Origin of the sequence: Agrobacterium sp. ES01 (genome assembly GCF_050320885.1) — a bacterium.
Classification (GTDB): Bacteria; Pseudomonadota; Alphaproteobacteria; order Rhizobiales; family Rhizobiaceae; genus Allorhizobium.
Genome location: NZ_JBNQTH010000012.1, coordinates 1 through 82,940 on the forward strand (window position 1 = coordinate 1; position 82,940 = coordinate 82,940).

The following is an 82,940-nucleotide window of genomic DNA, read 5'->3' on the forward strand; positions in this document are numbered from 1 at the left end:
ACCAGACGCTCATAATCCGAACCATAGTGCTGTTGCAGAAGATTGAAACGCTCGAGGAGGGTGGCGATCTCTGTGTAACGCTCGTTGGTCGCTTCGAGCTTTTGAATAATCGCCCGCCTCTTGGTCGAGATCGTTTTGAACTTTTCCTCGGTGAACGCGAGTTGCTCGACGCGATTGTCCATCGCCTTCGTGAGCCGGTCCTCTTGATCGGCCAATTCATCTCGGGAGCCGGATATCGACGTGATGCGCTTTTGAGCTTCCGCGATCAGTTGATCGAGAAGATCGATCTGCGCCAAACGTTTCTGCTCCTCGGAAGAGGTGCCTTGGCGCGATAGAAGGGCGGTGTCATCGACACCGGTCAGAAGCATTGTGAATACGGAGGTGTTCGCAGTATTCGCAGTGTAATTTCCGTCCGACAACGGAGAACGCTTCTGGATTATTTCCTCTTCGTTGACGATCGCCAGTCTCGCGAGGTTGCGGAAGCTCAAGGCTTGGGTGTCATCTTTCGCATTCTTTTTGATTCTTTTACCTGCTAGGCCGATTTTTGACAGGAGGAAAGAAGAGAGGTTTGATTCATCGCGTTCGTTGTGGATCTCTCCAAGGGTACTACCGCCTGTATCCGGAATCGACGTATGCAAACCTTCGAACGCCTGGAACTGTCCGCCAGTCATGCCTCTGAGCAGCGTCGTTTCCGATCCGTCGTCGAAGGCGATCGCGAGCAACACGCGCTCATAGCCCTTTGCTTCCGGAATATCGGGGAGGGGACCTTTGCCGCCAAGCATGAAATCGATTGCTTCGACGATATACGACTTTCCGGTATCGGAGGCCCCATAGACGACGTTCAGGCCGGACTGGAACGAGACGATCGCCGGCTTTCTGTCCTTGCCGTGAAAGGAGAGATGACGGATCTGGAAGCCTGAATATGTCATGATGCCGGCCCGGACGCTTCGTCTTGGAACTCAGATACCCAGTTCGAGAGGAGATTTCGCATCAGATCGTCAAAACCCTCATCGCTGTAATTCTCGAAATGGCCTGCGAGCCATTGGGCGCGCTCATACAATTGCTGCAGGTATGGCGTCTGCAGCGCGGAGACAAAGAATTCAGCATTATCGCCCGCCTGAAACAGTATCCCGCTTTCGTCAGCAAGCTGCTCGATGAGCCCTCGTGACATCATCAAGGCAACAGCTGATTGCACGGACTTCCTTCGAACCTGAGTGACAGGCGACATGATCGGGGTCGGCGGATGCAAGTCCGCTGGACCGTCGACTAAGCTGGTTCTCACGACAAGGTAGTCCATGGCGGTCAGCCGGTTCAGATCTACTGCTCGCGGAAAATGCGCGTGCAGCACAAAGACCGCCCTCACACCGGTTTCGAGCGGACCATTGAAAGCGGAGGCTGAGGACACTAGCGTCGCCATGTCAGCTTCCCATCGTTCGCGAGCTGGTGACAAATTCCCCGGCGATCCTTGGGCAGGGCGCTTTTGTTAAGCGGGTGCGCATCGAGAGCGATGGATTGCGCCTTTTCGGTCACGGCCACCACTCTTGCAAAACCGTCAGGATGTTCCCCATCATAGGTGTCCTGGATACCATCCAGTATCTCGGCTTGTAATCCTTCGAAAGTTCCGGGCTCCACCTTTTCGCGCACGAACACCCGCAGTGACTCGGCATGATAAAATGCCTCACGGGATCGCTGGAAGTGGGTTTTCAACGTGGAAAACTTGTCTAGCTGCGAGGCGGTTGCGACCGCCTCTCCTTTATGCTCTGAGTAGGCGTCGAGGAGCTTGCTTGTATAGGTCGTCTCAGCTTCCTCGACCTCGGCTGGGACAGCGTCGGGTTGCGGACGCGACGGCAGGCCACCACCGAATCGACTAAGATGGTAGGGCGTTTTGGCATGAGCCTCGATGATTGTCCGCGGCTGTTCAGCAGAAAAGATCCTGAAGTCGAAACTACTGACGTAGTCGAGAAATTTGCCTTCCAGTTTGACCGGACCGGGTGAGGTGATTTTTCCGGCGATGGATTTGTCCCATTCCGCGATTACCTTCGTTTTCAGCTTATCCGCGTTGGTCAGCAAAAGGGATAGCGACGTAGAGGCCCCTTTCGGCGCGATAAAGCGGCATGCTCTCGGGGCTTTGTATACGCCCGAGAACGAATACCAAAGGATCTTTCCGATTTCTGGAGCGGCTACGCTGAAACCCAAGGGGGCACTATAATGCTTGCACTGATGATTATCCCAAGTGCCGACCAGCTTGTCCGCGTCGCAGAAGCCGGCAATGTCTATTCCCTTGTCACCAGCGCCGGTCGGACGCATGACGCCGACATAAGTAGATTTGAGAGAATGCACCCATTCGTCGATGAACGTTTCCCACTCGCTGGCCTCATAGGTCTGAATGATCTTGAGGGGATCAATCCGTGGTCCGTTCTCGAATTCGTGCGCTAGCAGGATCCTAGCGGACGGTAGGTCTTTCACCGCGTCTTGTAAAGAAATCAATGTCGCCTGCATTGCAGCCCTGCGCTCGAGCCAAATCTTATGTGTTTTAAGGTTTTAGTCATAGCAGGGGCAATGATACATGCAACCTCAAGTACGTCGCTTAGTGCTGGTGACCGCCTCTTTCCACCTTCATTTTGTTTATTCCAGAAATCGAACTATTGACACCACGAATCGCCGTTGCATGTCGTAACGGTCGAAGGCGCTGTGATAAACTTTCGATCCCACGCCCTAGCGTTGCCCGCATTCGCAATTTGGTCGCGATTATAAATTTATGTCGGGTTTTTAGTTTTTAACTTGATCAATCTTTGCCGGGGCGGCTTTCGAAATCCGCAGTGTAGAGACGATCATCTGGCCGCCACCCTGTGGTATCCGCGAGATTTCTGGCTCAATCTTGAACCACCGGTGTTTTTCGACGAACCCCGGGATCCAAGGCAGATCCTCCGAGAAGTAGACCACGCTCTCCGCGCATTGTACAATCCGGCGATTGATCTCCGCTGCATCTTGGCGCCGAATGTTGATCCTACGGGTTCTCAGGTTCGCAAACCTTAAATCCAGCCGGCCTCGTTGTTCGAGGTCCGGCAGGATGCGGATGGCGAGACTGGGTGCAAGAGGCAGGATCCGGTTGACTATACCAGCTCGCCCCGAAGGCTCGATTGCAAGCGGATAGTCGCTTGTGAAAAACGGTGTTGATGGATTCTCATTAATAAGAATGTCCCAGCATGAATTTCCCCAGATCGACGTACTACGAAGGATATTGGTGATCCCCATGGATTGCGGATACTTGGGATCGACCGTCACCAAGACTTCCTCGCTGTCCAACAGCTGGGCCAACGTCTTGCCTCTGAACACGGAGGGTGGCGGCGGAAGCATACCCGATTCTTCAAGCATGGCGGTTGTCACGGCGACGGTTTCCTGAAGCGGTCGCGAATGGATGCGCATACCGCCAGGCGCGCATCCCTGGACATAGGCAGCGAAGCCGGCAATCGCGAATACGGATTCGGGATCGAGTCGACCTTCTCGCAGCTTGACCAAAGCAGAGTTGTACCTTGGCTCCACGCCGTGCAAGAATTCCTCAATGACGCGGGGTTCCTGCAGATAGGGGTTGGTGCTGCCGTCCTCGATGCGACATTGGCTATAGGCGTCACAGGTATAGCGCTTCAAGTCCGTTTTCTTCATCGCATACATGCGCTCCCCGAGCGCTGGAGCGTAGAAATTCTTCAGATGGACTTGGGAGACATAGTGATCAAGAGCCACAGCAGCACCTGAATGGACCATAGCGCGAATGGTGGATTGCCGCCGAGTGTTGCTCAGCAGTAGGCGCCGGATTCGTGCCTGTCATCTTGTCAAGCACGCCGGCGATATGGTTTGGCGTGGTTGTTTCCAGAGATCGGACGCAACAACCCCTCGCCCAGCTCAAAAGCTTGCTCCTATCTCAGCAGAACCAGAGCGTGTTTGATTTGCGGACTTGGGTAATAGAGAATTCCGTGATGCCTGTCCGGGCTTTGTCGGAATATGACCGACAAAGCCCGGCAGCAGTGTGCGTTGGGAAAGCAAGATTAGCAGATCCATGCTAGTCCTCCAGAACAGGCGGGAGAATATCCTCCAATTGCTGCATGACCGAATGGTAAGCCGCTCCTAAAGTAGCCCGAGTGTAATTATCGTAAATCATGAAGTCCGCCTCATGGAGGACACTGGCTGTAAACTGCTCATGCCAGACCGAATTTGCGGCGACAATTACCGCTTGGTCGATCTCTGTAAACTGGTCGGCTGTGATGTCGATGATGATATCGCCATGCTGGATCCACGCATGGGTATGGTCGCCTTTCTCGCCAAGCACATAATCGAAGGTGCCTAGAACCTGCAATTTGAGAAAATGCCCTAACAGTAGTGTCGCGTCTCCGCAGGCACCATGTGGGGACGATTGCACAGTGATCGGCAACTGGCTGCGAGGCGTCGCCTCAATCGCGTCGCGGAAACGTCGGGCGAGATTATCGAGTTGATCCATATCTAGATTCTCGCTGCTTTCAGCCCAATGCAAAGGGCATTATCTCAAGCATTCAGTGCCTTAACGTCAACTTATATAGCTGGTCTTAGGTTCGAATATCATCAAGGTGAAGACGAGGACGCTCGGCCCAGATACAACAGTCCTGAGTATCCGAGCCGAGCATCTCATTCGATCCTACGCAGCTTCCCAAACCCGATTGAGGATCTTTGCGGCCAGCGCGGCTTTGTCTTGCGGAAGGAAGCGACCGTAGTGCTGCTGAACTACATCGGGTGTATCCTGAATTGCGTAGCTCGCCTGCTCGTAGGATCCGGTCTGCTTCAGAATATGCGTCGCGAGAATATCCCGCAGGTTATGGGGGCCATGCGGCAACAAGCCTTTGATGGCACCACGCCCGGTGTAAGGGTTGTAAATTCCATAGCGTTGGATGACTGTCCTCCAAGCTTCGTAGAACGTGGTCGAGTTGTAAGCTGCATCGGTGCTGTTGGTCTTCACCGTTTTGACGAACAGCGTTCCGGGGTCTCTGGCGCCTCCAAGAAGGACACCACGATGACGGTCGATATAGGCATCGAGATATTGGTAGAGGTCGAGCAGGTCCGGCAATATCAGCCGAAATGGTTTCTGTCCGAAGAAGGATGAACCGGAGTTTTTGAATGCGACCGACGGGATAAGGACCTCCCACCCTTGGTCGCGATCACTCCAGCGCAGCTCACCGCATTTCAAATCCTCCAGCCGGCGCTCTGACGTCGGATAGTGTCCGCGGGGGCAGACACGAAGTTGGCGAAGGTTCTTTTGCCTGAGCCCAAGGTGCAGTCCCAGGCGAAGCAACAGGAATGATCTAACGGCCTCGGCGGCCGGTCGGGGATATCTGGCCTCATCCGGCATACGTCTCACGATCTCGTCCGTGATTTTGCGATATTCCGCCAGCGGGCTGTCCGCTTCGAGTACGCACATGATCGGTTCAAATGGATCGCGATGCACGCGCATCACGCGCTGGATCTCCTTGGAACGGTTAGCGGCATGTCGGTGAAACGCATCGCAGGCGCCATGCCAATCGCGAGCCGCGAAATCGATTTCTTCCTGCTCAATCAGGCCCGCAATTGGCCTGACATTCCGAAGCAGCTCCGGATGCTGCCGGATCCAACCGACTTCCGCGCGAGATAGGGCTTGGGCGACCATCAGCATGTCCTCTTCCCACTTGGTGTAGAAGCCACGTCGCTGCTCTCGCCACTGCAGATACCAGTCCCAAACACCGGGAAAGACGAGAAGGCCGAAGCTCAACCGGCTGAGTGGCACACCAAAACCCTTCACGACACCGTTTGGCGAGGCAGCAAGCGCACCAAACATCAAACCGAGGTGCTCAATCTTCTGGGAGGCCGTTTCTTCACCCCAGACGCCGTTCCGTTGGAACCCAATCGCCGTCAGCGTCGAAGTCTTGAAGCGGATGAGATCAGCCATTTCCATGGCAAGTCTCGGCGGTGCGTAGATAACGCCAGAGAGCAGATCAGGATCATCAAGTTCTGCGGCAACGTTCTGATTGGCGCCGACCGCCGAGGCCAACGATCGAGAGGAAAGAAAGCTGCTGCCATAGGTGACGCCGGGAAAGCGGATGGCATATCGCTGCTTGCTGGCCGCCGCCTGATAGCGGCGATATTCCGTAGAGCCGGAAATGATCACCCGGCGCACCCAATCGAGGATCTCCTCGCGCTTGGTAAAGGGCAGGCTGTTGAAGTCCTCGGGTAGGTGTAATGAAATCCGTCGACGCTCAGATGGGCTGATGTCTCCGAGATCGTGACCATAAAGCGAGCGCGCCTGATGCGGCAGTTTCTCTTTGAAATATCCTTCTGCAAGCCGATAGCGTCGCTCGATGCGGCGGAGAATATTGAAACTGGCAACGGATCGAGGCACACGCTCTCCCTGGATCCAGGATAGCAGCGTCTTATTGTCGAAGGTTTCATTCAGATGAGCAACGGCGCGGTAAAGCTGCCAATAGGTTTCGCCGAACCGACGCATATGATAAACCAATGCATCTTGAAAGCTTACCGGGTCCTCTGTCGCGTCGAATAGTGGTTCCGGGAAAGGGCTGATCGGTTTTGGAGCAGGCCCACCTGGCGCCGATTCAGATGGGAAAACGATGCCATCGGCCGTTGCACGTCGCGGCTTTCTGGTTGAAGGCGCGGAGGCTGCTTTTTTGGTGGGCGCCATTTTGTCCGGGCTAGCGGTCGGATTTGGTGGCCGTTGTTCTTCGACTGCTGGCGGTCCGTCTAGCCAACGGATGATTGCGTCCAGGCCTGGCTGGAGCTGCTTTTTCAGTCCTGCAGTCAGCTCAGCTTCGACATCGCAGACCTGGCCTATAGCCGTCCAGTCGAGTTGGCCGCTCCTGAGCGGGGGCGATCTCCGATAGATGATCAAGCTCATCAGGAAGGGCCGGATGTTCTCCAGCACCCGCTTGGATGTGATCGGCGCGATACGCAGTTCGCAGAATTGGGATATTTTTCGCTGAAAATGACGTGATGAAAGATCGTGTTTGGGCATGCTCATTCCGTTTCCCTAGGCAACAGTGCCGAGGGCGAGCGGAAATATGAGGCGAGCTTTAACAAAGCATGTATCGGGCGTGTCACTTCTGATGGCACCCGTTCATCGTATTAGACGCCAATGTCGCCTGGAACAAAGCCCAAGAGCTCAAGTCGGCGCGTTAATTAAGCGCGCTTATCTAAGTCTGTCGATTAATTAAATGAAATGCGTCTTGCTTAAATAAGGCGCGGGGCTGATATTTGGTTATGTCTGATTCCCAATCCAAAAACCGCCTGGGTCGTTTCGTCGAGACGGTCGCTGCCAGTGAAACAGTGCGGGCGTTTGTACCCCCGCCATTGCCGCCCGAGCCGGCAATTGATGTGCTTTCATTGCTAGAGCCGTTCATTTCTAAATGGAATCAGTTCTGTTGGCTCAAACGGAGTCGGATGGCCGGTCGATCAGGCGGCCCGTTTCAGCCAACCCGAAGGGCCGGGCATCTTTCCGCCGAGATCAGCGGCGATCGGCTCGCACATACATTTAGATTCGCCAGAGTAGGGCGTGACCATCTGTCCCGATCTTCCCCGGTGACAGGAGCGGTTCATCTTTGAGCATCTTGCGAAAGAAGCGCTTAGCAGCGTCGAGATCGCGCTTTGCTGTGAGCAAGAAGTCGATCGGGTTTCCGTACTTGTCGATGGCGCGGTACAGGTATCGCCACTTGCCCCGGATCTTGACGTAGGCCTCGTCAATCCTGACTGAGCCACAATGCGGTCGGCGAAATTGGCGCAGTCGCTTTTCGATCACAGGCGCATAGGCTAGGATCCACCTATCGATGGTGCTGTGGTCGACCTCGAAGTCGCGCTCGCGGAACATCTCCTCGATATCTCGATAGCTGAGCGGTGACGCAATTACCAGGTCACCGCCTGCACGATCAGCCACGCTTCGAAATGCCGCCCCTTGAAATCGTCATTCGACTGGCGCTTCAACTTCTCGGCAATGGCATTCAGAATCATGGCTACGCTCCGCTACATCGGGAGCGAAATTTCCACCGCTGTGGTCAACAGCACGTCAACCACAAAAATTTGCAACAGGCCCCTCTCGCCTCATCCTCTCGATGGCATCGGGAATTGCTTCACCATCTGGAATACTCCTCCACCTTCCGAACAGTTCGGCGTTGTCATACCATCTGCAGAGATCGGTCGAGATATCTGGCGTGAGAATTGCATGTCTCCAGGAAGATGTAAGTGGGAGACCGCATTGTCCGTACACACGACCACTCATGCAGTTGCAGGGAAGCCACGGCGCGTTTTGGGCGAAGCAGTGGATCCAGTGAGATGTCTGAGCATCACGCGGCTCTCGTTGTTGTGTGTGGCAACCGCGGCGTGAACATGTCAAAATCCTCCACCGACCTAACGATCCTTGTCATTGACGAAAATGCCATTCGGGCCTCGATCATCGAAGAGGGGCTGAACGAAGCCGGGCATATGAAAGTCCGGGTGATCCATGAAATGCAGGGTGTCGCGCGGCTGGTCGAGACGATGGATCCTGATGTCATCATCATCGACATTGAAAACCCCAATCGTGACATGATGGAGCATATGTTCCAGCTTACCCGCATGATCTCGCGGCCGATCGCGATGTTTGTTGATCGCTCGGACACCGCCGCAATCGAGGCTGCCGTCGATGCCGGCGTGTCGGCCTATGTGGTTGATGGGCTGAAGAAAGAGCGGATCAAGCCTATCCTCGACATGGCGGTCAGCCGCTTCAATGCCTTTAGCCGCCTTCAGCGAGAACTGGTCGAAGCGCGCAATGCGCTTGAGGAACGGAAGGTCATCGAGCGCGCAAAGGGCATCCTGATGAAAATGCGGGGCTTGAGCGAGGAGCAGGCTTTCGCTCTGCTTCGACAGACCGCAATGAATGAGAAGAAGAAGCTGGCCGACATCGCCCAAAGCGTCGTGACGGCTGCGGGACTGCTGCTGTGAGCGCGGCATGGATCGGAGAATACTGGTGAGCGATATGGTTTCAACCCAATCCGGCGACACTGCCATCCATGCGCCAGCGTCTGTGCGTGGCAAGGAGCAGAGGACACTCAGGGCAGGCTACATCCCGCTGATGGATGCCGCGATCCTGATCGTCGCGGCGGAGCTTGGCTTCGCTGAAAGGGAGGGATTGCGCCTCGAACTGGTCAGGGATGTGACCTGGGCCAATGTTCGCGATCGGCTTGCCTTCCGCCAGTTCGACATTGCGCATATGCTTTCGCCGATGCCCGTCGCATCCATGCTCGAGCTTGGATCCAATCCCTCGCCGACCATCGCGCCCTTTTGCCTCGGTCGTGGTGGCAATGCCATCACGCTTTCGGCACGCATCTTCGAACGGATGAAGTCTTTGACGGGGCTGGCCGATGACGCGGATGCGCTTGCCAATGCAAAGGCTCTGGCGGCCTTGCTTGCCGATATGCGGGCACGCGGCGAGACGGTACCTACACTCGGGATGACCTATCCCTTCTCCTCGCATAACTATGAGTTCCGCTACTGGCTGGCGGCTGGCGGCATCGATCCGGACCGGGACGTGAAGCTTGTGGTGGTTCCGCCACCGCTGACTTCGGATGCGCTCGCGGCCGGCGCGATCGATGGGTTCTGCGTCGGGGCGCCCTGGAACATGATTGCGTCGGAACGAGGCACGGGAAGGATCGTTGCGGCCAAGCAGGATATCTGGCCGCTGGCACCGGAGAAGGTGCTCGGCATGCGCCCCGACTGGGCCGATGCCAATGCCGACACGGTCTCCCGTCTGATCGTTGCACTTGATCGGGCGGCGCGCTGGTGCGATGACCCCGCTCACCACAACGAGCTTGCCGAGATCCTGAGCGGGCCGGAATACATCGCAGCGCCAACCAGCATCATTCGCCGCGTATTGAATGGTGAGTTCAGTCTCGATGCGCAGGGCACGAAACGCGTCGTCCCGGATTATTTCCTCTTCCATCGCGGGGCCGCCAACCATCCGAGGCCAGATCAGGCAAGTTGGATTTACAGCCAGATGCTTCGCTGGGGCCAGGCGGACTTCAGCGTTGAAGGCATGACAAATGCGCGGAGCGCTTTTCGGCCGGACCTATATCTGGAAGCGCTGGGACAGGGCGCCGCCTTGCCGGACGAGGCGAGGGAGAAGGGCGATGGCGGCTATGAGGGTTTCATGGATGGCAAGCGCTTTGATCCGGATGATGTCCAGGCTTACGTCGAGCGATTTCCGGTCCGATCAAGCTTATCGTCGAGGCCGAGGATTTCGGATAGCTGATGCGCTGCGGTGCACAAACTTGAGGCATTTGCACCGAAAGTCAGGCCTTCGAACGAGCAGGCTGATCTTATGGCCGTCGAGAGGCGGTCGCATCTCCGGTTAAAACAGCGCTTGTTTTTCACAGGCTTAACCACCGCCAGGTGAAACTGGCACGGCCTTTGCTTTACTACCGATGTCCACGGTCAACGGCGATCGAGGGACGGATGAGCGCCTTAAAGGCGCAGATAACCATCAGACAATGACGTCGCAGGCTTCTTGCTGTCCGGCTCCTCCCGCCAGGACCCCGCAGGAAAGCACGCGGCGTTTTTTCGTTTTTCCGAATGTCACCGTCAATAAAGCTAATCAGGGGAACGCTATGACTTTTCGCAAACTCAGCCTTCATGCGCTTATGAGTTGTCATGTGTCGATGGTCGCGATGCTCACGGCCGGCGCTGCAAATGCCGAAATGCTCGATGTTGAGAAGGACGAGCTCAAGCTCGGCTTCATCAAGCTGACGGACATGGCGCCACTCGCGATTGCCAAGGAAAAGGGCTTCTTCGAAGACGAAGGTCTCTATGTCACGCTTGAACCGCAGGCCAACTGGAAGGTCCTTCTCGACCGGGTGATCACCGGCGAGCTCGACGGCGCCCACATGCTGGCCGGCCAGCCGCTGGCAGCCACGATCGGCTACGGCACCAAGGCCCATATCGTCACGCCCTTCTCCATGGATCTGAACGGCAACGGCATCACTGTGTCGAATGCCGTCTGGGAACAGATGAAGAAGAACGTTCCCGCCGGCGCCGCTGGCAAGCCGCAGCACCCGATCAAGGCCGATGCGCTGAAGCCCGTCATTGATGGCTACAAGTCGCAGGGAAAGCCCTTCAACATGGGCATGGTCTTCCCGGTTTCGACCCACAATTACGAGCTCCGTTACTGGCTCGCCTCCGGCGGCATAAACCCGGGCTTCTACTCGCCAACCGAAGTCGCAGGCCAGATCAAGGCCGACGCGCTGCTCTCCGTCACCCCGCCACCGCAGATGCCGGCAACGCTGGAAGCCGGCACGATCGACGGTTATTGTGTCGGTGAACCGTGGAACCAGGCAGCCGTCGCCAAGGGGATCGGCGTTCCGGTGATCACCGATTATGAGATCTGGAAGAACAATCCGGAAAAGGTCTTCGGCCTGACCGCCGAGTTCACGGAGCAGAACCCGAACACGACGCTCGCGCTGACCAAGGCCCTGATCCGTGCGGCTGAATGGCTGGATGCCGATAACAACGCAAACCGCGCTGAAGCCGTCGAAATCCTGTCCAAGCCCGAATATGTCGGCGCCGATGCGGAGGTCATCGCCAACTCGATGACCGGCACCTTCGAATACGAGAAGGGCGACAAGCGGGAAGTTCCCGACTTCAATGTCTTCTTCCGATACAACGCCACCTATCCCTTCTATTCCGACGCGATCTGGTACCTGACCCAGATGCGCCGTTGGGGCCAGATCCCCGAGTTCAAGGATGACAGCTGGTACGACGAGACTGCCAAGTCCGTCTACAAGCCCGACCTCTACATGAAGGCCGCAGAACTGCTGGTCGAGGAAGGCAACGCGAAGAAGGAAGACTTCCCCTTCGGCACCGATGGCTACAAGCCGGCCACCACCGACTTCATCGATGGCGTGAGCTACGACGGGAAGAAGCCGAACGCCTACATCGACAGCCTCTCCATCGGCCTGAAGGGCAAGGAAAAGATCGAAGGCTCCGAGATCGTCGGCGGCTGATCGAGATGAGCCGGGGCGCGCATCTCCGCGCCCCGGCCTCCCCATCATGAGTACCAGTAGATCAATGCCAACCATGGCCAGGGACTAAAACCATGACCGATGCGACTGAAAGCCTTAGCCCCCCCGACCTTTCCAAGGTTGAGCGCCGTGAGCGCCTCTTCCAGCGGATCAACCGCGCCGCCCGCTGGCTGGATGCCTTCGGCCTCGCCTGGGTGACGCCCATCCTCCGGATGGCAGCCGGAGACAATGTCGGCGAGCAGCTCTCGGAGTTGAAGCGCGTCCTGATCATCCCTCTCGTCGGCATCCTGGCGTTCCTGCTGCTCTGGGGTACGCTCGCGCCACGCGTCCACACCTCGCTCGGTACCATTCCCGGCCCGGCGCAGGTTGCCGAACAGGTCGGTACGCTCTGGCAGGATTACCTCAATGAACGCGAGAAGGCCGCAGCCTTCTACGCCCGTCAGGATGAGCGTAACGCCAAACTGGTCGCCGATGGCCAGCCGGACAAGGTCAAGAACCGCGCCTATACCGGCAAGCCGACCTATATCGACCAGATTGGCACATCGCTCCTGACCGTCGCGCTCGGCTTTCTGGTCGGCACCTTGATCGCCGTTCCGATCGGCATTGCCTCGGGTCTCTCGAAGAGTTTCAACGGCGCCATCAACCCGCTGATCCAGATCTTTAAGCCGGTTTCACCGCTCGCCTGGCTGCCGATCGTCACCATGGGGATCTCCGCCCTCTACGTGGATCCGGTCGACTGGCTTCCGAAATCGATGGTGATTTCCGCCATCACAGTCACACTCTGTTCGCTGTGGCCCACCCTGATCAACACCGCTGTCGGCGTCGCCTCGATCGACAAGGATCTCGTCAATGTCGGCAAGGTCCTGCAGCTTTCAACCGGCACCACGATCCGCAAGCTGGTGCTGCCCTCTGCCCTGCCGCTGATCTTCACGGGTCTCCGTCTGTCGCTGGGCGTGGGCTGGATGGTGCTGATCGCCGCTGAAATGCTCGCCCAGAACCCGGGTCTCGGCAAGTTCGTCTGGGACGAGTTCCAGAATGGTTCTTCCAGCTCGCTCGCCCGCATTATGGTCGCCGTCTTCACCATCGGCATCATCGGCTTTGCGCTCGACCGGGTCATGTACGCGCTGCAGTCCGCCTTCACCTTCACGCAGAACCGTTGAGGAGGCGCGCATGAGCATGCTCCAACTCAAGGACGTCTCGAAAAGCTTCGGCGATGGAAAGACCCGCAATGAAGTCCTGGCCGACGTCAATCTGGCGGTTGCCGAAGGCGAGTTCATCGCCATCGTCGGCTTCTCCGGCTCGGGCAAATCCACCCTGATCTCGCTCCTGACGGGACTTGCCCGTCCGGACGTAGGCAAAGTGCTGTTCAAGGGTGAAGAAATCGTGGGACCGGACAGTGCCCGCGGCGTGGTTTTCCAGAACTACTCGCTGATGCCCTGGCTTTCGGTCCGCGCCAATGTCGCGCTTGCGGTCGATGCCGTCCACACAACGAAGTCCAAGGCCGAGCGTGCGGAACTGGTCGATGGCTATATTGCGATGGTCGGCCTTGCCCATGCCACCGACCGCAAGCCTTCGGAACTCTCGGGCGGCATGCGCCAGCGTGTGTCCGTCGCCCGCGCGCTCGCCATGCAGCCGGAAGTGCTTCTCCTCGACGAGCCGCTCTCAGCACTCGACGCGCTCACGCGCTCCAAGCTGCAGGACGAGTTTGCGGCCATCTGCGAGAAGGAAAAGAAAACCATCGTCCTTGTCACCAATGACGTCGACGAGGCGATCCTGCTTGCCGACCGGATCATCCCGCTCACGCCCGGCCCGAAGGCAACGCTGGGTAAAAGTTTTGATGTCAAGCTTGCCCGGCCGCGCGACCGCGCCGATATGAACTCCGACGAGGAATTCATGCGCATCCGCGCCGAGGTAACTGAATATCTGATGGATCTCGGCAAGAGCCGCGGCAGCGACCTTGAAACCGGGATTGTTCTGCCGAACGTCGTGCCGATCACCCAGAAGCCCCAGCCGGGAAAACTGCCGGAAGCCTACACGCGCAAGGCTCAGTCGGCGATCGACAAGGGCTATGTCGAATTCTTCGAAGTGGAGAAGGTTTACCCGACCTCGAAGGGGCCGCTTACCGTCGTCGATGGTTTCGACCTCAAGATGCGGCAGGGCGAATTCATCTCGATCATCGGCCATTCGGGCTGCGGCAAGTCGACGGTGCTCTCGATGGTCGCGGGCCTTAACCCGATCTCGTCGGGCGGCATCATTCTCGACGGTCGTGAAGTCTCCGGCGCGGGTCCTGATCGTGCCGTCGTCTTCCAGGCGCCCTCGCTGATGCCTTGGCTGACCGCCCGCGAAAACGTGGCTCTCGGGGTCGACAAGGTCTATCCCGATGCAAGCCCCGCCGAACGTCGCGACATTGTCGAGTATTATCTCGCCCGTGTCGGTCTCGGTGACAGCATGCACCGCTATGCCGCCGACCTGTCGAACGGCATGAAGCAGCGTGTTGGCATTGCGCGCGCCTTTGCCCTGTCCCCCAAGCTGCTTCTGCTCGATGAGCCCTTCGGCATGCTCGACAGCCTGACCCGCTGGGAGCTGCAGGAAGTGCTGATGGATGTGTGGAAGCGCACCAAGGTCACCGCGATCTGCGTTACCCATGACGTCGACGAGGCGATCCTGCTCGCCGACCGGGTGGTGATGATGTCCAACGGCCCGAATGCCAAGATTGGCAACATCATGGAGGTCGACCTGCCGCGGCCACGCAGCCGCAAGGCGCTGCTCGCCCATCCTGACTACTACGCCTATCGCGAGGAGCTTCTGGAGTTCCTCGAGGCCTATGAAGGCGGCGCAAACCCAAGCGCCAAGGAACTTGCATCCATCCAGGAAAGATGCGCCGCCCGCGTCAAGCGGCAGCAGGCCGCCCGTATCGAAGCTGCGGAATAGGAGAAAGCCATGACGGAAAAACTGGTCATTATCGGCAATGGCATGGCGCCGGGCCGCATGCTGGAGGAATTGTTCGAAAAGGCCCTAGGCCTCTACGACGTGACGATCTTCAATGCCGAACCACGCGTGAACTACGACCGCATCATGCTGTCGCCGGTTCTCTCGGGTGAGAAAGCCTATGACGACATCGTCATCCATACCGATGCCTGGTACGAAGCCAACAACGTGACCCTCCACAAGGGCGCCAAGGTGACGGAGATCGACCGGGCGAAGAAGACGGTCACCGCAGCAAACGGCGTGACGGCAGCCTACGACAAACTCGTCATCGCCACCGGCTCGCTGCCCTTCATCATCCCGGTACCCGGACATCAACTGCCCGGCGTTCTGCCGTATCGCGATCTCGACGATGTCGAGAAAATGCTGAAGATTGCGCAAGGCAAGGGCAGGGCCATCGTCATCGGTGCTGGCCTGCTCGGCCTGGAAGCGGCCTATGGCCTGAAGCGGCAGGGCATGGATGTCACCGTCATCCACCTTATGCCAACCATCATGGAGCGCCAGCTCGATCCAGCCGCCGCCTATCTCCTCGAAAAGGCGCTCACTGAACGCGGTATCGACATCATCACCAAGGCCAACACCAAGCAGATCCTCGGAACCGAAAAGGTCGAAGGCATCGAGCTGGAAGACGGCCGTGTGATCGAGGGCGACATGGTGATCATGGCCGTAGGCATCCGCCCGGCCTCGCAGCTCGCCAAGGATGCCGGTATCGCGGTCAACCGCGGCATTGTCGTCGACGACGGCATGATGACGTCGGACCCCAACGTGTTTGCGCTCGGTGAATGCGCCGAACATCGAGGAACCTGTTACGGCCTCGTCGCACCGCTCTATGAAGCCGCCCGGGTTCTCGCCGATCGGCTGACCGGCGGCACCAGCGAATATCACGGCTCCGTCGTCAACACGAAGCTGAAGGTCACTGGCATCAATCTGTTCTCCGCAGGCGACTTCGCAGAAGCACCCGATCGAGAGGAGATCGTTCTGCGCGACGCCTCGGCGGGGATCTACAAGCGGCTCGTGCTGAAGGACAACAAGATCCTTGGGGCCGTGCTCTATGGCGAAACGGGAGATGGCTCCTGGTTCTTCGACCTGATGAAGCGTGGAACCGATATCTCGCAGATGCGCGATACCTTGATCTTCGGCCAGTCCTACCAGGGGGGCACCCCGCTGGACCCTATGGCGGCCGTTGCAGCCTTGCCGGATGATGCGGAAATCTGCGGCTGCAACGGCGTCTGCAAGGGCAAGATAACCTCGGCGATCACCGGCAAGGGTTTGACGACGCTGGATGGCGTGCGTGCCCATACCAAGGCGTCCGCTTCCTGCGGCAACTGTACGGGTCTCGTCGAGCAGCTGATGTCGCTGACGCTCGGGGATGCCTACAATCCCGCCGCCGTCACGCCCATGTGCTCTTGCACCGAACTCGGTCACGACGACGTGCGTCGCCTGATCAAGGCCAAGGGGCTCAAGACCATTCCCGCTGTCATGCAGGAACTGGAATGGAAGACCTCCTGCGGCTGCGCCAAATGCCGTCCGGCGCTCAACTACTACCTCGTCTGCGACTGGCCCGACGAATATGCAGACGACTACCAGTCCCGTTTCATCAACGAGCGCGTGCACGCCAATATCCAGAAGAACGGCACCTATTCCGTCGTGCCGCGCATGTGGGGTGGCGTAACCAATGCCGCCGAACTGCGTGCCATCGCAGATGTCGTCGACAAGTTCGAGATCCCGATGGTCAAGGTCACCGGCGGCCAGCGCATCGACCTGCTCGGTATCGAGAAGGAAGACCTGCCCGCTGTATGGGCCGATCTGGGCAAGGCCGGCTTTGTGTCCGGTCAGGCTTACGCAAAGGGACTCCGCACCGTGAAGACCTGCGTCGGCTCCGACTGGTGCCGCTTTGGCACGCAGGATTCGACCGGTCTTGGCATCCGCATCGAGAAATTCATGTGGGGCTCCTGGACCCCGGCCAAGCTGAAGCTTGCCGTTTCCGGCTGTCCGCGCAACTGCGCCGAGGCGACCTGCAAGGATATCGGCGTTATCTGCGTCGATAGCGGCTTTGAGATCCATTTCGCCGGAGCTGCCGGCCTCGACATCAAGGGCACGGATGTTCTTGGCCTCGTGAAGACCGAGGACGAGGCGCTCGAGCATATCGTCGCGCTCACCCAGATGTATCGCGAGCAGGGTCGTTATCTGGAGCGCATCTACAAATGGGCAAAACGCATTGGTCATGACGAGATCCGCCGTCAGATCATGGAGGATGCCGACAAGCGCCGTTCCTACTACGACCGCTTCGTTTTCAGCCAGAAATTCGCGCAGGTCGACCCCTGGTCCGAGCGCGTCTCGGGCAAGGACAAGCATGAGTTCAAGCCTATGGCGACCATCCAATACAATCAGGCTGCGGAGTGAGGCGATGAACGGAAACTGGATCGCAATCGGCATCATTGACGACATTCCGCTACGTGGCGCGCGCTGCGTGAAGACCCCCCAAGGCAAGATCGGCGTGTTCCGCACAGCCGAGAACGAAGTCTTCGCCATCGAGGATCACTGCCCCCACAAGGGGGGTCCACTGACGCAAGGCATCGTCCATGGAAAAGCGGTGACCTGCCCACTGCACAACTGGGTCATATCGCTGGAAACCGGCCGCGCGCTCGGGGCCGACGAAGGCGAGGTCAAGACCATTCCAGTCCGCAATATCGACGGTCATCTCTCCATCATGCTCGACAGCATGTTGGTCGCGGCCGAGTGACTGGGATGATAAACACGCGGAGCAGCAGACATGGCCTGTGAAACCAAGACGACCTGCCCCTATTGCGGTGTCGGCTGCGGCGTAATTGCCGCTGTCGATGACCAGGGCAAGGTCAGCGTGCGAGGCGATCCGGACCATCCTGCCAATTACGGTCGTCTTTGCTCCAAGGGATCGGCGCTCGCCGAAACGCTCGACCTTGAAGGTCGCGCACTTCATCCGGAAATCCATGGCCAACGCGCCGGTTGGGACGAGGCGCTTGATCTCGTCGCCTCGACCTTCCAGCGGACGATCGCCGATCATGGTCCCGATTCCGTCGCGTTTTACGTCTCCGGGCAGTTGCTGACAGAGGACTATTACGTCGCCAACAAGCTGATGAAGGGGTTCATCGGCTCTGCCAATATCGATACGAATTCGCGCCTGTGCATGGCATCTTCCGTTGCCGGCCATCGCCGTGCCTTTGGAGCCGATACTGTGCCCGGCTGCTATGAGGATCTGGAGCTTGCAGATCTGGTGGTCCTCGTTGGCTCCAACATGGCCTGGTGCCATCCGGTCCTTTACCAGCGTCTAGTGGCAGCCAAAGCTGCCCGTCCTGCCATGAAGGTGGTCGTGATCGACCCCCGCCGAACCGCGACCAGCGACATTGCCGACCTGCATCTCGCTGTCCGGGCTGACGGTGATATCGCTCTCTTCAATGGCCTCCTTGCCTATCTGGCGGAGACAGGCGCGATCGACGAAAACTATGTCGGAAAGCACACCTCCGGGTTTGGCGAAGCGCTGCTCGCCGCCTCGCGCGGAAGCATGGCGGATCTGCCTGAGACGACCGGCGTCTCCGGTATGTTGCTGCGCCAGTTCTTCCGCCTCTTCGCGCAGACTGAAAAGGTCGTCACCTGCTACAGCCAGGGTGTGAACCAGTCGTCGGTCGGCACAGACAAGGTCAACGCCATTCTCAACTGTCACTTAGCGACAGGGCGGATCGGTCGACCCGGTATGGGGCCGCTGTCACTGACCGGTCAGCCGAATGCAATGGGTGGCCGTGAGGTCGGCGGACTCGCCAACATGCTCGCGGCCCATATGGTAATCGACAACCCAGATCACCGCGAGCGCGTGCAACGCTTCTGGAAGTCGCCAGTCATCGCGGAGCGAGTTGGCCTGAAGGCCGTCGACATGTTCGAGGCGGTCGCCGATGGGCGGATCAAGGCGATCTGGATCATGTCGACCAATCCTGTGGTCTCCATGCCCGATGCCAATGCGGTCAAGGCAGCGCTTGAGGCCTGTCCTTTCGTGGTGGTCTCCGATATCCAAAAGGACACCGACACGGCGCGTCTTGCCCATGTTCTGCTTCCGGCCAGCGGCTGGGGTGAGAAATCCGGGACCGTGACGAATTCCGAACGGCGGATCTCCCGGCAGAGGCCATTCCTGTCCGTTCCAGGCGAGGCCCGCGCTGACTGGTGGCAGTTGGCAGAGGTCGGCAAACGCTTAGGCTTTGATCCTGGTTTCGACTATCGCGGTCCGGCTGATATCTATGCCGAGCATGCAGCGCTCTCCACTTTCGAGAACGAGGGCGAACGGGATTTCGACATTGGTGCCTATGCCGCGATCAACGCGGAAGACTATGACGCCCTCCTGCCGTTCCAATGGCCTTTGCGGCAAGACGGATTATCGACTGCCCGCTTTTTCGCCGACGGTGGGTTCTTCACTGCGGACCGGAAGGCGCGCTTTGTGCCTGTAACTGCACCAGCGCCTGAAGAGGCCGATGAATGCCATCCCTTCACGCTCAATACGGGCCGGATCCGCGATCACTGGCATACGATGACGCGGACGGGAAGGAGCGCCCGGCTCTCCGCGCATATCGCCGAACCCTTCTGCGAGATCCATCCGGCGGACGCGGACGAAGCCGGTATCGGCGATGCCGATTTGGTGAATGTCGAAGGTGCTAACGGCAGATCGATCATCGTGCGGGCCCTGCTGACCGAACGCCAGAGGCGAGGCTCGATCTTCGTTCCCATGCATTGGACGGGCGAGACAGCACCTTGTGCTCGGGTCGATACGCTGGTCTCCTCCGGCGTCGATCCGATCTCCGGCCAACCGGCGTTGAAGATGTCCCGCGCGTCCGTCAACCGCCACGCGGCGAAGGCCCACGGCTTTCTCGTATCGGCGAGTCGTCCTGTTGATCTCCCGTTTGCCTATTGGGCGATCGCGAAAGCGGAAGGCGGCTACCGGCTGGAATTTGCAGGTGAACCGCATGCCGAGGGTTGGGAGACCTGGCTGCGGCGCAGCCTGCAGCTTGAGGATCATCATGAGTTCTCCGGTTACATGGACCAGCGAGCCGGTGTCCACCGCCTGCTCGCCTTCGAGGGAGAGAAACTGTTGGCCGGCCTGTTCGTCTCGTCTGACCCGGTATCTGTCTCACGGCAATGGGCGGTCGATCAACTTCGGGAGCGCCATCCGGATAGAAGTGCGCGTACGATGCTGATTGCGGGTCGACCGGTTGCCGGCCGGCCGGACAAGGGCGCGATCGTCTGCTCCTGTTTTTCGGTTGGCATCAACCAGATCAACACTGCTGCACGAGGCGGTTGCCGGTCGGTGGAAGCCATCGGCGTTGCCTTGAGTGCTGGAACGAATTGCGGCTCGTGCCGCCCCGAAATCAGGAGGATCCTGGATGCGACGCAACCCATCGCCGCCGAGTGACGGACAGGAGCGCATTTCGGCGCTCGCCAAGCTTCCTGTGTTCTGGAACCTTCAGGGAAAACGGGCTGTCATCGCGGGGGGATCGGACGGTGCCGCCTGGAAGGCGGAGCTATTGCAGGCCTGCGGTGCCAAGGTCGAGCTCTATTGCGAAACAGATGATCTCGGCGAGACCATGGTGGCGCTGATCGAGCGAACCTCCCTGATCCACCACGCACACCCGTGGCATTGCGGCATCTTCACCGGAGCTTCACTTGCGCTCGCCGACTGCGAAACCGAGGACGAGGCGCGCGCCTTCTTTTGTGCGGCGCGTGCGGCGGGCGTGCCTGTCAACGTGATCGACAAGCCGGCCTACTGCCAGTTCCAGTTCGGCTCTATCGTCAATCGCTCGCCGGTAATCGTGTCGATCTCGACGGATGGTGCTGCACCTATCCTCGCCCAGGCCATCCGCCAGCGGATCGAGACACTGCTCCCTCCATCCTTGAAGCAATGGGCCAGCCTTGCCCAGTCGTTGAGAGAAGCCGTCAATCGCCGGCTCGCGCCCGGCGGGCCAAGGCGTCTTTTCTGGGAGCGATTTGTTACGAGAAGTCTGTCGACAAACGAGCCGCCGACGGAAGAGACGGCGAACGGATTGCTGGCGACGGCGGAGCAGATCGCAACTGAGCCGCGCGCCGGTTCTGTGACCTTGGTCGGCGCTGGTCCAGGAGATCCTGAGCTTTTGACGCTGAAAGCCATGCGGGCGCTGCAGGCGGCCGACGTCATCCTCTTCGACGATCTCGTCTCGCCCGAGGTTCTGGAACTGGCAAGACGAGAGGCAAAACGCTTCCTCGTCGGCAAGAGAGGCGGTCGGGAAAGCTGCCGCCAGGATGACATCAACGACATGATGGTGCGTTTCGCAAAGGCCGGCAAACGTGTCGTCCGCCTCAAATCGGGGGACCCGATGATCTTCGGTCGCGCGGGCGAAGAAATTGCCAGACTGGAAAGCGAGGGGATTGCCGTCGACGTCGTGCCGGGCATCACCGCGGCTTCTGCCATGGCGGCGTCGCTAAAGACCTCGCTCACCCACCGCGACCACGCCCAGCAGGTTCGTTTCGTCACCGGCCATTCCCGGAACGCCGAATTGCCGCGAACCCTGGACTGGCCCTCGCTCGCCAAAGCCAACCAGACATCCGTCTTCTACATGGGTGGGCGGATGGCAGGGCAGATCGAGCAACGGCTGAGCGAGAACGGCATGACGTCCGACACACCCGTGGTTGTGATGTCCTCTGTCAGCCGACCGCAAGCGCGTAGCTGGGCCGGGCCCCTTGGAGAGCTGGCAGATGCCATGCGGACAATCGGCGTCGACGAACCTGTCCTGATCGGTGTTGGCGCGGTTTTTGGTGCGATAGCCGGACGACGCTTTCTTTCTCATGAAATCAGCACGCAGGAGCAAATGTCACGAATGATATAAGCAGTGACAGCCGAGACCTTCAGTTGGGTAGTTCCGTGGTGTCATGGCCTATGCCTTAGAGTTAAAGGATCTATTCGCCGTGCGCTGCTGCATCGCACAGACAAGCGGGTCCAGGTTGGGGGGCATGTTCAGGTCTCTATGTTGCAGATCCCGCGATGAATTGCCTTTACTGGGCAACGTTTAATTCGTGCGCAAACTACAACAAGCGCCTTCTGCCTCAGGCGCTTTCCAGCTCAGCAAGTTCGTTCTACTGCGCCTAAACGGTCGTTGAATCAATGGCCTAGCCATAATAAATTGCCAATGATGAGGCTGTAATAACAGGGTCGACGGTTCGAACCGGTTCAAGGCAAACATGCAACATCGGATACCAAATCGTTGGACACCACAGCCCAACAGCACCCCAGAATGACTAAAGGCGCAGTCTGTGAAGACCACGCCTAGCCAAATTCCGTTTAGACTCTCCAAGTGCCATGGTAAGGCCATGGGCTCGCAACACCATTGTGCCACCACTCAGCGAGTAGCTATGTTATAGGGAAAAGAGACTCGCATTGCAAGGGGAAGCAAGTGTCCAGCATCACCAAGCGCCATGTGCCGACATCGCAGCTACTGGGTGAATACCTGACATTCGTCCCCACACCGCAGCAGGTGGATCACTTCAAGGCTGACATGCGCACCCTCAACCCCACGCTGTTACGCGATAGTATTCGCGAAGCGGTTCAGGTCCAAGCCCTACAGCAGATACCGACACCTGAGCAGAGGCTCGTGATCCACAGGATCTATACCCGCAAGGTGAAAGAATTTTCGTCGATCTACCCCTTCGTGTTCGCGGTGGAGAACGCTCTGCGCTCGGTGCTTGCCGACTACCTAGAAGAACGCTTTGGGCGGATGGACTGGTGGACGCTGATCCGCAATGCCCGGCAGAATGGGAAGACCTACACTGCCTTTCCCAACATTCTGGGTACGCCTGTCAATCCAGCTTTCGTGAAAGCTGTCTGGCGAGTTTTCGAAAATATGGTCAGCCAGCAGCATATGAACAATGTTACGGGAAACAACAAAACCGACGAGTTCTACTATTGCCTTACCCTGGGTGATCTATGGACAATTATGCAGGCGGACTGGCTCCTGATCCGCGACATGTTTGCCCCGGACTCTGTCCTCGGCTTCACCTTCACGAAAACCATGTTTAACGACACGATGCGGGTCATCAAGGAGACACGCAACGAGCTGTTTCACAGTAACCCGATCAAGGATCGCAAAAAGATTGTCGACTCCTGTGAGCGTATCCTGAACGGACTACAGTTCCACCTCGGCGACTACGACCATGATCTTGGGGTCGCGCAATATGTGCGCGTGCCCGCGACCGTCGCAAGGTCGCAGCGCCATGTCATTCCGGCGCGATGAACCCATCATTCGCCCGCAGGCTGATGTTTCGCATGGTTCTGCAGCGCATTGCGAACCATGATGCTCCAGGCATGCTCTCTGAATAGCACTGGATTATCAGTCATTCGGGGATCCCTTCGAACCCAAAACGTTTGCCGCGCGTAGCTGCTCCGAAGGAGCAAAAGAGGTGCTATACGGAGAGGTATATTCTCTCTCAACATTAGCCAATTACACCGACAAGGGAAAGCTCGCGTCAATGATGCGCAGTCCCCCCAATTTCGCCGCTGCGCAACGAAATCGGCTCCCCCACGCCCCGTAGGCCGCCTTCGGCGGTCATTGACCCAAACCCTCCCTTATCGGTCCGGCACCTTTGTTTTCATTCAAAGGAGCTGACAATGAACACTTACGACCACATCAACGAACTGCGCGCTGAACTTGCAGCGTCCATCGACCAGGCCGAGCGCCAGCAGATCGCAGCCGAGCTGGCGTCAGCGGAAGCGAAGCTTGCCGAAGAGGATGCTGCTTTCGAAGCGCTGATCAGCGACGAGCCGCCCCATTAGGGCGGCCTATCACTCATGGCCTAGGCTTCATCTTGCCAGCGCGACTGGCAGCTCCTTTATATTGGTCGTGTATCGCGGCGATCGGCGGTCAAACTTCGCTTGCCAGTCACGCTTGATTCCGGCCGACGCAGGGATGAGCGATCCTCGCCCGAATTTCCCGTTGACCGCATCCAGCGCGGTCATCAGCCGTTCCGACTGGTCAAGGTCCCGCGCATCGAACAGGGGCCGCGGCTGTGACGCCGCCTGCACCAGATCATTCATGATGATGCCGGCCTTTGCATAGCGATGGCCGTCCCTGAAAATCTTTCGCGCTCCGCTTTGCGCTGCCCGGATCAGGTCGAATGTGTCATTCGATGCTTCGGTAAAATGCACCGTCGTTTGGGCCGAATGCGGATTGTCCTTTTGGTTGAAGCGCGATGTGTGCATGAAGACCGCCATATGTGTTGCCTCGAGACCATGCCGGCGCAGCTTCTCTGCTGCCCTCATCGCATAGGCCGCGACCGCCTCGAGCATTCCGGCCAGATCCGTAACCGGTGTTCCGAAGGATCGGGTTACGGCGCAGCCCTTCCGTTGTGGCGGTACGTCTTCGAGCGGTAGGCATGAAATGCCCTGCAGCTCCAGAACCGTCCTTTCGCCCACCACGCTCAGGAGATTGCGAGCAAGCCGCGCATCAACGCGGGCCAGGTCGCCGGCTGTCTCAATGCCCAGGCCGAAGAGTTTTCGCTCTGATGCCGATCCAACGCCCCAAACCTCCCCCACCTCGACGCGATCGAGCCAGCTTTGCCGAACGGCTGCATCTGTCAGATCGCAGACGCCGCCAAGCTCCGGGTTCTTCTTTGCAACGTGGTTTGCGAACTTCGCCAGTGTCTTGCTCGGGCCAATGCCGACACATGTCGGGATCCCGGTCCATTGCTGAACCGTGGACCGAAGATCGCGGCCGAAGGTAACGCGATCGGCGGGCCTGATGTCGGTCATATCCAAAAAGCTTTCATCGATCGAATAGACCTCAACATCCGGAGACCATTGCCGATAGATCGCATTCAGCCTGGCGCTCATGTCGCCATAAAGGGTGTAATTGCTAGAGTAGACCGCCACGCCGTTATCGCGACAGAGGTCACGGATCTTGAAGTATGGTTCGCCCATGCCAATTCCGAGCGCCTTGGCCTCCGCCGTCCTGGCGACGGCACAGCCGTCATTGTTGGACAGAACAATCACCGGGCGCTTGGCTATTGACGGGTCGAAGACGCGCTCGCACGAGCAATAGAATGAGTTGCCGTCAATCAGCGCGAACGAGGTCATACCTTTCTCCTCGGTCGCAGCCAATGAACGTTGCAGAGTGCCACGCCCCAGATCTCGACTTCTGCGATCTCCGGAAGGTCGAACAGCGGCATGTCCGAATTCTCGAACATCAGCCGCGGGCGACCACCTGTCATGCGCAGCCGCTTCAACGACCGCTCGCCATGTACGGTCGCTACGACAATATCGCCGTCGACCGGGCGCAGGCTGCGGTCGACCACGATCAAATCCCCGTGGAAGATTCCCGCGTCTCGCATCGAATTGCCGTCGACCTTCCACAAGAACGTCGCCGGCGGGTTCCGGATCAGGAGCTTTGTGAGGTCAATCGATTCTTCGATGTAGTCATCTGCGGGTGACGGAAAGCCGGCGCATAACCCATGGAGCATGAGAGGCACATAGACTTCTGCCTCGATTTTCAGGCCGGCGAGCATTTCAAACTGGTCCTTTCGTGATACGGAATGAAAGGAACAAACAGGGAACGTATGGACCGCTAAAAGTCAAGATGGAACATGACGCGAGCCTAATCTGCAGATTTGCACCTGACGCGAGTGTCCGCGTGGTGTTAACTTTTTGAGGCGTTGTCACAATGGAGAGGAATAAGGATCGCCATGACTGACGAAGTGGAACACCTGTCAAACGCGCTGATGTGGACCGTCGGCATGATCACCCAAGCCGGGCCAGACGACCTCAAACGTGTGGCAAATGCCTATCGAGAAGCGCAGGATCTGGTTTCGCAGATTCCAAAGACCGAGGAAGGCGCGCGGCCTCGCATCGTCGCGTGCTTCCACAGGTCAGACAAATATCGCGCTGCGGACGATATCGCCTGCGTTGGATGGATCCTAACGGCGATCCAGGAGCGCGTGAACGAAGGCGATCTGCGAGACTGGAGGAAATTGCGAACGGTCGTAAAGCAGATGCTAAAGCTGCTGCCGGAGCCGACGCGCTCGCTTCACTGAATATTTGGTGTATCGAGAAGATGTTCAAAGCCCTCCCAGGTCGCCTTGTCGTCCACCCAATGACGCTGAAGCTCTTTCCATCTTCTGTCCGCCGAAACCTGCATCTTCGCGATGGTCTCAAGGAGTTGGCGCGAGAATAGCAGCTCGTCCTGTTGAGCGGTTTTGAATATGATACCGCCCTCTGGGTCATAGGAAACGTGAAGCAGCTGATTGTCCGCATCGAGGACGAACATGGACACTTCGGGTTCGCCATCCTCGTTTTTGGTTACGATCAGCGTATCGACTGGGTAGCCGCCGGTTGCCTTTTGCAGTGCCTCGTCAAAAGCATTGGTCATGGGATCACCTTTCCTGTCACTGTCGAATCTAACGGAACGGTTTTGGCGGGGGAAGTCGGTCCCGGCTTCCGCTTCGCGGCGCTATGCTAAGCCTCCTGCGGCTTCCCTTCTTCCGTCAAAACCGTGTCGAGAATTGCCGCTTTCCCGCCCTTTAAGGAGGGGCGGCGCTATGCTGAAAGCTCCGATGTTCTTCACTGTCTTCCTCGGATCTCGGACCGGCGCCGATCGATCCGAGCGGTGCCTTCGCCAGATGTGGGGGGAAGGACGCCGCATGAGCGCCGGCTATTCGCCAATGGCGACCGGCGCGCGGCGGAAACCAGAGCCAACCCATTGAGTGCAAGTTATGGCGCGGCTTTCGCCGCGCCATTCCCTTTCTGCTTCTCGATCGTCCGGGGCTCCATGGCAAGCACAAGATCATGCACCATCTTCAAGGCCGTTTCGTCGAGCTTCTGCAGGTGGCCGACCGTTTCCTCCATCAGCTGGTCTCTCAGGGCTTCGCGTGACTTGCCTTTGGGATGCGTAGGCCGTTCGTTGACGAAGGGATCGAAGAACTCTTCCGGGGTGATGTTCAGGACTTCGAAAACGTGGAGCAGGCGTCCGACTGTCATCAAGGAGGAGGAGTTTTCGTAGCGGGCGTAGGTAGCCTCCTTCACCCCTAGCAGCATAGCGACTTTGGCTTGCGCAAGTTGTCGATCGGTCCGCAGGTCACGCAGCCTTTGCGCGACAAGCAGATCCAGTTGCCTGAGATCGATGATCTTTCCGTCGAGCCGCTTGCGATAAACCGGATGATCTTTGTTTGGATCGTCAACGCGTTCAAGTCCGAGATAGTTTACCCACTGCTCGAGTCCGAAACCTGCCATTGCCACCAACCACACTGGAAAATAATCGCTATTCCTCCGGGACAATTAAAGATGGTGCCTCGAAAGTCTACCCCGGATCGCTGCTTTGGCGCATCGCTTTGCGACCCCGCTCTATGCCTTCGGCACGGAGCCAGCAGGCACTGTCTCCGCCCATTCGGGTGACGATCGGTTGCGCTGCGGCTTCGCCTCAAATCAGATTCATCGCAGGCAAAATCCGTTCGGAACATTTACAGCTCCGCCCGATCAACCCATATTGCCGGCGGATCCAAGTCAGGTCTTGGCAGATCTCTAGCCCTTTTCTGTCATGTGCCTGCGGAGGCCGCCCTGCCTCGTATCGGGGCGGTCTCCACTCTCCCAAAGCTCCTCACAGTCATCAGCACCAGTCACGGTGAGGCCGGTTCCCGTCACGATGAAGCAGTGACGCCGGAGGCGTCCTGTCTGTTTCTTTGGTGAGGGAAAGAGGAGCGCTGCCCCCTCTCCCTCACAAGGGGAAAAAACGGTCTCCCCGTCCTTCCTTCGCGCAGCCTTGGGGCAGCGCTTTGTGCAGGAGCGCCGTTGACACGACGCCCTTTCGGCTTCGCCTCGGGCGGGCGAACCCCCTCCGTTTTTATCCCCTTGCCACCCTCTCCCCCGCTGCTCCGCGCGAGCTCGGGAGCAGGAGCGGGGCTCCTGCCCACGAGGGGCACGAGAAGACCGCTTCGCGGAATTGGAGAAAGGGTGAGAACTATGACCACAACCGCAACCGTTTACCTGCTGGACCCGGAAGCCGGGACAATTCAAGCCGCAGAGGTCGCCGCGCCAAGCGCGTTCTCTCAGACCTACGGGCTGATTGGATGCCAGCTTGTCGAGGTGGTGCCATTCGACACGAACCACGTTCTTATCGTCGATGAGGAGGGTTTGCGCGACGGCTTGACCGCTTTCACTGTCTTTGATGGCTAAGGGGCTACAGGCCTTCTATCTGTTCTTCTGCCTGTTGATCGCATTTGCAGTCTGGATGCTGGCGTACGGGGCGGGGCTTCAGCTCTTCTACGGTGACGGTAGGATCCTCGAGGCGACAATTACCTCAAACCCATTCGCGCCAATTCAGCAGTTCTGGGCCTATAGCTCCTCCCCTTCCCTACAAAAAGTCGCGCTCGGCTCCGTAGTGCCCGCGCTGCTCGTATCAGGCCTCATTGCTTACCTTGGGCTCAAACCTACCAGCAATCCATTGGGTGATGCGGCCTTTCAGGATCTTGCAACCCTTCGGCGCGGGAAGTGGTTTGGCAAGAAAGGTCACATATTCGGCCGCATCGGGAGCAACGTCCTCCGCGCGTATGACGATCGCCACCACCTCATTATTGGCCCGACGCGATCCGGTAAGGGCGCGGGCTACGTCATCCCCAACGCTCTCATGCACGAAGGCTCTATGATCGTCACGGATCTGAAGGGCGAGGTCTACAAGGCAACCGCCGGCTATCGGAAGCGCAACGGCAGCCAGGTCTTCTTGTTCGCGCCGGGTTCCGAGACGACCAACAGCTATAATCCCTTGGATTTCGTTCGTCCGGAGCGAGGCAATCGCACGACTGACATTCAAAATATCGCCAGCATTCTTGTACCGGAGAACACCGAATCCGAGAATTCCGTTTGGCAGGCCACAGCTCAACAGGTTCTCGCCGGCGCCATCAGCTATGTTCTCGAAAGCCCCTTCTACAAAGGGCGCAGGAACCTCGGCGAAATCAACTCCTTCTTCAACAGCGGGACCGATCTGCAGGCCTTGATGAAGTACATCAAGGAGAAGGAGCCGTACCTGTCGAAGTTCACGATGGAGAGCTTCAATTCATACCTGTCTCTCTCGGATCGGGCCGCGGCCTCGGCACTGCTTGATATCCAGAAGGCGATGAGGCCGTTCAAGAACGAACGCGTTGTGGCCGCAACGAACATGACCGACATGGACCTTCGATCCATGAAGCGTCGCCCTATCACGATCTACCTTGCCCCGAACATCACCGACATCACGCTTCTTAGGCCGCTGCTGACGCTGTTCGTTCAACAGGTGATGGACATACTTACCCTTGAGCATGATCCCAACTCCGTGCCGGTCTATTTTCTGCTGGATGAGTTTCGCCAGCTGAAGCGCATGGACGAGATCATGACGAAGCTGCCCTACGTGGCCGGCTATAAGATCAAGCTCGCCTTCATCATCCAGGACCTGAAGAACCTGGATGAGATCTATGGTGAGACGTCGCGACATTCGCTCCTTGGCAACTGCGGCTATCAGCTCATCCTTGGTGCCAATGACCAGGCCACGGCAGAGTATGCTTCCCGCGCGCTTGGCAAGAGAACTATCCGATATCAGTCTGAATCCCGCACTATCGAGCTTATGGGCCTCCCGCGCCGAACAAAGGTCGAGCAAATTCGCGATCGGGACCTGATGATGCCGCAGGAAGTGCGCCAGATGCCCGAGAACAAGATGATCTTGCTGGTGGAGGGTCAGCGGCCAATCTTTGGAGAGAAGCTGCGCTTCTTTAAGACGCAGCCCTTCAAGGAGGCGGAGGCCTATTCTCAGACGCACATACCGACCGTTCCAACTGTCGATTACCTGCCACCTAAACCAGTTCCAGCGACCACGCCAGCCTATGCCAATGCAGGCCAGGAACAGGTTGAACAAGCGGAAGCGATAAAGCCTGTGACTGAGGCGAAAGCGGAGGAGCCGAGGGCGCCTGTCCAGGAGGAGGCTCCGAAAGAGCCAGTGCCCTCCACCTCGCCCGCTCGCGTTGTAAATCCCTCCGCCTTGGCCAACAAGAAGGTCAGCGCCGGCGGCACTCCGAAACCTGCAAAGGCAGCTGTGCCCGCTCCCGAAAAGCGCACAACACCTGTCTCAGAGAACGACATCGAAAAAGCGCACAATGATCGGGTTAGTCGCCTTAGGGAGGTCGTCGAACGGAAAGCCGAAGGCAAATCACCGCGCAAGAGGAAGAGCTTGGAAGAGCTATTCGCAGCGACCGTTCCTGATCCAATCATGGAACAGGCCGGCCGCTAATTCAGGTTCAGAAGGGCCAGAAGCTGGCTGCGTACTGACCCGCCTCTGTTAGCCAAGCCACAGAAGCATGATACCAGCCGATCACGGTCCCGTAGACCTTGATCAGGATCGCGAGGATCCCAACGGAAACCATACCCCACACCATCATCTTGCCGACGATATCGGCAGACTTGGGGTCGTTTACTTCCACCAGGTAGGTGTTCTGATTACCGTCCTGCATGACACTTTAGCGATCACGGTCGTCCCGATTACGCTCCCTCTGTTCAACCTGTTCACGCTCCAACTCCCCGAGACGAGGAATGTGCTGTTGCGCGGGATCAGTCCGCGTGGTCTCGCCGCCCTGCTTGGCCGCTTCCCTGTCTCTGTTTACACGATCTTGCTGCCTCTGAGTAGCGTCCACCGTCTCAGCGAGCTGGTGAGCCTCACGCTCCGCTTGCCCGATCGGACGTTCCTCTTCCAGATCCACCCTGAGATCGCGTTGGCGATCGTCGGCAGTATCCGCAGTTATCGGCTGCTTGTTTGACTTGTTTTCGTCCCCACGCTCTTCGTTGCGTTCGATGGTCTCGATCTCCGCGCGCAGTTCCGGATCCTCGTTGGCAACATCCCGGAGATAGCCGTTTCCGGTAGCGGCGAGTTGAGCTGCATGATGAAGCGAAGCTTCAAGGCCCTTCTCATACTGCTCCCGGTTTTCGTCTCCGAGCTCGCCGGCTTCGATATGGGCGAGGCCGGAGCGATAGTGTTCCACATTTGCCATCGCATCGTTACCAGCCTCAACGACAACCTTTCCATGCTTGGCAACAGCCGCCTCCCACTGGAGGTTAGCATTCGTCTGCTCTTGCACCTCAGATGCCGTTCTATCCGGCGCTGCCCCACCTTCTCTGGGGACGTCGCCAGCAGCGTTTCGTCCATCCTGCTCATCAAGCCCACGCTCCTTCATTTCGAGCATCTGCCTGCGCAGATCGACGATCTCGCGAGCAAGGGAGGAAACTTCTTCGAAGCCTGACCGGTCCTCTGGACCAGCGCTGCGCTGAAGGTTGAATAGAGCCGTTTCAACCGTCTTTTCGTACGCTTCGAACTCTGGGCGTGTCTGCTCGCGCATGTCCTTTGCCTCCGACAACATGTCTCTGATTGCTACCATATTGGAGCGGTAATCACCGCCGAAATCTGCATGAATGACTGCACCAGCAGGCGATTGATCCGTTTGGGTAAGGCCGTTTTCCAGATAGGAGCGATGCTGAGCGGCGTAGGCCGCAACCACTGTGTCGCCGGCGTTAACTGCAATCTTCTGCCAGGTCTCCTGCGCTTTTAGGATGTACTGGCGGCTTCTCTGGCTCGTCGCCACCACGCGCCGACCAGCTCGCTTTGCGTCATATCGCGCCTGCGCCGGATCGCTGGTGCCGACATGCTCGGTTCGACCGTCATGCTTGACGGCGCGAACCTGATTTCGCGTGAAAGCTGGCGGCGTGGCGAACTCTCGCCGATCGGTCATTTCCATATTGATGCCGTGGTCACGCGCCTTCTCGGCCATGACCTCACGCCATTGCCGGAAGGTGGCCGGAGTCGTCTCGATCCGGTCGCCCGATTCCGAACGCATAGTAACGATGGCATGGGCATGAACATGCGGCCGCTTGCCCCCCTCCCCTGCTTCTTTCGGATCGTTCTCCGGATCGTGCATAGCGAAAACGTAACGATGGCCCGCAAACTGCTGAGCCAGGAAGTCGCGAACAGCTCCTTCGAACGCGACAGCATCCGTGCCGGCACGGGCCGACATGATCACGTGCATCACGTCACGGCTCTTGCGGCTGTGCAGCTCATCCCGCCATTCCTTTTGCACCAGGTCGCCCGCAGCCTTGTCATCGGCAATCGAACGTCCCTGATCGTCTCGAACGTCGTTCCGCTGCGCGATCAAGTCTCGCAACTTGGCAGCGCCATATTCCACGCCATTGCCATAGCCTGTGAACGAGAAAGCTGCGGGGGCCTCTTTCGCAACGGCGCTGGCGTTGAAACGCTCCTGAACGATGGCGGCCGCCTTCGCGTCAGCCGTCAGCCGCTCGCCCTGCCCGCTGCGCAACACAACATAGCCTTCGACCTTCAGCGATCCGTCGTTTCGGGTTTCGACAGAGTAAGCGTAGCGTCGATCACCAAAGCCACTGCTGAGAATGTCCCGTACCTGCTCATGCGAGTTCGAGCCGCCGGAAACGCTCACCTCGACGCTAAACCCGCCGATATCGCGGCTCTCGGTCCTGTTTTGGAAAAGGTGATCCCAATCGCCACGGAGACGCGCCAGCTCCTCACGGCCACGCAACGTCTCGCCGTTCTCGTTCTCAACCTTCAGCTCCCCCCCTCTGGAAACATAGTTGAGCATCGAGCCGACGCGGGCGCCACCACCGTAGGAAGCCAGTTTGACAACTGCTGGCTGGCTCCCTTTGGCAACGCTCGCAAGACGAACGTCCATTGATCGCATAGCACCCGAACCGGCAGCCATCGTCCTCGAAGGCGATGACACATTGAATGCCGAAGTTCTCACCCCTCCCCTAGATCCCGACCCGCCTTTAGACATCCCAACCTGATGCTGCAGATTCTTCAGTCTCTTCTCAAGCTCTTCCTCGACAGCCCTCCCACGGCCGCCGAGCGTCATTTCGTGCAATAGCGCCGCGCGCCTTTGCTCCCATTCGCTTGTGAAAGTGCCGAAAAAGAACTCCACGGCCTACACCTCGCCTCGGCGCTCATGCCCGGCACGGCGCGAAAGTGTCCGCAGCTCACTCATTACAGCCGCCTGAATCCGCTGGACGTTGCCAAGGTTGATGTCCAGCTCTGAGGGATGGACACCCTTTCCTGCATTCAGGGAGCGGGCTACCTGATTCAAATTGATGCCGATCATCCGCATGTCTTCGAGCAACGCGGCCATGATCAACCTGTCTTCCGCAGTCAGAAGGGGTCGAACGCCAGCCCCCTCGAGGAGCAGCGAACGGAAAAAAGCAGACACACTCATACCGGCCGACTTTGCCGCTTCTTCGATTGCCGAATGCTCTGCATCGCTGACGCGGACGTTGATTAGACGCCCCTTGCGTTGCTTGGCTGTCGGCACTTCGATTGTGTCCTCACTCATCAATCAACTCGGCCTTCCTGGAGCTTTGCGACCCTCATCGTGGGCTTGTCCCACGATCGTAATGCAAAATGTAAAACATTTTTGCGTATCCTGCCACCCATAACCAAAAGCACTACTCCATAATTTCAATCAAATTTCACCTCTCGACTGGCTCCGCTTCGCTTCGCACTCTTTCCGTTGGAACGCTCACCAGGGTTCACCGCCAAAACCGCTTCTGAAGGCCTTCGTCTGTCCCTCGTACTCAGGCGAAAGGGACGCTTCGCTCTTCGCCCTTGCGCCCTCCGTGCGAGCGCCAAAGACGGCCTCACGCGGCTCCGGGGTTCACCACTCGACCCAGACAGTTGTAAAAGCCACACGACCAACTCGTGTGGCTTTATTGATGTCTAACAGCGTGTGATCACACGCGCGTTTTGATCTTAACCCGCGTGTTTTCACATGGTAGGTTCTCTTCGATGTGAAGATCTTAACGACGATACTGATGTTCCGATCGAACACACGTCGGACCGCTAGGGGACGGGTTGAAGTCTTAGACAGGAAGTGGATCGTGAAATGGCAATTTGCATGTCGCTGGTAAGCGGCAAGGGTGGCGCGGGGAAGACGACCGCCGTAATCCTGATCGCCGGGGAATATGCGCTTCAAGGTAAGCAAGTGCTTTTGGTTGATGCAGACGGACGACAAAACCTGAATGAGTGGTGGTCCCGTTCAGAGGCGAAGGACAACAGGCCAGACGGCATTGAGCTTCGAACGGCGGTAACTAACGCATCACTTCAGCATATTCTGGAGAACGAAACCGCCGGGTTTGACGTCGTGTTGATAGACTCCCCTGGGCAAGACACCGTGCTACGGGACACGATCATCGCCGGCTCGGACATCGTTATGACCCCGATCCAGCCAAACCAAGACGAGATCCTTGCTGCCGGCCAGGCAGCAATGGACGTGGCTGACACCTGCGATCGTACCGGGCGAAACATTCCACATCTCAACTTCAGAACCCGGATCACTCTCCCCGGCCGCTCACTGGAAGCTTACCGCCTGATCCGCCCCTTCATCGCAAACCTGCAAGAGCAGGGATATGATTCACACCTCCTTGATACCGAGCTGTATGAGCGAAACCCCTATCGGGACATCAGACTGGGATATGGGACACTGCAAATGCTTGAGCTCAGCGACTCGGTCAGAAAGGCCCGGAGTGAGGTTATGGGCATGATGCAAGAAATTGAACGTTTCCTGACAAACGAGGAAAAGAGGGCGTAAGATGGCTAAAGGGACTTCCAGTATATCTGATTTTCCCGTTGCACCGCGACGGTCACGGGGGAATGTGCCCAATTCAATGTCTCAGCCGGCTATAGACAACGAAGCAGAAAACTTGGTGGCCAGCGATCATCCAGACCAGGTTGCTATCGAAGAAGCTCCCGCGAAGGTCCCTGACGTTCAAGTGCCACAACGGTCGAGCTTGATTCTGCCATCACCGGAAGCTCGCCGGGAGAGAGCGACGAGCAGATCGTTAGAGCGTGAGGCATCCAGAATACGACTGCAGGAGCTGAAGCAGAATAAAGCGCGGGAGAGCAAACACTTCGTCAACTGCCCCCTTGATTACGATACTAAGAAACGTCTGGAGCGAGCAGCCTCTGAAAACGACTTGAAAATGACGGTGATCGTCAAGGCCGCGATCGACCAGTTTCTGAAGGATAATGGTTATTGATCCTCGACCTTCGTTTCCTGGGCGGGGTGGCGCTAGGCGCAACCCTTGGATTTGTGATCAACCCTGAAGCGACGGAGAAGGTCGGGATCGATATTCCCGCCATAAAGAGAACTTTACTCAGTGTCGGCGCCGCTCCACCGGAGCCTTTCAAGCAAACCGACTGGCCAACGGACGATCGCGCCAAACGCGAGCTGTTCCGGTTTGCAATGTGGGACTTCGAGGAACACGGACCGAAGTCTGAGATCCGGATCACAAGATGCATCAGCATCGACCAGTTCTCCCTAGCTTGCGAAATGCGCGTGAAGTTGAGTTGGGTCAGCGAGGAGAGGATCCTCGAAGGCATTTTTCAACCCAATGCCCGAAGCTGGAATCTGATTGCTGCGAAGGCGGTGAACAGGAATGCTCGCAGTCAAACTTGACTCGAGGCACAACGCGCCTCTGAGTTGCGCATTTCGATCCTAGGAGAGCAATGTTACAGATCATTCCCCCCAATATTGTTAGGTTTGTGTGACTGGCGCGCAGGATGACAGTGCCTTAATGGCACGTTATGGTGCGTGATATCTGCCACTGGCGGATTTGGGGACTGAGGGAATACCGACGGTGCGGAATCTATCCGACTATATCAATTCAAGGGAACTGGTTGAGACCACAGATCCAGATTTCCAGAGACCCTTGTACCGCCAGGAGGGCTTCGACGGTATTGTCAGCTTCGGGGAGATCGACGCAAAGCTTTCCGCATTCCTCTTAGACGAACGTGCGAAAACTGGTTTGACCCAGAGTGATTTCGCGACCTTGGCTGGTCTCGCACGAGTGGTTTATAGCCGCTATGAACTGAACATTTCGCGCCTCACCGTATCACGAATGATCCACCTTTCCGAGCTCCTTGGTTTCCTGCCAATGCAGATGATTCATGCTGCGGCACCTCATCTTTACGGCAAAGATCCTCAAGAGGCCGATGATCGGGTTGAATTGTTCAGACTTATTCATGACCTCCCCCACGACACCATACGCAGTTTGATTGGCATAGTTGGCCAATTGACGCCAAGCGATGTTCTTGAGGCTCGACAGAAAGCGGAAGCGGAGGCTGAAGCGCAAGCTGAGGCTGAACGCCAACGCTTGAACCGAAAAGCTGCGAGAGCCAGCAGGAGAGGCCGTCCGCCTGGTCGCCCACCAGGTCGCAAGTCATCTACAACCGAAACACCTACAGACGAATGAGAGCTGAAACCGGTCGTACGTGCTGTCAATGTAGGAAGGGTGACTTCAGGCCTTTTCCATCGAGACCTCACCCTAGTGCGTCAGCACAGCCCCTCACCCTGCTTTCCGGCCTCCGTTCGTATTGGCGCGCATCAACGACATCAGCATTGGTCCGAGCCCGAACTCCCCTGCCCTCGCTCGACGCGTGAGATCGCGGAGATATCCACCTGCCGAATTGATATGCCCTGCCCTCTCCAGGATTGCAGCCATAGCAACCGCCGCGTTCTCCGGCCCCATCACCTCACACGCTTCCTCATAAGCCGACGGGCTAACACCAAGCATTGATCGAACCACCACCGCGGCCCCCATCAGCTCGCGCCAATGGGAGATCACCCCCCCGGGCCCGTAATCCAAAATCTGCGGGCAGGCTTTCAGGACCATCGACAGCGGGAACGCCTTCATCTGTTCCGGCTTTGCCAACGGCTGAGCAACCGCTTTGGGTGCTACTTCCAGCTCGACGGCTCCGCCCTGCTCTTTTCCAGAGCTAGGTTCAAGTTCATAGATGGATTCGGGTTTTGAATTCTGTATGTGACAGCCATTTTGAACAGCATTGCCGTCCATATTTTGAGAATCTAACTGATTTTCCAGAAGGTTGAGGATTTCGGTGCGCAAAAGCTGCATCTCGTCGAGGATTGCCTCCACCTGGCGACGGTCAGGATTGCGGGGGAGTCGGCTGACAATGCCGACATACATGTCTTCGATGGCTTCCCAGTCGCCGTCGGCCCCCTCCTCCATCGCGGCGGAAATTAGCTTGCGTACATCACGCCGGCAGATAGTCAGCGCCTCTTTGGCTCGTCTGAACTGCAGGCGCTCGGCAGCGACTTCCTGTGCCAGACCTGCAAGTTCCGCAGCGCGAGCCAAAAGTGGAGAAAGATCGAATCCAAAAGCCTGCTCGATATCGCCACCCTTGTCCCGGTGAGCGTAGCGCTTGCCGTTCGGACTATCCTTGCGCTGGATGAGCCCGGCTTCGACCAAGGCAGCCAAATGCCGCCGCAAGGTCGTTCCGGTTATGCCGTGCGCTCTGACAGACAGCTGAGCATTGGATGGAAAGACCACCAATCCACTATCGCAGTTGAGCTCGCTCTCTGGATAAAACGTCAGCAATGCGTCCAGCACAGTCAGCGCCCTGTCCTGGAGGCCAAGGCGTTCACGGGCCTCACAAGCGTCGCGAAACACTCTCCATTTTTCGACCGGGCGGCTTGGTTTCGTCTCGGACGTCTGGAGCTGCCTCTTTACAAGAGCAAGCACAGCCGGCCGCCGCCCAAAGGGCGTCGTCACATTTCCCGTCTGCATATTCCTTCACCTTTCTTCAGGCAAAAGAAATCCGCTCACCAAAACGATGCCAAAGACTCTTGACTGGGATTCATGGAAATGCGATTCTCGATCTTGCTAGGAATTGAGAGAGGCTTCCATGACGGAAACGTTTTGGGGGCCTTTTTCTTTTGTCGCGGTCTCTCCTCTTGACCAATTAACGAGTGTCTCGATCACACCTCTTGGTGAGTTGGATCTGAACGATTGTTGTATTCGCTTAGAAGATCAGGCATTCGGTCCGCGAGCCAGCGCGCGAAAGCGCGTTCCTGCTTCGGGATTGAGACCGTAGTTCCAGCCGAATTACTCTTCATGCGGCCAAAAACTCGGTCACCCACGGCGAAGTCAACAATCTCTTCAGCTGGCTCCGTAGTCACTTTGTCGGCCGCCGAACTTGCAGCTCGTATCGCTTGGGTAATACGGCTGGAGCTGTCAGCGCCTCGAAACTCGACCGTGTCGATTATTTTACGAACACGTGCTGCGCCGCTCGGATCTTTCAGCAACTCGGCAAATGCGGTCCATTTCGGTCGACCAACTCCCTTTGCTCTTCCGATCGCAAGAATGATGTCTTCGGGAACCGCCTCCGTCACTCGAAAAAGATGCGATATTGCCGCTTCTGAAGCTCCCAAGATTGGGCACATGGCGCGATGAGAAAGGCCAGCACTTTTCAGCTGTACGGCCCACATTGCCTGCTCAATCCAGGTCAGGTTTTCCCGAACACCATTCTCGAGCGATTGCTCTTCAATCAACTGCCGATCGGAAAGTTCTCGAACATAGGCTCGAATCTTTATGGTCTCCGGGCGATCCGATTCTGCCATTATGGCCTTGATCGCTGCCCAACGACGGTAACCGTAGGCAAGCTGGTAATGATCCGCTTTCGTCGGATGCGGCCGAACAAGAACTGGAATTTTTTGGCCTTCACTTGCGATTGAAATCTTAAGCGCCTCGAGCTCTTTGGCCGCGTCCTCGTCGTTGTCAAAGCGATCTCTATAGGGGGAGCGGTCGATACGGTCAGGATCGAGTGAAATGACACTATCTTCTGTGAGCTGTGTCAGTGCCCGACCCACATTGGAAATGACAGGTGAAGAGTGCCGCCGCGCCAGCGAGGGCTTGTCGGACGCGTCCGACACCACAGGAGATTCCGTCCGGCTTTCGGCGGCCGCCATTCGCTGAAGGATGCTTTTCTTCATGTGCTACGTCCCCAAACTTGGTGAACGAGGTCGAGGATCTCGGAGTTAACTCGGTCAGCGCTCTCAATTGCGCGCTTCAACGCTTCACGACCGACCTCACCCGACTCAAGCTCGTATAGGGTCTTCTTCGCTACCGCTGCACCGGCGATTGCCGTGGATTCGAGCGCCTCCGCAACGAGTACATCATCACCAAACAATCGGCGCATGACTCCGGACATGTACTTCTGCGGCCCGTCATTCGGGTTCACGCGCGTGAGCAGGAAGCGGAAAAAGTCATGCTCAAATTTAGCTCCAAACTGCCCCAGCACCTCCGATAGATCGGAGATCATGATCAGGAACTGATTGCACGATGCAACGTCGAGCATCGCCGGGTGAACGGTAATAACTAAGGACGTGGCTGCATAAAGAGCAGCGAGTGTCGAGTATCCAAGGGACGGTGGGGTGTCGATGATAACGATATCGTATCGATCATCCACGCGGGCCAGGGCACTGCTTAACCGCTCGAAAAACAAACCCAGGTCATCTCTGGTTTTCGAGGTCAGATAGGACGGGGTATCAAACTCAAAGTCCATTAGCTCCAGATTGCCAGGAACTAGATCTACACCTGGGAAATAGGTTGGCCGGATCACTTCAGCGAGCGGCCGCCTCTCATTGTCATATCGAATGGCTGCATAGGCTGTCTGGTTCTCGCCGAGATCGAACTCGGGCTGAATACCAAATAGCGCAGTCATCGATGCTTGCGGATCAAGATCCAGACACAAGACCCGATAACCCTGAAGCCCTAGAAAATGTGCGAGATGGATAGAAGTGGTTGTCTTGGAACTACCACCTTTAAAATTCGCCGTAGCAATTACCTGAAGCTTTTCCCCTTTGCGACGATGCGGAAGCAGCTCGCCAGCTTCGTCAGGACGAAGTTCGGCCAAGAATCGCCTCAGTTCCTTGACCTGCTCTATCGTGTACGTTCGCCTATTGTTTTCTGCGCGCTCGGGCAAAGGCCCCTTCCCTTCCAGCGTCAACTGGCGAAGAGTACTTTCCGGAACCTTGAGTAGCCTCACTAGGTCAAGGGTTGAGAATGTCCGGCCAAATGTTTTTTGCGCAGAGGGTGGATAGACAGCTTCACGCATATCGTTCAGCTCCGCGGAGAGTTTCGAGGTGTAGACCTCGATCTTCGACGCAGTGTCTCTGACGCTCTGAGAAGCTGGCTGCAGCATTCAATCCTCTTGACGGTTCTGACCACTTTACGAGATCATTTCCGTCAGGAATGCCAGACTGACTCCGATTCTTCAAGGCGTTTTTCGTTAACAAGAAGTTAACGCATCAAGGATGCCCGACTTTACAGTTGTAAAGTTTTGGGTCGATGCGCATGAGGCCCGACATTTTTTGCTAGGGCCCCGACCCTGTGGAAGAGCTGAACTGTCGGAGATAGTCAGCAACTGCCTGAGCCTTCGCGGCGGCAGTGATGACTGCACGTGAATCCTGCTTCAGCACCTTGAGCCAGTTTTCAACGTAGGTCGCGGTGTTGTCTCGCGGATCATGCTCAATGCCAAGATCGGCGCAGACGAACGCGGCTGAGATTTCGGCAATAAGCTCCTCCATTGCGTAGGTCTCGCTCCCAAACCGCCCGCTAAGGTCACGATCAAGGCGTGATTTTGCGCCGCTCCAGTGCCCGAGCTCATGAAAAACCGTGCTGTAAAGATGAACCTCGCTGAGGAACCGACCGCGCTCCGGCATCTGGATGTCATCGGGGCCAGGCCGATAGCAGGCTTGCTTTCCGCCATAGGCTATCTTTGCGCCTGTGGCCCGAATGAAGGTTTCGACATGGTCGATGACCGGAACCGGCTCGATCGGCGCCGCCTCGGCCGGGCTCTTGAAGCGGTTAGGCAGGTTGTCGATCTGCTCGACGTTGAAGACGGTGTAGCCCTTGAGATAGGGGATTGCACGATCGTCCGCATCCTGCTCCTTCGGCGTGAAGGTGCCGTACTTGACGACGAGGGTTCCTTGTTCGCCCTTGCGGACCTGAGCACCGAGCTCCTGAGCCTGCCGGTAAGTCATCCATGTGTTTTCGTCGTAGCCGGCGAGTTGCCCGGAGAGCCACAGCATGACCACGTTGATGCCGCGATAGGCTTCGCCGGAGGCGCGGAGCGGCGTAGCCGACCTGCGGCTGTTTCCGCGCCATGGCCGGATCCAAGGCTTGGTGCCGGCCTCGAGCTGCTGAATGATGGTGTCGGTGATCCGCTGGTAGGTGTCCTTTACGCTCTGCATCGCCGTCTCCTGTTCGTTGGTTGACGGCAAAGATCCGAAGATAGCGAAACGACCCCATGCACCCGTAGGGCCGCAACGGAGTGTAGGACCGCGCAAGCGGTTGGATGGGGGAGGGGCTATCGTAGTTTGTCCGTCAAATCATCCAACGGACAGGGGAAGGCGCAGAGCTCCGGCACCCCGGCCAATGACACAGGCCCTCACTGCAGCGACCGGGCCGCAGGTCAGCGCTCTCGGTCGTCTTGGTCGCGGTTTCGCTGGCGATCGGCAAGCTGCTGCGCTTCGATAGCCTTAAGATCGGCGTTGATGTGCTGCGACTGAGGCTCTTGGGCCTTTTGCTGACCTGGCTGCGATTGGGCATCTTGGACCTGTTCCGGCCGCCCCAAAGTCTTGAAATCAGATCCAGCGGCGAACTTCACCTCCTCGTCGTCAGGAGGCGTCCGCTCGGGAAGGTCAGCGCGGTCAACGGCCACAATCCCCCTGTCGGTCACGAGACTCGCCACGCGATTGTCATACCCGAGAACCTGCCCTTCGATCACTTCGCCCGGGCGAGCCGTGCGGATATTGTGCTCAAAGGGTTTCTCGCCAGCCTGCTCAAGATCTGACATGGCACTGCGGATTGCCTCGCGGCGGTTAGGATCCATCGCATCCTGGATGAGGTGCTTCATCGCCGGACTGGACGGATCATTGGTGGTCTCAATGGATGCCTCGATCATGCGAGGCTTAGTGATGACGGTAAGGTCGATGTCATGTCCGTAGGTGCGGCCCAATGAGACCACCAGCGCCTCGTTTGCCCTTCCATTGCCTTCTCGAAAAGCGTGAACGTAATTCAGCTCAGAAAGGACGTGGGCAACCTTCTCGGCAAACTGCTCAGGTGTAGCGGCTTTAAGGCCCTGAACGTCTCTAGCAGGCCTCAGCGCCTCGTTGAGACCCATTTCTATCCGCGATCCGTGCAGAAACGTCGTGCCGCCCTTCGAAAGCCCTCCTACAGGCTCTACCCGCTGCCCATCGACGACAGGACTTTCATTTCGCGTATGACCTGCCCATTCATAGACATCTTGAAAGATGTAGCCGTGTAGAGCCTTCAGATGCGCTGCGTCGTGATTACCGGTCGGGCCTTTTCCCTCAGCCAGCTCTGTTTGCCTCAAAGCAGTAAAAGCGTATTCAGCCTCACGCAGCGCCGAATGGCTCCTGATATCCAGCTTGTTCTTCAGAACATCCCTGAAGTCCTTATCCTCTGAAGTGTTTGGATAGGTGTAGGAGCCTTTGGCTTCATCATCGCGGGCCAAGCGAAACCTCATGCAAAAAAGCCGCCTGAGATCACAGGCGGCCGCGAGAAATGTCTAGGTGATGATCAGGCCCGCTTGAAGCGGGCCAGCAGCTCTTGGCGCATTTCCTCGGAAGTAATGTCTCCCGCAACGTAACGGCCGTTTGCTTCTTCCAAAACCGGATCGCCAGTGTAACCCTGCCGCATATTGGCGGCACGAGCCTGATCGACGGCTTTCTGTCGTGCAGCAACAGCTTCCGGAGAGCGATCGGGGCGGGGAGCATGAACGTTCATTGGCAGAGCCTCCAGTTAGTGTTCAACTTAGCACAAAAAGAGCCGAATATCCAGCGAATGCGGGGCAATCGGCTCTTTTATGGTGGGAGCCCGATCAGAGATCGGGCCTCCCAAAGCGATCAATCGCGGGGTTCCCATTCGATGATGGCCTGCAGCGCCAGGTCATCTTGGCCGGGATAGCGGCCCAAGTTGGCGTTGAAGCCGAGGCGCTTGATTGAGAGGGTGTAGTACGACTTCCCTTCTCCGTTGGTCTTCTTCCAGATGCCGCCAACTTCGATGTCGTGGCCGCGAGGTGACTTGGCATAGACGCGATGCGTCGGAGCCTTTTCGTTTGTGGAGTCGAACGGTGTAACCTTGATGTCCAGGTCCCGGTCGATGGTGGAGATGAGGCCAGTTCCCTTGGCGTTGTCGATGTCGTCTTTGTCGAACTGGATGAAGTTGGTCATGCTCATGTTAATCACTCCTATATGGTGGTTGCGATGATCGTTCATAAGGCACGGCGAAAAGCGGTGCGCACCGTAAGCCGGAGCGCAGCGAAGGAGGCTGGGCGGCGGAAAATTTTGTTTCGCGAGGAAGCCGAAGGCGGGGAAAATTTGGAGACAGATAGCTTTGCGCTAACCGCGTCGCCGTGCGAACGGGCATCAAGAGCAACCACTTTGGAGGTGTGGGGCCTGAGCGCTTGCAGCAATACGTCACCTCGACAAATGGGACATCGGCACTGGTAGCGTGCGGGATTGTGCTGAATGCAACCGAACCAACAACCTGGAACAAGAGGCTGGGTTGACCGAGAGTTGCGCCACCACGTGAGATCTCGCCAACTGTCACCCATATCAACGCCGCCAGTACTTCAGTTGCCGGTATGGCTGCGACGATAGGAGGAGGGCGATTCAATCTCAGCGCCCCACAAGCCTTGGCCGAGCTGTCGGGCACGAGTCTCGGCGCGGCGGTACTGGCTCAGGTCGATCGGGTGGGATCTTGGCAGATAGCGCAACAAGAGGCTGGCTTGGCCCGCCTTCACCATTTCAAGGCCGATGTCCGAGCGCTCGATGAAGCACTGGCCGACAAGGCGTCGGTACTGGTCCCGATCAATTTCGACACAGCGAACATGCTTTCCATCGATCATGCTGGCGAGGAACCGTCGTGCCTCGACTCCGCACCTCCATATCGCGCCATTCTTGAAGCCGGTCTGATCGCGCACACATGCGTCGATAGCCGCAATGCGGATCCTCTGCTGGCGGATGCTGAAGGTGTCTCCATCAATCACCCGCGCCCGGCCTGAAAAATCGGCCGACGCAGCGGAAGCAGTGAACAGAAGCGCAGCCAGCGCGGCTCCCACCAAGCAAATATTCATCAAGCGCGCGCCTCCATAGAATTGCGGGCTGCCAACCCAAATACCGAGCGGTTCAGATGAAGCTCTCCGCTCGCGGCTCGGTCTGTCATGGCCCGCAAATACCCGCCCGGCGAGCTGATTTCGGCGCGCGTGTATTTCTCAAAGGTGAGAGCGATCGCAACCGCAGCCGCCTGCTGGCCCATGCGCGGAAGCCGCATCTTTCGCGGCACACCGCAGGTCAGGATCGTGTTGAAGAACTCGCAGGGCTCCGAATACGGATCGCCCTTAGCGTCTTCTCCATCGATGTCCTTTTTCGCTGTATCGTCTGATTTCTTGCGATACGTGATGCCAAGCGGCTTTGCGCCGTACTTGTGCAACTCTTTCACGATATTCCCAACCAGCTCTTCGAGGTCGGTCACGTCTTCACGGGTCGCTTGGGCCCTGGCCTCCTTGTTCGAGCGTTCAAAGATCCGCTTCAGCGAGTCGCCGAGGCCAAGCGCCCCTTTCATGCCCGAACGCACGATCGTCAGGTAGATTTCGTTCGTGAACATCCGCTTCTTGCGAAGTTGGTCCATATAGCGATCGTTCAGGATCTCGCAGAAGGAGGAATCGAACGAACCGCCGATTTCGGTCTCGACCTCACGACGGATTACGGTCGACCAAAGAGAATAGCGGCTCGAACCTAGTGCTCGGATCATGGTGTTCTGCACAACAGAACGCATGTTCAATTCGGCCTGGTCCTCCGTCTGGAAGAACAGTCCATCAAGCTTGATGACGCTGATCAGGGTTCCATTCTCGAGCCCGATGACCGTGTCAGACACATGCCGCATATAGGGGATGTGAACGGACATAGGCCGCTCGTTGCCGGCGACCTTCCCAAACCCAAGCTCTTCCTTGACGACTTTCAGCATCTACTATGGTCCGTATGAGTTGGTGCCCCAAAAGCGCTTGTTGGGAGTCCTTGGCGTCTTGCGGGACGTGACCTGCAGGACGTCGAGAATCTTGCTGTCCCAGGCACAAAGCGAGAAAAGGACAAGGTAGGCGGCTGGCGCGATCAGCAGTGCCGCCAGATGGTTCGTCACCAGCCACCCAATGATTGTCACGCCGATGATCAGGACGACCGCCATGTAGGGCACGCCCCATAGCGTCGGAGAACGGGTCAAGCCGATCACCAACGGCGTCAAAGCTGGCTTCTCGTCCTGAAAATCGCTCATCAGCCGCCGCCTACCGACGAAATCATCTGGTCAACGATGGCAGGGGCGCCGAACACGAGACCGATGCCAATGACGACGGCTCCGGCCGTGAACCACGAAAGCCTGCCGGCAAAGGCAAGGAAGCCGAGGCCAATCACGGCGATGATTGCCATCAGACGTCCAAAGGGGCCGGTGATGAAGTCAACGATCATCTGTACGGCTGTCTGAAGGGGTGCGAATGCACCGCCGCCGCCACCGCCAGCCTGTGCAAGCGCTTGATCAGCGCCTGCAACCTGCAGGGCTGCCACCAAGCCAATGACGGCTACTGCCTTCAATGCCCCGGAATGCCGGGAAACGACGTTCTTCATAGTTCTCTCCTTAAAAATGCATCACGCCGCCGACGAACTTGCCGGTCTTCTCCACAGTGATGACTCCGGCATCGCTGGTGTTCTTTGCCGCCATGTCTCGGACGATCCCGCTCGCCTTCCGTTTGCCGGTTGGCATCGGTAGGCCAAGCTGGAAATTCACGACCTTTGCGACATAGCCGACGGTTTCTTGGAATGGCGGAACGCCGCCATATTCGTAGATGCGCCCCTCCCCGCTGTTGTAAGCGGCCGCGACCAGAAGCGGGTTCTGAAACTCATCGAGCAGGAAGCGGAGGTACTTCATCCCGCCCTCGATGTTTTGAGCGGGATCGCAAATGTCCTCAACACCGAAGCGAGCCGCCGTTTCGGGGATAAGCTGCATAGGTCCGCGTGCGCCTTTCGGTGAATTGCGGATCTCATCGAAGCGGCTTTCGGCCCAGGCAATCGCAACCGCGAAGCCCTCATCGACGCTGTATCGGCGCGCAGTGGATGCAACCAGCGCTTTAATCTCGTCAGGTGACAGGGGCGACGGCCCGCACTCTCCAACGGGAGTTCCTGCCCCTAGATTTTCGGGGGTATCACTAGATGTAGTATCTAGAGTGGGAGTTTGGACAGGCTCAATGCGGCCGGTAGCGCGCTCCGAGACATCAAAATATGCGCTGACAGACGCATCAATGTGATGCTCTTTGGCGCCCACATCTTTCGACGTCGTTGCGCCCAATACTTCAGCTCCGCCCTTCGTGACAACACCGTTTGCACCAAGGACAAATTCCTTCTCTGATGTCTCGACACCGCTCCAGCGATCTTCGAAGTTCGTGACAAGAGATTCCTCGTTGATTGTCACAGAACCGTTGTAATCGCTGGAAATACGCCCTGTTGTGGCTAGGTCTTGTGACGCAGCAGTATTGGCCGCGAGCAGCACGGATAAAGCTGCGCTAGTCAGGGTTCGCGGGCCTAGATACCCTGCATAGACAGTGTTTTTATCCATCGCACCCGCCCGTCAAACGGTGTTGTGATCGCCACGAAAACCGACTAGAGTTAATGCACTCATGATACCGATTTGATGCACTCTTACAAGTTTTCTGAACGGTGTTAAACCCTATTTTGCAGGGTCAACAATCGCACTACGGATGGTTAGGGCTAAAATATGAAACAGGCCATCATTCCCGCGCTTCTAAGTTGCGCATTGGCAACACAAGCGCTTGCCGCTCCTGCGGTGAACAAGGACTACATCAGGTCACTGGCGGCGCCGGGCAAGACGGTTCTTGTCGTCGAGTATTACGACGGGACCGGCAAAGTCGCTGATCGCAAAGGTTACGCCACTGCCAATGGCTTCAAGGCTATCTCGGCGACTGAGTTTCGCGTCGATGAATCGACAACGTTGCATCTGTATGGCGTTCAGCCCTGCAGCGGCGATCTGGTCAATCGCGCAGAGGACTATTCCGGGACTTGCGAGGAGTTTGGTACGCAGCAGCTGCAAACGATGCTGCAGAGCCCCAAGGTTCTGTTCTGCAGGGCCTTCATCAGCGAGCAGACTGCCCCCGTTCAGGATGTCACTTGCTACGGCTACTATAACTATCCTGGAGCAATGGACACGGTTGATAATCTTGAGGAGCAGCTTCTGTCGTTAGGAGCGGTCCGCCTGACTAAGAAAGCCGATGGTTCATTCGAACGTCCTGATCTCACGGAGGCTCAGGAAATCGGCCAGAAGGGTTCCTACGGCATGTGGGCAGATCCTCGGGTGAAGGCGCAATGAAGCTTGCTGCTGCACTCGTCGCGACTCTACTGCCCTTTGCAGCCAATGCCGCACCTGAAGGGTACTTCGATCTTGCTCCCGGCATCACCTTGGAAACGGGGGACACCTGGATCTCGAACGGAGAACGGTTTCGTCTCTATGGCATCCAGTCCTGCTTGCGCGGCACTGCCTACACGGATGGTCAGGGCAGCAGACAAGATTGCGGCGAGGCATCGCTTGCGATGTTGGCTGCCTACATCAAGGACACCAAACCGATCTGTGCCCCCGTGGCGAAGCTTAACGGCATCTCATATGTCGTTTGTTACGCCACGGTTGGCAGTCAAAGGCTCGACCTCGCGCAGATCATGGTGACAAGCGGCTATGCATTCGCTGCCTTGAAGACCGATGGTCTCCCTTATCATGCCCCCTACGCCATAGCCGAGCAGCTTGCTCAGCAAAAGAAGGCCGGCCTTTGGCAATTCTCCGACGTTCAGCATCCTTCCATCCTGCTTAGTCGTGAGGCGAACCAGCGATCGAGGAGCGCCCAGCCATGAGAAGCCGCCTTTTCCTTTTTATCGCCGCAAGCTCTTTGGCCCAGCCGGCGCTTGCCGCCGATCCGATCTATCAGAACTGGCACGCCCTACGCGGTCAGGCTGCGCCTCCAGTTGCTGCTGCTGTTCGGTTGCCGACGTTCAAAGGCCCGGTAACCGTTCTTGACGGCCGCACGCTATGGTTCGGCACGCTTGGCAATGGCTATAAAGTGAGGTTGGCTGGCATCGACACCTGTGAGCTTCCTCAATGGGCTTTGAACCCAAAGTGGACCAACCGGGACAAGCAACAGGCCCCTACCCCCGTTCCATGCGGTCCCTTCGCCAAAGCCTGGCTGAAAAGGACTGTCGGAAACAGACCCACGACTTGCGTCGGTCTGGCCTACGCGAACGATGGGATACCCGTCGCACAATGCACGACTAACGGTGTGGATCTCGCCGCCGAAATGCTGCGCGTCGGTTGGGCTCGTCTCGATTCCCCTTACATCAACGCCCAATATTACGCTTATCAGACCAATGCGATGGCCGCCCGGTATGGGATGTGGGGAACCTACGTGTTGGACATGAACGAATGGCGCCGGAAAGCCGTCGACAAGACGCTAGATCGGCATCCGATCGCCGACTTCAATCTATTGGCCGAGAGGAAAAGCGAGATCTCTCCTCCTTTTGCTGATGCGCGAAACAAGCCGAAGAGGACAGACCGATAGTTGCCAGACCTCGCACATATTGCGACCTCTCTCGCAACAGATCCCTTGGCTGGCTTGCTGCTTGCCATCTCCCTCTCGATCGCCCTCATAATCCCGGCGCAGAGACTCTGGTGGATCCACGCGCTACTAGCGGCCTTCCTTCTCATCCTGTCGCTGGCTTTCCACGACAAGCGTCACTTGTCCTTCGACAGCTACCTGGTCGGGCTCCTAGCCTTCGCCGCGGTTTCTCGGGACATTCCCAATCAGCCACTGCTCTATCGCATCGGCATTTCCTGGTTTGCGTGCTTCGCGCTGATCTCGGCCGTCATCTACGCCGCAGGCGAACGCATCCAGCACAGGACTCCGCTCGAAAGACCTTTTTCCGAGCCGGCAATTTCAGCAGCATTGATCAAGAGGGACACCTGATATGAAACCAGTGTTTTTTGCCGCAGCCGGTCTCGCGGCTCTTGCCATCTCTCCAGCATCTGCCAAGGCCGAGGATGCCTCATGGGGTTGCCAGATCCTCTTGTGCGCAGCCTCACAAAGCCCGTCATGGCATGGCGTCCCCTACTGCGTTCCCCCGATGAAAAGGCTTATATCAGCTATGGCGAAGCCCGGCTTCTCCTGGCCGATCTGCCATGAAGCAAAAGCCGGAAAACCGGGCTATGAACCTTACGAGGAATGCCCTGCCGGCATGACCGCCGTTTCCTCCCGCACCGATGGGGATCGGCCGTTCTTGGGCCGAGACGACAAGGATCAGTGCACGAAGACCGTCAACCAGTGCAGCAACCGTGCCGCCTTCCGTACCCAATTTGGTGACAGCCAAGGAAACGAGCGCAAGGGTGTCACGATCCGGCAGATCAACCAGAACAACGACAATGATGTTTTCAACCGAGACAATGGCTGCATGGTGCAGATCACTCAGCCCCGCCCTCGCCGCGCGGATCCTTATTATTTCGACATTCCGAACGATAAGGGCGTCAAGCAGCGCGCTTGGTTCAACTTGAATGACTGAGTGGATGACATGAACAGCAATATTCTCGTCGTAGCAGCAGCCGGTATCGGCATTCTCGCCGGTGCAGGAGGTACTTATCTCATCATGCCGGAGCCAGAGCCGGTTGTTCGGGCCCCCACTGATGCGGAGATCGCGGCCCTTATCGCAGCCAATCCCTCCCTAATTCCCGAACCTCCGGCCCCTGTGCTTGAAATACCGACAGAAGAGGAAGCTCTAGCCGCATACCGCAAGGCTTATGCCCGCAATCCTCTGAGGACCGGCCGCGGTGAAGCCGATGTAACCCTTGCTTTGGGAGAGTGTGACGAGAACGCCAGCGGTCCAGGCGTATCATGCGTTGCGGCCATCAAGAGGAATCCGAACGCAGCTCCTCTCGATCGCGTCATTGGATTTGCCAAGTCTGCATCCGGCGAATGGGTTGCCACCAACTACTGATTTTAGAACCAGATGCCTGTTGATCATTAATGCCCCGATAGTGAGATGGAGCCTGAAAGAAGAAGCTCCATTTCCTCAGGGTTTAGGCTCCCCTTGGAGGCAATTAGGTACCCCGCTACGTAAAGTAACTTCTGATCTCTCTCATCCTGATCTGACGGCGCGTGCCTGATGATTTCCATACGTGCATTCGCTTCCTGATCCATGTCAGCGCCGCCCTCGCTGTTGACGGCTGCCAGGTAGACGGTTCGGTGACGTTCGACCTTCACGGACAATGGCTCGTTGGGTTGCAGCTCAAGCTTTTCTGTCATCTTTCCCTCTCCACAAGCGCAAGCGATCACTCCTTGACCTCCCGAAATCGAAGGGAGGGCAGGAGCCCCGCTCCTGCTCCCGAGCTCGTGCGGAACAGCTGGAGAGAGGGGGACAAGCGCTAAACCGGAGGGGGATCACCCACCCGGAGGGCCGAGACGAATTTCATAGAAATGAGCCGGTGCTGCAGGCCGCAGGCCGAAGCATGGGGAGACCGGTTTAGTGCTTGTGGGGGAGAGAGGGCAGAGCGCCTTTCTCCCCTCTCAGTGCGTTGAACAAAGTCGCCTTTCGGCCCATTGCGGTCATCACGGGTCGAAGGGATAAGGGCAGCTTCGCGCCTCCAAATCGGTCGTTGAGGCCGTCTTGGCACCTACCTGAAAGCGGACATCGTCGTGGCAGCGGCGTCACTTCACTGGTGCGCCTCGGCATAACTAGCCGATTTTCAAGAAGGTCATTCCAGCTCGCATAGCACCCTTGCCGTCAGTCTCCGGGTTGTCTCCGACCATCAATGTACGGTTTGGAGAGGTGCCGAGCAATTGGGCCCCGGCAAGGAAAATGCCGGGTTCGGGCTTTCCGACTATTTGGTGAGGGACCGGCCCAGTGCAGGCCAGAATTGCTGCCACAAGCGCTCCAGTCTCGGGAACAATGCTCCCACCTCGGCCAGGATGAGTGCGGTCCGGATTACAAACGACGAGTTGCGCACCGGCCAGTACGGAATTGGCTGCCGATTGGATTGTATCATATGAAAACGTCCGGTCGCGGCCGATCAGGACGACATCTGGCCGTTCCCGAGATATGTTTAAACCGAGGCTTCGCGCATACTCTTGAAGTGACTCGCTTGCCGCCATGGCAATCTGCGCCCCTGGCATTTTCTCCGCCACCATCCGGATCGCCGCCATCCCAGCGGTTACAATTCTTTCTTCAGCCACGGCAAATCCGAGCTGGTCCATCAGAATTGCGATTTCGAAAGCAGTGTGCTCGGCGTCATTGGTGACGATCGCGAAATTTCCTCGGCTAGCATCAATGAGATCGTGCGCCCACGGGAGGGCTTGGCCTCCGCTGATGAGCGTCCCGTCCAGATCGAACAGGACACCGTCTACGTTTAGAAAATCATCCATTCCGTGCGCTCAGGCAATGGAGACCCAGCGCAGGAGCTTCTCCCTGCGTTCGGGTATCGTGGAAATTGAAGATCATGCCAGACCTACTCCGCTGGAAAACCGAGTGCGTAGTCGCGGCCCTTGATTTCATAGCCGTCGAGCGGGAAGCGCCGCGACTCTTCAAGGAAGTAATTCAGATGCACCACGACACTGTCTGCGTTGATTGAGACTACAGAATAGGCTGGCGGTTCGTGGCTGCCGGGGATGTCTTCGCCATGCGGTGACAGTTCCAGCGGCACCTGGTGGTTGAGGCCTGGAATGAGGGAAAACGAGATGCCGTGCCAGTTGCCAGAAATCGGGCGATGGACATGCCCCAGGAAGATGTGGCGGATGCGATGCGAATGCGGCTGAAGCACCTGCCAGAGGGCGTCGGCATCCTGCTGCGTGATCGCGTCCATAGACGAGATGCCGGTCAGGATGGGCGGATGATGCATGAACATAAGGATAGGCTCGTTGCTCTGGGCGAGCTCCTCGGCAAGCCATGTCAGCCGTGTTTGGCAATAGGCTCCCGCATGACTGCCTTCCTGCTTGGTATCGAGAAACACCAGCCTATGACCGCCTTCGATGCGGCTACTCTGGACGAAGCCGTTGCCATCATCCATCGCCTCGGGAAACACGGTTCGCAACGAGGCCCTGTCGTCATGGTTGCCGACCATCATCACCACAGGGACCTTGAGGAGATCGATACGCTGGCGAAGTGCCTGATAGGCTGGAACCTCGCCCCAGTGAGCCAGATCGCCAGTGATGACCATGAGATCGGCGTCGGAATGGTCCGCATGGATGCTGACAATCGCTGCATCGAACCGCGCGCACGGGTCGAGCCCGTACAAGGTTGCCGGCTGCGGCACGAGGTGGATATCAGTGACATGAACGATCTTCATGGTGACCTTCCTGATGGTGAGGCTACGTGGCCGATTGGCCACGTAGCGGGAGGTTGGCAGATCAGCGACGCGGCAGGAGAGCCTGGGTGTCTGCTGCCATGTCGGCGAGAACCGCCTCGGCTTCCTCGGCGCGACTGCCGTCCATGACCGACTGCAACCGGTCCTTGATCACGTCTGTGATCTTTAGGCCGTTATCGCCGGGAAACGCGTACCAGCCGGTCAGATAGGGTAGCTGGGAAAGAGCAACCGCCTGGTTCGGGTTCTCGGCATAGAAATCTTTCAGGAGGTCGGCCGCCTTGGTGTTCGGCGCCATGTACCCGGTGGTCTTGACCATGATTGCGCCACCTTCGGGGCCCGTCGCGAACTTCAGGAATTCCCATGCTGCCTTCTGCTTGTCCTTGTCTTTGGCCGTGATTATCGCGACATTGCCGCCGGCCGGCAGACGCGAGACGCCTTCTTTCAGATCCGGATAGTTGCCGGTCTTTAGTTCGAACTTGCCGCCGATCTGCTTGGTGACGGCATTGACGCGAGCCGTTGTGGTTACCATCATACCGATTTTGCCGGCGGAGAAAGCCGCCAGCATCTCGTTCGGCGTCATGTTCGGCGACTGCGCCTCGATCACGAGACGTGCCAGTGTGCCGATCGCTTGTTTGCCGGCCTCGCCGTCGAAGGCGACCTTGGTTTCGTCCTCATTGAGCATCGTGCCCCCATTTGCAAACACCAGCGCCTGCCACAGCCAGTTTCCGGTGATCGCCCATTCGGTTTCGATACCGTCAGCCTCGCCCTGAGCCTCGATCTTCTTGGCGAGCGCGATGATATCGTTCCAAGTCTTGGGAAGGCTGTTTTCGTCGAGACCGGCCTTCTTCACGAGATCCATATTGTAATAGACGATCGGCAGTGAGATGGCATAGGGAAGGCCGTAAACCTTGCCGTCGACGGCGCCGGCCTGGCGCATGCCGTCATGATAGCCGGCGGCGTCGAAGTCCGTTTCGTTGGCGATGAAATCATCGAGCGGAACGGCGATTTCCTTGTCAGCAAGAACGCGTACGCGATTGAGGCCTTGGAAGGTGACGTCCGGTACATTACCGGTGATGCCTTCGCGCAGCACGCGCTGGGCGGCGTCCTCATAATCCTTGTAGGGCGTGCGGAACTCAACCTTGATGTCGGGATGCTTCTTGCTGAAGGCTTCCAGCATCTCCTTCTGGGTCGTGTCGAACAGTTCCGGATAGGCGTACTGCACGGTGATCGTAGTAGTATCGGCCATCGCTGCGGATGCCATCAGGGACAGGGCTGCGGCGGTCAGGATCGTTCTCATGGACAAGTCTCCGGTGGTTGGGGGGGTGAGAGGACTGCTACTTGATGCCGGTGAAGGCGATGCCTTCGATGAACCGTCGTTGCGCCAGCAGGAAGAGGCAAAGAAGCGGGGCAACAATGATGGTCGCGGCCGCCATCAGCGGGCCAAAGTCATTTCCGGCCTCGGCATTGCGGAAGGCCATGACGCCGAGCGGCGGCGTGAAGTACTTGTCGCTTGATACGGCGACCAGAGGCCAGAAATAATCGTTCCAGTGAGTGACGATCGAGAAGACGCCGAAGGCCGTGAGCGCCGGGATGGCGGCCGGCAGCATGACCCGCCAAACGATCGACAATTCAGACATGCCATCCATACGGGCCGCATCGACCAGATCATCCGGAACGCCCATGAAGAACTGCCGCATCAGGAAGATGCCGAACACTGAAATCGTGAAGGGCAACACCAGCGCGCTGTAGCTGTCGAGCAGGCCGACGTAGTACAGTAGGATGAACAGCGGCACAGCAATTGCCTGATAGGGGATCAGCAAGCAGAAGAGCACGAAACCGAAGGCTAGACGGCGACCGAAAAAATGCAGTTTGGCCAGTGCATAGGCTGCCGGCAGCGTGACGAGCACCTGCAGGAAAAAGATCGCTGCCGTAACGACGACGCCGTTCATGAGATAGAGCATCAGCGGGGCTGCTGAAAATGCTTCCGTATAATTCTCGATGACGGCGAGTTTTTGCGGCCACCAGCGCAACGTTTCGGAAAAGATCTCGTCGGCTGGCTTGATCGAGGTCGAAACCATCACGGCGAAGGGCAGAAGGGCAAAGGCAGCAATCAAGAGCAGTGCTGTGTGGCGAAGCGCCGAGCTTACAAAGGAACGAGCCGTCATGCGCCTTCTCCATTCTTCTTGAGGGATACGAAGCGCAGCAGGCTGACGCTGACGACGAGCAGGATGAAGACAATCGTGATCGCCGCCGCGTGACTGCTGCGGAAGAACTCGAAGCCTTCGGCATAGATCGTGTAGAGCAGCACTTCGGTCGCCTTGTTCGGCCCTCCTTGAGTGAGTGCATGAACCGTGTCGAAGACCTGGAAAGAGCGGATGGCGGAGGTGATGGCGACGAAAACGGCGACAGGTGCCAGCAGTGGCCAGGTGATCAGCCTGAACCGCTCCCAGGCATGCGGTGTGCCGTCTAGCTCGGCTGCGTCGTATAGATCGCGCGGGATGGCAGAAAGACCGGCCATGAAGAGCACCATGTTGAAGCCGAAGCTTTGCCAGATGCCGATGACCGCGAGCACGTAGAGTGCGATGTCGCCATCCTTGAGCCAGTTGTGCGAGGCAAATCCCAGGGCCTTCGCCGTCGTGTTGACGATGCCAAAGCTCGGGTGCAGCATGAACTCCCAGACGATGGCCATGGCAAGCAGGCTCGCCATCACCGGCATGAAAAAGGCGGTGCGATAGAAGGATCGTAACGAGGTTCCTGCGTCGATCAGAAGCGCACTGACCAGGCCTAGCAGCATCGAGCCGGGCACGACGACGGCAGAGTAGATCAGCGTATTGCTCAACGACTTCCAGAAGACCGGGTCATCGATCAGCGCTTGAAAATTTTCGAAACCGATAAATCTCAGCGAGCGATCACCGAGCTGATAGTCGGTAAAGGCCAGCACAAGAATCGAGGAGAGCGGCGCAATCAGGAAGATGATTGCCAAGATGGACGCCGGCGCGATGAGGGCAAGGCCTGCTCGGTTTTGGCTGGCGGAAAGGCTCATAGGGGAGCCTCCAGTCGGTAGCTGCCTTCTATTCGCCGGTTGTCTGTGCCGAAGACATGCAGGCGCGCTTCATCCATCACGATCCCCACTTTGTCGCCGATGGCTGGGCGGATGCCGCCCGGATCGCAGCGCACAACGACGAGGTTGCCGCCAGCGGTCATGACTTGGACGAAGAGGTCGGCGCCGAGATTTTCGATGTGGTGGATAACGCCGGCAAGCGGTGCGTTGGCTATGCCTGCTAGTCGAGCCGCCTCTGGACGAAAAGCCGCCTGCACCCGGTTGTTCGCGGTATCGGCGAAGGTGAAGGATAGGACGTCACCTTCAGTCAGAGCCGCCTGAAGAACGTTGATTTTGGGACTACCTATGAACTCCGCGACGCGAAGATCCAGGGGCATCTGGTAGATCTGGTCAGGCGTATCCACCTGCAGGATTTCGCCACCCATCATCACTGCGATACGATCGGACATGGTCATCGCTTCGGCTTGATCGTGGGTGACATAGATAAAGGTCGAACCCAATTGGCGGTGGAGCGCGGCAATCTCGCCTCTCGCCTGTACCCGCATCTTGGCATCGAGATTCGAGAGCGGCTCGTCCATCAGGAAGGCGCTCGGTTTACGCACCATGGCGCGGGCAAGTGCCACACGCTGGCGCTGGCCGCCTGAAAGTGAAGCAGGCTTGCGGTCCTTTAGCATAGAGATTGATAGGGCATCGCAAACTCTGCCCACTTCCCCTGCGATCTCCTTGCGCTTCGCCTTCGCCGACGGCAGAAGAGTGCCGAGGAGCGACCGCTCAGTGGTGTTCAGGCGGCGCATGACGAGCGGTACGGCGATGTTTTCCGCCACCGTCAGGTGCGGATACAGTGCATAGGACTGGAACACCATGGCGAGGTCGCGGTCGCGTGGCCGGATCCTATCGACAGTTGCACCATCTAGTAGGATGCTGCCCCCGCTCTGCTGTTCGAGGCCGGAAATGATGCGCAATAGAGTGGACTTTCCGCAGCCTGACGGGCCAACCAAGGAAATGAACTCGCCGTCCCGAATATCCAGATCGATCCTTTTCAAAACATGGGTCTCCCCGAATGTCTTAACGACAGATCTGATGTTTACGCTTGCCATGAAGGAAGGCCCAAAAAAATGTGTTCAATGGCTGGCCAGATACTTCATAGATTTTACATTACAATGACGCATTATAAATTCAGGTTATACCGCCCATCAGGTAGACACCTCTCATTTTTCGTGAGGCTCAATGCGTTCCAAGCTTAGCTATGCCCAGTTGCGAGCATTCAATGCGGTTGCAAAGGAAGGCAGTTTCTCGTCTGCCGCGCGTCGCCTCGGCCTCAGTCAGCCTGCCATAACGGCGCAGGTCAAAGCTTTGGAACAGAGCTACGGCGTGCTGTTATTCGAGCGCAGGGGGGACGGTGCAAGGATGACGCCACTCGCCAAGAGCTTGTTTCAGGAGACACAAGAGCTGCATGTTATAGAGGCTGTAGCCGCCGATATCCTGGGTGCATCGAGCGCGTTGAAGACGGGTGAACTCAACATCATGTGCGGCGCTCCGAATCCGGCAATGGCGCTGATTTCCGAGTTCAGGCGCCGTTACCCCGGTGTCCGGGTTACCGCCAATTTTGGTAACTGGCATCGGGTCACGACGGCACTTTATGAGCAACAATGCGACGCGATCATCCTGACAGGCGTACCGGACGACGATAGCCTGACGCGCATTCCGTACATGGAGCAGCGAGCGGTCGCGCTGGTGCCTGCCGGGCACCCGCTGGCAAAGCGAGGCAAGCCCCTTTCGCTGCATGAACTTGCCGATCAGCCACTCATTTTTCGCAACGACCAATCTCTCACGCAATCGGCGCTGAACATGGCAATAAGGAAGTCTGGCGTAAACCTTGAGCCAGCTCTCTCACTCGGCGAGCGTGAGGCGGTCTACGAGGCAGTGCACCAAGGACTGGGAATAGGATTCATGTTCGAACTGGCGGTCAGCCGGGCAGAAAGCAACGTTGTCCGCCTGCCCATAATGGAGCTGAACGACGTTTACGTTGAGCACGTCGCATGCTTGACCCGGAACATGAGACGGCACGAAGTTCGGGCACTGATGGCGCTGGTGGAATAATACCAACCTTCAGTGAATGTGACTCTCGTGGGGATTCCCAGCAGCCGACGAATCTGAATCTTTGTTGCAAACAGGAGGTTGCGATGGGTTCAGCGCTTTCATTGCGGTCGGATTTCGACGGGGCCAGGTTGCGGCGTCTGGCTCGCCAGACACGGGATGCCAATCAGGCGCGACGGCTTCTGGCTCTTGCATCGATCTATGATGGCGGCTCGCGCGCCGATGCCGCCCGGCTTGGCAGCGTGACAGTTCAGATCGTGCGCGACTGGGTGGTCCGCTTCAACGATCGCGGTCCAGACGGTCTGATCAATGGCAAGGCTTCGGGCAAGCCTTCTCTCCTGAACGACGAACAGCGAGCGGCCTTGGCGCAAGCCATAGAGCGCGGACCGACACCGTACTGGATGGCGTCGTTCGTTGGCGTCTGTGTGATCTGGCGCAATGGCTCTGGGAAGAGTTCCGCATCTCGGTGAGCCAGGAGGCCCTTGGTCGCGAAGTGCGTGCCATGGGGTAGCGCAAGCTCTCTGCTCGCCCAAGACATCATGCTCAGGATGCCGAAGCGGCCGAGGCTTTTAAAAAAACTTCCCCGCCGCTGTGGCAGAAATTGCCGCCGGCCCCGCCAAGAGCAAAGTGATCGAAGTCTGGTTTCAGGACGAAGCTCGTATAGGCCAGAAGAACAAGATCACCCGCCGCTGAGCCAAGCGGGGAACAAGGCCGTCTGCGCCACACGACCAGCGAACCAAGCCGGCCTATATCTTCGGTTCCATCTGCCCCAAACAGGGCAAGGCTGCCGCTCTCGTCATGCCGTGGTGCGACACCCATGCCATGAACCAGCACCTGATCGATATCCCGTAATGTTGCAGATAACGAACATGCCGTCCTCATCATGGACCAGGCTGGATGGCACATGTCCAACAATCTCGTCGTCCCAGAAAACATCACCATCCTGCCACTGCCGCCCAAATCACCCGAGCTGAACCCGGTCGAAAACATCTGGCAGTTCATGAGGGACAACTGGCTCTCAAACCGCGTCTTCAAGTCCTACGAGGATATCGTCGACCATTGCTGCTACGCTTGGAGAACACTCCAGGACCGACCATGGAAGATCATGTCGATCGGCAGACGCAAATGGGCACAAGGGTTCTGATCAATGACGGTTGGTATAATACCTTCGTCGCAATATTCGTTTCCGCAAAGTTCAGATTGCTGAAACGTCTCCGCTTCGCGCCCGAGGCCTTCGTGTGCCTGCCTGAAAGTAGACATCGGCTGAAACCTCGCCGTCATACATCGATGTCCGCCTTCGCGTAGGTGCCCTAGCAGCGGTCAGTCTGCCATCGGCCCCGGACTGGAAATGATTTCCGCTATGCGCCTCCATATCGGTCATAGAGGCTGTCGTGTCGTCGTGCGTGCCTAAAAGCAGACATAGCCTCGGCGCCCGCGTCACGTCGCCTTTACGCCGATAGTGTTGAAAAACTCCGCTGAGGGTCGACAAAACAACTCACTGCCGTGACTGTCCGGAATGGATTTCCGATGATCTTAGCTGACTGAAACGGATTTGCGGCAGAGTGGGTACAGAGCTTCCTCTAAGCAATGTCATTTCAGCTAAAGCTTACGAGAAGCTGCCCACGGGAGTATTTCAACAGTATCCGCCATAAGCGGACGTCCGCCGACGCATTATGAAGGACCTGTTGCCACCCCATTCAGGTCCGCCAGTCTTGATACGAGCTGACCTGGAAGCAGACGTAGGACTCGTCATCTTCTGCCTGCTAAAGAGCTTTCGCGTTGGCCCGTCTAACGAACTCATCCACAACAACCCGGATCCGGGGAAGTATCGCACGGGTCGTTGGCCACACAGCGTTAAATGGCGATTGCACCTGGCACCGATCCGGCAGCACCTCGACCAATTCTTTCCCATCGATGTAAGGCTGCAGGAGAGACTGTGGCATTTGGCATAAGCCGAAACCAGCAACCGCCATATCGATGACCACCTCTCCGTCGCTCACTAGGTGAGCGGCCAGCGGATCAAGCGACTTTACGCGCCCGCCCTCCTCCAGGAAGCGCCAGGGTGCGGCTCTGCCTGGCCTGCCTCCGAGGATACAGGCGTGGTCTTGTAGATCACGTAGGCTTGTTGGTGCCCCTGCTTCACTAAGATAGCGTGGTGCTGCACAGAGAACGAGGCGCTGTGTTCCGAGCGGTCGGGCAGAGATGTCAGTTCGGTCAGGCAGCTCGCCGAACCGCAGACATAGGTCTACCCCATCCTCGACAGGGTCTATAATACGATCAGAGAAGCTGGCCTCCAAACGGAGTCCGGGATGGGCCCTGAGGATATCCAATAGGATCGGCATGGCGATCCGTCGGCCGAACGCCACTGGCATGTCCACCCGCAATATTCCTCTAACCGCGCTGGCCTTGGACCGTGCGAGGTCTTCTGCTGACCGGAGCTGATCAAGTGCGGCTTCGGCTTGCACAAAGTAGGCCTGACCATCGGGCGTCAACGATAGCCGACGTGTTGTCCGATGCAGAAGTTTGACGCCAAGCCGACCCTCCAACTGGGCCACCGACTTGGCGACGGCCGACTTGGTGATGCCAAACTGTGCCGCCGCCGCAGTGAACGACCCGGCTTTCACCACGGTGATAAAGATTTCTACGCCACCGAAGGTGCTGGTAATAGCCATTCTGCAGGCACTCCAATTGACGACTTGAAGTGTACAGTCTGACAACCGGAAGGACAATTGTCTCCAGACAGAAGCAGAGCCATATCTGCGCTAAACCAGGAGATATCGATGTCCCGTTTGTTCGATCCGTTGAAGGTTGGGGCTCTCGAGCTGCCGAACCGCGTTATCATGGCCCCGCTTACACGCAAGCGCTCCGGCGTCGAGCGCGTACCCAACGCGATGATGGCCGAATACTATCGGCAACGGGCTGGTGCCGGATTGATTCTGAGCGAAGCGACTTCTGTGTCCCCACAAGGCGTTGGATATTGGGGCACGCCTGGTATTTGGAACGATGCCCAGGTCCAAGGCTGGCAACACGTCACGCGGCAGGTTCACGAAGCCGATGGTCGCATATTCCTGCAGCTCTGGCACGTGGGCCGCATCTCCGACCCCGAACTTCTCGATGGCCAACTTCCCGTAGCGCCGAGCGCAATCGCCGCCGCTGGTCATGTCTCGGGACTACGCCCGAAAAGGCCGCATCCTATTCCACGGGCTTTGGAAACGAATGAGATACCGGGAATCGTTGAGGACTTTAGACAGGGCGCGGAGCGAGCAAAGGCCGCTGACTTTGATGGCGTCGAGTTGCATGCTGCCAATGGCTATCTGATTGATCAGTTCCTACAGGACAAGACCAACAAGCGCACCGATTGCTACGGTGGCACAGTCGAGAACCGCGCTAGGTTTCTCCTTGAGATTGCGGATGCAGTGACTGAGGTTTGGGGCGCTGATCGTGTCGGCGTGCACCTTCGACCTCGGGGCGAGGAACACGATATGGGGGACAGCAACCCCAAGGCAATTTTCGGGTACGTCGCCGACGAACTGGCAAGACGGAAGATTGCCTTCATTTTTGTCCGCGAAATTGAAGCCGAAGACAGCCTTCTCGGTGAGATCAAGCGTCGGTTCGGGGGGCCGGTCATAGCCAATGAACTTATGTCAAAGGAAGATGGGGAGCGACTTATCGAGTCCGGTCATGCCGACGCCCTGGCATTCGGTCGCGACTATATCGCCAATCCGGACCTCGCAGAGCGCCTTCAGCAGAACTTTCCTCTGAACACACCGAACAAGGACACGTTCTATGGCGAGGGCCCTGAGGGCTATACAGACTACCCTAGTTTGCTGCGGCACCTGTGATGAAAAGACCCGCTGTTTCATCTCAACGCTGGAAGCCGACGGTCGCCCTCCAACCCCATCCCTGAAGCGTGCAAATGGCGCTTCTGAGCCATGTCGCCTGCCGGACCAAAGCGCACTTCCTCGTTCGCAGGCACCTATTGGTTGAGCTCAGCAAGAGCTAGCGCTGCAACATGCAAATCCACCTCGGCCAACGGATCGTCGTCACCTAGAAACCAGGCGGCAGATAGCCCGGTCCACGCGAGTATCCACTGCAGTAGGCGGCGAGGCTCTAAGCGTGAGGCCTCAGCGACCACAGCTAGACGCCTTTGAAAGCGGCCAGGCTGCGTTGCCACAGGCTGACTGGGATCGCTTAGATCAGGGTTGGTGAATATGTTGGCAAAGTCGAAACCGCGTTCGCCGAACAAGCCGTGTGGATCAATGGCGAGCCAACCACGGCAGCCGAAATCCAGCACGTTATCGTGGTGGAGGTCGCCGTGGAGGACACCCTCCTCTCTTGGCGCGGCTAGTAGCATTTGCGCAGTCTCGAAGCTGCTGCGCAGGATGCCGCCATGGCGTGCAGCAGCGACTTCTAGTTCCCTGAACCATAGAGGGAGAGGAACCAACCCTGGCAATGCTGCCGCCTGCTCCCGGTGTAATTTGTCGGCGGTAGCGCAGAGAATTCGAGATGCCTCGTCATCATCACCAGACCGTGCCATGTCTGCCAAGGATCGCTTCGCTGTAGCACGCTCCATGAGGATCGCGTTTTCGTCTCGCTCGAGAACTTGAGCCGCTCCTACTCCGGCCCACCACACCATCAGGTCTGAGCCGCGCTTCTGATCAGGATGAGAAGACACCTTCAGCATGGCCGCTTCACCGTGATGCAGAACCGGGAGAAGTTGAGCAGTCGGAGTGCTGATAGGCTCCCCATCGGTAGTTAGTTGCCAAAGATCAATATAAGGTTTGAACAAGATGCACTCGCGTTCGCTCGAAGAAGTCGGCGCAGCATAGAGCTTCTTCGGGGCCGTCGCCAACACGGCGATGGCCGCTCCTGGCGCGAAGCCGCCATCTTGCCCTACGATGATGCGGCTTCTCTAAGGGCGCGGTACACGCTCGCCCGACCTATGTTCAGCGTCTTGGCAATTTCTGTTGGCCCCATCCCGTCGGATTTCAGTCGGCGGATCTCAGCAATATCAACATGGGGCTTCCTGCCTTTGTAGACCCCTCTGGTTTTTGCAGCGGCGATGCCTTCCATCTGTCGTTCTCTGCGAAGGTTCGTTTCGAACTCAGCGAACACGCCCAGCATATCGAGGAAAGCTTTCCCGGCCGCCGAGCTGGTGTCGATCGGTTGTTCCGTCGCCTTCAGCGTCACCCCTTTTTGCTTGAGCAGCCGTACGATGTCCTGCAGATCCCCAACTGACCGCGCCAGCCGATCGACCCGCGTCACGACCAGGCTGTCGCCGTCGCGCATGAATTCCAGAAGCGTGTTAAGCTCCTTCCGATCCTGCTTGGTCGCTCCGGATTTCTTTTCCGCCCGGATGACCGTGCACCCGGCCGCCTTCAGAGCCGCCTCTTGAATCGCCAAATCCTGATCGATGGTGCTGACCCGCGCATACCCGTAAATTGCCATGAAACGTCTCATTAGGTTCTAGACCTTCAATGGGTAGCGTCTCATAATCGTAAAATCAACCCAAATGATACACTGATTTGCGTCTCACGGAGATTGTCTCAGGAGGTATACCCTAATGAGTGGTCGGAACCTTTGCCAAATCCAATCGCCCTGAATCGTCTGGTTGGGAGCGGATCTAAACGACAGCTTGAAGCAGATCGCGAAAGACACTTGTCATTTCTGACGAAGCGCGGGCAGCCTGAGCGTTTTGTCCCTGTTCACGCTAGCCCTTGTTCAATGGGAAACCAACGAGATGCCCTTGGCTTGCTTGTTTCTCACTGGCCAGCAGGCGGTGCAGCGGTTGGGTTCGGGGCGTTGGCAGCAAGCATGGAACCGGCGGCTTGCGCTGCGTGAAGCTTTCGGTAGCGCGCATGCTCGCGTGTGATCAGCTCGGCATGGGTTCCGTTTTCGACGATCTGGCCGTTTTCGACGACGAGAATGCGGTCGGCATTGGTGATCGTCGCGAGCCGGTGGGCGATGACCAGCGTGGTGCGGCCTTGCGCCAGATCGGCCAGCGACTGCTGAATGGCGCGCTCCGTCTCGGTGTCGAGCGCCGAGGTCGCTTCATCGAGGATGAGGATGGGCGGGTTCTTCAGAAAGATGCGGGCAATGGCCAGCCGCTGCTTCTGGCCACCCGAGAGCTTGACGCCGCGCTCGCCGATGATCGTGTCGAGACCGGCTGGAAGTGCGGCAATCACATCGTCCAGCCTTGCGCGACGCGCTGCCTCTGCAATCTCGGCTTCCGTTGCACCCAGACGGCCATAGGCGATGTTCTCGCGGATCGTGCCGGCAAACAGGAACACATCCTGGGCGACAATGCCGATATGCGAGCGCAGCGACTTCAGCGTCATGTCGCGAATGTCGATGCCGTCGATGGCAATCGACCCGCCCGTCACCTCGTAAAAGCGCGGCAGAAGCGAGCAGATCGTCGTCTTGCCCGCCCCCGACGGGCCGACAAAGGCAATGGTCTCGCCGGCCTTGATCGACAGGCTCAACCCTTGGAACACCTGCTTTTGCGGGCCGTAGCCGAAACGCACATCGCGATACTCGATATCCCCCTTCAGCTGCGCGACGGCCTGTGCATTCTCACGGTCGGCAATATCGGGCCTTGTATCGAGAAACTGGCAATAGCGCTGGAAGCCGGCAAGCCCCTTGGGATAGGTCTCGATGATCGAGTTGATCTTGTCGATCGGCCGGAAGAACACATTGACCAGCAGCAGGAAGCCGATGAACCCGCCGGCGGTCAATTCGCCCTGCACGACGAACCATGCGCCGGCCAGCATCACCACCACCTGTACGAAGCGCATCGACAGGTAGGACAGCGACATGGAGGCCGCCATCACCTTGTAGGCCTCGAGCTTGGTGGCGAGATAATTGCCGTTGTTCTGTGCAAACAGTTCTCGCTCGTGATCCTCGTTGGCAAAGGCCTGCACGACACGGATCCCGCCGACATTCTCCTCGATGCGGGCGTTGAACTCTCCCACCCGACCATAGAGCGCGTGCCAGGTTGCCGTCATGCGCTGGCCGTATACGGTGGTCAGGACCGCCGTGAGCGGCACGATGATGGCCGTCAACAGCGCCAGCGGCACATGCACCCACAGCATCAGGGCAAGCGCGCCGATCAGCGTCATGATGGCGATGAACAGATCCTCGGGACCGTGATGGGCCACCTCGCCGATCTCTTCGAGATCCTTGGTCAGCCGGGCCACCAGATGGCCGGTCTTCTGGTTGTCGAAGAAGCCGAAGGACAGCTTTTGCAGATGGTCGAAGGCCTTGCGGCGCATCTCCGTCTCGATCTTGATCCCAAGCATATGCCCCCAATAGGTGACAACGACCTGAAGACCGGCATTGACGATGTAGATGAGGAACAGGCCCAGAGAAGCCAGCGCAATCATGCCCAGCTGGTTGGTCGGCAGCAACCGGTCGATGAACAATGTCACGGCGATGGGAAAGGCCAGCTCCAGCAGGCCTGCGGCCACAGCGGAGGAGAAGTCGAGCGCGAACAGGCCGCGATGGGGACGGTAGTAGGCGGCAAAGCGCTTCAAAAGCTCAGTCACGATCACAGTCCTCTGCTGATCGACGGGATCTCTCGACATGTGCCGCGGCAACAGCCTGCCGCCCCTTCGGCACGATCAGTGGCGTGCCGGTGACGGGATCCGGGATGATGATGGAAGGAAGGCCAAAGACCTCTTCGACCAGAGCTTCGCTGACGATGGCAGCCGGCCTGCCTTCGGCAAGCACGGCGCCGTCCTTCATGGCGATCAGATGCGTGGCATAGCGGCAGGCATGGTTGAGGTCATGCAGCACGGCGACGATGGTGCGGCCTTCCGCGTTGAGATCGGCGAGCAGTTCCATCAACTCGATCTGGTGGGCGATGTCGAGGAAGGTGGTCGGCTCGTCGAGCAGCAGGATCGGCGTCTGCTGCGCCAGCACCATGGCAATCCAGACCCGTTGGCGCTGGCCGCCGGACAGTTCATCCACCAGTCGAGCGGAAAGATCCGTCACGCGGCTTGCTTCCATGGCAGCGATGACGGCCTTCTCGTCGGTGCTCGACCATTGGCGCAGGAAGGACTGGTGCGGATAGCGCCCGCGCGCCACCAGATCGGCAACCGTAATACCCTCCGGCGCGGTGGAGGTTTGCGGCAGAAGGCCAAGCCGGCGGGCGACGTCTCTGGCCGGGATATCGCGCAGGCTGCGTCCATCGAGGATCACCTCACCCGATGATGGCGCCAGCAGCCGCGACAGGGCTCTGAGCAGGGTGGACTTGCCGCAGGCATTCGGCCCGACAATCACGGTGAAGGCACCATCGGGAATGGCAAACGAGAGATCGCGCGAGATCGTGCGCTCGTCGTAGCGCAGCGTCACATTATCGGCGTGCAGGCGCGCGGGTGTGGAGCGGTCGGGCGTGGGTTGAATAAGTGTTTTAGTCATTTGCGACCCTCGCGAATGAGAAGCCATAGGAAGTAGACGCCGCCGATGCTCACCGTCATGACGCCGACGGGAAGCTGTACGCCGAGCGCATGCTGGGCGGCCCAGTCTGCGGCCACAAGCAGCAGTCCGCCGGTCAGCGCCGAGGGAAGAAGCGCCACACCGGCCGAGCGGGTCATGCGGCGGGCAATCTGCGGGGCGCAGAGCGCGATGAAGGAAACCGGCCCCGCCGATGCGGTCACGAGCGCCGTCAGTGCCACGCCCAGCACCATCAGCAAAAGCCGCGTGCGGCCTGCATCGACACCTGAGGCGCGCGCCGCATCCTCGCCCAGTTCCAGCTGGCGCATCGGGCGCGACAGAAGAAGCGTCAGCGGCAAGAGGATGGACAGAACCAGCACGACAGGGAACAGCTGTTCGACGCCAAGCCCGTTCAGCGAGCCCGCCCCCCAGATGGCCGCCGCCATGGCCACCGGAAGGTCGGCCTCACGGATCATCCAGGCATTGAGAGCCGACAGCATGGCGGCCACACCAATGCCGACGATGATGAGCCGGAACCCCTGCACGCCCTGCCGCCAGGCCAGCAGATAGACGGCGATCGCCGTGACGATACCGCCCGCCAGCGCGCCGAGCGCCGTCTGGAAAGTGCCGCCGGAGAACAAGAGCATCACCATCAGCGCACCGGTATAGGAGCCGGCCGAGAAGCCGATAATGTCGGGGCTTCCCAGCGGATTGCGTGTCAGGCTCTGGAAGATGGCCCCGCTTGTGCCGAGGGCCGCACCCAGCAGAACGGCGAGCGCCACGCGCGGCAGACGCCATTCCACCACGATCATCCGCACCATATCCTCACCCTCGCCCGCCAGCGCCCAGAGCACCTGGTCGAGCGCAATGGGATATTTGCCGCTCAAGAGCGACAGCGCCGCAAGGGCGGCGGTGAGACCCAGCAGCACCAGCATCAGGATGAGTGCACGGCCATCGAGCCGGAACGACAGGCGGTCAGAGAGCAGGCGCACGGTCAAAAAGGCGCGACCGAAGTCGATCTGCGGGGAATGAGGGGGGTGAGAGTGAGAGTGAGAGTGAGGCCGCGAACGCGAAGATGGCACCGTCATAGCCCGCCCGCCTGTCTGCGCCGGGAAAGCGCAATCAGCACCGGCGCGCCGAGGAAGGCGGTGACGATGCCCGCCTCCAGTTCGCCCGGATAAAGCACCAGCCGCCCGGCAATATCGGCAATCAGCAGCAGCACCGGTGCGTAGATCATCGTCATGGGCAGGATCAGGCGCTGGTCCGGACCGGTGAACCAGCGCACCGCATGCGGCACCATCAGGCCGATAAAGCCGATCGGGCCGCAGGCAGCCGTGCCCGCGCCAGCCAGAAGCGTCACGGCAAGGAGCGTCAGGATCCGCGTGCGAACAAGGCTGGCCCCCAGCGCCCGGGCGAGATCCTCACCGAGCGCCACGGCATTCAGCGAACGGGCGCTCATCAGCGCGATCACAAGGCCGATACCGATAAAGGGGGCGACGGCGACAACGACATCCATGTTGCGCCCGGCCACCGAGCCGATCGACCATTGGCGCAGGGCATCGAAGGCCTGCGGGTTCAACAGCGTGATCGAGGAGCCAATGCCGCCGAGCATGGCAGACAGCGCCACTCCCGCCAAGACCAGCCGCACCGGTGTTGCGCCGTCACGGCCGGCCATTCCGCCACCTGCCATGCCCAGCCCATAGACGCAGAGCGTTACCAGCACGGCACCCAACAGCGCAAACCACAGATAGGCGGCAATCGACTGAACGCCGAACAGCCCGACCGCAAGCGTCACGAAGAAGGCTGCCCCGGCATTGACGCCGAGGATCCCCGGATCGGCCAGCGGATTGCGCGTCGCCGCCTGGATCAGCGCCCCCGACACCCCGAAGGCCATCCCGCACAGAAGCGAAAGCAGCGTGCGCGGCAGGCGGTAATCGACAATCACGATATGATCGACCAGATCGCCATCATAGGCAAACAGCGCATCGACCACAGTGGAGACCGCAACCGGCCTTGCCCCCAGCGCAAGGCTTGAAAGCGACAGGACCACCAGCAGCACAAGACCGAAGAAAGCCATGGCAAGGCTTCGTGCCAGACTCTGGGCCAGAACTCCTGTCGCAATCCGGGCCTCACCCTGCCGTCCCCCGGCGGCCCGATCAGCGGCCTCGACGGACAGCGCCATGCGCCCACCTCTCATGGCCCTCACATCCGTCTCACGCCTCACACGCTTCACACCCGGGCCTGCCCTTCGATCCAGTAGCCGACGGCATCGATCCGGCGCTTGTCGAAACCGAGACTATCGCGGAAATGCTTGCGGCACTCGGCTGCTGCCTTGGCCTCGCCAGCGATGTAGATATAGCCCGGCCCGTCCGGCAGGGTGGTGATCGCGCGTGCAATGCGCGGCAGCTCCGTATAGCCGGGCCGCTCCGGGCGCAGGCCGTGGCAGGCATGCCAGGTGATCTCGACATTGGCCACTGTCTCGATCATCTCCCCGATCTCCTGACGATCGGCATCGGATGGGATCTCCACATGCACCACCGCCCGGAAGCCTTGCGGCAGTTCCTCCAGAACACGGCCCACGGCGGGCAAGCCCGTGATATCCGTCAGCATCAACAGCCATTGGCTTGCCTTCGGCAACCAGAAGCGGCCTTCCGGATTGCAGATGCCGACGATATCCCCCACCTTGGCCCCCATCGCCCAGCTGGCTGCCACGCCGCCCTCATGCACCACCATGTCGAGCACCATCTCGCAGGTCTTGGCATTCCAGCGGCGCACCGTATAGGGCCGGTTCGGCGCATAATCCGCCCCCTCCGGCATCTCCCACCGGCCATTCTCCTTAAGCACCGGCAGCACCACCGGCGTTTCCGCATTCGCCGGAACCGCCAGACGCACCCACTCATCCGGATGCCCGCTGCCCAGCAACCGCTCCCCACCATCGAGCCTCAACACCACCCGCATCATCGACGGCGTCAGGTGCCCGATCGACACCACCGAGGCCAGGAAATTGTCCTCCACATAGGCTTCGTGATCGTGATCCTCGACGCCCAAAAGGGCTTGTGCGTTTGCTTGCATGTCAACGTGCCTCTGCGTGGGCCGCCGCTTCGGCAAGCTTTGGCAAAAAACGCGGAAAACCGTAAGGGATAGAAAGGATGCTCAACGCCGATGTCGACCAAACGGATACCGGATCATCAAGAGCGACATAACCGCCTCGTTTCACAACGTTGAGCGCCTGGAACAAAGGTTGGGCCTCTGCCGCCTCCCGAGCCCCTTCCTGATACCACATAATCAAAATATCGGCGTCCATCTCACCTATCTGCTCAAGGCTGACGCTTGTCGACGTCTTGGTGGGATCTTCCTGCACCAGACGTTGAACGCCCGGAGATGGTTTCAGGCCGAGCCCGACAAGGGCCGAAACGCGGGGATCTCTGGGTAGATAGACCACGAGATTGGTCGATCCCGGAAAGAAGGTGCCGAAAGTGAAGGTCTTTCCCTGCAAGACGGGATGGTCTTGAGAGAGTTTCCGGAGAAACTCATCAGTCTCCAATAACAACTGTTCCGCCCGCTCGGGAACACCCAGTGCATGCCCCGTCTGGATCGTCACTTCCCGCCAGTCCGCTGCCCAAGGGCCAGAACGGTAAACCACTGTCGGAGCAATTGCCGAGAGCCGCCGCCATTCCAGCTCACTTATTCCTGAATAGACACCAAGGATGAGGTCCGGTCGGAGGGCTGCTATAGCCTCGAAATCAAGATAACTCGACAACAGCTGCGGGAGGGCAGTTTGGAGGCGCTCTTCATTCCAAGGGAAAATTCCATTCGGAAAATTGCTGTATCGAGGCATGGCAACAGGTGTTCTGCCAAGAGCCAAAACGGCATCCTCGCCACTCCAGCCCAATGTTACGATCCGGACCGGAGCATGCAGTATCCGTGTCCTCCCAAAAGCATGAGCAATTTCACGCGGAAATTCCTCGCTTTTAACTGCCGCTTGGAACCCGATGAGGAATAGGAAAACGGCAGACATGGGGAACCACTTGCATATCAAGTCTGCAGTCCTCATCACCCTTATCCATGTTTTAAAAGGTGCGGTCATTTGAGCACGCTCAGGAGGAAAACCCCGCTGAAGGCCAGCGGGGTTTTGGCTGTCAAAACTTGAAGCTGAGATTGGCAGCCACTGTTCTTGCCTGACCGTAGAAGCAAGCATTAAGGTAACTGCACCCCGAGACATACGTTTTGTCGAAGAGGTTGGTTGCGGTTACGTTCAGGACCAAACCTTCAAGATCGCGGTTCTTCTTGCCGAAATCATAGGACAGCGCCGCGTCGAAAACAGTGTAGGCCGGATATTTAAAGGTGTTGGCATCATTGCCGTAACCGCTGCCGGAGTAACGGACGCCTGCACCAATTCCAAGCCCGTCCAGCGGACCATCCTGAATGTTATACTTCACCCAAAGCGACGATGAAACCGGCGGCATGAAACGGACCTTGTTGCCCTGTGTCCCATCCTCGGCCTTTGAATAAACCGAATCTGTGTAAGAGGCCGCAGCGATCACATCAAGGCTATCAAAAAACGTCGCCTTAGCCTCGAACTCTATACCCTGAACGTGGACCTCTCCCGTCTGATAGGCAACGCCAAACTGGTCCCAGCTTGGAACGTTCTGCTGTTTCAGATCATAGGCCGACAGGGTGAACAGGGCATCGTAACCGGGTGGTTGATATTTTACGCCAACCTCATATTGCTGACCAGTCGTAGGCTTGAACGGATTCTGGTTTCCGTCGAATCCTGCATAGGGCATAAACGAGGTGGCGTAGCTGGCGTACGGAGCAATCCCGTTATCAAACAGATAGGTTAGTCCAGCCCTATACGTGAATTCGCGGTTCGTCTTTTCGGCTTCCGTCGATGTTAAAATATCGTAGTCATCCTGCCAGGCTATATCATAGCGACCGCCAAGCGTAAGAATCCAGTTATCCCATTTGATCTGGTCTTGGGCGTAGACGCCCAACTGGCTGATCCTGTTATCCCAACGCGCACCCAAAGTGGGCCGATTATAGGTGCCGTATTGAGGATCTGTAATGCTTATGGATGTGTTGCCCCAACCATAATACCCGGAATAGTCATTCTTGAACCATTTGTAATCGATACCCGCGATGGCGTTATGCTCAATTTCGCCCGTTTGGAATTTTGCTTGAATATTCGTGTCGGTGGCAAATACGGAGTTCTTTGAGGCGTAATCGTAAGCATTTCGATTCAGTCTCGTGTAGTCCGTCACACCATTTTTGGTCACATATCCATTACTGAAGAATGTCTTGTATGAGTCGTCAACGTAAATATACTTTGCATTGTGATGGATCGAAAAAGTCTCGTCGAATTCATGCTTGAAATCGTATCCGACAACAGACTGTGTTCGTTCATAGCGATTGTAGTCCAGTTCTCCTGAAAAGAAGTCGCGGTCGATTTTGCCAATAGGGCTGGAAATCACTGTGCCTTCATATGGCAATGGACGGTAATCGGGTCGACCCTCGTCCCTCTGGAAATGCGTTATGATCGAAAGCTCCGTGCCTTCCTGGGGCTTCCACGTGAACGAGGGGGCAATCATGAAGCGCTTCTCGTTCGTGTAATCAATATTTGTGCCGGTGCGCGTTGCAACGCCTGTAAGGCGATAGAAAAACTGGTCGCTATCAGCAATGGGACCGGAAAAATCGAACGCGGTGTAAGCCCGGCCATAGGAACCCGTGCCGACAACGACCTCGCGAAGCGGTGTTTCCGTTGGTCTTTTGCTCACCATGTTAACAATGCCACCGGGGTAATTCTGGCCATACAGAACGGATGATGGTCCCTTGAGAACTTCGACGCGCTCAAGGAGATAAGGATCAATCTGAGGCGAGCCTCCGGCATCTCCGGTATATGGCAGGTAGGTTCCGTCCAGATAGAGTGGTGTCGGCGCAAAGCCGCGAGCTTCGATATTGTCGAATGAACGGATGGAGCTACTGGAACCACCCACACCAACGCCCGCGCTGTACTTGACAGCATCCTTAACGGACTCAGCACCTCGCTGTTTGATTTCCTCTGAGGAGACAACACTGATCGACTGCGGCACCTCAATCAGCGGTGCATCTGTTTTCGTGCCAGTAGCCGAACGGTGAGCAACCAGACCATCGACCGGCCCCCATGCGTTTTCCTCTTGCCCCTGCACCCGGATCGTCTCCAGCACAGTCGAGCCATCCGCACCAATCGATGAGGCATCGGCCGCCTCCGGCCTGGTCAACGACACACTGTTTCCGGAGAAGCGATAGGAAACGCCCGTGCCGGAAAGCAGCTGGGCCAGCGCCTGTTCGGGAGAATAGGTGCCGCGAACGGCGGTACTGCGCAGGCCTTCGACGCGAGAAACATCATAGAAAACCTGAATGCCGGCCTTGTTGGCAAAGGAGAGGATCGCGCTGTTGAGGTTCTGCGCAGGAATATTGAAGGCAATTGACTGCGGCTGGGCCGTGTTTGTCGATACGCTCTGCTGCGCAACGACCGGCGAACCGGCAAGCGACAGGCCGATTGCCAGTGCAACCATGCTGACCGTCGATCCGAGCCGCTGGCGAAGATCATGGCTCCGGCTGCTGTGTCCCACCTTTACCCCCATTACAAAACCCTTTCGTCACTCGTTTGCGCTGGCGGAAGGCTGCTTCCGCCGGTTCGCAAATGAGACGAATCTACTCATGTTTTCCGGTAAGGTTTTTTTGACTTTTTTTGCTGCTGTCAAAACCGGCTGTTCGCCGGTGTCAGTAGAGCACCGTTACGAGCGGCGGAACGGATGCTGAGCGTATGCCGAGTTCATGGGTGATGGTGGCAAGTGCTCGGTCGAGATCCTTGGTCGAAAACACGCCGCTGACCGTTCGGTTTGCAAGCGTTGGATTGCCGACGACAATGCGGCCCCGGCGATAGCGATTGAGTTCGGCCACGACATCGGCCAGCGGTACCCGGTCGAAAACCAGCTTTCCCTGCCGCCACGCAGCCGCCAGTTCGATATCCTTCTCCTGAACCTTGCCCAAGCCGGTCCGTGCTGAATACTGAACGGATTGGCCCGGCGCCAGAACGGCGCTGGCGGATTGATGCTCCGGATCGGTCAGGTCCACACGAACTTCGTGCTCGATCACTGTCACCTCCACCGCATCCGACAGGCGATCCACCACAAACTGCGTGCCAAGCGCCGTCGCCGTTCCCTCTGCGCCCTCGACCACAAAGGGGCGGTTTTCGCCTCCTGCCTTTGGCGCGGCTGTGAAGTAGGCGGCGCCCTCCAGTAGTTCGACGCGCCGCTCGTGATCGGAAAAATGCAAGGCTATCGCGCTTGCGGAAGACAGGTCCACGACACTGCCGTCCGGCAAGGTCACGCTGCGCTGTTCGCCGGGCAACGTCCGGTAATCCGCCACCATCATGGTCATCGGACTGCCATACCAGAAATTCGACACGCCGATCACGGCGGCAAGACAGATCGCGGCCATGCCAGCGCCGCGCCACAATGGCATGCGCGGTGCGCGCGGCATGCCGGTTCCGACAAAAGGCCGTTCGGGCCCCGGCTTTGAAGCGACAATATCGAGAGAAAGGGAGCCGGGATTTTCACGTAGTCCCGCCAGATCTCCCCAGGTTCTCTCAGCGATCTCAAAAGCCTCGGCATGATAGACGCTTTGAGAACGCCAGCGCTGGAACGAGGCGCGCTCCTGCGCATCAAGCGGATCGCCACCGAGCCGAATGACCCATTCGGCAGCTTCCGCTTCAATCTGTTCTTTGTCGTCTCGGTGTTCCACACTTCGGTCCATGTTCTTGCACCGCCACTTCAGACGCAGTCCATAATGAGACGTTCGAGGCGTCTCTATCCGGTAACGTTCCGTAGCTTTTTCCCGCTATTGTGGCCGCAGCCGTTTGGTGACGTGCAACAGCGCCTTGGCCAGATGTTTCTGCACGGAGCTTTCCGATATGCCAAGGCGTTCGGCGGTTTCGGCGTAACTCAATCCCTCGACCCGGTTCAACACAAATATCTGCCGGGTCCGCTCCGGCAGTTCCGCCACGATCGAGCGAAGCCGATCCAGCTTTTGCCGAGCATCCGCCTCATCTTCCTGCGAAGGGCGGTCATCGGGAAGGCTTGCCATATCATCATGCGCGGCGGCATCGGTTTTCTGGCGCGCCTTCTGGCGAACATAATCCACGGCAAGATTGTGCGCGGTGCGATAGAGATAGGATCGCCCGTTCAGCACGACGGCGCGCCCAGCCGGATTTTGCTCGGCATAACGCAGGAAAGCCTCTTGCGTCAGGTCCGCAGCCGTATCGGCGTCCTTCAATTTGTCGGTGAGATAGGCCTGCAGTTCACGCCGATGCGCAAGGAACAGCCCCTTCAGCGTCTTGTCCGTCACGTCTTTTTGTCAGCGCTTTGCCGTTTGTCGAATTCATGACTCCAATTATCTTGTTTTACCATCTATCGCAATCCGGCAGATCAAACAAAGGCTTATCAAATTGCGTCACAACCAAGGAGCGACGTTTTGAGCGGTGTTGTCCTTTTTTTGTCAGGTCTCTTAGCCTTGTGTCTCCGTCTGCTGGCGAGGCGCAGACCATGTGCTGGATAGAGGCTTAAGCCGGAAGAAGCTGCCTTGAAACCGGCTTATCGCACGCATGCCACTAATCTGCAGCGTTGAACCATTTGGCTATATCAAATTCGTCCAGACGACGAGTATACGGTTGTGACCGAACGGCATCTTGCTTTCATCACAGGCGATTCCAATGATGCGTTCAGAATCGTCGATAGGGAGCGATCTCTCACTCCCAGACCCGAGCCGCTCTCCCGCTACGCCTCGTCGCGCTGTTGTAGTATTCGGATGCCTGCTGGACGGAGCGGTGTCGGGATTGCTCCATGGCCTCTGGGAGCGGAATGCCGCGATTGGCGGCTTCGGTGAGATAACCGGAGCGCAGGCCATGGGCGGAAAACTCTGCCGGGTCCAGCCCTGCCATCTCGACGCGCTGCTTGAGAATGTCGCTGATCGCCTTCGGATCAAGAGCCCGCTTCGAAACATTGCCCCACCGATCGATTGCCCGGAAAACGCTGCCGCTTTCGATCCTGGCAAGCGCGAGCCAGGCATTCAGCGCGTCGACGGGCCGGCCGGTGAGGTAGACGACCTCATCATTGTCCGCGCCGCTGGTCTTGGTGCGTCCCAGGTGTATGGACAGCGAGGGCAGGGGAGGGGCGCCATCAAGGTAGATCGGTTCTTCTGGCTGCAACTGTTCTTTTCGAAGTCCAGCGATCTCGCTGCGACGCCGGCCGCCTGAGGCGAAAGCGACCATCAGGATCGCCTTGTCTCTGACATCGCGCAGATTGTCGGTTCGGCATGTGCCAATCAGCTTCGATAGGACATCGCCTGTCACCGCCTTGGCGCTCTTGCGTCGTTTAGGGCGTGGCGTTGCGCGCACTGCAAGTCGGATGGCGGACTTCAGGGCAGGGGAGGAAAAAGCACCAACATGGCCACGCCATTTCGTCAGTGTTGACCAGGTGGCGAGCCGCCGGCGCACGGTATCGGGTGCATGCGGTCCGACCGTCCGCAGAAATCCCTGGATCCGGAGCTTATCGTCGACATCTGACGGCATCCCGTGTTCCGGATCCGTCAGACGCTTCTCAGCGTCCCACAGGTGGTGCGCGACGAATTTGAGAAGGAGCGCTTCGGGTGCTGGCCAGGGAAGCGAGCGTCCTGTCGCCGCCAGCGACCAAGCCTGCAGGTAAGCAAGATCGGAGGTCAGCGCGCGAAGCGTGTTGGCACCCATGCCCTCGTTGACGAGATGGCGAAGGGTCTCGATGTCCTGATCGGTCAGCAATTCCGCCAGCTCATCCCGTCGGTCCATGGGTAGAACGGCGGCAATCGTGTCGAGTGTCGCTACTCGGGCCGCGAGCTCAGCAGGTCCATCAATGCTCATGCTCAGGCGATCCAAACACCGCCACACCTTCTGCGCGGGCAGCTTCCGCCAGTCGACGGTCGAGCGTGGCTAGAGGGAGCTGTTCGATAATTGCTAGAGCGAGGTAGGCGGCATCGTAGGCGCTGAGACGGTATTTCCGGGACAAACGCACCACCTCCGTGTCGTCGCCGGCGCCACTCAGGTGCAATGGTAGGCCGCGGAACCGCGCCAGCGCCGAATGAACAAAATCAACCGAGATCCGTTCACGCTTTTCGGCGCTCAGTAGTATGCTGCGGATCTCATGGCGAAGCAGATCCGGCGCCACCGCGTCTTCCTCTGCCATGCGGGCCATTGCTAGTTCGGCGGTTGTATTTTCTTCGTCCGGCAGCAGCCACGCGCCAGCGATCGAGGCATCAACGATGAAAGCCACTAACGTCGGCCTTCCTGCTTCCATTCCTGGATTTCTTGATGGGTGACTGGCTTGGCTTGGGCGCGCAGCGCTCGCACGGCCTCGATCGCGGCCAGTCGCTGACGCCGTTCGTCCATGGCCACCAAGCGCGCTACAGGATCATTCCCACGGGCGATGATAAAGTCCTCGCCAGCTTCGACGCGCGCCAGCAGTTCAGACAGATGCGTTTTAGCCTCGGCGACTTTAACGGTAACAGTCATGACGGTTCCTTCTCTATTCGTTCGCGCAATTCGTGTGTAAAATAGTCACCATACCGCAGTTGGTCAACGGGTTGACTAACTGACCTACGATAAGGGTTACTTATCGGGGGTTAAAGCGCCAACCAACAATCATACCATGTGGCGAACTGCAATATCCATATCGAGTTCGTTTAATAAATCATTTACCATAAATTCAATGCGTTACGATCTCGCCAAATTGCCCATCCAGACACTGTTGCGCCCCATCTCGGACGCAGGCTCCGCGCTGGCGCGTATCGACGAGCGCATCGCTCGCTCGCCGGTCGGATCCGGTTTCCTCGAGCGGTCGCACTATGCCGACGCATGTGCCTCCCTCTGGATCGACGGCGAACTCGTTCACCTCGAAGAACTCGTCCTCCACGACGCCTTTCGCGATACCCGCACACCCACCCACGAGCTCACTATCGCCCGCGACGTGCTGCGAACCCGTCGGCGCATCGCCGGCCAATCCCCGGACTGGGCGCTCTCTGCCGACGGCATCCGCTCGCTGCGGAAAACCTCGGAGATCGAGTCGGGCGGCGGGGACGAGGCTACGAGGGCCGGGGCTCTCCTGCCGGCGATCGACGCGGACGGGGAGGAGGAGGATGGTGATGACGCGGAGTATCTACCTGGCGTCGACTACGCTGCCATCGATGCGGTTCTGGCCCGATCGAACGCTGCCATCGAAAACGCCACTCGCCGCGACTGCGCCACCATTGGTCGGGGCGCGGAAAAGGATCCGATGATCTATGATCTCGACTGGGACGAAGACGCGCGGCTCGACGAATGGCGCAGCGTGTTGCGCCAGACCGAAAACTTGCCGGCGATGCTGCAGGCGATCGTCGGTCTCGATGCCGGGAACGAGCTTTCCGTCCTCCAGCATGCGCCCTGGCTTGGCCGGCTGTTGGCCGCCTCGATCCTGCGCCAGGCCGGCGTTACCACCGGCGCTCATCTTGCCGCGATCAATCTCGGTCTGAAAACCATTCCCGTCGACCGGCGTCGGCATCGCGACCGGGAAACCCGGTTACTCGCGATTGCCCTAGGGTTTTTGGCGGCCGCGGAGATTGGCATGAAAGAGCATGACCGGCTGACACTGGCAAAAACGATGATGGACCGAAAACTGGAAGGACGGCGGACGTCGTCAAAACTGCCGGAACTGGTTGAACTGGTGATGGCGAAACCGCTCGTGTCGGCCGGCATGGTGGCCAAGACGCTGGACGTAACGCCACAGGCGGCGCGGCGGATTGTTTTGGAGCTGGGGCTCAGAGAGATGACGGGGAGGGGGAGGTTTCGGGCGTGGGGCGTAGTATAATGGTGGCGCCAACGTCCGTCGCTGGCTTGCGGCGCGGTGAACCCCTGTCGTTCACGCTCGCCCTCGCTATGATGACCACTGTGATCTTCTTCGCACGCGCTTACTCTTGGTCTCCCTCGCCTAGGTGTCCCGATTGGGGGTGTGCTCTTTCCCGATCGATTTTCAACGATAGGTCTCGGCATATTTCAGGAACTCGGCATGAGGCTGTCGGGCACTACCCCAGAGACGGTGGGACGGCCATCCTTCGGGCCGCTCGCGATGGGCCGCCACAGAGAGGATGAGACGCTCCTTCGCCCGAGATATCGCAACGAAATAGGCGGATCGCTCATCCACAGGGTTCGACCAGAAGGTTTGTGCCTCGACACCAATTACGATGACCGTGTCGAATTCCAGTCCCTTGCTTTTGTGGATCGACATGACGCGGACCGCCCGGTCCGCTGAAAAGGCCGAGAGCGCAAGCCCGATGTCCGGCTCGTTTGAAAGAACAACATGCAGGCGGTCAATTGCTGACTGAACCAGTTCGTCCAAACGGTTGGCCTGCCCGTAATCCGACGACATTGCGACCACAGCGTCCCGCCCTACCAGTGCAAAGAGCTGATCGACGATCGTTTGAAGTCCTGCGCGGTCGCCCTTGGCGATCGTGCCGGCGGCAATCGCAGACCGGATCTCTTCGACAAACCGCGCCCATCGATGCCTGGCGCGATATTCCTGCTCCTCGTCCATGCTATGGGTATAGATGATCGCGCTCAGAAGTCTGCGATGTGCGTCGGCATTCGCAACGGTCCCCGCCACCAGAAGCAGATCGGTGATGAGTTTGACGACAGGCTCGGAGGCAAAATCTTGCGTACTGTCTTCCTCCCGGAACGGGATCCCGTGCGCCTGAAATGCTTCACGCAGCCGCTGGCAGACGAACTGCTGGTCGCGGCTGACGAGAACCGCGATTTGCGACGGCGCTACCCCATCATTGTCGATCCTGTCCCTGATCGCGACGGCCAGCCGTTCCGCCTCGTCGACCGCATCTGTCGCTTCAAGGATCTCGATCACGCCCTCGTCGCCCGCAAGCTCGGCATCATCGACCGCGCCCGCCGGGTCCATGGTGCGGACCATTGCATTCTGCATCCTGCGCAACCGCGGTTTGGCTCGAAAGTTCTGATAGAGACTGAGGGGCACGGCGGCGAAATCCGTCGCAAAAACTTTGAAAATGCCCTCCAGGGCTCCTGCCCATCCCATGATCCTCTGGCGGGTGTCGCCAACGGCGGTCAGTCTTACCGATGAGGCCAGAAAGCAGTCGGATATCAGCTGGTACTGCTCGCTCGTGCAATCTTGAAACTCATCGAGGAAGACGTCGCTATAGGTGTAGCGTATGGCATTGCGAGCGATCGCGTTGGTCTGAACGATGGTAGTGGCAAGCGGTACCATGTCCTTGAATGTAATCGACTGCCGTTCGACGCGGCGCGGGCCTACACTATAGTCGTCGTCGAGCTGATCAGCGCCGGTCAAAGCCGTCCGGAAACGGTCGATAATTCGCTTTGCAAAGGCATGAAACGTGTAGCTGTCAAACCGGCTTGCCAGATCGTTCCCGCATCGCAGACGAACCCGATCCTTCAGATTCTGGCTGGCGTCGACCTTGAACGAGATTGCGAGTATCCGGCTTGGATAGCGGCAGGTCGCGGTACGAAGCAGGAAGTCGGCGCGTTGCGCCAGAACCTCGGTCTTGCCCGCACCCGGCCCCGCCGTGATGGCCAGATGCCCGGCGGTGGTTCGGGCCGCCAGAAGGGCGTTCGGTTCGAGGATGAGGCCGTCTGCCGGCTTCCACCGTTCGACGGGGATCATTCCGGTATCGCTTTCAAAGCGGCCAAAGCATATTCCGTCAATCGTTTCAGCGACCCGGGGAGCGACGCAACAAGCGCTGCGTCATCAAGTTCGGCCATTGCGCGGATATGCCAGACCGGCTTGCTGCCTACCTTGAAGCGCTTGTGGTAAGGACCGAAATAGGTCTGTTGCGCCGCGTTATACTGATCGACCGCGCCATGAGACTCACCAAGCACGGAGTTGATTTTGGCCTCTGTCGGCGCCACCAGTTCGGCGGCTTCCACCGCATAGGCCTGCGGGAAAGCCGTCATCATCGCAAAGTCGAGGTCGAGGGGAGAGGAGAAAAAGACGCCCTGTCCTTCGAGGAAGGACAACCATTTCCCGGTATCTTTCAACAGTCGAGGTTCAGCGTCCCACGCTGTCATGTTCTTGATATGGTCGGGTGTCAGCGCAGTCTTTTTTACGTCGGCATAAGCAAGCAATTGCTGGCAGGCATATCGAACCCGACCCCAGCCGCCGTCGTGACGGGCGAGATCCAGATCAAGGAGGGTGACGAAGGGGATTTCGAGCCCGTGCAGCAGGCGCCAGAAATGGTTGACATGCCGTCCGCCAAGCGGCACGACCGAGATGGAGGCATCATCGATCCTGGTGCCCATGGCGCTGATCACGCGCGGTAGAACCACCTCCTCGCTGTCGCCCTCGCCAAGGACGACATAGCGGGAAAAATAAAGTTCGGGGAACGCCTGTACGGCTTCGCGCACGAACTTGAACGCATCGGCATCCTTTTCGCTGTCGGGGAGCTGGATGGTCCTAACCCGTGTGGTGCGATCGGCAGCAAGCCGAAGATACCGAACGAGCTTCGGATCGATGCGGCGCATGATCGATGCCGAGTGGGTTGCCAGAACCGCCTGGGTATCCTGTCCCTTGGAGAATGCGGACAGACTGGCGACCACACGTCCAAGGTAATGCGGTGAGAGGCTGTTTTCCGGTTCCTCGACAGCGATCAGCGTGAAGACCGCCGGGCGCAGCTTGTCGATATCGAACTCGGTCTTGAGTTCGCCTCGCAAAACTCGCTGGTTGAGCTCGTGGACGCCGAGCACGATCGAGAGATAAAGGACAGACTGCTGGCCGTCGCTCAATCTTGAAAAATCGACGCTCGGTTCGTCGTGGCCGGGCGTGAAGACGACGCTCATGTGGCGCAGCAGCGCTTCGATCTCGTTGCGCCCGAAGAACACCGAAGGGCTCGCGAAGTGGCGGCCGGTGTGCAGGACCTCCCATGACTTGCCGAGTGCCTGCGTCACACTGACCATTGCGGCATTGCCGGCGAGCGCTGAGCTGATCTTTTCGGTCAGGCCATCGACGGTCGATCTCTCCGTAGTCCAGTTTGCGGCTCTGAGCACCCGCCCAAGCAAGGCACTTGCCGAATAGGAAATGTGGTCGGCGGGATCGCGGCGCGCCGGCAGGTAATGGACCTGGATGCTTCCCCGTTCCTGCTTTGAAACGCGTGTCTCGGCCTTCGGCTCGCCGTTAGCGTCGACCTTCAGGACGTTGGTGAAATTCTCTTCGACTTCGCCATCCTGATCGAGCGTCGCGCTCAGGCGAAAGCGAACCTGTGCCGGGCCTTGCGGCGCCTCAAGCTGCATATGCGCAAATGCGCCAGGCACCGCAGGCTTGGGCACACCGTCGTCGATCAGCAGTTCAGGAAACTGGAAATCGGCCTCGATCCACAGGCGCCGATCCAGTGGCGCCTCCTTCTCGTCGTTGGGAACGTGAAAATCCAACTTGCGGACTTTTCGCTGAGCCGGGTCGAGGCTGAACATCCTCGCCAAAGCCTGCAGAACAGCTGTTTTGCCGGAGCCATTCGGACCAAGAAAGAAAGTCATGTCGGAGAGGTCAATAACGGTTGCCGTTTGACCAAAAGATCGAAAGTTTTTAAGCCGTAAGCGGACCAATTTCATGACGAATCTCCTCGCAAATCGATAACAAAAAACCGAGACGAGCGGAAGTTAAGGCCGCAGGTACGATGTCCAACGTGACGCGACTGACGTGCCTTAGCACGCGATCCAGGGGGCGGCCAGGCTGTGCGCCTACGATGCCTTTCTGAAGGTGTTGATCCGGATTTCCTCTCCGAGGAAGGTGGGCGCGAAGGACGAAATCAGGGTCCGCTCCTTCAGCCACGACGAGAATTGCTGATTGGCGTCATTGTTCTCGATCGGTCACCGAGGAAACAGCCCGAAGCGACCTTCATCAACCATCCCGGAAAAATGAATCACTCGATCACCGAGTTCGACGTCTGACGGTGGATCCATGTTCTCAACGATAATCGCCTGTCGATCGCTTTCGAGGCCAAGAAGATATCTATAGAAGTTTCCGTTCAGGTTCGTATCGCTCAGATCGTCGTCGGCTCCCTCCGGCTCGCGGTAGGAAAGCAGAGGGGAATCGAGCACGACGATGCCCGGATGGGCCAGATCGTTGTCGGCGCAATATTGCAGCAGCGAGATGGTAAACGCCGATTGCGTAATAGCCCTCAGCCCCTTTCCATAGGAGGTTCGCGGCTTGCCCGAAACGATCAGGTCTTTCATTGTCGTGTCGAAGTAGACGCGATCCACACCCGGAAACCCCCATTGGTGGAGGACACTCTCAACCAGTTCAGTGAACGGGGCGACGACGGTGCTGGTTAGACGGGTGCTCGATGCGGCATCGTTTGAGCCCCCGTCGTTCTGCCGTTCCAGGGCGGCTTTACGACTGGTCAGATCACTCAGATTGCTGAAGAGCCCGAGTGCCTGGCGAACGTTCGCGCCTTTGTCAGCCAGTTCCTTGTAAGTTGAACGTTGTTTTCGCAGGTCGGGTGAGACCACTGTCTCGATTTCAATCGACAATGCTCTCAGGGAGCTTTTCATATTGGGAAGCGACTTCTCGATCGACTGCGCCTCCGTCTTCAGAGCGGTCATCGTTGTTGCCAGCTCCGATTGCCGAGCTTCAATCTTCTGCATCTCTGCTTCGGCAGCCAGGACGGTCACCCCAATATCGCCGTGGCAGACGGCGCTGGAATCATGATGCTCGGGCAAGGCGCCACAGGTCGGGCAAATCTCTTGTTCGAGTACCGAGAAAAAGCTTCCCGCCTCCCGGATGCCCACCAGACGCTCATAATCCGAACCATAGTGCTGTTGCAGAAGATTGAAACGCTCGAGGAGGGTGGCGATCTCTGTGTAACGCTCGTTGGTCGCTTCGAGCTTTTGAATAATCGCCCGCCT

The 82,940-nt window shown here is 58.2% G+C and carries 76 protein-coding genes and 4 pseudogenes; 29 read left to right on the forward strand and 51 right to left on the reverse strand.

Going from position 1 to position 82,940, the window contains the following annotated elements; translation table 11 throughout:
- The 6 genes from ACQQ2Q_RS21550 to ACQQ2Q_RS21575 all read right to left on the reverse strand — a co-directional run.
- Positions 1-929, reverse strand: a 929-nt coding sequence (locus ACQQ2Q_RS21550; RefSeq protein WP_428189197.1) for an AAA family ATPase, incomplete at its 3' end; no start/stop codon positions are given.
- Positions 926-1,417, reverse strand: coding sequence for an ABC-three component system middle component 2 (locus ACQQ2Q_RS21555; protein WP_427142581.1), 492 nt, complete (start codon positions 1,415-1,417; stop codon positions 926-928). The genes ACQQ2Q_RS21555 and ACQQ2Q_RS21550, both read right to left, overlap by 4 nt.
- Complete coding sequence (locus ACQQ2Q_RS21560) at positions 1,405-2,499, reverse strand: ABC-three component system protein (RefSeq protein WP_428189198.1); 1,095 nt, start codon at positions 2,497-2,499, stop codon at positions 1,405-1,407. The genes ACQQ2Q_RS21555 and ACQQ2Q_RS21560 overlap by 13 nt, the downstream gene beginning before the upstream one ends.
- Positions 2,500-2,769: 270 nt before the next feature.
- The gene (locus ACQQ2Q_RS21565) at positions 2,770-3,741 is read right to left on the reverse strand and encodes a DUF4238 domain-containing protein (RefSeq protein ID WP_428189199.1); all 972 of its coding nucleotides are present in this window, start codon (positions 3,739-3,741) and stop codon (positions 2,770-2,772) included.
- A gap of 316 nt (positions 3,742-4,057) precedes the next feature.
- A complete protein-coding gene (locus ACQQ2Q_RS21570; protein WP_428189200.1) occupies positions 4,058-4,492 on the reverse strand; it encodes a hypothetical protein in 435 nt (144 codons plus the stop codon).
- Positions 4,493-4,666: 174 nt separating this feature from the next.
- Positions 4,667-7,030, reverse strand: coding sequence for a hypothetical protein (locus ACQQ2Q_RS21575; protein WP_428189201.1), 2,364 nt, complete (start codon positions 7,028-7,030; stop codon positions 4,667-4,669).
- A 239-nt stretch (positions 7,031-7,269) separates the two neighbouring features.
- Here ACQQ2Q_RS21575 and ACQQ2Q_RS21580 point away from each other — a divergent pair.
- Positions 7,270-7,401: pseudogene (locus tag ACQQ2Q_RS21580) on the forward strand (Fic family protein); the annotation flags it as partial.
- Between the two features lie 163 nt (positions 7,402-7,564).
- On the opposite strand, the pseudogene ACQQ2Q_RS21585 reads toward ACQQ2Q_RS21580, so the two are convergent.
- Positions 7,565-8,013: pseudogene (locus ACQQ2Q_RS21585) on the reverse strand (IS6 family transposase); the annotation flags it as partial.
- Between the two features lie 375 nt (positions 8,014-8,388).
- On the opposite strand from ACQQ2Q_RS21585, the gene ACQQ2Q_RS21590 reads away from it, so the two are divergent.
- The 11 genes from ACQQ2Q_RS21590 to ACQQ2Q_RS21640 all read left to right on the forward strand — a co-directional run bounded on the left by ACQQ2Q_RS21590 (position 8,389) and on the right by ACQQ2Q_RS21640 (position 23,856).
- A complete protein-coding gene (locus tag ACQQ2Q_RS21590; protein ID WP_428189230.1) occupies positions 8,389-8,982 on the forward strand; it encodes an ANTAR domain-containing response regulator in 594 nt (197 codons plus the stop codon).
- Positions 8,983-9,007: 25 nt separating this feature from the next.
- A complete protein-coding gene (locus tag ACQQ2Q_RS21595; protein ID WP_428189202.1) occupies positions 9,008-10,288 on the forward strand; it encodes a CmpA/NrtA family ABC transporter substrate-binding protein in 1,281 nt (426 codons plus the stop codon).
- Between the two features lie 388 nt (positions 10,289-10,676).
- Positions 10,677-12,035 (forward strand): CmpA/NrtA family ABC transporter substrate-binding protein, encoded by a 1,359-nt coding sequence (locus ACQQ2Q_RS21600; RefSeq protein ID WP_428189231.1) that lies wholly within the window; start codon positions 10,677-10,679, stop codon positions 12,033-12,035.
- Between the two features lie 92 nt (positions 12,036-12,127).
- Positions 12,128-13,213 carry an ABC transporter permease gene (locus ACQQ2Q_RS21605; protein ID WP_428189203.1) on the forward strand — a complete coding sequence of 362 codons (1,086 nt, stop codon included), beginning with the start codon at positions 12,128-12,130 and terminating at the stop codon, positions 13,211-13,213.
- A gap of 10 nt (positions 13,214-13,223) precedes the next feature.
- Positions 13,224-14,984 (forward strand): ABC transporter ATP-binding protein, encoded by a 1,761-nt coding sequence (locus ACQQ2Q_RS21610; protein ID WP_428189204.1) that lies wholly within the window; start codon positions 13,224-13,226, stop codon positions 14,982-14,984.
- Between the two features lie 9 nt (positions 14,985-14,993).
- Positions 14,994-17,441: a nitrite reductase large subunit NirB gene (nirB, locus tag ACQQ2Q_RS21615; protein WP_428189205.1), complete on the forward strand. Its 2,448-nt coding sequence runs from the start codon at positions 14,994-14,996 to the stop codon at positions 17,439-17,441.
- A 4-nt stretch (positions 17,442-17,445) separates the two neighbouring features.
- Positions 17,446-17,781, forward strand: coding sequence for a nitrite reductase small subunit NirD (nirD, locus tag ACQQ2Q_RS21620; protein WP_428189206.1), 336 nt, complete (start codon positions 17,446-17,448; stop codon positions 17,779-17,781).
- Positions 17,782-17,811: 30 nt separating this feature from the next.
- Complete coding sequence (locus ACQQ2Q_RS21625; RefSeq protein WP_428189207.1) at positions 17,812-20,469, forward strand: molybdopterin-dependent oxidoreductase; 2,658 nt, start codon at positions 17,812-17,814, stop codon at positions 20,467-20,469.
- Positions 20,441-21,916: a siroheme synthase CysG gene (cysG, locus tag ACQQ2Q_RS21630; RefSeq protein ID WP_428189208.1), complete on the forward strand. Its 1,476-nt coding sequence runs from the start codon at positions 20,441-20,443 to the stop codon at positions 21,914-21,916. The genes ACQQ2Q_RS21625 and cysG overlap by 29 nt, the downstream gene beginning before the upstream one ends.
- Before the next feature lie 564 nt (positions 21,917-22,480).
- On the forward strand, positions 22,481-23,317 hold the full coding sequence (locus ACQQ2Q_RS21635; RefSeq protein ID WP_428189209.1) for a hypothetical protein: 837 nt from the start codon (positions 22,481-22,483) through the stop codon (positions 23,315-23,317).
- 374 nt (positions 23,318-23,691) lie between these two features.
- The gene (locus ACQQ2Q_RS21640) at positions 23,692-23,856 is read left to right on the forward strand and encodes a hypothetical protein (protein ID WP_428189210.1); all 165 of its coding nucleotides are present in this window, start codon (positions 23,692-23,694) and stop codon (positions 23,854-23,856) included.
- A gap of 27 nt (positions 23,857-23,883) precedes the next feature.
- Here the strand turns inward: ACQQ2Q_RS21640 and ACQQ2Q_RS21645 are convergent, their stop codons facing one another.
- Positions 23,884-25,155, reverse strand: coding sequence for a Y-family DNA polymerase (locus tag ACQQ2Q_RS21645; RefSeq protein WP_428189211.1), 1,272 nt, complete (start codon positions 25,153-25,155; stop codon positions 23,884-23,886).
- A complete protein-coding gene (locus tag ACQQ2Q_RS21650) occupies positions 25,152-25,583 on the reverse strand; it encodes a LexA family protein (protein ID WP_234614051.1) in 432 nt (143 codons plus the stop codon). The genes ACQQ2Q_RS21645 and ACQQ2Q_RS21650 overlap by 4 nt, the downstream gene beginning before the upstream one ends.
- Before the next feature lie 177 nt (positions 25,584-25,760).
- Here ACQQ2Q_RS21650 and ACQQ2Q_RS21655 point away from each other — a divergent pair, with 177 nt between their 5' ends.
- Positions 25,761-26,108, forward strand: a complete 348-nt coding sequence (locus tag ACQQ2Q_RS21655) for a hypothetical protein (protein ID WP_428189212.1) — start codon at positions 25,761-25,763, stop codon at positions 26,106-26,108.
- On the opposite strand, the gene ACQQ2Q_RS21660 is transcribed toward ACQQ2Q_RS21655, so the two are convergent.
- Both ACQQ2Q_RS21660 and ACQQ2Q_RS21665 read right to left on the reverse strand, forming a co-directional pair.
- The gene (locus ACQQ2Q_RS21660) at positions 26,102-26,443 is read right to left on the reverse strand and encodes a hypothetical protein (RefSeq protein ID WP_428189213.1); all 342 of its coding nucleotides are present in this window, start codon (positions 26,441-26,443) and stop codon (positions 26,102-26,104) included. The two genes, ACQQ2Q_RS21655 and ACQQ2Q_RS21660, sit on opposite strands and share 7 nt — an antisense overlap.
- A 341-nt stretch (positions 26,444-26,784) precedes the next feature.
- The gene (locus ACQQ2Q_RS21665) at positions 26,785-27,303 is read right to left on the reverse strand and encodes a helix-turn-helix domain-containing protein (RefSeq protein ID WP_428189214.1); all 519 of its coding nucleotides are present in this window, start codon (positions 27,301-27,303) and stop codon (positions 26,785-26,787) included.
- A gap of 726 nt (positions 27,304-28,029) precedes the next feature.
- Between ACQQ2Q_RS21665 and ACQQ2Q_RS21670 the strand changes: the two genes are divergently transcribed.
- Positions 28,030-28,242: a DUF3846 domain-containing protein gene (locus ACQQ2Q_RS21670; protein WP_428189215.1), complete on the forward strand. Its 213-nt coding sequence runs from the start codon at positions 28,030-28,032 to the stop codon at positions 28,240-28,242.
- Positions 28,235-30,322 (forward strand): type IV secretory system conjugative DNA transfer family protein, encoded by a 2,088-nt coding sequence (locus ACQQ2Q_RS21675; RefSeq protein ID WP_428189216.1) that lies wholly within the window; start codon positions 28,235-28,237, stop codon positions 30,320-30,322. Before ACQQ2Q_RS21670 ends, ACQQ2Q_RS21675 begins: the two co-directional genes overlap by 8 nt.
- 7 nt (positions 30,323-30,329) lie before the next feature.
- Here ACQQ2Q_RS21675 and ACQQ2Q_RS21680 read toward each other — a convergent pair whose 3' ends face one another.
- The 3 genes from ACQQ2Q_RS21680 to ACQQ2Q_RS21690 are packed head-to-tail and all read right to left on the reverse strand — an operon-like array spanning position 30,330 to position 33,431.
- Complete coding sequence (locus ACQQ2Q_RS21680; protein ID WP_183898047.1) at positions 30,330-30,512, reverse strand: hypothetical protein; 183 nt, start codon at positions 30,510-30,512, stop codon at positions 30,330-30,332.
- Between the two features lie 36 nt (positions 30,513-30,548).
- On the reverse strand, positions 30,549-33,026 hold the full coding sequence (locus ACQQ2Q_RS21685) for a relaxase/mobilization nuclease domain-containing protein (RefSeq protein ID WP_333630016.1): 2,478 nt from the start codon (positions 33,024-33,026) through the stop codon (positions 30,549-30,551).
- Positions 33,027-33,029: 3 nt separating this feature from the next.
- Complete coding sequence (locus ACQQ2Q_RS21690; protein WP_052114300.1) at positions 33,030-33,431, reverse strand: DUF6290 family protein; 402 nt, start codon at positions 33,429-33,431, stop codon at positions 33,030-33,032.
- 561 nt (positions 33,432-33,992) lie between these two features.
- Here ACQQ2Q_RS21690 and ACQQ2Q_RS21695 point away from each other — a divergent pair.
- The 4 genes from ACQQ2Q_RS21695 (at position 33,993) to ACQQ2Q_RS21710 (ending at position 36,348) form a co-directional block, all read left to right on the forward strand.
- Complete coding sequence (locus tag ACQQ2Q_RS21695; RefSeq protein WP_376909612.1) at positions 33,993-34,685, forward strand: ParA family protein; 693 nt, start codon at positions 33,993-33,995, stop codon at positions 34,683-34,685.
- 76 nt (positions 34,686-34,761) lie between these two features.
- A complete protein-coding gene (locus ACQQ2Q_RS21700) occupies positions 34,762-35,133 on the forward strand; it encodes a hypothetical protein (protein ID WP_052642551.1) in 372 nt (123 codons plus the stop codon).
- Positions 35,130-35,552: a hypothetical protein gene (locus ACQQ2Q_RS21705; RefSeq protein WP_052114301.1), complete on the forward strand. Its 423-nt coding sequence runs from the start codon at positions 35,130-35,132 to the stop codon at positions 35,550-35,552. The genes ACQQ2Q_RS21700 and ACQQ2Q_RS21705 overlap by 4 nt, the downstream gene beginning before the upstream one ends.
- 181 nt (positions 35,553-35,733) lie before the next feature.
- Positions 35,734-36,348 (forward strand): helix-turn-helix domain-containing protein, encoded by a 615-nt coding sequence (locus ACQQ2Q_RS21710; protein WP_227705943.1) that lies wholly within the window; start codon positions 35,734-35,736, stop codon positions 36,346-36,348.
- A gap of 93 nt (positions 36,349-36,441) precedes the next feature.
- On the opposite strand, the gene repC (ACQQ2Q_RS21715) is transcribed toward ACQQ2Q_RS21710, so the two are convergent.
- From repC (ACQQ2Q_RS21715) to ACQQ2Q_RS21770, 12 genes are all read right to left on the reverse strand, one after another.
- Complete coding sequence (gene repC, locus ACQQ2Q_RS21715) at positions 36,442-37,680, reverse strand: plasmid replication protein RepC (protein ID WP_065653668.1); 1,239 nt, start codon at positions 37,678-37,680, stop codon at positions 36,442-36,444.
- Positions 37,681-37,871: 191 nt separating this feature from the next.
- Positions 37,872-38,885, reverse strand: coding sequence for a plasmid partitioning protein RepB (repB, locus tag ACQQ2Q_RS21720; protein WP_037094802.1), 1,014 nt, complete (start codon positions 38,883-38,885; stop codon positions 37,872-37,874).
- Positions 38,882-40,096, reverse strand: coding sequence for a plasmid partitioning protein RepA (repA, locus tag ACQQ2Q_RS21725; RefSeq protein WP_037094805.1), 1,215 nt, complete (start codon positions 40,094-40,096; stop codon positions 38,882-38,884). The genes repB and repA overlap by 4 nt, the downstream gene beginning before the upstream one ends.
- Positions 40,097-40,268: 172 nt before the next feature.
- Positions 40,269-41,147: an ArdC family protein gene (locus tag ACQQ2Q_RS21730; protein WP_277920879.1), complete on the reverse strand. Its 879-nt coding sequence runs from the start codon at positions 41,145-41,147 to the stop codon at positions 40,269-40,271.
- A 221-nt stretch (positions 41,148-41,368) separates the two neighbouring features.
- The gene (locus ACQQ2Q_RS21735; RefSeq protein WP_235775165.1) at positions 41,369-42,433 is read right to left on the reverse strand and encodes a Fic/DOC family protein; all 1,065 of its coding nucleotides are present in this window, start codon (positions 42,431-42,433) and stop codon (positions 41,369-41,371) included.
- 65 nt (positions 42,434-42,498) lie between these two features.
- On the reverse strand, positions 42,499-42,705 hold the full coding sequence (locus tag ACQQ2Q_RS21740) for an antitoxin VbhA family protein (protein ID WP_037093580.1): 207 nt from the start codon (positions 42,703-42,705) through the stop codon (positions 42,499-42,501).
- Between the two features lie 119 nt (positions 42,706-42,824).
- The gene (locus ACQQ2Q_RS21745) at positions 42,825-43,157 is read right to left on the reverse strand and encodes a DUF736 family protein (RefSeq protein WP_037093578.1); all 333 of its coding nucleotides are present in this window, start codon (positions 43,155-43,157) and stop codon (positions 42,825-42,827) included.
- A gap of 395 nt (positions 43,158-43,552) precedes the next feature.
- A complete protein-coding gene (locus tag ACQQ2Q_RS21750) occupies positions 43,553-44,056 on the reverse strand; it encodes a thermonuclease family protein (RefSeq protein WP_235775164.1) in 504 nt (167 codons plus the stop codon).
- Positions 44,056-44,946, reverse strand: a complete 891-nt coding sequence (gene repC, locus ACQQ2Q_RS21755) for a replication initiation protein RepC (protein WP_428189217.1) — start codon at positions 44,944-44,946, stop codon at positions 44,056-44,058. Before repC (ACQQ2Q_RS21755) ends, ACQQ2Q_RS21750 begins: the two co-directional genes overlap by 1 nt.
- 3 nt (positions 44,947-44,949) lie before the next feature.
- Positions 44,950-45,249 carry a type IV secretion system protein VirB3 gene (locus tag ACQQ2Q_RS21760; RefSeq protein ID WP_081950740.1) on the reverse strand — a complete coding sequence of 100 codons (300 nt, stop codon included), beginning with the start codon at positions 45,247-45,249 and terminating at the stop codon, positions 44,950-44,952.
- Entirely contained in the window at positions 45,249-45,596 is a 348-nt protein-coding gene (locus tag ACQQ2Q_RS21765; RefSeq protein ID WP_037093745.1) for a TrbC/VirB2 family protein, read from the reverse strand. Before ACQQ2Q_RS21765 ends, ACQQ2Q_RS21760 begins: the two co-directional genes overlap by 1 nt.
- A gap of 10 nt (positions 45,597-45,606) precedes the next feature.
- On the reverse strand, positions 45,607-46,581 hold the full coding sequence (locus tag ACQQ2Q_RS21770) for a lytic transglycosylase domain-containing protein (protein WP_277921170.1): 975 nt from the start codon (positions 46,579-46,581) through the stop codon (positions 45,607-45,609).
- Positions 46,582-46,740: 159 nt separating this feature from the next.
- Between ACQQ2Q_RS21770 and ACQQ2Q_RS21775 the strand changes: the two genes are divergently transcribed.
- The 6 genes from ACQQ2Q_RS21775 to ACQQ2Q_RS21800 all read left to right on the forward strand — a co-directional run bounded on the left by ACQQ2Q_RS21775 (position 46,741) and on the right by ACQQ2Q_RS21800 (position 50,009).
- Positions 46,741-47,349: a hypothetical protein gene (locus ACQQ2Q_RS21775; RefSeq protein ID WP_247261089.1), complete on the forward strand. Its 609-nt coding sequence runs from the start codon at positions 46,741-46,743 to the stop codon at positions 47,347-47,349.
- Positions 47,346-47,882 carry a thermonuclease family protein gene (locus ACQQ2Q_RS21780; RefSeq protein WP_037093741.1) on the forward strand — a complete coding sequence of 179 codons (537 nt, stop codon included), beginning with the start codon at positions 47,346-47,348 and terminating at the stop codon, positions 47,880-47,882. Before ACQQ2Q_RS21775 ends, ACQQ2Q_RS21780 begins: the two co-directional genes overlap by 4 nt.
- Complete coding sequence (locus ACQQ2Q_RS21785) at positions 47,879-48,583, forward strand: thermonuclease family protein (protein ID WP_037093740.1); 705 nt, start codon at positions 47,879-47,881, stop codon at positions 48,581-48,583. The genes ACQQ2Q_RS21780 and ACQQ2Q_RS21785 overlap by 4 nt, the downstream gene beginning before the upstream one ends.
- On the forward strand, positions 48,584-48,988 hold the full coding sequence (locus tag ACQQ2Q_RS21790) for a hypothetical protein (RefSeq protein ID WP_037093738.1): 405 nt from the start codon (positions 48,584-48,586) through the stop codon (positions 48,986-48,988).
- Positions 48,989-49,166: 178 nt separating this feature from the next.
- Positions 49,167-49,577, forward strand: coding sequence for a hypothetical protein (locus tag ACQQ2Q_RS21795; RefSeq protein WP_333630015.1), 411 nt, complete (start codon positions 49,167-49,169; stop codon positions 49,575-49,577).
- A gap of 9 nt (positions 49,578-49,586) precedes the next feature.
- A complete protein-coding gene (locus tag ACQQ2Q_RS21800) occupies positions 49,587-50,009 on the forward strand; it encodes a hypothetical protein (protein ID WP_037093783.1) in 423 nt (140 codons plus the stop codon).
- 26 nt (positions 50,010-50,035) lie between these two features.
- Here ACQQ2Q_RS21800 and ACQQ2Q_RS21805 read toward each other — a convergent pair whose 3' ends face one another.
- The 7 genes from ACQQ2Q_RS21805 to ACQQ2Q_RS21835 all read right to left on the reverse strand — a co-directional run bounded on the left by ACQQ2Q_RS21805 (position 50,036) and on the right by ACQQ2Q_RS21835 (position 56,475).
- Positions 50,036-50,317 carry a hypothetical protein gene (locus ACQQ2Q_RS21805; protein ID WP_065653669.1) on the reverse strand — a complete coding sequence of 94 codons (282 nt, stop codon included), beginning with the start codon at positions 50,315-50,317 and terminating at the stop codon, positions 50,036-50,038.
- Between the two features lie 429 nt (positions 50,318-50,746).
- Positions 50,747-51,433 (reverse strand): HAD-IIA family hydrolase, encoded by a 687-nt coding sequence (locus tag ACQQ2Q_RS21810; protein ID WP_037093935.1) that lies wholly within the window; start codon positions 51,431-51,433, stop codon positions 50,747-50,749.
- A gap of 83 nt (positions 51,434-51,516) precedes the next feature.
- Positions 51,517-52,353 (reverse strand): phosphodiesterase, encoded by an 837-nt coding sequence (locus tag ACQQ2Q_RS21815; protein ID WP_037093910.1) that lies wholly within the window; start codon positions 52,351-52,353, stop codon positions 51,517-51,519.
- A gap of 61 nt (positions 52,354-52,414) precedes the next feature.
- Entirely contained in the window at positions 52,415-53,668 is a 1,254-nt protein-coding gene (locus tag ACQQ2Q_RS21820; RefSeq protein WP_037093913.1) for an ABC transporter substrate-binding protein, read from the reverse strand.
- 37 nt (positions 53,669-53,705) lie between these two features.
- A complete protein-coding gene (locus tag ACQQ2Q_RS21825) occupies positions 53,706-54,536 on the reverse strand; it encodes a carbohydrate ABC transporter permease (RefSeq protein WP_037093916.1) in 831 nt (276 codons plus the stop codon).
- On the reverse strand, positions 54,533-55,414 hold the full coding sequence (locus ACQQ2Q_RS21830) for a carbohydrate ABC transporter permease (protein ID WP_037093917.1): 882 nt from the start codon (positions 55,412-55,414) through the stop codon (positions 54,533-54,535). The genes ACQQ2Q_RS21825 and ACQQ2Q_RS21830 overlap by 4 nt, the downstream gene beginning before the upstream one ends.
- A complete protein-coding gene (locus tag ACQQ2Q_RS21835; protein WP_333630014.1) occupies positions 55,411-56,475 on the reverse strand; it encodes an ABC transporter ATP-binding protein in 1,065 nt (354 codons plus the stop codon). The genes ACQQ2Q_RS21830 and ACQQ2Q_RS21835 overlap by 4 nt, the downstream gene beginning before the upstream one ends.
- A gap of 184 nt (positions 56,476-56,659) precedes the next feature.
- Between ACQQ2Q_RS21835 and ACQQ2Q_RS21840 the strand changes: the two genes are divergently transcribed.
- Positions 56,660-57,532 (forward strand): LysR substrate-binding domain-containing protein, encoded by an 873-nt coding sequence (locus ACQQ2Q_RS21840; protein ID WP_052114314.1) that lies wholly within the window; start codon positions 56,660-56,662, stop codon positions 57,530-57,532.
- Between the two features lie 83 nt (positions 57,533-57,615).
- A pseudogene (locus ACQQ2Q_RS21845) lies at positions 57,616-58,673 on the forward strand (IS630 family transposase).
- Between the two features lie 619 nt (positions 58,674-59,292).
- Here the strand turns inward: ACQQ2Q_RS21845 and ACQQ2Q_RS21850 are convergent.
- Positions 59,293-60,201, reverse strand: coding sequence for a LysR family transcriptional regulator (locus ACQQ2Q_RS21850; RefSeq protein ID WP_037093923.1), 909 nt, complete (start codon positions 60,199-60,201; stop codon positions 59,293-59,295).
- Positions 60,202-60,309: 108 nt separating this feature from the next.
- On the opposite strand from ACQQ2Q_RS21850, the gene ACQQ2Q_RS21855 reads away from it, so the two are divergent.
- A complete protein-coding gene (locus ACQQ2Q_RS21855) occupies positions 60,310-61,371 on the forward strand; it encodes an alkene reductase (protein WP_037093924.1) in 1,062 nt (353 codons plus the stop codon).
- A gap of 134 nt (positions 61,372-61,505) precedes the next feature.
- Here ACQQ2Q_RS21855 and ACQQ2Q_RS21860 read toward each other — a convergent pair whose 3' ends face one another.
- From ACQQ2Q_RS21860 to ACQQ2Q_RS21925, 14 genes are all read right to left on the reverse strand, one after another.
- Positions 61,506-62,318: an aminoglycoside phosphotransferase family protein gene (locus tag ACQQ2Q_RS21860; RefSeq protein WP_247261132.1), complete on the reverse strand. Its 813-nt coding sequence runs from the start codon at positions 62,316-62,318 to the stop codon at positions 61,506-61,508.
- Between the two features lie 104 nt (positions 62,319-62,422).
- On the reverse strand, positions 62,423-62,977 hold the full coding sequence (locus ACQQ2Q_RS21865; protein ID WP_037093559.1) for a recombinase family protein: 555 nt from the start codon (positions 62,975-62,977) through the stop codon (positions 62,423-62,425).
- Positions 62,978-63,291: 314 nt separating this feature from the next.
- Positions 63,292-65,112, reverse strand: a complete 1,821-nt coding sequence (locus ACQQ2Q_RS21870) for an ABC transporter ATP-binding protein (RefSeq protein WP_428189218.1) — start codon at positions 65,110-65,112, stop codon at positions 63,292-63,294.
- Complete coding sequence (locus tag ACQQ2Q_RS21875; protein WP_428189219.1) at positions 65,066-65,947, reverse strand: ABC transporter ATP-binding protein; 882 nt, start codon at positions 65,945-65,947, stop codon at positions 65,066-65,068. Before ACQQ2Q_RS21875 ends, ACQQ2Q_RS21870 begins: the two co-directional genes overlap by 47 nt.
- A complete protein-coding gene (locus tag ACQQ2Q_RS21880) occupies positions 65,944-66,954 on the reverse strand; it encodes a FecCD family ABC transporter permease (RefSeq protein WP_428189232.1) in 1,011 nt (336 codons plus the stop codon). Before ACQQ2Q_RS21880 ends, ACQQ2Q_RS21875 begins: the two co-directional genes overlap by 4 nt.
- A gap of 92 nt (positions 66,955-67,046) precedes the next feature.
- Positions 67,047-68,159, reverse strand: a complete 1,113-nt coding sequence (locus ACQQ2Q_RS21885) for a FecCD family ABC transporter permease (protein ID WP_428189220.1) — start codon at positions 68,157-68,159, stop codon at positions 67,047-67,049.
- Between the two features lie 32 nt (positions 68,160-68,191).
- Positions 68,192-69,034 (reverse strand): siderophore-interacting protein, encoded by an 843-nt coding sequence (locus ACQQ2Q_RS21890; RefSeq protein ID WP_428189221.1) that lies wholly within the window; start codon positions 69,032-69,034, stop codon positions 68,192-68,194.
- A 1-nt stretch (position 69,035) separates the two neighbouring features.
- Complete coding sequence (locus ACQQ2Q_RS21895; protein WP_428189222.1) at positions 69,036-69,980, reverse strand: iron-siderophore ABC transporter substrate-binding protein; 945 nt, start codon at positions 69,978-69,980, stop codon at positions 69,036-69,038.
- 121 nt (positions 69,981-70,101) lie between these two features.
- Positions 70,102-72,516 carry a TonB-dependent siderophore receptor gene (locus ACQQ2Q_RS21900; RefSeq protein WP_428189223.1) on the reverse strand — a complete coding sequence of 805 codons (2,415 nt, stop codon included), beginning with the start codon at positions 72,514-72,516 and terminating at the stop codon, positions 70,102-70,104.
- 208 nt (positions 72,517-72,724) lie between these two features.
- Positions 72,725-73,759: a FecR family protein gene (locus ACQQ2Q_RS21905; protein ID WP_428189224.1), complete on the reverse strand. Its 1,035-nt coding sequence runs from the start codon at positions 73,757-73,759 to the stop codon at positions 72,725-72,727.
- Positions 73,760-73,843: 84 nt separating this feature from the next.
- Positions 73,844-74,350, reverse strand: coding sequence for an RNA polymerase sigma factor (locus ACQQ2Q_RS21910; protein ID WP_428189225.1), 507 nt, complete (start codon positions 74,348-74,350; stop codon positions 73,844-73,846).
- Positions 74,351-74,750: 400 nt separating this feature from the next.
- The gene (locus ACQQ2Q_RS21915) at positions 74,751-75,896 is read right to left on the reverse strand and encodes a site-specific integrase (RefSeq protein ID WP_428189226.1); all 1,146 of its coding nucleotides are present in this window, start codon (positions 75,894-75,896) and stop codon (positions 74,751-74,753) included.
- On the reverse strand, positions 75,886-76,305 hold the full coding sequence (locus ACQQ2Q_RS21920; RefSeq protein ID WP_428189227.1) for a type II toxin-antitoxin system VapC family toxin: 420 nt from the start codon (positions 76,303-76,305) through the stop codon (positions 75,886-75,888). The genes ACQQ2Q_RS21915 and ACQQ2Q_RS21920 overlap by 11 nt, the downstream gene beginning before the upstream one ends.
- Complete coding sequence (locus ACQQ2Q_RS21925; RefSeq protein ID WP_115672800.1) at positions 76,305-76,544, reverse strand: type II toxin-antitoxin system Phd/YefM family antitoxin; 240 nt, start codon at positions 76,542-76,544, stop codon at positions 76,305-76,307. The genes ACQQ2Q_RS21920 and ACQQ2Q_RS21925 overlap by 1 nt, the downstream gene beginning before the upstream one ends.
- 187 nt (positions 76,545-76,731) lie before the next feature.
- On the opposite strand from ACQQ2Q_RS21925, the gene ACQQ2Q_RS21930 reads away from it, so the two are divergent.
- On the forward strand, positions 76,732-77,874 hold the full coding sequence (locus tag ACQQ2Q_RS21930; protein ID WP_428189233.1) for an RHE_PE00001 family protein: 1,143 nt from the start codon (positions 76,732-76,734) through the stop codon (positions 77,872-77,874).
- Between the two features lie 162 nt (positions 77,875-78,036).
- Here ACQQ2Q_RS21930 and ACQQ2Q_RS21935 read toward each other — a convergent pair whose 3' ends face one another.
- From ACQQ2Q_RS21935 to ACQQ2Q_RS21945, 3 genes and pseudogenes are all read right to left on the reverse strand, one after another.
- Entirely contained in the window at positions 78,037-79,707 is a 1,671-nt protein-coding gene (locus ACQQ2Q_RS21935) for a UvrD-helicase domain-containing protein (RefSeq protein ID WP_428189228.1), read from the reverse strand.
- Positions 79,704-81,644: an ATP-dependent nuclease gene (locus ACQQ2Q_RS21940; RefSeq protein ID WP_428189229.1), complete on the reverse strand. Its 1,941-nt coding sequence runs from the start codon at positions 81,642-81,644 to the stop codon at positions 79,704-79,706. Before ACQQ2Q_RS21940 ends, ACQQ2Q_RS21935 begins: the two co-directional genes overlap by 4 nt.
- Before the next feature lie 258 nt (positions 81,645-81,902).
- Positions 81,903-82,940, reverse strand: a pseudogene (locus tag ACQQ2Q_RS21945) (hypothetical protein); the annotation flags it as partial.

Coding starts and splice junctions, on each gene's coding strand:
- ACQQ2Q_RS21800 (WP_037093783.1), top strand. CDS start 49,587: ATGAACAGCAATATTCTCGTCGTAGCAGCAGCCGGTATCGGCATTCTC.
- repA (WP_037094805.1), bottom strand. CDS start 40,096: ATGCTGCAGCCAGCTTCTCAGAGCGTCAGAGACACTGCGTCGAAGATC.
- ACQQ2Q_RS21895 (WP_428189222.1), bottom strand. CDS start 69,980: ATGTCTGCCGTTTTCCTATTCCTCATCGGGTTCCAAGCGGCAGTTAAA.
- ACQQ2Q_RS21825 (WP_037093916.1), bottom strand. CDS start 54,536: ATGACGGCTCGTTCCTTTGTAAGCTCGGCGCTTCGCCACACAGCACTG.
- ACQQ2Q_RS21640 (WP_428189210.1), top strand. CDS start 23,692: ATGAACACTTACGACCACATCAACGAACTGCGCGCTGAACTTGCAGCG.
- ACQQ2Q_RS21915 (WP_428189226.1), bottom strand. CDS start 75,896: ATGAGCATTGATGGACCTGCTGAGCTCGCGGCCCGAGTAGCGACACTC.
- nirB (WP_428189205.1), top strand. CDS start 14,994: ATGACGGAAAAACTGGTCATTATCGGCAATGGCATGGCGCCGGGCCGC.
- ACQQ2Q_RS21750 (WP_235775164.1), bottom strand. CDS start 44,056: ATGAATATTTGCTTGGTGGGAGCCGCGCTGGCTGCGCTTCTGTTCACT.
- ACQQ2Q_RS21555 (WP_427142581.1), bottom strand. CDS start 1,417: ATGGCGACGCTAGTGTCCTCAGCCTCCGCTTTCAATGGTCCGCTCGAA.
- repC (WP_065653668.1), bottom strand. CDS start 37,680: ATGCAGACGGGAAATGTGACGACGCCCTTTGGGCGGCGGCCGGCTGTG.
- ACQQ2Q_RS21850 (WP_037093923.1), bottom strand. CDS start 60,201: ATGGCTATTACCAGCACCTTCGGTGGCGTAGAAATCTTTATCACCGTG.
- nirD (WP_428189206.1), top strand. CDS start 17,446: ATGAACGGAAACTGGATCGCAATCGGCATCATTGACGACATTCCGCTA.
- ACQQ2Q_RS21560 (WP_428189198.1), bottom strand. CDS start 2,499: ATGCAGGCGACATTGATTTCTTTACAAGACGCGGTGAAAGACCTACCG.
- repC (WP_428189217.1), bottom strand. CDS start 44,946: ATGCTGAAAGTCGTCAAGGAAGAGCTTGGGTTTGGGAAGGTCGCCGGC.
- ACQQ2Q_RS21830 (WP_037093917.1), bottom strand. CDS start 55,414: ATGAGCCTTTCCGCCAGCCAAAACCGAGCAGGCCTTGCCCTCATCGCG.
- ACQQ2Q_RS21670 (WP_428189215.1), top strand. CDS start 28,030: ATGACCACAACCGCAACCGTTTACCTGCTGGACCCGGAAGCCGGGACA.
- ACQQ2Q_RS21665 (WP_428189214.1), bottom strand. CDS start 27,303: ATGGCAGGTTTCGGACTCGAGCAGTGGGTAAACTATCTCGGACTTGAA.
- ACQQ2Q_RS21690 (WP_052114300.1), bottom strand. CDS start 33,431: ATGAGTGAGGACACAATCGAAGTGCCGACAGCCAAGCAACGCAAGGGG.
- ACQQ2Q_RS21855 (WP_037093924.1), top strand. CDS start 60,310: ATGTCCCGTTTGTTCGATCCGTTGAAGGTTGGGGCTCTCGAGCTGCCG.
- ACQQ2Q_RS21700 (WP_052642551.1), top strand. CDS start 34,762: ATGTCTCAGCCGGCTATAGACAACGAAGCAGAAAACTTGGTGGCCAGC.
- ACQQ2Q_RS21865 (WP_037093559.1), bottom strand. CDS start 62,977: ATGGCAATTTACGGGTATGCGCGGGTCAGCACCATCGATCAGGATTTG.
- ACQQ2Q_RS21695 (WP_376909612.1), top strand. CDS start 33,993: ATGTCGCTGGTAAGCGGCAAGGGTGGCGCGGGGAAGACGACCGCCGTA.
- ACQQ2Q_RS21820 (WP_037093913.1), bottom strand. CDS start 53,668: ATGAGAACGATCCTGACCGCCGCAGCCCTGTCCCTGATGGCATCCGCA.
- ACQQ2Q_RS21605 (WP_428189203.1), top strand. CDS start 12,128: ATGACCGATGCGACTGAAAGCCTTAGCCCCCCCGACCTTTCCAAGGTT.
- ACQQ2Q_RS21645 (WP_428189211.1), bottom strand. CDS start 25,155: ATGACCTCGTTCGCGCTGATTGACGGCAACTCATTCTATTGCTCGTGC.
- ACQQ2Q_RS21730 (WP_277920879.1), bottom strand. CDS start 41,147: ATGCAGAGCGTAAAGGACACCTACCAGCGGATCACCGACACCATCATT.
- ACQQ2Q_RS21780 (WP_037093741.1), top strand. CDS start 47,346: ATGAAGCTTGCTGCTGCACTCGTCGCGACTCTACTGCCCTTTGCAGCC.
- ACQQ2Q_RS21935 (WP_428189228.1), bottom strand. CDS start 79,707: ATGATCCCCGTCGAACGGTGGAAGCCGGCAGACGGCCTCATCCTCGAA.
- ACQQ2Q_RS21775 (WP_247261089.1), top strand. CDS start 46,741: ATGAAACAGGCCATCATTCCCGCGCTTCTAAGTTGCGCATTGGCAACA.
- ACQQ2Q_RS21925 (WP_115672800.1), bottom strand. CDS start 76,544: ATGACTGTTACCGTTAAAGTCGCCGAGGCTAAAACGCATCTGTCTGAA.
- ACQQ2Q_RS21610 (WP_428189204.1), top strand. CDS start 13,224: ATGAGCATGCTCCAACTCAAGGACGTCTCGAAAAGCTTCGGCGATGGA.
- ACQQ2Q_RS21875 (WP_428189219.1), bottom strand. CDS start 65,947: ATGACTAAAACACTTATTCAACCCACGCCCGACCGCTCCACACCCGCG.
- ACQQ2Q_RS21795 (WP_333630015.1), top strand. CDS start 49,167: ATGGCGAAGCCCGGCTTCTCCTGGCCGATCTGCCATGAAGCAAAAGCC.
- ACQQ2Q_RS21785 (WP_037093740.1), top strand. CDS start 47,879: ATGAGAAGCCGCCTTTTCCTTTTTATCGCCGCAAGCTCTTTGGCCCAG.
- cysG (WP_428189208.1), top strand. CDS start 20,441: ATGCGACGCAACCCATCGCCGCCGAGTGACGGACAGGAGCGCATTTCG.
- ACQQ2Q_RS21890 (WP_428189221.1), bottom strand. CDS start 69,034: ATGCAAGCAAACGCACAAGCCCTTTTGGGCGTCGAGGATCACGATCAC.
- ACQQ2Q_RS21740 (WP_037093580.1), bottom strand. CDS start 42,705: ATGAACGTTCATGCTCCCCGCCCCGATCGCTCTCCGGAAGCTGTTGCT.
- ACQQ2Q_RS21815 (WP_037093910.1), bottom strand. CDS start 52,353: ATGAAGATCGTTCATGTCACTGATATCCACCTCGTGCCGCAGCCGGCA.
- ACQQ2Q_RS21655 (WP_428189212.1), top strand. CDS start 25,761: ATGACTGACGAAGTGGAACACCTGTCAAACGCGCTGATGTGGACCGTC.
- ACQQ2Q_RS21570 (WP_428189200.1), bottom strand. CDS start 4,492: ATGGATCAACTCGATAATCTCGCCCGACGTTTCCGCGACGCGATTGAG.
- ACQQ2Q_RS21675 (WP_428189216.1), top strand. CDS start 28,235: ATGGCTAAGGGGCTACAGGCCTTCTATCTGTTCTTCTGCCTGTTGATC.
- ACQQ2Q_RS21590 (WP_428189230.1), top strand. CDS start 8,389: ATGTCAAAATCCTCCACCGACCTAACGATCCTTGTCATTGACGAAAAT.
- repB (WP_037094802.1), bottom strand. CDS start 38,885: ATGAAGAAAAGCATCCTTCAGCGAATGGCGGCCGCCGAAAGCCGGACG.
- ACQQ2Q_RS21745 (WP_037093578.1), bottom strand. CDS start 43,157: ATGAGCATGACCAACTTCATCCAGTTCGACAAAGACGACATCGACAAC.
- ACQQ2Q_RS21905 (WP_428189224.1), bottom strand. CDS start 73,759: ATGGACCGAAGTGTGGAACACCGAGACGACAAAGAACAGATTGAAGCG.
- ACQQ2Q_RS21760 (WP_081950740.1), bottom strand. CDS start 45,249: ATGAGCGATTTTCAGGACGAGAAGCCAGCTTTGACGCCGTTGGTGATC.
- ACQQ2Q_RS21600 (WP_428189231.1), top strand. CDS start 10,677: ATGAGTTGTCATGTGTCGATGGTCGCGATGCTCACGGCCGGCGCTGCA.
- ACQQ2Q_RS21805 (WP_065653669.1), bottom strand. CDS start 50,317: ATGACAGAAAAGCTTGAGCTGCAACCCAACGAGCCATTGTCCGTGAAG.
- ACQQ2Q_RS21575 (WP_428189201.1), bottom strand. CDS start 7,030: ATGAGCATGCCCAAACACGATCTTTCATCACGTCATTTTCAGCGAAAA.
- ACQQ2Q_RS21765 (WP_037093745.1), bottom strand. CDS start 45,596: ATGAAGAACGTCGTTTCCCGGCATTCCGGGGCATTGAAGGCAGTAGCC.
- ACQQ2Q_RS21885 (WP_428189220.1), bottom strand. CDS start 68,159: ATGAGAGGTGGGCGCATGGCGCTGTCCGTCGAGGCCGCTGATCGGGCC.
- ACQQ2Q_RS21770 (WP_277921170.1), bottom strand. CDS start 46,581: ATGGATAAAAACACTGTCTATGCAGGGTATCTAGGCCCGCGAACCCTG.
- ACQQ2Q_RS21870 (WP_428189218.1), bottom strand. CDS start 65,112: ATGTCGAGAGATCCCGTCGATCAGCAGAGGACTGTGATCGTGACTGAG.
- ACQQ2Q_RS21810 (WP_037093935.1), bottom strand. CDS start 51,433: ATGGATGATTTTCTAAACGTAGACGGTGTCCTGTTCGATCTGGACGGG.
- ACQQ2Q_RS21650 (WP_234614051.1), bottom strand. CDS start 25,583: ATGCTCGCCGGCCTGAAAATCGAGGCAGAAGTCTATGTGCCTCTCATG.
- ACQQ2Q_RS21840 (WP_052114314.1), top strand. CDS start 56,660: ATGCGTTCCAAGCTTAGCTATGCCCAGTTGCGAGCATTCAATGCGGTT.
- ACQQ2Q_RS21625 (WP_428189207.1), top strand. CDS start 17,812: ATGGCCTGTGAAACCAAGACGACCTGCCCCTATTGCGGTGTCGGCTGC.
- ACQQ2Q_RS21900 (WP_428189223.1), bottom strand. CDS start 72,516: ATGGTTGCACTGGCAATCGGCCTGTCGCTTGCCGGTTCGCCGGTCGTT.
- ACQQ2Q_RS21940 (WP_428189229.1), bottom strand. CDS start 81,644: ATGAAATTGGTCCGCTTACGGCTTAAAAACTTTCGATCTTTTGGTCAA.
- ACQQ2Q_RS21660 (WP_428189213.1), bottom strand. CDS start 26,443: ATGACCAATGCTTTTGACGAGGCACTGCAAAAGGCAACCGGCGGCTAC.